At 46.4% G+C, this 115,343-nt stretch carries 88 protein-coding genes, 9 tRNA genes and 1 other RNA gene; 88 read left to right on the forward strand and 10 right to left on the reverse strand.

What is annotated here, in order from left to right:
- Nucleotides 1–67: 67 nt before the first annotated feature.
- From H7T88_RS20595 to H7T88_RS20740, 30 genes are all read left to right on the forward strand, one after another.
- A tRNA-Ser gene (locus H7T88_RS20595) sits at nucleotides 68–159 on the forward strand.
- A gap of 43 nt (nucleotides 160–202) precedes the next feature.
- Nucleotides 203–279: transfer RNA gene (locus tag H7T88_RS20600), tRNA-Met, on the forward strand.
- A gap of 9 nt (nucleotides 280–288) precedes the next feature.
- Nucleotides 289–364, forward strand: a tRNA-Val gene (locus tag H7T88_RS20605).
- A gap of 5 nt (nucleotides 365–369) precedes the next feature.
- Nucleotides 370–445: transfer RNA gene (locus H7T88_RS20610), tRNA-Thr, on the forward strand.
- A 9-nt stretch (nucleotides 446–454) separates the two neighbouring features.
- Nucleotides 455–532: transfer RNA gene (locus tag H7T88_RS20615), tRNA-Asp, on the forward strand.
- Nucleotides 533–551: 19 nt separating this feature from the next.
- Nucleotides 552–624 (forward strand) — tRNA-Phe (locus H7T88_RS20620).
- Nucleotides 625–636: 12 nt separating this feature from the next.
- A tRNA-Tyr gene (locus H7T88_RS20625) sits at nucleotides 637–722 on the forward strand.
- A 5-nt stretch (nucleotides 723–727) separates the two neighbouring features.
- Nucleotides 728–800 (forward strand) — tRNA-Lys (locus H7T88_RS20630).
- Nucleotides 801–949: 149 nt separating this feature from the next.
- Nucleotides 950–2,146: a PucR family transcriptional regulator gene (locus H7T88_RS20635; protein ID WP_221790084.1), complete on the forward strand. Its 1,197-nt coding sequence runs from the start codon at nucleotides 950–952 to the stop codon at nucleotides 2,144–2,146.
- 103 nt (nucleotides 2,147–2,249) lie between these two features.
- Nucleotides 2,250–3,374 carry an ABC transporter ATP-binding protein gene (locus H7T88_RS20640; RefSeq protein ID WP_090924764.1) on the forward strand — a complete coding sequence of 375 codons (1,125 nt, stop codon included), beginning with the start codon at nucleotides 2,250–2,252 and terminating at the stop codon, nucleotides 3,372–3,374.
- Between the two features lie 364 nt (nucleotides 3,375–3,738).
- Nucleotides 3,739–4,677: an HPr(Ser) kinase/phosphatase gene (gene hprK / locus H7T88_RS20645; protein ID WP_090924765.1), complete on the forward strand. Its 939-nt coding sequence runs from the start codon at nucleotides 3,739–3,741 to the stop codon at nucleotides 4,675–4,677.
- Between the two features lie 197 nt (nucleotides 4,678–4,874).
- Nucleotides 4,875–5,909, forward strand: coding sequence for a prolipoprotein diacylglyceryl transferase (gene lgt, locus H7T88_RS20650; RefSeq protein ID WP_154959922.1), 1,035 nt, complete (start codon nucleotides 4,875–4,877; stop codon nucleotides 5,907–5,909).
- Between the two features lie 6 nt (nucleotides 5,910–5,915).
- Nucleotides 5,916–6,572 (forward strand): pyrophosphatase PpaX, encoded by a 657-nt coding sequence (gene ppaX / locus H7T88_RS20655; RefSeq protein WP_221790085.1) that lies wholly within the window; start codon nucleotides 5,916–5,918, stop codon nucleotides 6,570–6,572.
- Nucleotides 6,569–7,111 (forward strand): acyltransferase, encoded by a 543-nt coding sequence (locus H7T88_RS20660; protein WP_221790086.1) that lies wholly within the window; start codon nucleotides 6,569–6,571, stop codon nucleotides 7,109–7,111. Before ppaX ends, H7T88_RS20660 begins: the two co-directional genes overlap by 4 nt.
- Nucleotides 7,112–7,711: 600 nt before the next feature.
- Nucleotides 7,712–8,911 carry an ATP phosphoribosyltransferase regulatory subunit gene (locus H7T88_RS20665; RefSeq protein ID WP_221790087.1) on the forward strand — a complete coding sequence of 400 codons (1,200 nt, stop codon included), beginning with the start codon at nucleotides 7,712–7,714 and terminating at the stop codon, nucleotides 8,909–8,911.
- 1 nt (nucleotide 8,912) lies between these two features.
- Nucleotides 8,913–9,572, forward strand: coding sequence for an ATP phosphoribosyltransferase (gene hisG, locus H7T88_RS20670; protein ID WP_090924770.1), 660 nt, complete (start codon nucleotides 8,913–8,915; stop codon nucleotides 9,570–9,572).
- A gap of 69 nt (nucleotides 9,573–9,641) precedes the next feature.
- Nucleotides 9,642–10,946, forward strand: a complete 1,305-nt coding sequence (hisD, locus tag H7T88_RS20675) for a histidinol dehydrogenase (RefSeq protein WP_221790089.1) — start codon at nucleotides 9,642–9,644, stop codon at nucleotides 10,944–10,946.
- Entirely contained in the window at nucleotides 10,939–11,580 is a 642-nt protein-coding gene (gene hisB, locus H7T88_RS20680) for an imidazoleglycerol-phosphate dehydratase HisB (RefSeq protein ID WP_221790091.1), read from the forward strand. The genes hisD and hisB overlap by 8 nt, the downstream gene beginning before the upstream one ends.
- Before the next feature lie 3 nt (nucleotides 11,581–11,583).
- Nucleotides 11,584–12,204: an imidazole glycerol phosphate synthase subunit HisH gene (hisH, locus tag H7T88_RS20685; protein WP_221790094.1), complete on the forward strand. Its 621-nt coding sequence runs from the start codon at nucleotides 11,584–11,586 to the stop codon at nucleotides 12,202–12,204.
- Between the two features lie 162 nt (nucleotides 12,205–12,366).
- Nucleotides 12,367–13,101, forward strand: a complete 735-nt coding sequence (hisA, locus tag H7T88_RS20690; protein ID WP_221790096.1) for a 1-(5-phosphoribosyl)-5-[(5-phosphoribosylamino)methylideneamino]imidazole-4-carboxamide isomerase — start codon at nucleotides 12,367–12,369, stop codon at nucleotides 13,099–13,101.
- Between the two features lie 30 nt (nucleotides 13,102–13,131).
- On the forward strand, nucleotides 13,132–13,893 hold the full coding sequence (hisF, locus tag H7T88_RS20695; RefSeq protein WP_221790098.1) for an imidazole glycerol phosphate synthase subunit HisF: 762 nt from the start codon (nucleotides 13,132–13,134) through the stop codon (nucleotides 13,891–13,893).
- A gap of 1 nt (nucleotide 13,894) precedes the next feature.
- Nucleotides 13,895–14,632, forward strand: a complete 738-nt coding sequence (gene hisIE / locus H7T88_RS20700) for a bifunctional phosphoribosyl-AMP cyclohydrolase/phosphoribosyl-ATP diphosphatase HisIE (protein ID WP_221790186.1) — start codon at nucleotides 13,895–13,897, stop codon at nucleotides 14,630–14,632.
- 14 nt (nucleotides 14,633–14,646) lie between these two features.
- Complete coding sequence (hisJ, locus tag H7T88_RS20705) at nucleotides 14,647–15,486, forward strand: histidinol-phosphatase HisJ (RefSeq protein ID WP_221790100.1); 840 nt, start codon at nucleotides 14,647–14,649, stop codon at nucleotides 15,484–15,486.
- A 90-nt stretch (nucleotides 15,487–15,576) separates the two neighbouring features.
- Nucleotides 15,577–16,524, forward strand: a complete 948-nt coding sequence (locus H7T88_RS20710; RefSeq protein WP_090924777.1) for a ribose-phosphate diphosphokinase — start codon at nucleotides 15,577–15,579, stop codon at nucleotides 16,522–16,524.
- Between the two features lie 270 nt (nucleotides 16,525–16,794).
- Nucleotides 16,795–19,056, forward strand: a complete 2,262-nt coding sequence (locus tag H7T88_RS20715; protein ID WP_221790101.1) for a helix-turn-helix domain-containing protein — start codon at nucleotides 16,795–16,797, stop codon at nucleotides 19,054–19,056.
- 503 nt (nucleotides 19,057–19,559) lie between these two features.
- A complete protein-coding gene (locus H7T88_RS20720) occupies nucleotides 19,560–21,146 on the forward strand; it encodes an extracellular solute-binding protein (protein WP_154891570.1) in 1,587 nt (528 codons plus the stop codon).
- Nucleotides 21,147–21,250: 104 nt separating this feature from the next.
- On the forward strand, nucleotides 21,251–22,147 hold the full coding sequence (locus tag H7T88_RS20725) for an ABC transporter permease (protein WP_154891569.1): 897 nt from the start codon (nucleotides 21,251–21,253) through the stop codon (nucleotides 22,145–22,147).
- Nucleotides 22,148–22,222: 75 nt separating this feature from the next.
- A complete protein-coding gene (locus H7T88_RS20730) occupies nucleotides 22,223–23,095 on the forward strand; it encodes a carbohydrate ABC transporter permease (protein WP_154891568.1) in 873 nt (290 codons plus the stop codon).
- 55 nt (nucleotides 23,096–23,150) lie between these two features.
- Nucleotides 23,151–24,104, forward strand: a complete 954-nt coding sequence (locus H7T88_RS20735; RefSeq protein ID WP_154891567.1) for a sugar phosphate isomerase/epimerase family protein — start codon at nucleotides 23,151–23,153, stop codon at nucleotides 24,102–24,104.
- Nucleotides 24,105–24,234: 130 nt separating this feature from the next.
- Entirely contained in the window at nucleotides 24,235–25,977 is a 1,743-nt protein-coding gene (locus H7T88_RS20740) for a hypothetical protein (RefSeq protein WP_221790102.1), read from the forward strand.
- A gap of 128 nt (nucleotides 25,978–26,105) precedes the next feature.
- Here H7T88_RS20740 and H7T88_RS20745 read toward each other — a convergent pair whose 3' ends face one another.
- Nucleotides 26,106–26,558 (reverse strand): hypothetical protein, encoded by a 453-nt coding sequence (locus H7T88_RS20745; RefSeq protein ID WP_221790103.1) that lies wholly within the window; start codon nucleotides 26,556–26,558, stop codon nucleotides 26,106–26,108.
- Between the two features lie 397 nt (nucleotides 26,559–26,955).
- Here H7T88_RS20745 and H7T88_RS20750 point away from each other — a divergent pair, with 397 nt between their 5' ends.
- From H7T88_RS20750 to H7T88_RS20800, 11 genes are all read left to right on the forward strand, one after another.
- Entirely contained in the window at nucleotides 26,956–28,704 is a 1,749-nt protein-coding gene (locus H7T88_RS20750) for a tetratricopeptide repeat protein (protein ID WP_154891564.1), read from the forward strand.
- A 191-nt stretch (nucleotides 28,705–28,895) separates the two neighbouring features.
- Entirely contained in the window at nucleotides 28,896–29,855 is a 960-nt protein-coding gene (trxB, locus tag H7T88_RS20755) for a thioredoxin-disulfide reductase (RefSeq protein WP_154959910.1), read from the forward strand.
- A gap of 164 nt (nucleotides 29,856–30,019) precedes the next feature.
- Nucleotides 30,020–31,051, forward strand: coding sequence for an AI-2E family transporter (locus H7T88_RS20760; protein ID WP_221790104.1), 1,032 nt, complete (start codon nucleotides 30,020–30,022; stop codon nucleotides 31,049–31,051).
- Between the two features lie 409 nt (nucleotides 31,052–31,460).
- Nucleotides 31,461–32,411, forward strand: a complete 951-nt coding sequence (locus tag H7T88_RS20765) for an ROK family glucokinase (RefSeq protein WP_123066169.1) — start codon at nucleotides 31,461–31,463, stop codon at nucleotides 32,409–32,411.
- Between the two features lie 52 nt (nucleotides 32,412–32,463).
- On the forward strand, nucleotides 32,464–33,363 hold the full coding sequence (gene rapZ, locus H7T88_RS20770) for an RNase adapter RapZ (RefSeq protein WP_090924789.1): 900 nt from the start codon (nucleotides 32,464–32,466) through the stop codon (nucleotides 33,361–33,363).
- 13 nt (nucleotides 33,364–33,376) lie between these two features.
- Complete coding sequence (gene mgfK, locus H7T88_RS20775) at nucleotides 33,377–34,363, forward strand: gluconeogenesis morphogenetic factor MgfK (protein WP_221790105.1); 987 nt, start codon at nucleotides 33,377–33,379, stop codon at nucleotides 34,361–34,363.
- A 6-nt stretch (nucleotides 34,364–34,369) separates the two neighbouring features.
- The gene (whiA, locus tag H7T88_RS20780; RefSeq protein WP_090924791.1) at nucleotides 34,370–35,302 is read left to right on the forward strand and encodes a DNA-binding protein WhiA; all 933 of its coding nucleotides are present in this window, start codon (nucleotides 34,370–34,372) and stop codon (nucleotides 35,300–35,302) included.
- A 225-nt stretch (nucleotides 35,303–35,527) separates the two neighbouring features.
- A complete protein-coding gene (locus H7T88_RS20785) occupies nucleotides 35,528–35,797 on the forward strand; it encodes an HPr family phosphocarrier protein (RefSeq protein ID WP_090924792.1) in 270 nt (89 codons plus the stop codon).
- A gap of 174 nt (nucleotides 35,798–35,971) precedes the next feature.
- Nucleotides 35,972–36,724 carry an SIMPL domain-containing protein gene (locus H7T88_RS20790; RefSeq protein ID WP_154891557.1) on the forward strand — a complete coding sequence of 251 codons (753 nt, stop codon included), beginning with the start codon at nucleotides 35,972–35,974 and terminating at the stop codon, nucleotides 36,722–36,724.
- Between the two features lie 373 nt (nucleotides 36,725–37,097).
- The gene (locus H7T88_RS20795; protein WP_221790106.1) at nucleotides 37,098–37,913 is read left to right on the forward strand and encodes a DUF3298 and DUF4163 domain-containing protein; all 816 of its coding nucleotides are present in this window, start codon (nucleotides 37,098–37,100) and stop codon (nucleotides 37,911–37,913) included.
- 172 nt (nucleotides 37,914–38,085) lie between these two features.
- Nucleotides 38,086–39,183 (forward strand): stalk domain-containing protein, encoded by a 1,098-nt coding sequence (locus H7T88_RS20800; RefSeq protein WP_221790107.1) that lies wholly within the window; start codon nucleotides 38,086–38,088, stop codon nucleotides 39,181–39,183.
- A 270-nt stretch (nucleotides 39,184–39,453) separates the two neighbouring features.
- Here H7T88_RS20800 and clpP read toward each other — a convergent pair whose 3' ends face one another.
- Together clpP and H7T88_RS20810 are read right to left on the reverse strand one after the other, a co-directional pair.
- On the reverse strand, nucleotides 39,454–40,050 hold the full coding sequence (gene clpP / locus H7T88_RS20805; RefSeq protein WP_090924795.1) for an ATP-dependent Clp endopeptidase proteolytic subunit ClpP: 597 nt from the start codon (nucleotides 40,048–40,050) through the stop codon (nucleotides 39,454–39,456).
- 180 nt (nucleotides 40,051–40,230) lie between these two features.
- Nucleotides 40,231–40,305, reverse strand: a tRNA-Arg gene (locus H7T88_RS20810).
- Nucleotides 40,306–40,803: 498 nt separating this feature from the next.
- Here H7T88_RS20810 and H7T88_RS20815 point away from each other — a divergent pair.
- From H7T88_RS20815 to H7T88_RS20925, 22 genes are all read left to right on the forward strand, one after another.
- Entirely contained in the window at nucleotides 40,804–41,835 is a 1,032-nt protein-coding gene (locus H7T88_RS20815; protein ID WP_221790187.1) for a sugar-binding transcriptional regulator, read from the forward strand.
- A 121-nt stretch (nucleotides 41,836–41,956) separates the two neighbouring features.
- Nucleotides 41,957–42,964, forward strand: coding sequence for a type I glyceraldehyde-3-phosphate dehydrogenase (gene gap, locus H7T88_RS20820; protein ID WP_056695277.1), 1,008 nt, complete (start codon nucleotides 41,957–41,959; stop codon nucleotides 42,962–42,964).
- Nucleotides 42,965–43,113: 149 nt separating this feature from the next.
- Nucleotides 43,114–44,295 (forward strand): phosphoglycerate kinase, encoded by a 1,182-nt coding sequence (locus H7T88_RS20825; protein WP_090924797.1) that lies wholly within the window; start codon nucleotides 43,114–43,116, stop codon nucleotides 44,293–44,295.
- A gap of 33 nt (nucleotides 44,296–44,328) precedes the next feature.
- On the forward strand, nucleotides 44,329–45,081 hold the full coding sequence (gene tpiA, locus H7T88_RS20830; RefSeq protein ID WP_221790108.1) for a triose-phosphate isomerase: 753 nt from the start codon (nucleotides 44,329–44,331) through the stop codon (nucleotides 45,079–45,081).
- A 1-nt stretch (nucleotide 45,082) separates the two neighbouring features.
- A complete protein-coding gene (gpmI, locus tag H7T88_RS20835; RefSeq protein ID WP_154891553.1) occupies nucleotides 45,083–46,627 on the forward strand; it encodes a 2,3-bisphosphoglycerate-independent phosphoglycerate mutase in 1,545 nt (514 codons plus the stop codon).
- 244 nt (nucleotides 46,628–46,871) lie between these two features.
- Nucleotides 46,872–48,158, forward strand: a complete 1,287-nt coding sequence (eno, locus tag H7T88_RS20840; RefSeq protein ID WP_090924800.1) for a phosphopyruvate hydratase — start codon at nucleotides 46,872–46,874, stop codon at nucleotides 48,156–48,158.
- A 234-nt stretch (nucleotides 48,159–48,392) separates the two neighbouring features.
- Nucleotides 48,393–48,626 carry a preprotein translocase subunit SecG gene (gene secG / locus H7T88_RS20845; RefSeq protein WP_090924801.1) on the forward strand — a complete coding sequence of 78 codons (234 nt, stop codon included), beginning with the start codon at nucleotides 48,393–48,395 and terminating at the stop codon, nucleotides 48,624–48,626.
- Nucleotides 48,627–49,210: 584 nt separating this feature from the next.
- Nucleotides 49,211–52,024, forward strand: a complete 2,814-nt coding sequence (rnr, locus tag H7T88_RS20850) for a ribonuclease R (RefSeq protein ID WP_221790110.1) — start codon at nucleotides 49,211–49,213, stop codon at nucleotides 52,022–52,024.
- Nucleotides 52,025–52,180: 156 nt separating this feature from the next.
- A complete protein-coding gene (gene smpB / locus H7T88_RS20855; protein ID WP_090924803.1) occupies nucleotides 52,181–52,663 on the forward strand; it encodes an SsrA-binding protein SmpB in 483 nt (160 codons plus the stop codon).
- Between the two features lie 447 nt (nucleotides 52,664–53,110).
- Nucleotides 53,111–53,475, forward strand: a transfer-messenger RNA (tmRNA) gene (gene ssrA, locus H7T88_RS20860).
- 91 nt (nucleotides 53,476–53,566) lie between these two features.
- Nucleotides 53,567–53,764 carry a hypothetical protein gene (locus H7T88_RS20865; RefSeq protein ID WP_221790112.1) on the forward strand — a complete coding sequence of 66 codons (198 nt, stop codon included), beginning with the start codon at nucleotides 53,567–53,569 and terminating at the stop codon, nucleotides 53,762–53,764.
- Nucleotides 53,765–53,830: 66 nt separating this feature from the next.
- Entirely contained in the window at nucleotides 53,831–54,328 is a 498-nt protein-coding gene (locus H7T88_RS20870; protein ID WP_260511039.1) for an ATPase, read from the forward strand.
- A gap of 675 nt (nucleotides 54,329–55,003) precedes the next feature.
- Nucleotides 55,004–55,390, forward strand: a complete 387-nt coding sequence (locus tag H7T88_RS20875; protein ID WP_221790114.1) for a hypothetical protein — start codon at nucleotides 55,004–55,006, stop codon at nucleotides 55,388–55,390.
- Between the two features lie 230 nt (nucleotides 55,391–55,620).
- The gene (locus H7T88_RS28865; protein WP_260511040.1) at nucleotides 55,621–58,041 is read left to right on the forward strand and encodes a cache domain-containing sensor histidine kinase; all 2,421 of its coding nucleotides are present in this window, start codon (nucleotides 55,621–55,623) and stop codon (nucleotides 58,039–58,041) included.
- Nucleotides 58,029–59,648: a response regulator gene (locus H7T88_RS20890; protein WP_221790115.1), complete on the forward strand. Its 1,620-nt coding sequence runs from the start codon at nucleotides 58,029–58,031 to the stop codon at nucleotides 59,646–59,648. The genes H7T88_RS28865 and H7T88_RS20890 overlap by 13 nt, the downstream gene beginning before the upstream one ends.
- A 137-nt stretch (nucleotides 59,649–59,785) precedes the next feature.
- Nucleotides 59,786–61,105, forward strand: a complete 1,320-nt coding sequence (locus H7T88_RS20895; protein ID WP_253498698.1) for an extracellular solute-binding protein — start codon at nucleotides 59,786–59,788, stop codon at nucleotides 61,103–61,105.
- A 128-nt stretch (nucleotides 61,106–61,233) separates the two neighbouring features.
- Nucleotides 61,234–62,103 carry a carbohydrate ABC transporter permease gene (locus tag H7T88_RS20900; RefSeq protein ID WP_154891546.1) on the forward strand — a complete coding sequence of 290 codons (870 nt, stop codon included), beginning with the start codon at nucleotides 61,234–61,236 and terminating at the stop codon, nucleotides 62,101–62,103.
- Between the two features lie 15 nt (nucleotides 62,104–62,118).
- Nucleotides 62,119–63,000, forward strand: coding sequence for a carbohydrate ABC transporter permease (locus H7T88_RS20905; RefSeq protein WP_221790116.1), 882 nt, complete (start codon nucleotides 62,119–62,121; stop codon nucleotides 62,998–63,000).
- Between the two features lie 325 nt (nucleotides 63,001–63,325).
- Nucleotides 63,326–63,943, forward strand: a complete 618-nt coding sequence (locus H7T88_RS20910) for a polysaccharide deacetylase family protein (protein WP_253498692.1) — start codon at nucleotides 63,326–63,328, stop codon at nucleotides 63,941–63,943.
- Between the two features lie 176 nt (nucleotides 63,944–64,119).
- Nucleotides 64,120–65,373 (forward strand): mechanosensitive ion channel family protein, encoded by a 1,254-nt coding sequence (locus H7T88_RS20915; RefSeq protein ID WP_090924269.1) that lies wholly within the window; start codon nucleotides 64,120–64,122, stop codon nucleotides 65,371–65,373.
- A 342-nt stretch (nucleotides 65,374–65,715) separates the two neighbouring features.
- Nucleotides 65,716–67,662, forward strand: a complete 1,947-nt coding sequence (locus H7T88_RS20920; RefSeq protein WP_221790117.1) for an AraC family transcriptional regulator — start codon at nucleotides 65,716–65,718, stop codon at nucleotides 67,660–67,662.
- Between the two features lie 121 nt (nucleotides 67,663–67,783).
- Nucleotides 67,784–68,635: an aldo/keto reductase gene (locus tag H7T88_RS20925; protein ID WP_221790118.1), complete on the forward strand. Its 852-nt coding sequence runs from the start codon at nucleotides 67,784–67,786 to the stop codon at nucleotides 68,633–68,635.
- Between the two features lie 194 nt (nucleotides 68,636–68,829).
- Here H7T88_RS20925 and H7T88_RS20930 read toward each other — a convergent pair whose 3' ends face one another.
- Nucleotides 68,830–72,003 (reverse strand): alpha-mannosidase, encoded by a 3,174-nt coding sequence (locus tag H7T88_RS20930; protein WP_221790119.1) that lies wholly within the window; start codon nucleotides 72,001–72,003, stop codon nucleotides 68,830–68,832.
- A 373-nt stretch (nucleotides 72,004–72,376) separates the two neighbouring features.
- Between H7T88_RS20930 and H7T88_RS20935 the strand changes: the two genes are divergently transcribed.
- Together H7T88_RS20935 and H7T88_RS20940 are read left to right on the forward strand one after the other, a co-directional pair.
- Nucleotides 72,377–73,294, forward strand: a complete 918-nt coding sequence (locus H7T88_RS20935; protein WP_221790120.1) for an AraC family transcriptional regulator — start codon at nucleotides 72,377–72,379, stop codon at nucleotides 73,292–73,294.
- 372 nt (nucleotides 73,295–73,666) lie between these two features.
- A complete protein-coding gene (locus H7T88_RS20940) occupies nucleotides 73,667–75,463 on the forward strand; it encodes a hypothetical protein (RefSeq protein ID WP_221790121.1) in 1,797 nt (598 codons plus the stop codon).
- Between the two features lie 108 nt (nucleotides 75,464–75,571).
- Here the strand turns inward: H7T88_RS20940 and pdxA are convergent, their stop codons facing one another.
- The 4 genes from pdxA to H7T88_RS20960 form a co-directional block, all read right to left on the reverse strand.
- The gene (gene pdxA, locus H7T88_RS20945; RefSeq protein WP_221790122.1) at nucleotides 75,572–76,573 is read right to left on the reverse strand and encodes a 4-hydroxythreonine-4-phosphate dehydrogenase PdxA; all 1,002 of its coding nucleotides are present in this window, start codon (nucleotides 76,571–76,573) and stop codon (nucleotides 75,572–75,574) included.
- On the reverse strand, nucleotides 76,570–77,865 hold the full coding sequence (locus H7T88_RS20950) for a four-carbon acid sugar kinase family protein (RefSeq protein WP_221790124.1): 1,296 nt from the start codon (nucleotides 77,863–77,865) through the stop codon (nucleotides 76,570–76,572). The genes pdxA and H7T88_RS20950 overlap by 4 nt, the downstream gene beginning before the upstream one ends.
- A gap of 273 nt (nucleotides 77,866–78,138) precedes the next feature.
- Complete coding sequence (locus H7T88_RS20955) at nucleotides 78,139–79,125, reverse strand: 2-keto-3-deoxygluconate permease (RefSeq protein WP_221790126.1); 987 nt, start codon at nucleotides 79,123–79,125, stop codon at nucleotides 78,139–78,141.
- A 236-nt stretch (nucleotides 79,126–79,361) separates the two neighbouring features.
- Entirely contained in the window at nucleotides 79,362–81,050 is a 1,689-nt protein-coding gene (locus H7T88_RS20960) for a PrpR N-terminal domain-containing protein (RefSeq protein WP_221790128.1), read from the reverse strand.
- 230 nt (nucleotides 81,051–81,280) lie between these two features.
- Between H7T88_RS20960 and H7T88_RS20965 the strand changes: the two genes are divergently transcribed.
- The 10 genes from H7T88_RS20965 (at nucleotide 81,281) to H7T88_RS21010 (ending at nucleotide 91,640) form a co-directional block, all read left to right on the forward strand.
- Nucleotides 81,281–81,499, forward strand: coding sequence for a hypothetical protein (locus tag H7T88_RS20965; protein ID WP_090924252.1), 219 nt, complete (start codon nucleotides 81,281–81,283; stop codon nucleotides 81,497–81,499).
- Between the two features lie 87 nt (nucleotides 81,500–81,586).
- On the forward strand, nucleotides 81,587–82,294 hold the full coding sequence (locus tag H7T88_RS20970) for a PspA/IM30 family protein (RefSeq protein WP_221790190.1): 708 nt from the start codon (nucleotides 81,587–81,589) through the stop codon (nucleotides 82,292–82,294).
- A gap of 30 nt (nucleotides 82,295–82,324) precedes the next feature.
- A complete protein-coding gene (locus H7T88_RS20975) occupies nucleotides 82,325–83,356 on the forward strand; it encodes a TFIIB-type zinc ribbon-containing protein (RefSeq protein ID WP_154891530.1) in 1,032 nt (343 codons plus the stop codon).
- A 23-nt stretch (nucleotides 83,357–83,379) separates the two neighbouring features.
- Nucleotides 83,380–84,153 carry a TPM domain-containing protein gene (locus H7T88_RS20980; RefSeq protein ID WP_154891589.1) on the forward strand — a complete coding sequence of 258 codons (774 nt, stop codon included), beginning with the start codon at nucleotides 83,380–83,382 and terminating at the stop codon, nucleotides 84,151–84,153.
- A gap of 94 nt (nucleotides 84,154–84,247) precedes the next feature.
- The gene (locus tag H7T88_RS20985; protein WP_154984859.1) at nucleotides 84,248–85,294 is read left to right on the forward strand and encodes an SPFH domain-containing protein; all 1,047 of its coding nucleotides are present in this window, start codon (nucleotides 84,248–84,250) and stop codon (nucleotides 85,292–85,294) included.
- A gap of 347 nt (nucleotides 85,295–85,641) precedes the next feature.
- The gene (locus tag H7T88_RS20990; RefSeq protein ID WP_090924289.1) at nucleotides 85,642–85,869 is read left to right on the forward strand and encodes a DUF896 domain-containing protein; all 228 of its coding nucleotides are present in this window, start codon (nucleotides 85,642–85,644) and stop codon (nucleotides 85,867–85,869) included.
- Nucleotides 85,870–86,047: 178 nt separating this feature from the next.
- Entirely contained in the window at nucleotides 86,048–87,007 is a 960-nt protein-coding gene (locus H7T88_RS20995; protein WP_221790130.1) for a ring-cleaving dioxygenase, read from the forward strand.
- A 27-nt stretch (nucleotides 87,008–87,034) separates the two neighbouring features.
- Nucleotides 87,035–88,123, forward strand: a complete 1,089-nt coding sequence (locus H7T88_RS21000; RefSeq protein ID WP_221790132.1) for a low temperature requirement protein A — start codon at nucleotides 87,035–87,037, stop codon at nucleotides 88,121–88,123.
- Nucleotides 88,124–88,393: 270 nt separating this feature from the next.
- Complete coding sequence (locus H7T88_RS21005) at nucleotides 88,394–91,207, forward strand: glycoside hydrolase family 3 C-terminal domain-containing protein (protein WP_423246151.1); 2,814 nt, start codon at nucleotides 88,394–88,396, stop codon at nucleotides 91,205–91,207.
- 241 nt (nucleotides 91,208–91,448) lie between these two features.
- Entirely contained in the window at nucleotides 91,449–91,640 is a 192-nt protein-coding gene (locus tag H7T88_RS21010; RefSeq protein WP_090924244.1) for a hypothetical protein, read from the forward strand.
- A gap of 328 nt (nucleotides 91,641–91,968) precedes the next feature.
- Here the strand turns inward: H7T88_RS21010 and H7T88_RS21015 are convergent, their stop codons facing one another.
- Entirely contained in the window at nucleotides 91,969–92,169 is a 201-nt protein-coding gene (locus H7T88_RS21015; protein WP_221790134.1) for a hypothetical protein, read from the reverse strand.
- Between the two features lie 9 nt (nucleotides 92,170–92,178).
- A complete protein-coding gene (locus H7T88_RS21020) occupies nucleotides 92,179–92,883 on the reverse strand; it encodes a hypothetical protein (protein ID WP_221790135.1) in 705 nt (234 codons plus the stop codon).
- Nucleotides 92,884–93,602: 719 nt separating this feature from the next.
- Between H7T88_RS21020 and H7T88_RS21025 the strand changes: the two genes are divergently transcribed.
- From H7T88_RS21025 to H7T88_RS21085, 13 genes are all read left to right on the forward strand, one after another.
- On the forward strand, nucleotides 93,603–94,622 hold the full coding sequence (locus H7T88_RS21025; RefSeq protein ID WP_221790136.1) for a sialidase family protein: 1,020 nt from the start codon (nucleotides 93,603–93,605) through the stop codon (nucleotides 94,620–94,622).
- Between the two features lie 76 nt (nucleotides 94,623–94,698).
- The gene (locus tag H7T88_RS21030; protein WP_221790137.1) at nucleotides 94,699–95,574 is read left to right on the forward strand and encodes a copper homeostasis protein CutC; all 876 of its coding nucleotides are present in this window, start codon (nucleotides 94,699–94,701) and stop codon (nucleotides 95,572–95,574) included.
- Nucleotides 95,575–95,734: 160 nt separating this feature from the next.
- Nucleotides 95,735–97,213, forward strand: coding sequence for an alpha-L-fucosidase (locus tag H7T88_RS21035; RefSeq protein ID WP_221790138.1), 1,479 nt, complete (start codon nucleotides 95,735–95,737; stop codon nucleotides 97,211–97,213).
- 1 nt (nucleotide 97,214) lies between these two features.
- On the forward strand, nucleotides 97,215–99,026 hold the full coding sequence (locus H7T88_RS21040) for a glycoside hydrolase family 35 protein (protein ID WP_221790139.1): 1,812 nt from the start codon (nucleotides 97,215–97,217) through the stop codon (nucleotides 99,024–99,026).
- Nucleotides 99,027–99,135: 109 nt separating this feature from the next.
- Nucleotides 99,136–100,002, forward strand: coding sequence for a sugar phosphate isomerase/epimerase family protein (locus H7T88_RS21045; RefSeq protein ID WP_221790191.1), 867 nt, complete (start codon nucleotides 99,136–99,138; stop codon nucleotides 100,000–100,002).
- Between the two features lie 290 nt (nucleotides 100,003–100,292).
- Nucleotides 100,293–101,351, forward strand: coding sequence for a Gfo/Idh/MocA family protein (locus H7T88_RS21050; RefSeq protein ID WP_221790140.1), 1,059 nt, complete (start codon nucleotides 100,293–100,295; stop codon nucleotides 101,349–101,351).
- Nucleotides 101,352–101,708: 357 nt separating this feature from the next.
- Entirely contained in the window at nucleotides 101,709–103,121 is a 1,413-nt protein-coding gene (locus H7T88_RS21055) for an alpha-L-fucosidase (RefSeq protein ID WP_221790141.1), read from the forward strand.
- Between the two features lie 314 nt (nucleotides 103,122–103,435).
- Entirely contained in the window at nucleotides 103,436–104,413 is a 978-nt protein-coding gene (locus H7T88_RS21060; protein WP_221790144.1) for an ABC transporter permease, read from the forward strand.
- 15 nt (nucleotides 104,414–104,428) lie between these two features.
- The gene (locus H7T88_RS21065; protein ID WP_090924237.1) at nucleotides 104,429–105,337 is read left to right on the forward strand and encodes a carbohydrate ABC transporter permease; all 909 of its coding nucleotides are present in this window, start codon (nucleotides 104,429–104,431) and stop codon (nucleotides 105,335–105,337) included.
- A gap of 102 nt (nucleotides 105,338–105,439) precedes the next feature.
- Nucleotides 105,440–107,074: a type 2 periplasmic-binding domain-containing protein gene (locus H7T88_RS21070; RefSeq protein WP_090924236.1), complete on the forward strand. Its 1,635-nt coding sequence runs from the start codon at nucleotides 105,440–105,442 to the stop codon at nucleotides 107,072–107,074.
- A 172-nt stretch (nucleotides 107,075–107,246) separates the two neighbouring features.
- Nucleotides 107,247–109,472 (forward strand): helix-turn-helix domain-containing protein, encoded by a 2,226-nt coding sequence (locus H7T88_RS21075; protein ID WP_221790147.1) that lies wholly within the window; start codon nucleotides 107,247–107,249, stop codon nucleotides 109,470–109,472.
- 43 nt (nucleotides 109,473–109,515) lie between these two features.
- A complete protein-coding gene (locus H7T88_RS21080) occupies nucleotides 109,516–111,843 on the forward strand; it encodes a glycoside hydrolase family 3 N-terminal domain-containing protein (protein WP_221790148.1) in 2,328 nt (775 codons plus the stop codon).
- Nucleotides 111,840–115,136: an alpha-mannosidase gene (locus H7T88_RS21085; protein WP_221790149.1), complete on the forward strand. Its 3,297-nt coding sequence runs from the start codon at nucleotides 111,840–111,842 to the stop codon at nucleotides 115,134–115,136. The genes H7T88_RS21080 and H7T88_RS21085 overlap by 4 nt, the downstream gene beginning before the upstream one ends.
- Nucleotides 115,137–115,343: the final 207 nt, after the last annotated feature.

The raw sequence follows: 115,343 nt of genomic DNA on the forward strand, positions 1-115,343 counted from the left end.
TCGCGTACGTTTCGTTTCGAATCTAGTTTTCAAGGAGCAATCCTTGTACAACGTTAAGATTGTCTTTGGAGAGATACCCAAGTGGCTATAAGGGGACCCTCTGCTAAGGGGTTAGGCTGAGTAATCGGTGCGAGGGTTCGAATCCCTCTCTCTCCGCCATCTTTACCTAAGGATGGACAAGCAATCGAAACATTTATAATATGGCGGTGTAGCTCAGCTGGCTAGAGCGTACGGTTCATACCCGTAAGGTCGGGGGTTCGATCCCCTCCGCCGCTACCATATTACCCAGGAGGCTTAGCTCAGCTGGGAGAGCATCTGCCTTACAAGCAGAGGGTCGGGGGTTCGATCCCCTCAGCCTCCACCATATACGCCGGTGTAGCTCAACTGGTAGAGCAACTGACTTGTAATCAGTAGGTTGGGGGTTCAAGTCCTCTCGCCGGCACCATTAATGCCTGGAACCGTGGTGTAGTTGGCCTAACATGCCTGCCTGTCACGCAGGAGATCGCGGGTTCGAATCCCGTCGGTTCCGCCATTAATCTAAAATTAAATACGGCTCGGTAGCTCAGTCGGTAGAGCAGAGGACTGAAAATCCTCGTGTCGGCGGTTCGATTCCGTCCCGAGCCACCTTTAATTCTTGGAGGATTAGCGAAGTGGCCAAACGCATCAGACTGTAAATCTGCTCCCGTACGGGTTCGGTGGTTCGAATCCATCATCCTCCACCAGTTTTGAGTCATTAGCTCAGTTGGTAGAGCACCTGACTTTTAATCAGGGTGTCGAAGGTTCGAATCCTTCATGACTCATCTTTAAATAAAGAGTGATCGATCATAATAATGATCGATCACTCTTTTTGTTTACACTGATATATTCAAGAATTGTGGATACAGAGCAGTAAACATCAAGATATGATAAAATGATGATAAAAATAAAGCAGAGTGGTGAAGTTCATTAGATGAAGCTCATACCTGATTTAAAACAGCAAATTGAAGTTATTATAGGCACCACATTGGATGAATATGAAATTACGATGCATGAGTGGATACAATCCATTGATCATTTAATTGGCTTGGATGAAAATAAACCGCAGCATATTCTAAATAGAGCGAGTAAAGGTGAGCGTGGTTCATTAGAAAGTTCTTCAATATCTTCTGATGTTCTGAGTTTACACCATGGTGAGCGCGTCTTTTTCAAAGTTGGCATAAATGAGCAGGTAAAAACCGTTCTGTGCTGGGGATGTGATGCGGCATCTATTACAATGGAGACTCGCCGTCTAATTGAATTACTGATTCTTAATAAGTTTATTATGAGTCAAGGCGAAAATTCATCGCTATTCAAGAATGATACCGATAAACAATTATCTTCGCTGGGAATATGGCTTAAGGAGCAAATTAAAGACTACGATGCGGGCAGTTTCGATCCATTGCCTGATTCGTTTGCTTCTATTGCAGGATTTCAGGAGGAGAAAGTTCTTTTTCTGTTGCAGGGTGAGACTCCGGATTCTCAACGTGTTGACTCTATAGTTTTGAATAAGTTGCTCGAAAGTTATTTTGGTGAAGACATCACACTAATCCCGTTGGGTGAGCAAGAATGGCTCTTCATGGGAGACGAAGAGATTGTTACCGGTGAGGCCGATGAAGATACAGCAGAGGCGAGAAAAGAGTCACTCAACGCTTTTTGTATGGGACTGTATGAGCTTGTGGCCAGTGAGTTCGCCGGCGTTTTCCACTTGTCAGCTTCGCTACCGTGTATTCCCAAAGAGGCGTTGCTTCAGGTGACATTCCTTCTTCAGGAAAGCATGGAGCTTGGTCGCTCTTTCCACGTTACACAGCATATCCACCTTCCTTGGAATCTGCAACTAGAGCAATTGGTGGCTAGTATTTCAGAGCAACAGCGAATGCGTTTTATTCGGGAAACGGGAAAGGATACGACGCTCTATAATGACAGCGAGACGTTGGCTACATTGGAGACCTTCTTCAGTTTAGACTGTAACGTCAGCGAGACAGCAAAGCGTTTGTTTATCCATCGTAATACGCTGGTGTACCGTCTGGATAAGATTAAACAAGAGATTGGTTATGATGTAAGACACTTTAAAAGTGCGATCGTTGTGCAACTTTTACTTCTAATGTACAAAGTGACGAAAAAGGCTTAATATTTTTGTGCAGTTTGCGAATAGTCAGATAACCAACCGATAGGGTATTATAAAACTACAAATTGTATTCGATTACAAAATGATCTCTGAGGAGGCAACAATCATGGCAGGAGTACGTTTAGAGCATATTTTCAAAAAATACCCGGGTTCTGATAAAGCAACTGTAGTTGACATTAACCTGGACATTAAAGATAAAGAGTTTCTGGTACTGGTAGGTCCGTCCGGTTGTGGTAAATCAACAACACTGCGTATGATCGCAGGCCTTGAGGAAATTTCTGAAGGTAAACTCTATATCGGTGACCGTGTCGTTAATGATGTTGCACCTAAAGACCGCGATATTGCGATGGTATTCCAATCTTACGCCTTGTATCCGCATATGAGCGTATATCAAAACATGGCATTTGGTTTGAAATTGCGTAAGGTTAAAAAAGATGAGATCGACAAACGTGTACGTGAAGCAGCTAAAATCCTCGACATCGAGCACTTGCTTGAGCGTAAGCCTAAAGCATTGTCCGGTGGTCAACGTCAACGTGTCGCTTTGGGACGTGCGATTGTCCGTGATCCACAAGTCTTCTTGATGGATGAGCCTCTCTCCAACTTGGATGCGAAACTTCGTGGACAAATGCGTGCGGAAATCACTAAGCTTGCTAAACGTTTGGAAACAACCGTTATCTACGTAACGCATGACCAGATCGAAGCAATGACGATGGGTGACCGGATCGTAGTTATGAAGGATGGTATCATCCAACAAGCAGCTTCTCCTGAAGAGCTGTACAACCACCCGGCGAACCTGTTCGTAGCTGGTTTCATCGGTTCCCCGACAATGAACTTCATCTCGGGTAAACTGGCTGAGCAAGGTGCGAGTCTTCACTTCGTAGCTCCTGGTGTGGATGTTGAAATCCCGCAAGGTAAAGCACAAGTGCTGAAATCCAGAGGATATGTTGGTAAAGAAGTTATTCTGGGTGTTCGTCCAGAAGACATTCACGAAGAGCCAGTATTCCTGGAAGCTTCCCCGAACTCTGTATTCTCTACTCACGTAGATGTAACAGAGAACCTGGGTCACGAAATGCTCCTTTACTTGAGCGGTGTAGGTAACGACACTACAATTGCACGTGTAGACGGACGTTCTAACACTCGTGATGGTTCCACAGTTAAAATGGCCATTGACATGAACAAAGTTCATATCTTTGACAAGGAATCCGAAGTTAACGTACTTCTTCAAGACTAATTCTACTGAAGGTTCCTCGGTAACGATGGAATCTGGAAGTAACGTAATTATATAATGTAAATCGAGCCCCTTCCGTTTTCGCTGGAAGGGGCTTTTTTCAAAAATGCAAGGGATGATGAATACGTTCGGGTGGAAATATAGTGCAGATAGAGCAAGGAGTCTGCGATTGCAATCGATCCCAAATTCATTTAAGATTATTTGAAGGTCTGTCTTCAAAATGTTGCATGTTGGAGTATTATTAGAGCGATATTTTACAGGCGAAGTGACCTGGTTATGAATGTTGATGTGAATACGCTAATAATGGAAAGAAACGATACACGAATGGGTACATAGAGGCACAGCGAATGCTGAAAGGAAGAGACAAATGGCGAAAAAAGTGAAAGTATCCGAATTGGTACAGCAGTTTCAGATGGAAGTGGTGTCGGGGTCACAGGGTTTGAAAAGGTTTATCACGGTAGATGATCTTAACCGTCCTGGCCTGGAGATGGCTGGTTACTTTGAATATCATCCAAAAGAGCGGGTGCAACTGCTGGGAAGAACAGAGCTGGCCTTTTTTGCAATGTTGCCTGAACATGAGCGCCGTGAACGTATGCAGCGTCTATGCACAGAGGAAACACCTTGTATTGTGGTTACACGTGGACTCGAAGTTCCTCAGGAACTGATCGATATCAGTGAAGAACAGAATCTGGCTGTGCTTCGTAGCAATATGGCGACAACGATTCTTTCCAGCCGTATTACGGGATTTCTGGAAGGTAAGTTGGCACCTACAGCCACCATTCACGGTGTATTGTGTGATGTGTATGGTGTAGGTATGTTGATCACAGGCAGTAGCGGTATTGGTAAAAGTGAAACTGCGCTTGAACTTGTTAAACGCGGTCACCGTCTAATTGCCGATGATGCCGTTGAAATTCGCCAAACCTCCGACTTTCAACTTCACGGTACCGCACCAGAACTGATCCGTCACCTGCTTGAAATCCGGGGTGTCGGTATTATCAACGTTATGACTTTGTTTGGCGCCGGGGCTGTACGTAATAATAAACGGATTACATTGGTTGTACGTCTTGAAGCATGGCAGCAGGATAAACAGTATGACCGTCTGGGATTGGATGAAGAAACAACGCGTATTATTGATACCGATGTACCCTTGGTTACTATTCCGGTTCGTCCTGGACGAAACTTGGCTGTAATTATTGAGGTGGCGGGCATGAACTATCGCTTAAAACAGATGGGGCTTAATGCTGCACTCCAGTTCACGAACAAGCTGACTGCAACGATTTCAGAAGATATGGAAGATATGGACTAAGGTGGGCTAAGGAAAGTTACCCCGATCAACTGAATAGCAGGGTAGGGGCAATATTAAGCATCAAGCTATAAAATAAAGATTAAAGTTTTCATGAGGCATGACAACTGGGGTCTGCACACCTTCAAACCGGAAGGTGGATAGCAGGCTCCAGACAGTCATGCTTACCGATGTGAATTGATTGATAGGAGTGTGAATGAATGGATACATTATTACTGTTGAACCCGATCGCGTTCTCTATTGGCGCTTTAAAGGTTCACTGGTATGGGCTTATCTTGGGTACTGCGGCGCTGTTAGGGTTGCTGCTTGTTATTCGGGAGGGCAAAAGATTTAATATTCCGCAAGAAGTGTTCATGGATATGGTTTTGCTAGGTGTGCCTTCTGCAATTATTGGAGCCCGAATCTACTATGTGGCTTTTAAGTGGGAAGATTATAAGGACAACCTATGGGACGTTTTTAAAATATGGAATGGCGGTATTGCGATCTATGGCGCACTGATTGGTGCCATTATATGTGCAGTCATTTTCTTCCGTCGTAAAGGATATAACTTCTGGCGTATGGCCGACATCTGTGCACCTGGACTGATCGTTGGACAGATGATTGGACGCTGGGGTAACTTTGTAAATCAGGAGGCGTATGGCGGTCCTGTAGAGGAATCATTTTTAAGGGACAAGCTGCACTTGCCAGACTTTATTGTGAATCAAATGAACGTGGAAGGTGTATTTCATCATCCGGCCTTTTTGTATGAATCCGTATGGAGTTTTGCAGGGCTGATCCTGTTGCTGGTGCTTCGTCGTCAGAAGTTCATGCGTGCAGGCGAGATGTTTATGTCCTATTTCATCTGGTATTCCATCGGACGATTCTTTATTGAAGCTGTGCGTACGGACAGTCTGGGTTTTCAGGCTCCAGAGTGGATCGCTTCTTTGGTGAACGGATTATGGTCTCCAATGACTGCACTCGGCTTCGAACAAGGTTATTTAGATCCAGCGTACGGTAATGTACGAATTTCACAACTGCTTGCGATTGGCATTATTGTTGCCGCTGTTGTGTTTATTGTCGTGAGAAGAGTGACAGGTAAAGCAAGTGCACATTATAGTGATCCGATTGTCTCGTCGAAAGTGGCTGCAGATGATATTGGACATTCAGAAACAGTAGCTGTTGAAGAGGACAAGGTAACAACAGCACCAAATCAGGCTCAAGATGATCCGAAGCAAGTTGAAGATAAAAAGGAGTAATGCAACGTGATTAATACGGTACTGTTCGATCTGGATGGAACGATTATTGATACCAATGAGCTGATTATCAACTCATTCCTGCATGTTATGGGAGGTTGGGATCATGCTGACCCGTGGACAAGAGAGCAGATTATTCCGCATATGGGAGGCACATTGGAGCAACAAATGCGAACCTTTTCAGGTCAGGAAGAGGTATCGGAGTATGTCAAAGGTTATCGTGCTTATAATGATATTCACCATGAGGCGATGGTCAGACCCTTCCCCCATGTGATCGAGGTTGTTGAGGCTTTGGATCAGGCAGGGATTACGATGGGTGTGGTGACGACTAAAATTCGTCCTTCTACATTAAAGGTGCTGGAGCGCTTTGATTTGCTTAAATATATGAAGTCCATTGTGACTGTGCAGGATGTCACTCATCCCAAACCTCATGCAGAACCGGTGCAAAAAGCGATGGCGGAACTGGGATCGAACCCAGCTCACACACTGATGATCGGGGACAGTCCTGTCGATATTCAATCGGCGCAAAATGCAGGCGCTCTCTCCGCTGGTGTGGCCTGGTCGCTTAAAGGGGAGCAGGTGCTGAGCGGGTATAAGCCAGATTACATTTTGCATGATATGAGGGATTTGCTGGATATGGTTCTTGCGGGAACGGGTCGTTCATGAGAAAAGTAACCCGCTATCCGGTAGAAAGTCAAAATGCACTTTGGCATATCTACAAGACAGTGAGCCCGTGGAAGGGCGTTCGTAATTTTATCTGGATTCAGTTGTCACGGTACTGTCCTGTTTTGCCTCTCAAGAACTGGATTTATCGACGCATGCTTGGTATGAAGGTGGGGGAGCATACAGCTTTTGGCCTGATGGTAATGGTGGATGTATTTTTTCCGGAAAAAATAACGATTGGTGAAAATTCAGTGATTGGTTACAATACCACGATTCTGGCTCACGAGTATCTCATTAAAGAGTACAGACTTGGCGATGTCATTATCGGAGACAATGTGCTGATCGGGGCGAATACAACGATTTTGCCAGGGATAACGATTGGAGACGGAGCGGTAGTTGCTGCCGGAGCGGTAGTTCATAAGGATGTTGCTCCAGGAGCTTTTGTTGGAGGCAATCCCTTACGTGATTTGTCACGTCCGTCAGGATCGACGGAAGAAATGGTGTTCAAGACGGAGGAACCTTCTCAGCGAAAGCTACATTAAGCGCGTGATTATCATGTTTGTAAGGATAAGTGCTTAGAAGGGCGTGTATGAAGTGATACATGACTGATACTTAGAATGATTTATGAACTGATGCATGAACACTAATGCATTGAGGGAAGAGCTGCTGAGGGCAGCTTTTTTCGTATACAAAACTTGAATTGAAGCAAATGGTTAGGAGCCGTAAGACACGGACAACAGGACAAGTGGGTTTAGATCGGATAGGTCACCAAGAGCAGTCATAGCTTAAGATTGTTGACGATTCCGCAGCTTCCATGTTATCATATCCCATATCCTTTAGTTTGTTAGCACTTTACCATGTGAAAGTGAACCGGATGAAGGTGACAATTAATCTATAGAGTAGACGGTTATTCTTGTAAAAGGTGAAGCCTTCGTTAAGCCAAAGAACATGCGGCTTTACTGAAAATTAGGGTAACTAACATAGAACGGGGATTTGTCATACATAAATCCTTTTGAGATAGAGCGTTAGAGACGATAGAGATGAAAATCTAAATTTTGTTATCGTATTTTAGCAGATGTGAAGATATTATAGTGCAACCTTATATAACAATCCAAATTCATGACTCGGGGTGAATCATTTCCATGTCCAAACCAAAAGGCTTTGAAAAACCAACTGGCTTCCGTGACTATACACCACATGTGGTGTCCAAGCTGCGTAAAATTGAACGAAATGTACTGGAGTGCATGGAGCGTTGGGGTTATCGTCAGATCATAACGCCAACGATTGAGTATTACGACACAGTAGGGGTGGCTAGCTCTACTTCGGATCGCAAATTGTTTAAATTGCTGAACAGCCGGGGAACGACACTGGTTCTACGTTCTGATCTGACAGCTCCGATTGCGCGTGTAGTATCATCGATGCTCAAAGATGAGGCTTTGCCGCTACGTCTGTCCTATCATGCGAATGTATTTCGTTCCATTGAAGAGGAAGCTGGACGGGAGGCTGAATTTTTCCAAACAGGTGTTGAACTTGTAGGGGACGATTCTCCTGAGGCGGATGCTGAAGTAGTTGCATTAGCGATTGCCTCATTGCAGGCAGCGGGTGTATCTTCTTTTAAAATAGCAATGGGTCATATGGGTTTTCTGAATGGACTGCTGGAAGAAGTGATTCCGGGTCAGACGGCTGAGCAGGAACAGTTGAAGGAAGGGCTATTAGGTCGTGATTATGTGGGCTACCGTCAGTCCATTGAAGCTTTGCAACTGGAACCCAAACAAAAACAGCAACTTGAAGCGATTTTACGCCTGCGTGGCGGGAAAGAAATATGCACACATGCGAGCGAACTTAGCTCAAGTGCTGAAGCGGCACAATCCATTGCACATCTGTGTGCAGTGTTTGAAGTATTGGAGGCCTATGGTGTCTCTGAGCATGTGCTGATTGATCTGACGATGATCGGGGATTTCTCCTATTACACAGGCATGACATTTGAAGGTTATGCGGCAGAGCTGGGATCTCCTGTGTGTAGCGGCGGACGATATGACAATCTGTTGCAGCAGTTTGGGCGCGCTCTTCCGGCTACAGGATTTGCGTTGAAAACAAACCGGATTATCGATGGTGTTCATGGCATTACGATTGAAGAGACGAAAACGGTACGTATTGAATATAGCCCAGATCACCGTGCTGAGGCATTGACCGAAGCAGCTAGATTACGAAGTTTGGGTCACAATGTAGTTACATCTCTTCTTGCTAATGAAAAGGCAGAGACGACATCTGTAACAAGCGAAACGACTGCGGATCAGGTGGAGCAGGTCATCATCTATGGATCGAAAAAGGGAGGGAACTGAGATGTCGGATATTCTGAAGGTGGCCATGCCTAAAGGCCGCATCTATAAAAAGGCCTCCAAATTGTTCCGTGAGGCAGGACTAGACATTCCAGAGGACGTGGACGATACACGCAAGCTGGTGATCGAGGTACCAGAAGCGGGTATGGAATTCATTATGGCCAAACCTGTGGATGTGCCAACGTACGTGGAGTACGGTGTTGCCGATATTGGCATTGTCGGGAAAGACGTGTTGCTTGAAGAGGATCGTGATGTGTATGAACTACTGAATCTAGGCATTGCCCAGTGCCGTATGTCGGTTATCGGGCTACCGGACTGGAAGGCAGGTATCCAGCAGCGAGTTGCAACCAAATATCCACGAATCGCTTCCCAGTACTTCCGTGAGCAAGGACAACAGGTTGAGGTTATTAAGCTGAACGGATCAATTGAGCTTGCGCCTCTAATCGGACTGGCTGATCGGATTGTCGATCTAGTGGAGACCGGGCAGACGTTACGTGAGAACGGACTTGTGGAAATGACGGAAATTCTGAATATTACTAGCCGTTTGATCGCGAATCGGGTGAGCTACCGGATGAAAAACGCACGTATTCAGGCGCTGTGTGATGCACTTCAATCGGTCATCCCAAGTGGGAATGAGGTTACTGCGGGAAGTGCGAGAAGATAGCGAACAGATCAGTAAAGAACGATAGCGAATAGATTAGTGAGTCAATTGATATGTAAGGAGGTTGTACGCATGAAAATTGTACCGGCACGGGAATTTGATCTGAAGCGGGAAGTGGAGTATGGTACACCGGAGCAAAATGAATCGGTACGGCGAATTGTCGCAGATATTCGCCGGGAAGGTGATGCGGCCCTGCTGCGTTACACGGAGCAGTTGGACCGCACGACGCTGACGGCTGCGCAGTTGCGCGTGCCGCAGGAGGAGCTCCAGGCAGCGTATGCAGCCGTTGAGCCATCTTTTGTGACGGCGATTCGCCAAGCCGCCGTTAACATTCGTGCGTTTCATGAGAAGCAGAAACGCAATTCGTGGATGGATTGGCAGCCGGATGGCAGTCTGCTCGGCCAGGTTATTCGGCCGCTGAAACGAGTCGGCGTGTATGTCCCTGGAGGGAAAGCAGCGTATCCATCGTCGGTGCTGATGAATGTCATTCCGGCACAGGTTGCAGGCGTGCCGGAGATTGTGCTTGTCACACCGCCGGCGACGAACGGCGGTGAAGGCATTGACCCGTACATTCTCGTGGCTGCCGCGGAAGCGGGCGTGAACGAGATGTACCGGGTTGGCGGCGCGCAAGCCATCGCCGCCCTCGCTTACGGCACGGAGAGCATTGCCCCGGTCGACAAGATCTGTGGACCGGGTAATATCTACGTGGCGCTCGCGAAGCGCGAGGTGTACGGGGCAGTCGATATCGACAGTATCGCCGGGCCAAGTGAGATTGTGGTGCTCGCCGATGGTACGGCGAACCCGGTGTATGTCGCTGCGGACTTGTTGTCGCAGGCGGAGCACGACGAGATGGCATCGGCCATTCTCGTCACGAATTCGGCCTCGCTGGCGGCAGCTGTGCAGGCCGAGGTGCAGCGGCAGCTGGATGTGCTGCCGCGGCGCGATATCGCTTCTGCTTCCGTGGAGCAACATGGCGCGATTATTGTGGTGGATTCCATCGATGAGGGAATCGATGTCGTGAACCGGCTTGCACCGGAGCATCTGGAGATCATGGTGCAGGAGCCGATGGCTTACGCTGGGCGGATCGAGAATGCTGGTGCGATCTTCCTCGGGCCGTATAGCTCCGAACCGGTTGGCGATTATTTTGCCGGACCGAATCATATTATTCCGACCAATGGAACTGCCCGGTTTAGCTCACCGGTAGATGTGGATGATTTTATCAAAAAATCGAGTCTGATTTATTATAGTAAAGAGGCATTGCTGCAGAACGGAGCGGCTATTATAGAATTAGCCCGTCATGAGGGGCTTGAAGGACACGCTCGTGCAATCGCTGTACGTTTAGAACAGGAAGGGAAGGCGGAATCGGACAATGGATAATCAGAATAAGAGTGCAGAACAGGGTGTAGAGCTCCAAAATAATGGTGCAGTTCGCCAAGCGGAGGTCGACCGCAAAACGAACGAAACCAATATCCAGCTGTCATTCAACGTAGATGGCACAGGGCAATCGAATATTGAAACGGATGTACCGTTTCTGAACCATATGCTCGATCTGTTCACAAAGCATGGACAATTTGATCTTAACGTACAGGCTCGCGGAGATATTGATATTGATGATCACCATACGGTTGAAGACATCGGTATTTGTCTGGGACAGACGCTGTACCAGGCGCTCGGCGACAAACGTGGTATTAAGCGTTATGCGAGCGTGTTTGTACCGATGGATGAAGCGCTCGCGCAAGTTATCATTGATGTGAGTAACCGTCCGCACTTTGAATACCGGGCCGAGTACCCGTCACAACAAGTAGGAAGCTTTTCTACAGAGCTTGTGCATGAATTTCTGTGGAAATTAGCGCTCGAAGCGCGGATTACGCTACATGTCATTGTGCACTACGGTCAGAACACACACCACATGATCGAAGCAGTCTTCAAAGCTCTCGGACGTGCGCTGGATGAAGCAACGATGATCGATCCACGAGTAACCGGCGTGCCCTCCACGAAGGGAGTGCTGTAGACGATGGCGATTGCAATTGTCGATTACGGTATGGGGAACCTGCACAGCGTCGGCAAAGCGGTCGAACGTCTTGGCTATGAAGCGCTGGTCACGGGTGAGCGGGAAGCTATTCTTGCCGCAGATGGCGTTATTCTGCCGGGGGTTGGTGCTTTTGGCGACGCGATGGTGCATTTGCGTGAGACGGGCCTGGATGTGGTCGTTAAAGAATCGGCTGCTGGAACGAAACCGCTCCTTGGCATTTGTCTAGGCATGCAACTATTATTCAGCTCCAGTGAGGAGCATGGCGAGCATGAGGGATTGGACATTTTACCGGGAAAAGTAGTGCGCTTCGCACCAAGTGAGCTGAAGGTTCCCCATATGGGATGGAACCGCTTGGAATTTCTACATCCGGAAAATCCGCTCTTCGCAGGTCTGGATGCAGGGCATGTCTATTTTGTTCACTCTTATCATGCACTTACGGAGAACAAGGGTGATCTGCTTGCCGTTACGGATTACGGACATCCCGTTACAGCGATTGTCGGTAGAGGATCGAACTTCGGCATGCAGTTCCATCCCGAGAAGAGCGGTGAGCTTGGCATGAAACTGCTGGGCAACTTCCTCTCTTTGACCAGCTCAGTAGTTTAACATCAATATAAGCCTGACCTTTATCGCGTATAGCGGTTATTCCAGTAAGCTGTATGTACTGTTATACTCATCTAAAACAAAATCAGTTTTAAATATATTCAACTTGAAGTTACATGAACGTTTAAGCAAATTTCAATCGAATCTACACTCAGGAGGACTTGTATGTCATCTTTTATCTTATATCCGGCAATCGATATCCGGGACGGCAAATGTGTAAGACTGGTGCAGGGAGATTATAATCAAGAAACGGTGTACAACGATGACCCGGTTCAGGTTGCGCTTGACTGGGAGAAGCAAGGCGGTACATACGTTCATCTGGTGGATCTGGATGGCGCCAAAGCAGGACACCCGGTTAACGATGAGTTGATTGGACGTATTGCATCCGCAGTGAATGTACCTGTGCAGGTTGGCGGCGGGCTTCGTACAGTCACTGACGTTGAGCGTTTATTGGGACTGGGTGTTAGCCGATTGATTATCGGGACAGCGGCGATTGAGGATCGTGCTTTTACGGAAGAAGTACTGGGACGTTACGGAGATAAAGTAGCGATTGGTATCGATGCGCGGGGCGGATGTGTTGCCACTCGTGGATGGCTTGAAACCTCTGAGGTACAGGCTGAAGTGCTGGCGAAGGAACTTGCTGCTTATGGAGCGGAAACGTTTATCTTTACGGACATCTCCCGTGACGGTATGATGCAGGGGCCTAATGTTGAGGCAATTGTGTCTCTTGCCAAAGCAAGCGGACGTACAGTTATTGCTTCTGGCGGTGTCAGTGTGATGGATGATTTGCTTCGTTTGAGTCGTCATGCAGATGACGGTGTTGGCGGAGCCATTGTAGGTAAAGCTTTGTATACGGGAAGTATTGATCTGGCTGAAGCGGTGCGTTTGGTTAACAAGTAACGGATAACCGGGTAGAGAGGAAGAGACAGTATGCTGGCAAAAAGAATCATTCCCTGTCTGGACGTGAAGGACGGCCGGGTCGTTAAAGGCGTGAACTTCGTCAATCTCCGCGATGCGGGTGATCCGGTAGAGCTGGCGGCACTGTACGACCGCGAAGGCGCGGACGAGCTCGTATTTCTCGATATCTCCGCATCGGTGGAGGGCCGTGAAACGATGGAGGAAGTCGTAAGACAGACAGCAGGCGAAATTGCCATTCCGTTTACGGTAGGTGGCGGGATCTCCAAAGTGGAGGATATGAAGCGTATTTTGCGTGCAGGTGCGGACAAAATTGCGGTAAATACAGCAGCAGTACTTAATCCACAGATTATTGCGGATGGCGCACGCCGCTTTGGCTCGCAATGTATCGTGGTAGCTATTGATGCCAAGTATAACGAGGCGTGGGGTGAGTGGGAAGTGTACACCCACGGCGGACGGAAAGCATCTGGGATCAAAGCACTGGAGTGGGTTAAACAAGCCGAAGAACTGGGTGCAGGAGAAATTCTGTTAACCAGTATGGATGCAGATGGTACAAAGGACGGTTTTGATCTGAAGCTGACCGCTGCCGTTTCGGAATCGGTACGTATTCCAGTCATTGCATCAGGCGGTGCAGGCAAGGAATCGCACTTCTATGATGTATTCACAACAGGCAAAGCGGACGCAGGTCTGGCCGCAACTATTTTCCACTATAAAGAAATTGCCGTACCGGCATTAAAACAACAATTACGAGAGCAAGGGGTGGAAATCCGTGACTAAAGTGAGCGATGAAATCAAGGAGCAACTCTCCTTGGAGCAGGTTGTGGAACATATCCGCTGGGATGAAGGACTGGTTCCTGCCATTGTGCAGGATGTGGATACCCGTGAAGTGTTAATGATGGCTTATATGAACCGTGAATCCCTCAAGTTATCACTTGAATCGGGGGAAACTTGGTTCTGGTCACGTTCGCGTAAGGAACTGTGGAATAAAGGAGCAACTTCAGGCAATGTTCAGAAGATCGTTTCTTTAAAATATGACTGTGACGGCGATACACTGTTAGTTGAGGTGAAACCGAAGGGACCGGCTTGTCATACAGGTGCAGTGACCTGTTTCCATAATGAAATTATCGGGTTGTCCGCAAGTGAAACGGAACAAGACAACAAAGAAGAAGCGGGAAGCACTACAAACTCCAGCACAACCTCTTCATCTAATGCGGAAAGCCGCTTTGAGGTTCTTGCTGAACTGGAATCCGTCATTGCTGAACGTGAGCGAGAACGCCCAGAAGGTGCGTATACCACGTATCTCTTCGATAAAGGTGTCGATAAAATCTTGAAAAAAATCGGTGAGGAAGCCTCCGAGACGATTATTGCCGCGAAAAATAAAGACAATGACGAACTTCGTCTTGAAGTCAGTGACCTGATGTATCACTTGCTCGTATTGCTCCAAGAGCGCAAGCTACCGCTGGATGACATCATGTCCGAATTGAGTCGCCGTCACGAACGGCCGCGCCGCGATTAGGAGGCGAACGCTGAATGCGTATAGACTATCACACCCACCATGAACGCTGCGGACATGCTGTTGGCAAGCTGGAAGAATACGTGCAACGCGGGATCGCCATCGGTCTGTCCCAGATTGGGTTGTCTGATCATATGCCGCTCCTGCACGTAGATCCGGCTGAATACTATCCAGAGATGGCCATGCCTATGGATGAATTGCCACGATATGTAGAGGAATGTTTCATCTTGAAGGAACGTTACCGCGGGCAGATTGATGTCCGTGTTGGTCTTGAAGGGGATTATATCGAAGGTTGGGAATCGGAGATTCGTTCAATCATTGAACGTTATCCATGGGATTATGTAATCGGCTCTGTGCATTTCCTTGGTGAGTGGGATATTACAGATTTCCGGCAGACCCACCACTGGGAAGGCAAGGATGTCCTTGAAGTATATCGCCAGTATTATGATGCTGTAAGCAAAGCAGCCGCTACAGGGTTGTATGATATCATTGGACATTCGGATGTGATCAAACGTTTTGGTTATGTACCATCTCCTGAGCAAAATGAGGAACGCATTGCACTCGAGAATGCGGCCTTGCAAGCTATTGCGAAGAGCGGCTGCGCTATGGAGCTGAATGCTTCAGGTCTGTCCAAACCTTGTGCAGAGATGTTCCCAAGCCGAAGAATGCTAACCGAAGCGATTCGATTGGGTATTCCTCTGACGATGGGATCGGATGCACATGATCCGATGAAGCTAGGCGATTATTTGCCAGAGGCGGAGGCGCTTTTGCATGAACTTGGCTGTAAGGAAGTTGCTGTTTTCGAAAGCCGCCAGCGCTCGTTCATTCCTTTAAATGTAGACAGCAGTGGAGTATAATAAGGGTAAAACCACCTTTTATACAAGTTGGATTCTCCAATTTAACTATACAAGGAATTATGATCGGGGATAAACCCGCGGGAGGGCATTATGCAGCATTCGTTACGTATTTTTTCCGGTTCATCTAACCCTAAGCTTGCAGAGCAGGTATGCGACAAGCTGGGAGTACAACTGGGTAAGATTAAACTGTCCCGGTTCAAGAGCGGAGAAATATACGTTCATTACGAAGAAACGATCCGCAATTGTGATGTGTTTTTGATACAGTCTTTGTCTCATCCGATTAATGAACTGTTTGTCGAATTGCTTGTTATGATTGATGCGGCAAAACGAGCTTCGGCACGCACGGTAAATATTATCGTTCCGTATTACGGCTATGCTCGGCAAGAGCGGAAGTCTGCTCCACGTGAGCCTATCTCGGCCAAGATGGTTGCAGATGTATTAACAACAGCAGGAGCAAGCCGGGTGGTTACGATTGATCTGCATGCGGCTGCAATTCAGGGCTTCTTCAACATTCCGGTGGATCACATGACATCACTCGACTTAATCAGCGAATACCTGCTCAGTAAAGAGATCAAAAATCCGGTTGTGGTTTCTCCTGATGCCGGACGGGCATCCATGGCGGAGAAGCTGGCGAATCGTTTGGATTCACCTTTTGCCATCATGATCAAGAAACGTCCAAGTCATAATGAATCGATTATCACGCATGTTATCGGTGATGTTGAGGGAAGAACACCGATTATTATCGAGGATCTGATCGATACAGGTACAACGATTGTAAATGTTGTTGAAGGGTTGAAAGAACGGGGTGCAGAGAATGCTTATGTTTGCGCAACTCATGGCTTGTTCTCGGATGGAGCAGTAAGCAAATTAAATCATCCATCGATTACGGAAGTTGTGGTAACAGACTCCATTGCACTGCCGGAGGATCACCCAGATTGTTTTAAAGTATTACCCGTCGCGCCAATGCTTTCACGAGCTATTCGCATCATTGTTGATGGCGGATCTATGGCCACACTGTTTAAGGATTCTGGTATTTAATTTTAAAATGAGATAAATGTGTACATCACAGCCCAATCTCGTTTCATGTTCCGTGTCTGAGTGCATTTGCTCAGCACGGTATTTTTGTGTTAACCCCACGAATTGAATTCTGTGCTTTGCTGTTTGGTCGCTTGTGCTATAATAACTATAAATATTAAGAAATGATAGCGTTTTATTTATAGATGAATCTGGAATGGCTTTGTTACGGATACTAAACAGTAGAACCACGGCTGATGGACATTGGCATCGTGGAGTGAGGAGTGGGGTCTATTGTCGCGCACGTGGTATTATCGGTTACTCTTTTCGTATTTCCCTATATTTTTCTTTACGATGACCATACTCATTTTTAGTGCGTTTGTCTTCATTAATGACATTTCCAAAGAAGAAACGAAGAAGGCTGACCAGATATCTTCCAGTTATCTTGCGACTACGCTGGATCATACAATTCGGGACATTGAACTGGCTGTGACAGAGAAAGTGCAATATGAACCGGCGTACAGGCTTTATTTTAACGAAAATAACCCAAACAATTCAGATACAGTATATACCATTGCACAAAACTTACGTGAGATGATGAACTCATCTTCTTGGATTCAATCCATATACCTGTATGACAAGCAACACCAACGTGTGATAACGGTGAGTGGTTCTAGAGAAGTGGACAGCTTCGGAGACAAAGAATGGATAAGTCAAATTCTAAAAGGTACTATGGGACAAGGGTGGCAGCCTGTTCGGGAGATTGAATGGGACGATGTGCAGAAGACACCAGTGCAAGTATTGACCGTCAATAAAGAAATGCCATTGCCTTTTGGCACAGAAGGTGTATTGGTCATCAATATCAAGATGAGTAGCATCAAGCAGAGTGTGGACGGGATGGTTAACGGAAAGCTTACTTTCCTGACAATAACCGACCAAGAGGGCAGAATTATCTATAATGCACATTCCGATAAGGAGAGTGCACTCGAAGGTACCAAGTTAAATGAACTACCTCTGCAACGATTGGGATGGACGCTTACTAGCGGCATCAAAGCGGGTAATTTGTTTGGTTGGGTTTCTGTTGTATCGTATGTTTGGGTTTTCATTGCCATACTGACGGTAATTTGTGCAATTATCTATATCGTGTATGTGACCCGGCGGAACTACAAGCCAATTCAAATCATCATGAATCGGATTGAGTCTCAACAGATCAAGGCATTTGAACAATCCGGTGCTCGTATGGACGAGATGAAGATGATTGACGGTGTACTTGAAAATCTGATCAATCATATGATGGATTATGATAAAAAGAGCCGTGAAAATGTGCTTATGCAGCGGAGTAAGCTGTTCAGCGCTTTGCTTCAAGGTGAGCACGTAGATAATGCAGCTGGGCAACTGTACGAGGTATCTCCATTTGATGGAGCACATGAGGCTTCCCGTTTTATAGTGGTCGTTGGGGATATTAACCGCTATGAGAAGGGATTTCAGGAGAAGTTCACCAGAGGTGAACAAAACACACTTAAGTTTGCCCTGATGAATGTACTACAGGAGCTGTCTCGGGATACGAAAGTCCAATGCTGGACTGAATGGATCAGTGCAGATCGGATTGCTATTCTTTTCTTTTCGAAGGAAGAAACGCAGCAAGGACAGGATTTAGCCAAACAGATTCGATTGGTTGCTGAGGAATGTAAATCCTGGGTAGAGCAGAACCTCCGAATCTCCCTCAGCTTTGGCATTGGACCTGTTGCTGAAGGAATTGGGGTGATCCATCAATCGTTTACAGCCGCTGAAGCGGTGATGCAGCGTAAGCTACTGATGAATGGCGATGTGGGTGAGGCGGAAGCAAGCGAGATGCAGCATCCATTGCTGGAGACCTACACATATCTACAGATGATTGCAGACTTTGTCAAACGGTTCAGGATGTCGAGTGGACAGTGGAGAGAGCAATTGGAGGATATCTTTAAGGAATTTGAGCGAAATAAGCTGCCAGATGATGAGATCCGTTCCCTGATTCAGGCGATGCTCCAAATGCTCAGCCGTGAAGTCTCTATGATGTCTGAAGGGTTACAGAAAGAACTGTCTGAAGAAAACATCAACAATTGGCTGAAAGCGATGGAAGAAGCAGAGTCGCTGGATGATGTTAAGGTGCTGTTATTCGATAGTCTTACCGATTTGTTCCGGACATACGTTGCTGTAACGGAAACGAAGAGCTACAAAGCGATGGTTAATGAAATGAAAAAGTATATCGAGGAGCAGTTCACCAATCCCGATCTGTCGCTTAAACATCTGAGTGACCGTTTTCAGATTTCCGGAAAGCATGCCAGCTATCTGTTCAAGACCGAATTCAACATGAAGTTTGTTGACTTCGTGACCGACCTTAGGATGAAAGAAACAGAGAAGTTGTTGCTTGATACCGATTATTCCTTGCAGGATATCGCTTTGAAGGTCGGTTATGCGAACGGGATCACACTTGGACGTGTGTTCAAGCGGGTTACTGGAATTACTCCCGGAGATTATCGGCGGATGAAGAAAGATCCGAAGGTTGCGGATGAGTGAGCTAGGTCAGAAAAGGCAAAATTTTATGAATGAATCAAATGATTGTGTCAGTTTTTCGCACATGATGAGAGTGTTGATTTCTTAAATTAGGGTGAATCATTGCAATGAGTCTCCAGAATGTATGGAGATATCACATGCAATGGTTCACCTTATTTTGTGTATTTAACAATCTAAAAATGAAAGCGCTTGAAAGTTTTAGAAATATACATGATGCTTTCATCACTATGTAAGAAGATGTTCCACCATTACATTGGTATGTTATTTACGAATTTAGTCAGTGTGGGAAAATGGTTTATCTGTACCTTACACACAAAAGGGGTAGAAGCACTGTTGAAGCCTGATACCATAGGGTTTTCGGGCATTTTGGCGGTCTGCGAAAATAAGCATATGATGCAAACCGAAACTCTTTTATTGATCTACCCGAATTTAGTCAGTTGTCTGGGATCACAATAGTATGGAATACTCAGGGCAAGCTTTAAAACATTCACGTAAAGCCAAAGGGGATGAACAGAATGACAAGAAAAGGGAGTCTAAAGAAGTTGATGGGTTTGGCACTTACAGCAGTAATGGGTGTCTCACTACTTGCGGGGTGCGGATCTTCAGACAACAAATCAGCAGAAGGCGGAGCAGCTGGTGATGGAAAACGCGTCACATTAAAGGTGGAGCTTTTCGACCGTGGTAAAACACCTTCTCAGTACACGATCTCAAACAACTTTATCTCTCAAATGATTCAAAAGAATTTTGGTGATCCGAACAACATTGACGTACAATTCGTACCTGTTCAACGTTCTGAGGAAGTAACCAAGCTGAATGTCCTGATGGCTAGTGCTTCGGACGTTCCGGATATTGTCTTCGTTTATGACTCCAGCGTGTTTTACCGCTATGCACAACAAGGCGGTTTGACAGATGTAGGTGATCTGATTAATCAGTATGGACCGAATCTGAAAAAGTTTTTGGGCGACGATACATTAAAGTTTGGTCAAGTGGAAGGACAACAGTTCGCGATTCCGGGTAAACGTGCAATTACTGCTCGGTACAGCTCCTTTGTTCGTCAAGACTGGTTAGATACGCTGGGAATGCCAGCACCTAAAACAACAGATGAATTGTATAACACCTTGAAAGCATTCAAGGAAAAAGATCCTGGCAAGGTGGGAAGTCAAAACATCCCTATGGGTTTTGCACTTGCACCAGCTTCCTATGAGCCACTGATCTACTCTTTCATCAAGCCAATCGCTGGGGATAAAACATATTCTCAACGTTATGAATTACCTCTGCATGAAGGATTTAAAGAATCTATGCAGTTCCTGAACAAGTTGTACAACGAAGGCCTGATCAGTAAAGATTTCAGTTTGGATAAGGATAAAACTCAGTTAAATAAAGACGTTGCCAATGGAAATACTGGTTTCTTCTCTGAAGATGTGGACTCCATTTTCTGGCCAGATGGATCTTATGATCTGTTGAAAACAAACAAACCGGACAGCAAATTGGCTCCGCTGGATGCATACACCAATGCAAATGCTGATGGAAAACATATCAAGTCCCGTTATGGATCAAATGGTATGTACATCATGATTCCTAAGAGCAGCGAACGTGCAGCAGAAGCGATTAAATATCTGGATTGGATGGCTTCCGATAAAAACCTTACTGCCATTTATGATGGTGTGGAAGGCGAGAACTATGATCTGGTAGACGGTGTTCCAGTTGCTAAAGCAGACGCTACTCAAGAAGCAAAAGATCGTTTGTTCAACGCAGGTGATACAGCTATCATCTCGAACGGTAAAAACCTGGGTGATCAAGCCATGAATGAAAAAGCATGGATTATGGGATTCCCTCCAGCCAATCAGGAAATCTTGAAAAAAGCACTTGAAGTTGCAAACACAGATACTGTTGGACCAATTGTCTTCAGTAAGCCAATTCAGGCTGAGATGAAGTACAGTACAGCACTGTCAGACAAATTGGACGTTATTATCGTAAAAACAGCTATGGCAAAACCAGCTGATTTCGACTCAGTCTATGAAAAAGAAATGGCTGACTACATGTCCCTGGGTGGAGCAGATCTTAAAAAAGAGTTGGAAGCTGCTGAACAATAAGATTGACATGAATTTCATGTAAATTGAAGGGTTTCGATGAGGCCTGTGCCGTCGCTTTAGGCGGCGGCATAGCGTTTCTTCGTTTGTGAGGAGGAGAGAGAGACATGACCACATACTTGAAGAGATACTGGCAGCTGTATGCGTTAATTTCATTGCCCCTGATTTACTTTATCATTTTCCGTTATGGACCGATGTATGGTGTGCAGATTGCGTTTAAAGACTTTAACTTGTTCCAAGGGATTAACGGTAGTGAGTGGATCGGCCTCGATGCTTTTCGTGAGGTATTCGCAATGCCGGATTTCTACACTACATTACGCAACACATTTATGCTGAATTTTCTTGATCTGATCGTTTCATTCCCTGCTCCAATTATTCTGGCGATTATGCTCTATGAGGTGCGATTCAAATGGTTTAAGAAAGTTTCACAGACCATTCTGTACATTCCTCACTTTATCTCTTGGGTTATCATCGGGGGGATTGTATACCAGTTGTTTGGTAATCAATCCGGTATGGTAAACGGAATATTAGAGAGTCTAGGCCTGAATTCCATCCCATTTTTGACAGAAAAAAATCCATGGCTTGTTACCTACCTGTTCACAGGTGTGTGGCAAAGCGCTGGGTGGGGAACCATTCTATATCTGGCTGCATTAACCGGTGTGAACAAGGAATTGTTCGAAGCAGCTGAGATCGATGGCGCAACGCGGCTGAAGAGAATTTGGCATATTACACTGCCAAGCATTAAACCAACGATTGTAACCCTGCTTATCCTTAATCTTGGAAATATGGTCAGCATCGGTTTTGACCGGCCTTTCGTTATTGGTAATACGGCTGTTCGTGAATATTCCGATGTACTTAGTACCTTCGTATATAGAATGGGTATACAATCCGGGCAGTATACACTTGCAACGGTTGTAGGCTTATTCCAGGCGGTTGTTGGACTGATCTTTGTCCTCGGTTCCAACTATATCTCGAAGAAAACGACGGGAGAAGGTATTCTTTAAACTCACAAAAGCAATAAGATGTATGCCCTTCGGCTTGTTGTATATATAGACCATTAGTAAAGGAGTTGTGCACAGATGAGTGACCGCACCTCGAATCGTATTTTCGATATTGTTAATGTCACCTTTATTAGTTTGTTTGTCATATTCTGTCTTGCTCCGTTTTTGCATACCATTGCCATATCCATGAGTTCGAACCGGGCCATTACATCAGGTGAAGTAACGATCTTCCCGAAAGAGTTCACCTGGGATGCATATGGTCAAGTATTTTCAGATAGTTCCATGATCTATTCCCTAGGATTTACTACGCTCCTAACGGTTGCAACGACGTTACTCTGTATGTTGTTCACCATTGCTGCAGCATATCCATTGACAAAGAAAAAGTTGAAAGGCCGCAAGCTGTTTATGTACATCATTATCATTACGATGTTCTTCAGCGGCGGGATTATTCCTGAGTATTTGTTGATTCGTGATCTTCATTTGCTGAACTCGGTATGGGCATTGATTTTACCTGGATTGGTGAGTCCATTTAACCTGATTATCCTGATTTCTTTCTTCCGCGGAATACCGGACAGCCTAGAAGAGTCTGCCGAGATCGATGGAAGCTCTCATGTGCACACACTCTTTAAAATTATTTTGCCACTGTCTCTGCCTGTGCTTGCTACACTGTCTCTGTTTTATGCAGTTGGACGCTGGAATGGATTCCAGGATTCCCTGATGTACATTAACGATCCGAAACTATATCCATTGCAACTGAAGCTTTATCAGATGGTACAAAACAACATGGTAAGTGAGCTTACATTGCTGGAGGGTGCAAACCGTACAAGATTAACACCAGAAAGTCTCAAAGCTGCTACGGTTGTTTTTGCAACAGTACCGATCCTGCTCGTATATCCTTGGTTGCAAAAGTATTTTGTTAGTGGCGCAATGCAAGGAGCGGTTAAAGGTTAATTGGTAGTCCCCATTCACGCAAACATCACAACCGGGGAAGGAGAAGGAATGTATTATGCAGGGAATTGACAAGGGAGAATACTCATTCTCGACATGCTGGAATATCAGGAGACATCCTGTAGGAGAAGACATGATCCGGGAAATTGCAGGACTCGGCTTTCGCCGGGTGGAGCTTAACTATAACGTAACGAAGGAAATGCTGACTACAATCGAGCCGATGATTGAGCGCGGAGAGATTGGGGTGTCCAGTGTACACAACACATTCCCCCATGATCCCGATCCTGATTACGGAACCGATTCTGTGCTGCTCGGCTTTGAAGATGAAGTCAAGCGTAAGCGGGCCATTGATCTGCTGGTTGGATCGGCTGAATATGCGCATCGTTATGGAGGGGAAGCGGTTGTTGTACACCCAGGCGAGGTACCTTTCCCACATGATGTCAGCAAGGATCTGGAAAAGTTGTATCGCGAAGAAGGAACGGACTCTCCGCATTATCAGAGCAAATGGGCAGAGTTCATGGAGCGGCGCGAGGCCCTGAGCGCAGGGTATATTGAAAAAATTATCGTCAGTCTGGATGAAGTTTGCAACCGTGCGGTATCCAAGGGGCTAAACGTCCGTTTTGGGATCGAGACCCGCTCAAGACCGCAACAAATCCCTACACTTGCCGAAGCGAAAACGATCATTCAGGCTCTGAAGGGCGCTCCGGTCGGAATTTGGTACGATACGGGTCATGCCATTATGATGGATCGACTGGGACTGTACGATAGTGTAGGTGAGATGCAGGGGCTCATGGATGATATCGTTGGTGTTCATATCCATGAAACGCTGGGATTATCGGATCACTGGTGTCCATACGTGCACAGTAAGGATATGCACTTCTATGATGCATATCTGCCTATGATCCGTAAAGCACAGGTGAAGGTATACGAACTGAAGTCAGCCTGTGAACCGGAAGCGATTCACGAAAGTCATGATCTGCTAATGCAGAAACTTGCGAGTTTAGAAGTATAGTTTAGACAAAGTGATAAGATCGGTTGGCTTGGGCTGTTAGAGCGCACAGCCTGCTGATCTTATCTTTTGAATAGGGATATTTTTATATGAGTTGATGTTATTGAATGGATGGGATGGAGGGGTAATGTAGATGTATATACAAATGGTAGAAAGCAATGACAGAGCTACTGAACGAGGCATTGAGCGGCAGGTGCTTGATTCGGAAAGCCGTTACTATGGTGGAACAATTGATCCCTTTTCGGGTGTGGCTTGGGTTAACCATACGACGGGAACACCTACAGATATGTGTTTCTGGGGGGCAGCCCTTTCTAATCCAGACTCAACGTATTATCGTGACGAGACTCTGTTAGAGAGACTTCGGCTAGCGAGTGAGTTTGTGTTGCGTCATCAGCACAGTGATGGATCGATATCACCTGGCTGGACAAACTATCACTCCCCGCCAGACACTGCTTTTGTTGTCGTAGGATATTCGCAGTTATATCAACTTTTGAACCAACAGGATTGGGCGCCACTGAAGCCTGTACTGGATAATATGCGATTGTTTCTGGAACGGACGATTCCAGTCATGTTAACGGGAGGCTGTCATACACCAAATCATCGCTGGGTGTTGTGTGCCGCACTGGGTTTTCTGCATGAGATCTTTGGTATAGAGGAAGCGGTGCAACGTGCGGAGCAATGGCTAGCGGAAGGGATTGATATTACTCCTGACGGGGAGTGGACGGAGCGCAGCAACGGAATTTACAATGCGGTGAGTGATATTATGCTGATTCATGCTGCACGTTTGTTGAATCGCCCTGAACTGCTGGAGCCGGTACGTTTGAACCTCCGGATGATGGTATATCTAGTGCACCCTACCGGTGAAATTGTGACTGATTATTCAGGTCGACAGGATCTGGGCAGTAAACATGGCTTGTCCTCATATTATTTGCCCTATGCGATTATGGCCAAACTGGATCAAGATCCGATCTTTGCAGGTATGGCTGCTTGGGCAGACAGCGATTTGACAGATCCAGGCGTGTGTTCGGTGAATGCACTCGTGCGATTGTTGCTGGAGCCTGAGCTTCAACAAACTATCGGAACAACGGATGCGCTCCCGAGCCAATATGAAGTTATGCTCAATGAGCATTTTGGACGGGAACGTTATGTGAGCCAAATGGAGAACGTAGGCCATTATGGACGAATCTCGCACAGTCGCATGCATACGGATTTTGGTGCTCCTGTTGCCCGAATCCGTGATGGAGAGACCAGTGTAACTGTCATGACTGAGGTAGCTCCGTTTTTTGCGCTTCGCCACGGTGAGGTACGTCTGCTCGCGGTTCAGTTAGCATCTTACTTCAACCCCGGGTATGTACCGATGCAAAATATGACTCGTCTCCCTCAGGGATATCGATTGACCGGGGAACAGAAGAAAGGCTATTACGGGCCTGTTCCTTCGGCTGATCTACCAGCCACAGCTTCTTCATCCATCAGTCCGTGGTATTTGCTTCCTCATCAGACTCGTACACTTACACATGAGCAGACATTCCGTGTTGGTGCAGAGGTACTTCAGACAGATCGTGGCTGGACGCTGCATCTGACTGGTGAGGAACCACAGGACATCATGATGCAATTATCCTTTGTATTTGGAAGTGAAGGAGAACTTAGCTGTGAGGATGGCATAGAAACCAGTGATGGTAGTATTCTGTGGAAAGGCGGCAAGCTTCGTTATAGTTGCGGAGAAGATTGGCTTGAGATTGATGGAGGCGAGATGGGACATCTGGCGGCAACGGTGCGTGAAGCCAAAATGCCTGAGAATTGCAAAATTGTACTGGTTAATTTCATGACTCCCTTTGATAAGACGCTGAATATAACCCTTTCTCCGTCACTAGTATGATGAGAAATCTCAGTAAACTTCTTAGCTAAGTATTTATAGAATTAAGTAAACAGCGTGTACCGATATTCATCCGGTGCATGCTGTTTATGTTTTTTGAATCTTTTTCTGGTAATAAATGGGATTAAATGTTATGAATTTAGTTGTTCTAACGCAGTTTCAATTGCTTCCTTCATTAATGGGTGGTCGTTGCTGTTACTCCAGTAAATGATGAGAATATTTTCTTTTTCGTATGGGAAAGGGAACGTTGAAGAATTAATATTTCCTGTAACGCCACTGAATTCTTTAGCCCCTTTTAAACGATCCTTTTCTGAATTGAATATATAGAAATGGATAAATTCGTCGGTATTATTGTTTTCTTCTGAGCCTGGCAACTTAACGGAGTACACTTCCGGTATAACATCATTTAATTTCATAGGATATCCGGTAATGCCATAAGGCTCTAATTCTAAATTTTGCGATTTAAGTGCATTGAGCACATCATCCAAATTTAACTTGTTTTCATTGTCTCTGGAACATCCGACTAAGGCAACGAAGCACATGATAATCATGATTAAGCGCAAATTTGTCTTTGTAATATTCATATGAAATCCCTCTCCTTGGATAATATCTGCTTATTTTCGTCATAGACACAATTTATGTTAATTTTCAATGTGTAAAACTGAGTTAAAGTGATGCATTAGGTGATTTGTATGGGAAATTATATAAAATTAGCATTACAGTGAAAAGATAAACTTATTTTACCACAAACAATTCATACCATTTAAATTCCCTTAAATGGAGAGTGTTATAGAGGGTGTGGAATTTATCTATCTATGAAGCTCTGGACCGATGGTATTTCACTCATAATCGGGATAAAATGCCATCTGAATTATTTGTATTTTTTTCATAAACGACATGAAACTACATATAGCGAAGAGCGCCTAAAGATGTGGTATACTGAAGAGTATGAATGAAAACAAAGAGGAGGTGCCTTGCGAGATGAAGGGCAAGCTAGTGCGGACCGAGGGTCACCTTGCCAATATTATACCGATTCACTTGGATGCTTCTTTCTTTTTTGAAAGAGCTGTCCGCTCGCTGGACCGTAATCATGTCGACAAGGCATTGAAATATTTTCGCAAAGCTGTTGAGTACGAGCCGGAAAATCCGGTGAATCATTGTAATATGGCGGGTATATTATCAGAAAAGGGAGACTATAAAGCTTCCAATGCCATTCTGGCTCATGTGCTGGATGTGGTTGACCCGTCGATGACGGAATGTTATTTCTATATGGCAAACAATTATGCCAACATGGATCAATTTGAGGAAGCCGAGCGGGCGTTGGTCACCTATTTAGAGGAAGACACGCAGGGGCAGTTCATGACGGAAGCAGAAGAGATGATGGAGCTTTTGTATTATGAGCTGGATCGCCCAGCCAAATTAAATCGAATCAAGTCACGCCAGGGGGTTGTGGAGCACGATCAGGCACGTGAGTTGCTGGAAGAAGGGAAGTTTGCCCAAGCGGCAGAACTGCTTGAAGGCATGTCGCCCGATTATCCGGATTATCTTGCTGCCCGTAACAATCTTGCTCTCGCCTATTATTATATGGGACTGTTCTCCAAAGCGAAAGAGACTATTGCTGAAGTGCTGGAACAAGAACCGGGCAATCTGCACGCACTATGCAATCTGGCGATCTTTTATCAAAATGAGAATCGGACAGACCAAGTGCTGTTGTTGATTAAAAAACTGCGCGCGATCGTGCCATTCCAGCACGAACAGGTATACAAGCTCGCTACAACAATGGGGATTCTGGGCCAGCATGACGCGGCCTATATTCATTTCCGCCGTTTGCTTAAGGGTGAAGAGACCGCCACTGATCCGGCACTGGCGCATTACGCAGCAGTAGCAGCTTTCAACACAGAACGGTATGACATAGCAAAGCGGCTGTGGCATCACGTGAACAAGCTTGACCCAGGTTCTGAGGTGGCTCGTTATTATTTGGACGGCCTTGAAGCGGTGATTCAAGGTGTGCAGGAGCCGAGTAAGTTAAGCTATCACTACCATCTTCCTTTTGACGAGCAGTTCAAGCAATGGGAGGATTACGGTAATGGCATTCCGGAAGAGATGAAAAATGATCCACTGATTCGCTCATCGTTCTTCTGGGCTTTACGTCATGGAGATCAGGCAACCAAGCTGCAGGTTATTCATGCGCTTGGCATGATTGGGGATTATGAGGTGCAACAGGCCTTGCAATTGTTCATTGATGAACCTGGTGAAGAGCCTACCCTGGTCAAGGCGGCGCAAGCCGTTTTACATGATCTGCAAAGGGTTGAACATCCTGAATTGAACGCTGAAGTTTCTCAACCACTTACCCCGGAGGCAGAGGCGTTAAAGACCGTACCTAAGGTGAGTAAGAAGGAAATTACAGGGATTCGACTCGGAAAAGAGACATCCCCCCATTGGCAGGCTGTTGTTGATCGTGCGCTTCAGATGTCAGAGGCGAGAGCCGAATTACAGCAAGAGATGGAGCGGATCTGGACAGATTATGTTTCCAGGGTTCGACCGGATCTATCTGGTTCTAAACAGATCGAAGGATGGGCTGCAGGACTGGAGTATCTGGCTTCCAAAAACCGTAGCCGGCCCGTTACGTATCAGAGTATCGCTGAACGTTACGGTATATCCGCATCTACTGTCAGCAAATATGCGAGGCAGCTCAATCAGATCTGTAGTGTAACTCCGCCTAACGGATAGAATTCAGAGATATAGGCTCTGTAAAACGTTGCAATTCAAGCTTGAAGCATGGTTGTCCTTGAGAGAAGGATACATTAACCGGGAAAACGGGTAAACTTAACGAATAGGTCTAAAAATGCCTGTAGATATCATCTTGGCAAGTTATTCGCGACCATTACACATCTTAACCTGATGAAGGAGGCTGTATCTATATGTCTAAATACAGAACGATTGTGATCGGAACCGGACCTGCGGGTCTGACAGCAGCGATATATCTGGCTCGTGCGAATCTGAATCCGCTGGTGATTGAAGGTCTTCAGCCAGGTGGGCAATTGACAACGACTACAGACGTCGAGAACTTCCCGGGTTTCCCACAAGGGATTATGGGGCCTGAGTTGATGGACAACATGCGTAAGCAAGCAGAACGTTTTGGGGCTGAATTCAAGAATGGCTGGGTGGAAGAGGTTGACTTCAGTAAGCAACCTTTTAAAGTAAGTGTGGGAGGCATTGGTGAATTGGAGGCAGACTCCATCATTATCTCCACAGGTGCTTCGGCTCGTTATCTCGGTATTCCGGGTGAGCAGGAAAACGTAGGGCGGGGAGTAAGTACTTGTGCAACATGTGACGGATTTTTCTTCCGCGGCAAAAAGATCGTTGTGGTGGGCGGTGGCGACTCCGCTATGGAAGAAGCGAGCTTTTTGACTCGTTTTGCTACAGATGTTACGTTGGTTCACCGCCGGGATGAACTGCGCGCATCCAAGATTATGCAGGATCGGGCCCGCAGCAACGAGAAGGTGAAATGGGCTTTGAACCGTACACCGCTTGAGGTTGTACCTGAAGCAATGGGTGTCAAAGGGTTGAAGGTGCGCAACAATGAAACTGGTCAGGAAGAGTTGCTCGAAGCAGATGGTGTATTCGTTGCCATCGGGCACACGCCGAATACTGGATTTCTTGGTAACGCTATTGCACTGGATGAGCATGGGTATGTTGTGGTGAAGCCAGGAACAACAGAAACCAACATTCCAGGTGTATTTGCTTGTGGTGACGTTCAGGATACGAAATATCGTCAAGCCATTACAGCTGCAGGATCAGGTTGTATGGCAGCGATGGATTGTGAAAAGTTCCTGGAGGGAAGTATCGTGCACGATTGGAGCGAAACGCTGGATAAGTAATACGCATGACAGCCCTATGGTTTGGAATAAACTAGCATAAGAGACAACGGGAAGTCTCATGAACTGAGAGAAGCCGGAGGGCTTCTCTTTTTTTGAAACGATGATGGGCATGATTTCGTATACATAAGGGGTATATTAGCTGTGAGGTGAAGAAGTTGGGGGAAATGATAAAAGATTGGCTTCAGAATGCAACGGTTAGACGTTTTTTGATCCTGCTGTTGTTCTGTTTAATTTTGTTCAGTATGGGGAGTATGCTTCATATGATTCTGCTGTTGTTCCTGGTGACTTATGTCATGAACAGGCTACAGCATCTCATTACAAAAGGTTTGAATCGCTTTTTTCCAATCGACTATAAAGTCGTGGTCATTCTGCTGTATATGATTGTGATAGCCGGAATTGTACTTGGTATATCCAGATATTCACCACGGATTGTGGATCAGGTTGTGCAGTTAACCAACGAGATTATGAAATTTCTCGACACGGCTGATGGTGATAATTTTGCCTCCAAGATCGCTGGTTATCTGCAGTCCTTCGACATTAAAAATTATACCAACGAAGCGCTGAAATACATTTTTGCCTTTAGTAAATGGCTGGAATTCATCCTGCTGGTTATTATTTTGAGTTTGTTCTTCCTGTTGCAGAAAAAAGAAATCTATAAATTCACATCCAAGTTCAAAACAAGTAAAATCGGTTGGTTCTATAATGAAGTGGCATACCTGGGAGACAAATTTGTATCTTCTTTTGGTAAAGTCATTGAAGCGCAGCTGCTAATTGCCGTATTTAATACGGTGCTGACGATGCTCGGATTGTGGATCTTAGGTTACCCTTACCTATTCGCGTTAACAATTATGGTCTTCCTGCTCAGTCTGGTGCCTGTTGCAGGGGTTATGATCTCCCTTGTGCCGCTCTGTCTGATCGGGTATCAAATGGGCGGATTGCAGATGGCCATCATCGTGATCGTTATGATCATCATTATTCATGCGCTGGAAACATACTTCCTGAATCCGAAGCTCATGGCGCACAAGACCAAGTTACCGATGTTCTACACCTTTATCGTGCTGATTCTGTCGCAGCATTTCCTCGGCATCTGGGGCTTGATTATTGGTATTCCGATCTTTGTCTTCATGTTGGATATTCTGGATGTAAACAAGATGGAGAAGACCGACGAACCAGTGCGAGTAGAGACGAAGTTGTAATTGATTCTTGAGAGTTCCTAAATTGTGCGAAAAAAAATAAACGCCTCCAGTGCTTCGCTGGATGGCGTTTTTTGTTATACCCACACCTGAGGTGAGGGGTATCATGGGGGATTTAGTTAACAATGTCATGGTGACCAGATGACCATTGTCAATTTTTATGAATGGAACGAGGGATAATGAAATATCATGAGTTGAGGCTACCCTTTCTATCAGGGGAGGAGGGAGCATGGCGTTTTAATAGATTGAAATGAGGTTGTATACGCATTCAAAAATGGTGTGTGATGTCGTTCACAACCCTGCCAAAGCATGTTGCGCGTGAGGTCTTCTCGTCTTGACCCCGGCGTATCCTTCAATTATAGTTGGTACGTAGGACTTAAACTATTTTAGATAGATAAAGGTGGCTTGCAGCATGTCTGAGAAAATCTACGTTGGGGTCGATCTCGGCGGAACAGCAATCAAGGTCGGTATATGTGATGATCAAGGTCAGCTTATGCATACGTATGAAGGACCGACTGAAGTGGACCAGGGCGTTGACACGGTTATCGCCAACATCGAGAAGTATGTCCGTCATATCGTAGCCGAATCGCCATACAGCTGGGAACAGCTTGAGGGTGTCGGAGCAGGAGTTGCCGGTTTCACGAATGTACGCGAGGGGATTATTGTTCATGCTCCTAACATCGGATTTCGGAATGTAGCCATTCGTTCGGTTCTGGAAGAGCGTCTGGGCAAGCCTGTCAAAATAGATAATGATGCGAACGTTGCTGCTCTGGGTGAAGCTTGGGCTGGGGCCGGCAAGGGTGTAGACAATTGTGTATGCTTCACACTCGGTACAGGCGTTGGCGGCGGTCTCATCCTGAACGGTAAAATCTATCAAGGGTTTTCCGGCATGGCAGGGGAACTGGGCCACATCAGTGTTGTGCCTGATCTGGAAGCAATCAAGTGTGGCTGTGGTAAAATGGGATGTGTAGAGACGGTATCATCCGCAACAGGTATCATTCGCATGGCGAAGGATGCTGTAGAGCGTGGTGATCATACGTCCCTTGCTTTGGTAGACAAAATCGCTGCCAAGGAAGTGTTTGATGCGGCCAAAGCAGGCGATGAAGTGGCACTGCGGATTGTAAACCGTGCGGCTTATTATTTGGGCAAATCCATGGCAACCGTAGCCGCTGTACTGAACCCGGAATTATTCATTGTTGGCGGTGGAGTATCCAAGGCAGGCGACTTCTTGTTTGATGAGATTCGGACTGTGTTTGCTCAATTGACTCCAGAGCCGTTGCAACAAGGTGTTCAGATTTTGGAAGCTACACTGGGTAATGATGCAGGAATCGTAGGCGCGGCAGGTCTCCTCTTACGTTCGTAGTACCTTTGTAACACGATATATCCGACAGCAATATGATAAGGAGGGGACATTTATGCTTGACGGTGAAGGCTCACCAGGCACAGGCGCCACGCTCATTATCATTACGGGCATGTCCGGAGCGGGTAAAACGATAGCTGTGCAGAGCCTGGAAGATCTAGGGTTTTTCTGCGTAGATAATTTACCGCCTGTTCTAATTCCTAAATTCGCGGAATTGATCGAACAGTCGAATGGCAAGATTGGCAAGGTAGCGCTGGTCATCGATCTTAGGGGACGTGAATTTTTCACAGCATTGTCCGAGTCTTTAAACTATATCAAGGATCATTTTACGATTCACTGCGAAATTCTATTTTTGGATGCAACCGATTCGGTTCTGGTTCAACGTTACAAAGAGAGTAGACGTAGACATCCGTTAGCGCCAGAAGGTATGCCGCTGGATGGCATTAAGCTGGAGCGCAAGATGCTGGAGGAACTTAAAAATTCAGCAACTCAGGTGCTGAATACCAGCACCATGAAGCCTGCTCAATTGAAGGAGCGCATCATCTCACGTTTCTCTCACTTGGAGAGCCAGATGTTGTCCGTGAATATAACGTCCTTCGGATTTAAATACGGTATTCCGATTGATGCGGATCTCGTATTTGATGTTCGTTTTTTACCGAATCCGCATTATATTGATCATTTGCGGCCGAATACAGGACAAAATAGTGAAGTGTACGAATATGTTATGAAATGGCCGGAAACGCAAGCGTTTCTGACCAAGCTGCTGGATATGCTGCATTTTCTGATTCCGCAATACCGGAAGGAAGGCAAAAGCCAGGTTATTATTGGAATCGGCTGTACCGGAGGCAAGCATCGTTCGGTAGCAATATCGGAATATTTGGGCAAAATGCTCGGAAGCAGTGAGACTGAAGCTGTTACCGTAAGCCACCGCGACGCTGACCGGGACCGTCATTGAAGAGGGTGAAGGGATGAAAGAGGCCGGACCACGGAGAGAACGTCCGAGAATCGTTGTTATGGGCGGCGGAACCGGATTATCTGTGATGTTACGCGGTTTAAAAGAAAAGCCGATGGATATCACGGCCATCGTTACGGTTGCCGATGACGGTGGGAGTTCAGGGATCTTGCGCAGTGAGTTGCAAATGCCGCCACCAGGCGACATTCGTAACGTTCTCACCGCGCTGGCAGATGTTGAGCCACTGCTTTCGGACATGTTAAAGTATCGTTTCAATACAGGCGCGGGGCTTGCAGGCCACAGCCTGGGGAATTTGATATTGGCTGCAATGACGGATATATCAGGCGACTTTGTGACCGCTGTGCGGGAGCTTAGCCGCGTGTTTGCCGTTAGAGGTCAGGTGCTTCCGGCAGCAGGTCAAGCTGTTGTGTTACACGCTGAGATGGAGGATGGATCAATTATTACTGGTGAGTCCAAAATCCCTGAGGCAGGCGGGCGTATTAAACGTGTCTTTCTTGAACCGGATCACGTGGAGCCGTTGCCAGAAGCTGTGGAGGCTATACGCCAAGCAGATGCGATTCTTATTGGCCCAGGTAGTCTATATACGAGCATCCTTCCTAATCTGCTTGTGCCCAAACTGGCAGAAGCTGTCGTTCAAACGGATGCGGTGAAGATGTTTATTTGTAACGTAATGACACAGCCGGGAGAGACCGATAATTATACAGTGAGTGATCATCTTAAGGCAGTGCATGATCATATTGGTCACCAGCTCTTTGACTACGTGATCGTGAACAATGGTGACATTCCGCTACAAGTGCAGAATAAGTATGCGGAAAAAGGAGCAAAACCGGTTGTTCTCGATATGAATGTGCTGAAAAGTTCAGGTTATCAGGTTGTCGCAGATACGCTGGTTTTGTTCAAAACCTATCTGCGCCATGATGCTGATAAGCTCAGCCATCATATTTACCAACTGGTCCAAAATTGGATGTTACGGAAGAGGTGAAGTCCCATGTCATTTGCAGCACAGACCAAAAAAGAATTAACGATGATTGAAAGTGAAGCGTGCTGCGAACAGGCGGAACTTTCAGCCCTCATCCGTATGCTTGGTGCAGTGCAGTTATCGAATAAAAAAGTCATCTTGGATATTTCGACAGAGAATGCTGCGATCGCAAGAAGGGCATACTCTCTGCTTAAAAAGCATTTTCAAGTGCATACGGAATTGTTGGTTCGCAAAAAAATGCGGCTGAAGAAGAACAATGTGTATATTGTTCGTGTTCCGTCTATGGTTCAGGAGATTCTAAAGGAGCTGCACATCGTCTCTGAAGGATTCTTGTTTACTCCTGGCATTAATGAAGAGTTACTGGAGAAGAATTGTTGTAAGCGAGCCTATCTTCGTGGTGCGTTTCTGGCAGGTGGTTCCGTAAATAACCCGGAGGGCTCCTCATATCATCTGGAGATTGCGTCCATGTATGAAGAGCATTGTCAGGCACTGGTGGATTTGGCTAATGAATTTCATCTTAATGCCCGGTGTATAGAAAGGAAAAAAGGATTCATCCTATACATTAAGGAAGGCGAGAAAATCATTGAGTTGCTTAGCATCATTGGTGCTCACCAGGCCTTGTTCAAGTTTGAAGATGTTCGAATTATGCGGGACATGCGTAATTCGGTGAATCGAATTGTCAATTGTGAGACAGCTAATCTGAACAAAACGATTGGCGCAGCGGTTAGACAAATCGACAATATCCGTTTACTGCAAAAGGAAGTAGGTTTGGAATCTCTTCCGGATAAGCTACGTGAAGTAGCTGAGGTAAGGCTTGCTCATCCCGATATCAATCTGAAGGAAGTAGGCGAATTGCTAAAAGGTACGGTTAGCAAATCAGGCGTGAACCATCGCCTTCGGAAGATTGATGAGCTTGCTGAGAAAGTGCGCGCGGAACGTTAAAGTTGAAGGTTGAAAAGAATCATTTAGGTTTAAGGTTTGTTATGACCTTACCAGGTCGTGTTGGGTTACTCGTGCGGGTGAAGGAGAGGCTTCGGCTCTGGATTTTGGCCTAAGCCCGAGGGCTATGTTTTTTCTTCTAGTGTCCTGCACGGGTTAATGGTATAATGTTGTATAAATATAATTGTGTATTTAATGTCCAGATTTCATAATAGGGGGTAAGTTTCTATGACAAAGCACCCGGTAGTTGTCCGTTTGAAAACGGGTCTCCATGCCAGACCTGCGGCACTGTTCGTTCAGGAAGCGAATAAGTACTCATCTGAAGTGTTCGTCGAGAAGGACGATAAAAAAGTAAATGCTAAAAGTATCATGGGAATCATGAGCCTTGCGATCAGTACAGGTACAGAAATCCATATTAGTGCTGAAGGCGCGGATGCGGATCAGGCTGTAAACGCTTTAGTTAGCCTGGTGAGCAAGGAAGAGCTTGAGAACCAATAAGCTTCATGAACTCAATTCAATCCATGAAGAAGTCCCGCAAGGGGCTTTTTTGCGTTTTATATAAAATTTAATTAAACGGGTCCGTCAAGTGCAACATTATGGAATTTGTCCCGTCTGTTAAGGTATCAAATCGCTTCAAGTTTGAGAAGTTAACATATGAGGAGGTTATTCGTAATGGGTAAACAATGGATGAAACCGTTTGGTGCAGTGCTGGTGGCAAGTTCGTTGCTGGTCGGAGGAACGGCTTATGTAGCTCCAGGAAACTACGCTTATGCTGCCGAAGTTCAGGGCGTACAGCAAAATGTAATCAATGTCGTAGGTAAAGGTGAGATTCAAGTGAAGCCGGATATTGCCTATCTGTCCATCGGTGTGAACAGTACTGCCGATACTGCGGCGTCAGCACAGAAGGCAAATGCTGCTAAGATCCAAAAGGTTACTAATTTGCTGAAAAACACATGGAAGATCAGTGCAGATGATATTCAAACCAGTCAATTCTATGTGCAACCAAACTACACGTATAGCGAAAAAGATGGACAGAAAATTAAAGGTTACACAGCACATCACACGTTGACAGTGACATATCGTGATATGGACAAGATTGGTGAATTGCTGGATGCCGCATCCCAGGCGGGTGCCAACAACATCGAAAATGTACGCTTTACAGTAGAGAATCCGGAGAAATACGAATCCGAAGTGATTGCTAAGGCGGTAGCTAATGCAGATGTGAAAGCAGGAGCGATCGCTAAAGCGGTTAAACGTCAGCTGGGTACTGTTCTTTCGGTAAGTCAGCCAGATGCTAATGTTCCTGTGTTCTATGCATCAGAGCTCATGTCGCAAGCGAAGAGTGAATCAGATGCAGGTACACAGATTGAGGCTGGTCAGGTCAAAGTAAGCACCGTTCTGAATATCACGTATGAGATGAAGTAAGGAATTTTGCACATCACGGGATAAAATATTAAATATTAAGAATTTATAAAAATGACAAAAGCACTGTCCTTCGGGGCCGTGTTTTTTTGTTGCACATGCTGGCTTTGAGGAAGCGAGGGGAGAATTATTATTAAAATACCTACAGGAGAATAGGGTATATTATGTCGTTTTTGTATCATTGTTCGTGACAAAACGTTCATTTTAGATAGGTGAAATTGTCTGGTTTTCATCAATATTGTAACTGGAGCTGTAAATCTTTCGTTAGTTTAGCTAGCTATAATAAATAACGTAAGCGTCATGACCTACGCAATTAAAATAGTTTTACATAAAGCACTGGCGCAATAACACCAAAATGTTGAGAGGGGATTAGTGAATGAAACCATGGACTAGTGCACTGCTCGCGGCAGGCATCTTAATAGGTGGGGGTTCCGTATGGCAGGGAAGTTTTGCTCAAGCAGCTTTCGTACCTTCTAAAGTAACAACTCCGATTGAAATTGCATTAAAAGCAGAAGGAAATAGCAAGGGAAGCACCTCCCCAACGCTGATCTCGAGCAAAGTGAAACAAAGCAAAGTAAAGGTATTATCAACTACCGCCAAAGTCCAGATTAAAAACACAGAGGTGGCTTTGGAATATCCCCAAGTGAGCGGATTGAACAACAAAAAGGCTGAATCGGCTATCAACAAGGTGCTGAAAAACGAGGTTGATGCATTGGTGGCAAATTTCAAAAAAGAAGCAAAGGGATTTGAAAAACCTACAGCAGAGCGCCCGCATGAATTAATGAGTTCATATGAGGTGATGTATAACGAGAATGGTGTAATTAGTTTTGTAACGTCAAGTTACGCAATTCACGGAGGGGCAAACGGTAGAAATATTCGTAATGGACACACATTTGCACTGAGTACAGGCAAAGAGTTGACTCTGTATGATGTCTTGCAAAACAGTAAATCCATGCTTGATAAGCTCAGCAAGAACGTTGGGGAGCAGTTGGAAGCTAAATACAATGTCCGAAGCGAATATAAAGGTCTGGATAAAGATCAGGATTTCTATGTAACTCCTAAAGGGGTCGTGGTGTTCTTCCAACAATATGAGTACACTTCCCGTGCAGAAGGGTTTCCCGAATTTACTTTTAAATATAAAGAAGTTCTTCCTAAAGGAGCAGTACCTTTCAGTAACCTGAAAAAGAAATAAATGACGAACATGAAAAGAAGATTTAACTTCGCAAATTGGAACAATAGCTGCAGATCTTCCCTGGAATGGGTTAATGGTTAGTAAGAGGTAAGCGTGTGACTAATACACAATCGTCGTATATGGTGACGTAAGCAATGAATCTGATGGTGGATAACAGAGAGGAGTTTTTTAGATGAAAACATGGAAAAAGTGGACGAGTGCATTATTGGCAGCAGGTGTAATTATGGGAGGAAGCACAGCATGGATGGATCAATCGGTTCAAGCAGCATCCGTATCTGCCAAAGTAACTGCACCGGCTGAAGTAACGTTGAAATCAGGTGGAAAAACCCTCACGCAAAAAGGGTTGCTCCAAGGTGGATCTACATGGGTGGCGCTGACAGCAGTTAAGGATGTAGCAGGTGGGACATTGAAATATGATGCAAAAACAAAGTCATATACCGTAACTGCAGCGAACAATGCAATGACTGTTAGTTTGATGGATGGACAGCCAAACGTATATATTAATGGTTTTTATCCTCAAGTGGAAGCAAAGTTGATCCAGGGTCGTTTGTACATCCCGTTCTCTGCAATGAGAGATTATTTGGGTGTACAGGGTAACTGGGATGCCAAAACCAAAACACTGACCCTGAGTAAAGTGAAACAAAATAACGTTCAGGTGAAATCGACCAAAGCGAATGTAACCGTTAAAAATGCTGAGGTGGATGTGCAGTACCCGCAAGTGAGCGGACTAGCGAGCAAAGAGGCCGAAGCTGCGATTAACAAAGTGCTCAAAGATGAAGTGGACACCGCTGTTGCGGCGTTCAAAAAACAAACGTCAGAATTCGGTGGAGCAACCGCAAATCGTCCATATGCATTCGAAGCTTCTTATGTGGTGACTTACAATGAGAACGGTGTGCTGGGTCTGATCACTCAACGTTATGAGGACTATGCAGGCGCACATGGCATGACGACTCGCGCCGGTCATACGTTTGCTCTCGACACAGGTAAAGAGCTGACACTGGATGATGTAATTGCAAACAACAAATCGATGCGTGAAACGATCAGCAAAAAGGTTGGCGAGCAACTGAAAGCGAACGCGGGAACCCTGAACGACTACAAAGGCCTTAACAAAGATCAGGATTTCTACGTGACGCCAACAGGCGCAGTGGTATTCTTCCAGTTGTATGAGTACACCGCGTATGCGGAGGGCTTCCCTGAATTCAAGTTCACTTACAAAGATATTCTGCCTAAAGGAACCGCACCATTCAGCAACGTAGCTTCTGAGAAGTAAGTTCGTTTTAGCTTAGATGAAATCATAAAATAAAATAAATTCAAGTCAAAACAAGACAAGAGCACTTATACCTTTTATTCGTGAAAAATAATAAAGCAGAAGCCTCCGTCAAAGCAAGAGTGACGGGGGCTTCTGCTTTATGCAGGCAATGCACCCCAAGACCGGGTGGTGATATTGCCTGTTTATAATTAAAAAGCGCAGAGCGTGCTCACCTATATTCAGGTGATGCCCGCCCTGCGCTTATTTACGTTGTCTCCAGGTAGCTAAAGCTTAGATGCCTTGGGAGCCTACGTTTTGGATTACTTTATCGATGATACCGTAATCGGCTGCTTCAGCAGCACTCATGAAGTAGTCACGATCTGTATCTTTTTCGATACGCTCCAGAGGTTGACCTGTGCGCTCGGAGATGATGCGGTTCAAGGTATCACGCATTTTCAGAATGCGACGTGCACGGATTTCGATGTCCGACGCTTGACCTTGTGCGCCACCCAGTGGTTGGTGAATCATAATTTCACTGTTTGGCAACGCAAAACGTTTGCCTTTTGCACCGGCATTCAACAAGAATGCACCCATAGAAGCCGCCATACCTACGCAGATCGTAGATACATCCGGTTTAATGAACTGCATTGTATCGTAAATTGCCATCCCCGCTGTGATGGATCCGCCTGGGCTGTTGATGTATAGGTGAATGTCTTTCTCCGGATCTTCCGCTGCCAGGAACAACATCTGTGCCATGATGGCATTCGCTACAACGTCATTCACGTCGCTGCCAAGGAAAATGATACGATCCTTCAGCAATCTGGAATAAATATCATAGGCGCGCTCACCCCGGTTGCTCTGTTCAACGACCATTGGAATATAACTCACGTGAAAAACCTCCTCGGAAATGTAAATGTTAAATGGTGTTTATACTTAAACTGTTACCGTATTAACCACATCATAAACAATCTCAAACAAAAAGTCAAAGAAAGTCAAACTAAGTTTGAAAAAAAAGAAACCTTTCCGGTTTCGTTGGTTAAATGCATTATGAGCTGTTAAAAAATTAAGTGGCGCGCCCGCCAAGAATCGAACTTGGATCTCAGGCTTCGGAGGCCTACGTCATATCCATTGGACCACGGGCGCAAATTATGTGACAGCAATAATGATTATAGCTTATGCACTGGTGAATTGCAAGCAGTTGCTTTGCATGAACATGGTGTGGTTTTCCTTACGATTAATGGGCTCACGTTGTCTTTCATGAATGGGCTGAGTTATTCCGAAGATGGTTTGAATTGTTTCGGAAATGATCATGATGAAGAAAGATGGATAAAGCTTGTATTTCAGTACATGCTATAAGAAGTTTTGGACATGCCCTATGAAAATGAAACACAGCAAGATATAGATGTTATGTGTGGACTTCTTCTATATATGGTGTGAGATCCTCATTTCCTTATCTCGATGTGTAAAGGTTGTGAAAATAGGCGCGTACAAACGACTGCTAACCTGTCGAAATAAGCAATCGAAACACTTGCATCTCGCGTCAGTTTTAGGTAGAATGAACGTGGGACTTAAAAAGTTAACCCGGGACATTTTAAGGCCATGCAGAAAGCTTGGAACATGAAGCTTGCGGGAGTGGAAAGCATGCGAACGATCTTGGAAGTGCAAAAGCAGCTTCTGCCCGATCTCATGGATGTCTTGAAAAAACGCTATACGATTCTGCACCAGATCATGTTATCGGATGTGATTGGGCGGAGAACGTTAGCCAATTCCATGCAGATGACCGAGCGGGTTCTGAGAGCTGAGACCGATCTGTTAAAGGCTCAGGGACTTATCGAAATTGACAGTGCAGGGATGAAGATCAGCGAGGCGGGTTATAATTTGCTGCAGCAATTAGAACCTGTCGCGAAAGAGCTGTTTGGATTATCCGAGCTGGAAGAGCGAATCAAGCAAGCCTACGGTCTGCAAAAGGTAGTCGTGGTTCCTGGTGATTCGGATATATCTCCTTACGCCAAAAGGGAGCTTGGAAGAGCTGGAGCAAAAGCTCTCAGCAGTATCATGAATGACAACGACGTTGTCGCTGTAACAGGCGGATCAACAACGGCCGAAGTCGCAGAACAACTCACACCACCGACTTCAATGAAGGGTGTCTGGTTTGTACCAGCACGTGGCGGGTTGGGAGAGAGCCTGGAAATTCAGGCAAATACGATTGCATCCACGATGGCAAAACGGACAGGGGCTCAATACAAACTCCTGCATGTACCGGATTTGCTTAGTGACCATGCCTATGAATCACTGATCCAGGACCCGGGAGTTCAGGAGATTTTACAGCTGATCAGGCAATCGCGCATCGTAATTCATGGCATTGGTGATGCTGTGGAGATGGCGAAGAGACGCAAGCTTGCACCGGAGATCATTGACGAACTTCAGGAGCAGGGAGCTGTATCGGAGTCCTTCGGGTATTACTTCAATGGTCAGGGTGAGGTGGTACATACCATGCTTACGCTGGGCATGCGGCTTCAGGATATCGAACGCACCGATGTAGTCATTGGCATTGCGGGCGGCAAAAGCAAGGCAGCTGCCATCCATTCCGTACTGCGGTTCGGACAGGAAGATATTCTGATTATTGATGAGGCTGCGGCCGAAGTCATCGTCGCTGACATGGAAAAGATCTAACTTTTCAGAGATGAAATGGTTTTATTTTGAACACAACTCTTGTTGTCTTGACGGACTTTACCGTCTGTCTTGAATATATAGTTTCATAAAAAACTAATCAAAACTTGGGAGGAACTTACTCATGATTAAAGTAGGTATTAACGGTTTTGGACGTATTGGTCGTTTGGCATTCCGCCGTATTCAAAATGTAGAGGGCATTGAAGTTGTAGCAATCAACGACTTGACTGACGCTAAAATGCTGGCTCATTTGCTCAAATATGATACAACTCAAGGTCGCTTCGATGGCGATGTTGAAGTACATGATGGTTTCTTCAAAGTAAACGGCAAAGAAGTTAAAGTACTTGCTAACCGTAACCCTGAAGAACTGCCTTGGGGAGACCTGGGTGTAGACATCGTTCTGGAATGTACTGGTTTCTTCACAACAAAAGAAGCTGCTGAGAAACACTTGAAAGGTGGAGCTAAGAAAGTTGTTATCTCCGCACCAGCTACTGGCGACATGAAAACCATCGTTTACAACGTAAACCATGAAATTCTCGACGGTACTGAAACTGTAATCTCCGGCGCATCTTGCACAACAAACTGCCTGGCACCTATGGCAAAAACACTGCAAGACAAATTCGGAATCGTTCAAGGTTTGATGACTACAATTCACGCTTACACTGGCGACCAAAACACATTGGATGCTCCACACCCTAAAGGTGACTTCCGTCGTGCTCGCGCAGCAGCTGAAAACATCATTCCTAACACAACTGGTGCTGCTAAAGCAATCGGTCTGGTTATCCCTGAACTGCAAGGCAAATTGGATGGTGCAGCTCAACGTGTACCAGTAGCTACTGGTTCCCTGACTGAGCTTGTAACTGTTCTGGGCAAAAAAGTTACTGCTGAAGAAGTTAACGCAGTTATGAAAGAAGCTTCCGATCCACAAACTTTCGGATACACTGAAGACGAAATCGTATCTTCCGATATCCAAGGAATCACTTTCGGTTCCCTGTTTGATGCAACTCAAACTAAAGTTCTGACTGTTGGCGACCAACAACTGGTTAAAACTGTAGCTTGGTATGACAACGAAATGTCCTACACAGCTCAATTGGTTCGCACATTGGAGCACTTTGCAAAAATGATCAAGTAATATCTGTAATAACATAGAGCGGAAACAGATTGTTATTGTTTCCGCTCTTTATATATGGATATTTAGTTAATTTCTCATGAACACCAGGACTGACAAGGGATTCAGCTCTTGAAAGGTTCACCAAATACATGGGTGCGGAGGAAATAGAGATGAACAAAAAAAGTGTACGCGATATCGAATTGAATGGAAAACGGGTATTTGTCCGTGTAGATTTCAATGTGCCGCTCGAAGATGGTAAAATTACAGATGACAAACGTATTCGTGCAACACTGCCTACGATCAACTTCCTGATCGAAAAAGGTGCAAAAGTAATCTTGGCGAGCCACATGGGACGTCCAAAGGGTGAAGTTGTAGAATCCATGCGTTTGACACCAGCAGCTGAGCGTTTGTCTGAATTGCTGGGTAAACCGGTTACTAAAGCGGATGATTCCGTAGGTGAAGCGGTTAAGGCTCAAGTCGCGGCATTGAACGATGGCGACGTATTGTTGCTTGAGAACGTTCGTTTCCACGCAGGCGAAGAGAAAAACGATCCGGAACTGGCAAAACAATTTGCTGAACTGGCTGACGTATTCGTTAACGATGCATTCGGCGCTGCTCACAGAGCACATGCTTCGACTGAAGGAATCGCTCACTTGCTTCCAGCAGTGTCCGGTTTGTTGATGGAAAAAGAGCTTGATGTGTTGGGTAAAGCCATCTCCAACCCTGAGCGTCCTTTCACAGCAATCATCGGTGGTTCCAAAGTAAAAGACAAAATCGATGTGATCGACAACCTGCTTAACATTGCAGACAACGTAATCATCGGTGGTGGTTTGTCTTACACATTCATGAAAGCTCAAGGCCACGAAGTAGGTCAATCCCTGCTGGATGAGTCCAAATTGGATGTAGCACTTGGCTTTATCGAAAAAGCGAAAAAATTGGGTAAAAACTTCTACCTGCCAGTGGATATCGTAATCTCTGACGATTTCAGTGCGGACGCAAACACAAAAATCGTTGAAGTTGGCGACATTCCTGCAGATTGGGAAGGTATCGACATCGGTCCTAAAACACGTGAGATCTACGCTGACGTTGTTAAAAACTCCAAACTGGTTGTATGGAACGGACCTATGGGCGTATTCGAAATCGAGCCATTCTCCCACGGTACTCGTGCAGTAGCAGAAGCTTGTGCTACAACATCTGCTTACACAGTTATCGGCGGAGGCGACTCTGCAGCAGCAGCTGAGAAGTTCAAATTGGCTGACAAAATGGACCACATCTCCACAGGTGGCGGTGCATCGCTCGAGTTCATGGAAGGCAAAGTGCTTCCAGGCGTAGTTGCATTGAACGACAAGTAAGCTTTAAGCTATAGCATGAAGGAGTTGAAACCAATGAGAACACCAATTATCGCGGGTAACTGGAAAATGTTCAAAACGGTTTCCGAATCCAATGACTTCATTCAGGAAGTTAAAGGAAAAGCGGAAGTCGCAGGCGTAGAAACAGTAATCTGTGCACCTTTTACAAACCTGCCATCTCTGGTAGAAGCTGTGAAAGGCACTAACATCAAAATCGGTGCACAAAATCTTCACTTCGAAGACAATGGTGCGTTCACTGGTGAAATCAGCGGTATCATGCTGAAAGAACTGGGTGTTGATTACGTGATTATCGGTCACTCGGAGCGCCGTCAGTATTTTGCGGAAACCGATGAGACTGTCAATAAAAAGTTGCATGCAGCATTCCGTCATGGATTGACTCCAATCTTCTGCCTTGGTGAAACGCTTGAAGAGCGCGAAGCAAACCAAACAAAAGACGTATGTAAAGTGCAAACCGAAGCGGCTTTTGCAGGTCTGTCTGCAGAGCAAGCGGCACAAGTCGTTATCGCTTATGAGCCAATCTGGGCGATTGGTACAGGCAAATCCTCCACATCCCAAGATGCGAATGAAGTTATTGCTTACATCCGTACATTGGTGAAGGATCTGTACAACGAGCAGGTTGCAGATGCGGTTCGTATCCAATACGGCGGCAGCGTGAAACCGGAAAACGTAACAGAATACCTCGGACAAAGCGACATCGACGGCGCACTTGTTGGCGGTGCCAGCTTGCAGCCGGCTTCGTTCATCGCGCTTGTTGAGGGGGCGAAGTAAGATGACAGCTCCAAAACCTGTAGCACTGATCATTATGGATGGCTTCGGTCTGCGTAACACGGTGGAAGGCAATGCGGTAGCGCAAGCCAAGAAACCGAACTATGACCGTTTCATGAGCCAGTTCCCACACACAACTTTGACTGCATGCGGTGAGGCTGTAGGTTTGCCGGAAGGACAAATGGGGAACTCCGAGGTAGGTCACTTGAACATTGGTGCCGGCCGGATCGTATATCAGGATTTGACCCGTATCTCCAAATCGATTCGTGACGGCGAGTTCTATGACAATGAAACACTTGTCAAAGCGGTGCGCGAAGCGAAACAGAACGGTAAAAAGCTTCATCTCTACGGCTTGTTGTCCGATGGTGGCGTACATAGTCACATCGACCACTTGTTCGCGATGCTGGATCTGGCTAAAAAAGAAGAAATGAATGAAGTATACATTCATGCCTTCCTGGATGGCCGTGATGTTATGCCGGATAGTGGTAAAGACTTCATGCAGAAGCTGATCGCTAAGATTGATGAAGTGGGTGTAGGTAAAATCGCAACGGTTCAAGGCCGCTACTATGCTATGGACCGTGACAAACGCTGGGAGCGTGTGGAGAAATCTTACCGTGCCATCGTTTATGGTGATGGGCCGAAATACACTGATCCACTCAAAGCGGTTGAGGAATCGTATGAGAAATCCGTATTTGATGAGTTCGTTGAACCAACGGTTATCGTTCAAGCGGATGGTGAGCCGGTAGGTCTGGTAGAGAGTGGCGATTCCGTCATCTTCCTGAACTTCCGTCCTGACCGTGCAATCCAGTTGTCGCAAGTATTCACGAACTCCGATTTCCGCGGTTTCGATCGTGGGCCGAAGTTCCCTGTGGGCTTGCACTTTGTGTGCCTGACGTTGTTCAGCGAAACGGTTGAAGGTTATGTGGCTTACTCGCCTAAAAACCTCGACAATACGCTGGGTGAAGTGCTGGTACAGAATAACAAAAAACAACTGCGTATTGCAGAAACGGAGAAGTACCCGCACGTAACCTTCTTCTTCAGCGGCGGCCGTGACGTAGAGCTTCCGGGCGAAACTCGCGTGCTGATTAACTCACCTAAGGTGGCGACGTATGACCTGCAACCGGAGATGAGCGCTTATGAAGTAGCCGATGCAGCAGTCCGTGAGATTGAAGCGGATAAACACGATGCGATTATCCTGAACTTTGCTAACCCTGACATGGTTGGACACTCCGGTATGCTGGAGCCTACGATCAAAGCGGTTGAAGTGACGGATGAGTGCATGGGTCGCGTTGTAGACGCGGTACTTGCCAAAGGCGGCGTGGTGCTGATCACTGCGGATCATGGTAATGCGGATATGGTGTTTGATGAGCAAGGACGTCCGTTCACAGCTCATACAACGAACCCGGTTCCATTTATCGTGACTGATCCAAATGTAACGTTGCGTGAAGGTGGAATTCTGGCCGATATTGCGCCAACGATTCTTGACCTGATGCAATTGCCACAACCGGAAGAGATGACAGGTACATCTGTCATTGCTACCCGTAAGTAAGTTGCACAGCCAACATATATGAAATTGGGAAGTTTGGCGTTTGCCCCTGAACGGAGTCAGCAGAAATGGTCTGAAGAAGCGTGAGCGTTCGCCTTTATCACTAGGATTCCAACTTATGAGAATAAGTTCAAAGGAATCCGGGGATAACAGCGATCGGAAGACGATTCTGCTGATGTAGTGGATAAGGGGAAACACAAGTGGTCCTAATTTTTAATAAATTCAAAATTAAAGGAGATTATCACTCATGACTATTATTTCTGACGTGTACGCTCGCGAAGTCCTCGACTCCCGCGGTAACCCTACAGTTGAAGTTGAAGTATACCTGGAGTCCGGCGCAATCGGACGCGCAATCGTTCCATCTGGTGCATCCACTGGTGCCCACGAAGCAGTTGAGCTTCGCGATGGTGATAAATCCCGTTACCTCGGTAAAGGCGTTCTGCAAGCTGTTAAAAACGTAAATGAAATCATCGCTCCAGAAGTAATCGGTATGGATGCATTGGATCAACTGGGTATCGACAGATTGATGATCGCTTTGGATGGTACGCCAAACAAAGGTAAATTGGGCGCAAACGCAATCCTGGCTGTATCCATGGCTGTAGCTCGCGCTGCTGCTGATGCTCTGGAATTGCCACTGTATGTTTACCTGGGTGGATTCAACGCAAAAGCATTGCCAGTACCAATGATGAACATCATCAACGGTGGTGAGCACGCAGACAACAACATCGACGTACAAGAGTTCATGGTATTGCCAGTTGGCGCACCTAGCTTCAAAGAAGCTCTTCGCGTAGGCGCAGAAATCTTCCACAACCTGAAATCCGTACTGAGCTCCAAAGGCTTGAACACAGCTGTAGGTGACGAAGGTGGTTTCGCACCAAACCTGGGTTCTAACGAAGAAGCAATCACTACAATTATCGAAGCAATCGAAAAAGCTGGTTACAAACCAGGTGTTGACGTATTCTTGGGTATGGACGTTGCTTCCACTGAGTTCTACAAAGATGGTAAATACACTTTGGCTGGTGAAGGTAAATCTTACACTTCCGCTGAGTATGTTGACCTTCTGGCTTCTTGGGTTGAGAAGTACCCAATCATCACGATTGAAGACGGTATGTCCGAAGATGACTGGGATGGTTGGAAATTGCTCACTGAAAAATTGGGTGACAAAGTACAACTCGTTGGTGACGACTTGTTCGTAACGAACACTGAGCGTCTTGCTAGAGGTATTGAGCAAGGTATCGGTAACTCCATCCTGATCAAAGTAAACCAAATCGGTACCCTGACTGAAACATTCGATGCAATCGAGATGGCTAAACGTGCAGGATACACTGCTGTAATCTCCCACCGTTCCGGTGAGTCCGAAGACAGCACAATCGCTGACATCGCTGTTGCAACAAACGCGGGTCAAATCAAAACGGGTGCTCCTTCCCGTACAGACCGTATCGCAAAATACAACCAATTGCTTCGCATTGAAGATCAATTGGATGAGCTTGCTCAATACAATGGTCTTAAAGGATTCTACAACCTCAAAAAATAAGCTGTGTACACAGCTTTTCGGGCAAGCCGGGTAACCGGCTTGTCTTTTTTATGATTATATATGGTGCTGTAGAGTGTGGATGTAGTAGTTATATGAATACTGGGTGTCCAATTTTGAAATTTAAGGGAAATAGGGTGTGGTGTACTACTTGTATCACGCCTATAGCTATGCTACAATTAAAGTAACTGTTTTTATGGTCAGATGTTATGCCCACATGGGTAGGAGGTGGAAAGAATGGATATTGCTTTGAAATTGCTGCTCGTTGTTTTCTCGATCGGTCTAATCACTGTAGTATTGCTGCAGCACGGGAAAAGCGCTGGTTTGGCGGGTGCCATCTCCGGTGGTGCGGAACATCTTTTCGGTAAAACGAAAGCGCGCGGATTGGATCTTTTCTTGCAACGTGCAACGGTGGTACTGGGTGCAGGATTTATGATTTTGGCTGTTATTGTTACGATCGTTTCGAAGTAACTAGCAGTCAGCAAGAAACCGAATAGCTGAAGCCAATGGCTTAACGGATAAACCTTCGTTTCGTGCAGAAACGGGGGTTTTTTAGTAGAAATTTATTGCTCCAAAGTTTTCCATTTATATTGCTATATAGGCCATCTAGTCCTTCATGAAATTGAGGGATACTGTATTTTGCTTGTAACTTCTGTTCGATTCCCCCTTACTGTTTTAGAGACCCATTTCAGGCAGGTATGCCCCGGCGAGATGTAAAAATCCTGTGATTAATACTTCAAACGTATAGATGAGATTTGTGGTAAAACTAATTTTCTAAATACTAATTTAAATCAGATCGGGCATATCACATACTGCATAAACTGTTTGAAGGAGCAGACTCAAACGGCTAACTTGGAACGTTAAGAGACCAAGGGTCTTTTTTGGGTAGCTACGGATGGGCTGGATTGAATTCGTGTATACTAGGGTATGAGATAGTAAGGGCGCGGTAATCATACGCATTTTACTATATGGCATCTATACGAATACGGCACGAATTCCGATACATAAAGAGAAGAGATCAGACTATACTCTTACGTTTCCCGAGGTGAAAATTAATGATAACCGAACAACAATTGCTTGACTTCATGCGGGAGACCGCTTATAAACCGATGACTTATCAGGAGCTGGAACAGCACTTTCAGATTGAAGATGCTGCTGATTTCCGAGCCTTTTTGATTATGCTGAATACGCTGGAGGAATCCGGCCAAATTTTGCTGACCAGTAACAACCGCTATGGTATGCCAGAACGTATGAATCTGGTGCGTGGGCGCTTGCAGGCGCATGCGAAGGGGTTTGCTTTTCTGATTCCAGAAGACCGCGAACACCCGGACGTATATATCCATGCCAATGATATGAAAAGTGCAATGAATGGCGATATTGTGCTTGTGAAAGTAACGTCCCAAGGACCGTCCGGTGGTCGCCTGGAGGGTGAAATTGTACGGATTGTGACTCGTGCAATTACACAAGTTGTGGGTGTTTTTCAGAGCCACGAAGTGTACGGATTTGTAATTCCGGATGATAAACGGATTAATCGTGATATTTTTATCCCGCGTACGAACTTTGCTGGTGCTGTAGATGGACAGAAGGTTGTTGCCAAGATTGTCAGTTACCCGGAAGGTCGTGCAGCGGCTGAGGGTGAGATTATCGAGATTTTGGGTCACAAGGATGAGCCGGGCATTGATATTTTATCCGTCATTCGCAAGCATCAGTTGCCTGAAGCTTTCCCGGATGAAGTGATGCAAGAGGCGGAGAAAGCGCCGGATTCCATTACAGATGAAGAGATTATTCAGCAGGGACGCCGCGACTTGCGTGGTCTGAACATCGTTACGATTGATGGTGAGGATGCGAAAGATCTGGATGATGCGGTTAACGTGGAAAAACTGCCGAACGGCAACTACCGTCTGGGCGTGCATATTGCCGATGTAGGTTACTACGTGCGTGAGAACTCCAAACTGGATCAGGAAGCATATAACCGCGGATGCAGTGTGTATCTCGTGGACCGGGTTATTCCGATGCTGCCACAACGTCTGTCGAACGGGATCTGTAGTTTGCATCCACAGGTGGATCGTCTAACGTTGTCTTGTGAGATGGAATTTAACGACCAGATGAAGGTTGTGAAACACGACATTTTCACGAGTGTCATCAAAACGAAGGAACGTATGACCTATACCAACGTACGCAAAATCCTGGAAGGTGAAGAGCCGGAGTTGTTGGAGCGTTATAAAGATTTGGTGGATGATTTCCACCTGATGAAAGAGATTGCCTTGAAGCTACGTGCGATGCGTATGCGCCGCGGGGCGGTTGATTTTGATTTTGAAGAGTCCAAAATCATTGTCGATGAGAATTGCAAACCGGTGGATATTGTGAAACGGGAGCGTTCCATTGCAGAACAAATCATTGAGGAGTTCATGCTTGCAGCCAATGAGACCGTAGCGGAGCATTTTCACTGGCTTAAAGTGCCGTTTATCTATCGTGTGCATGAAGACCCGGATCAGGAAAAACTGCAAAACTTCCTCGCTTTTGCGGCGAATTTTGGACACCAGGTCAAAGGGCGTGGCAATGCCATTCATCCAAGGGCGCTTCAATCACTACTGGAGGATATTAACGGTACCAAAGAGCAGACGGTCATCAGCACGATGATGCTACGTTCCATGAAACAAGCGAAGTATGATTCGGAGATGTCTGGCCACTTTGGTCTAGCTGCTGAGTTCTATAGTCACTTTACATCCCCGATTCGTCGTTATCCCGATCTGGTTATTCACCGGGTCATTCGTGAAGTGATTGAGAACAAAGGAGCATTACCGGAGAATCGCCAAGAGTATCTGGCAAGCCGGATGTCGGATATCGCCCAGCAGTCTTCAGAGCGCGAGCGTGTGGCGGTGGAAGCTGAGCGCGATACGGAGAAAATGAAGAAAGCCGAGTACATGCTCGATAAGGTCGGCGAAGAGTTCGAAGGCATCATCAGCAGCGTAACCAGCTTCGGTATGTTTATTGAGCTGGAGAACACGGTAGAAGGTCTGATTCGACTTAGCGCGCTGACAGATGACTATTATCATTTTGATGATCAGCATATGGCCTTGATTGGTGAGCGTACATCCAAAGTATTCCGTATTGGTGACGAAGTGAAGATTCGCGTAGCACGAGTGAGTATGGAAGAGTACACGATTGATTTTGAAATGGTCGATATGAAACCTCGCCGAGAACGCGATGGCGGTTTCGATCGTGGTGCTCGCAGTGGTAAAGGTGGTCGTCCTGGTAGCGGCGGCGGCCGAGGTGGAGCCAAAGGTGGCTTCGGTGGAAACCGTGGTGGAAAAGGCGGTGCTGCAGCTGCTGGTTCAGGCGGTAAACGTGACCGAGGCGGCAGATCTGCAGAAGAGAGTGGTAAAGGTGCCCGCGGTGGCCGTGGTGGAGCGGCAAATGCCGGAGCAAGCGCAGGCTCATCAGCAGGTGGGTTTGCTGGTAAAGGCAGCGGCAGACCGAAAGGTGAACGTCGTGCGAGTGATGCAAGTGCAGGCACAGGCGCTTCAGGTAGTCGTGGTAAAGGTGCAGTGAGCTTTGGTTTTGGTTCAGGCAAAGGCGGGTATAGCTCATCCCCAGCGGGTCAGGAATCAGGTGAGCGCGGCCAAGGAAGTAGCCTGAATGGCAGCAGCCGTGGCGAAGGAAGCTTCAAATCCGGTAAGGGCGGTAGCGGTAAAGGTGGCAAAGGCGGAGGTAAACGTAAGAACACCTCACCTAGCGGTATCTTTATCGGGGAAAATGCTACACCGGGCGGCGCGCAAGAAGGCGGAGCACCACGCCGTAAACGTAAGAAAAACAAAGGCGGGGCCGGGAATGGGACAGCCGCTTTTGTTCGGAAGAAAAAGAAGTAAGTGAGAAGCCAGAAGAGGCGGCGCAGGCCGCCTCTTTCTTGATTTTAACAGCCGTCCTTGCTACAATTAAGGTCTGGCACAGGTTTTTTGGTGCAACATGGATGCTATGCTGGTACAGCATGGTACGGGTTTATTTTACGAAGAAGGAGTGAGGACATGGGCAAGAATGATGGGCAGAACAAAGTGCTTGCACAGAACAAAAAGGCTTCCCATGACTACTTCATTGAAGATACGTATGAAGCGGGCATGGTGCTGACCGGCACAGAAATCAAGTCGATTCGTAACGGTCGTGCGAACATTGGAGACTCATTTGCAACGATTCGTAACGGTGAGATTCATATTCACAATATGCATATCAGTCCTTTTGAACAAGGCAATCGGCATAATCCGCTTGATCCAACACGCACACGTAAATTGTTAATGCATAAGGTGCAAATTCATAAGCTACTTGGGTTGTCCAAGCAGGATGGATACAGCATTGTGCCGCTGAAAATTTATATTCGTAATGGCTATGCGAAGCTGCTACTTGGCTTGGGTAAAGGTAAGAAGCAGTATGATAAACGTGACACTGCCGCGAAGCGGGATGCTCAACGTGATATCCAACGTGCACTGCGCGAGAAGCAGAAGGTTGCGCGTTAAGAGAGAACTACGTTTCTCCAATGTTCATTCGCGTCGAGAAAATCGGAATCGATGGAGTCTCGCAGTTTGCCTATGTATGGGTGAGTGTGAGGCTTTTTTTATTTTGTAGATTGCGTAAATTTGTGCACCGGTGGGTAAATTAATTAAACCAACGGTTGTAGCTGGGTAAACTTTACTTCCGATGAGTCACGCGGTATAATATGTAGACGATTGAGCCTGATGGCGTGGTTAGTTGGCTAGTTTGGATAACCTTTCATCTGCGCTCAGTAGACTGGATTGCTTTCCAGCAATCCGCACTATATCGGTGATTCGGGCTGTGATATGATTATTCATGTAGCAGACAGGAATGCCGAGTATGTAAGAAACATCTTTTCACCTTGGAGGGATTAGATGTGCAGCACCTTTGCTCCGTATTCACGGATTAATCCTGGAGCCCTTCTTCATTGAGGGGGCGTTTATGGATTCGACGGGGATAGTTCGAGCATGGGTAGCGGGTAGTGGGGACGCGTCCGCTTTATCAACGCTAAAGCCTATTAAACGGCAAACAACAAACAAACTACGCTTTCGCAGCCTAAGAAACTGTGTGCGTGCTTCTACCCTGCATCGCCCATGTGACAGGACTAGGGGCTAACAAGTAGTGGGATACGCTGTCACATCTCCGCCTGGGGTGTGCTGAAGAAGACAATCAGGCTGACCCAACGTATAGCCGGTTACGGGGCGATACTCGGGTGACATCAAAACTGTGACTACACCCGTAGAAGCTTATGTGTCGTTATCTTCGGACAGGGGTTCGACTCCCCTCGCCTCCATTAGATTCAACTCAAAAGCCATCAACCAGTGTTCTGGTTGGTGGTTTTTCTGTTTATGCTATAATAAGCATAAATTTAGATTGGGGGGCTCCAGATGTTTGAAACTCGAGAACAGCTCCAAGAAATTTTAAAAAAGGCGAATCAACATGCGCGGAAACAAGCTAAAGAATCAGGTGCCTCAATTTATTATATGAAAAACAACAAACGTGTTCGTGAGGATGCTGAAGGAAATAAATTTGAAATTATATTTGATGCTACTGGGAAACGCCAGGAGTTTGAGTATCATGAATGAAACCGGACCAGTCATGACTGTGTTTGCGGTACCAATGGAGCAGGGAAAAGTACACTTAGCATGCAAATGAGAGAGTGGCTTGGTGAACTGGTTGATCCGGATCAAATTGCTAGAGAGTTGAAGCCAGAGAATCCGCGCAGTGCTGACCTATCTGCTGGTAGGGAAGCTGTAAAAAGGATCCGATCTCTCATTAAAAGTGGTGTAAACTTCGCTATTGAAACGACATTGTCCGGATCATTTGTTTTAAAACACATGGAAATTGCAAAAGCAAACAGTTACGAAATTGTTGTTTACTATATCGGTCTTGAGGATGTTCAAATGCATATAGATCGAGTTGCATCTCGTGTTGAACAAGGTGGACATTGGATTGCAGAAGAAGACATTCGTTATCGATATGGTCAGTCATTGAAGAACCTTATACCGGCTCTGGCCATTGCAGATCAGGTAATCATTATTGATAATACATACGAGCCTTTAATTGTTGCGGAAATCAGACAGGGTAATTTGATCTATAGTGTGGAGTGCATACCCGCATGGGCTAATCCTGTTCTTAAGGATTACTGATACTCGGGTGACATCAAAACTGTGACTACACCCGTAGAAGCTTATGTGTCGTTATCTTCGGACAGGAGTTTGATTCCTCTGGCTTCTATGCCTCTATTAGAGTCAAAAAACCATCAATCAGTGTCTGATTGATGGTTTTTCTGTAGATTAGCGAAGTACATTAAAATATAAAGAAAGGAGCCCTAATTATGCTTATACGATATTTTAAAGGTGCAGGCAGTTCATTATTCATAAGTATTCTAATTTATCTATTAACGGTCCCAATCCACTATGAGTATCTCACATTTCAACTTGGAATGATCGCTTTATACGTTTATGTTAGTTGTATATTGGGGATCATCTTATACTCAATCCTTGTTAAGTATAAAAAAGAGGCAAAGTATATATTTTGTTTCTTCTTATATATCCTATTAGGAGGTTTGGCATCTATAGCCTACTGGCCACTATTTTTCATATTTATAGTAGGTTCTTTGGTGTTTTATTTAGTTCAATTAGTACAAAAAAATAAGTTCCCTATAGTGTTGTCCATATCGGGGCCCATATTCTTGATTATAATCCTTATCCTAAACTGAAAAGATATGAGCTACCCTTTTACAGGCCAAGAAGTCGATTCATTCTATCTTGAATTCAATAAAACTGGTGAACAAGAAATATCACATAAGGAGTTAACCCCAGATGAGTGAAAAACACTGGCTTGTCGTGCAATATCCACTAAAGAGTGCGAACGGTAGCAAACGTGATCAGTGGTTGAAGGAAAAGGCCATGGAGTATCTTGAAACTGCTCTAACCCAGCATGAACTGGGGGAAGTGGATGGATGCGATATAGGAAGCAGCGTGGCTGATCCGAAGAAATATGTGATGAACATCTTCTGTGTGGTGACGGACGAAGAGCGGGGCATAGCATTGGTCAAAAAAGTGCTTCGAGAGAGCCGGCTGGATTACACCCGCATCCTCATTGCAACCATGCCTTACGGCACAGAAGACAGCTACACGCTGAAATTTGCTTCCCAAAAGGGTGTCACTGAGTTCTCACTAATAATCTCAACTACGTATACTATATGAGCGATCTTCACAGTTAACCGTGGAGGTCGTTTTTTTATGCTGAATAAGGCACGTCCATATCGAGTACGGCATTTTTCCACCTAATGCCCAACCTCTCTACCAATACAAACTAGCACAGAGCGATAAAAGGTGTTGAGGCTCTTCCAGATCCAGGCATATAATATACAATTGTATGCAGTCCGAGGGAGTGTGAATCTCTCGGAAATCTGAGAAGAATGGGGGGGCCCGTATTGAGCAGGAAGTTAAACCTGATATTACGTCTAAGAGAGTTTTTGCAACGAAAGCCCAAAACACTCGCCTTTAAAATTCCCTTTGCGTACTTTGTTATTATTCTGCTAACGGTGGCGTTTAGTGCGCTGGTGTTGAACCGTATTTCGGAAAATGATGCGCAGGAGAAGATCAACGAAGCGTCTCTGCAGACGATTACGTCGATCCAGACGAATGTCAATCTGATGATCGAGAATGTGAACAATTATTCGAAAATGATTTTCTCCGATCCGAACCTGCAAAACCTGCTAAGGCAAGGCAATGTATATTCTAATTTGCAGATGCAATCCAAGGTTAGTTCGTATTTGACCAACCTTATGCAAGCGGTTCCAATAATTGATTCAGTCTACATTTATGACAACTCGGGACACCGTTTTTCGGTGGGCACACAGCAATGGCCTGCTTTTCTCGAAGCGAATGTGAAGGATGCACCGTGGTATGAGCAAGCTCTGAATTACAAAGGGCGATACCTGCTCAGGCTGAATGGCGGTGACAGCAACGAAAAGCAAGCCGGAGTCGGAGCGGTGGCAGAGAACATGAACAACACTGTATACACACGGGCAGATGTAAAAGAAAATAAACGTCAGAACTCTCCTAATCATGAATTTGTTAACAAAGTGACGAGCAAGAACTCGAACAATAATGATCGAGGTACTGAGCAACTCAATAGAGAAATTCATGAAAACGAAAACACTAACAACATGGACAGCAAAAATACCAACGATATAAACAATAGTCAAAATGTCGGCATGCCCCCGGCCAACGGTAGAAGTTTAGAAATGGAGACGGAGAAGGAAACAGAACAGGGGAAAGAAAAAGAGAAAAAAAATGAAAATGAGAAACAAAAAGAGAAAGTGGTCTCTTTTATTCGTTTAATGCGCGACCTGGACGATACCTCTCCACTCGGCTTTCTGGTCATGAACATCAAAGAGAAATCCATTGCGCAGGCCTACGCTAATCTACCGGCATCCGATTCATTTCAGGTAGCCATTCTGGACGAGCATCAGCAGATTATCGCATCGAATGCCACTACAAATACGGCAACAAACACCATGACAAATGCTGTAAAGAAAGCAGCTTCTACAGCCTCTTCAACATCTCTGGCATACACAGCCTCATCAAAATCTACCGCACATACAGCAACTCCAACAACTACGGAATCAGAAGAAGCAATTCCATCTGATGCATCCTCGTCCACAGCTCAGAAACAAGCAAGTATGCAAGAGATTTTAAAGACGAATCAAGCGAAGTTAAAACAGGCGTTTCAGGAACAGCCTTCAGGCGTTCTGACTCTACATTCCGGAGGACAAGATTACGCGGTGACCTACCGCTCAGCGGGTGAAGATCAGTGGAAATACATCAGCATGAGTCCATACCGTGCAACAGATACACGCAACACATCTCTTGTTTTGCTTGCTTTTATGCTGCTGGCGGTGAATGGGTCTGTCTTTTTTATCAGTTCTTTTATTATCTCTCGTAGCGTCATCAAGCCGATTCATAAGTTACTCCGATCCATGCAAAAAGCACCCAGTGGCAACTTCCGTAAAGTTAAAGTGGAGCTGAACAGTTACGAATTTGAACAGCTGTACAGTGGCTACAACCAGATGATTGAGCAGATCGAGCAGATGCTCAGTCGCATTATTCAGGAACAACAGACGATCCGCCGAGCTGAGCTAAACACGCTCCAAGCACAGATCAAACCGCATTTTCTGTACAACACACTCGACTCGATTACTTCTCTTGCAATGTCGGGTATGAATGACAAGGTGTGTGAGATGTTGGAGGCACTCGGAAGTTATTATCGGCTGAGTGTGAGCAAAGGCAATGAGGTCATCACACTACGCGAAGAGGTTGAGATTGTACGTCATTATCTAAGCATCCAACAGGTACGTTATCCGGGTGTATTTGAAGTGCAGTACGATATCGATCCGGACTGTGAGCAGGTGATTATTCCCAAACTCGTACTCCAACCCCTGGTGGAAAATTCACTCTATCATGGTATTCGCGCCAAAAGCAGCTCAGGCATTATACGTATTCAGGCGCAGCAATCGGGAGATAGCGTTACTCTAACTCTTACGGACGACGGAGTAGGTATGTCCGAGGAACAAGTGCAACAGATTCAGCGCACAGAAAAGCACAACTTCATCCGACTCGTGCATGATCAGTCAGAGCCTAGCTCCTTCAGCGCCCCCGACCTAACTAATCTAGCTACTCCCGCCATTAACTTCAATGTGAATGCAAGCTTTGGTCTGTGGGGAACGATGGAGCGACTGCGTATATTTTATGATCGTGAAGATGTGTTGAAGCTTGAGAGTGTGCCTGGAAAAGGAACCATCATAACCATTACGATCCCGAAGGGAGACGTTGGATCATGGAACCATTAAAAGTACTGCTCGTGGATGACGAATATCTCATCCGAAATCTACTACGTATGCGCATCGATTGGCAGGAACAAGGCATGCAGATCGTTGGCGAAGCCTGCGATGCGTCAGAAGCCTTAGAGCAGATAGAGTTGTTACATCCCGACATCGTATTCACGGATATTTATATGCCCAAGATGGACGGCATTGAGCTGAGTGGCCTCATCTTGAAGCGTTATCCGAACATCAAAATTGTAGTGGTGACAGGACACGATGAATTTGAATATGCACGTCAGAGTGTGAAGCTGGGCATATCCGATTTTATTTTGAAACCGATTCGAGCTTCTGAATTATTACAGGTTACCACCAAGCTGCGAGCGGCTATCGAGCAGGAGAGAGGAAGGGAGTATGAGCTGACCAAGCTACGAGAGGAGATGAAGCGCAGTCTGCCGTATCTCAAGGAACGTTTTATGAATCAGTGGCTGCAAGGGGTGTTGCATGAGGAAGAGGTGCGGGAACAGGTGCGTTTCTTCGACATTCCAATCGCTGCGGATAACCCACAATCTCGAGTAGCCATCATCGAGGTACAGGCCGCGATACCTTCACAAACGGAGACTTCTACAGAGGAAGTTCAGATCCTGATGCGTATGGATGGTTTGAAGCACGTACAGGCCTATTACCAGCAGGATATATACAAAATCATTGTCATGGACACACACAATCGTATTGTCATCCTTACGACCCACCCTGATGCCAAGTTAACCGAGCAGGCCGAGCAACTTCTGGGTGAACTGCGATGTCTGCTGAAAGTTGACGGTTCCGAAGCAGACGTAACGATCGGGATCGGACAGCTACACTCTGGGTGGGAGGGCGTCTGTATGGCTTACCGTGAAGCATGTCGTGCTCTGGATTATCAGACGTTTGTGGGGAGAAACCAGGTCATCTGCTTCGAGGATCTCGTGATCGAAAGCGATAAACACAGTCAGCCGTATCGCTCGGATAAAGGGCTTCTAGAGCAGCTACAGTTCTGCATTAGCGTTGGTGCGGGAGAGGAGGCTGCGTCTTTGCTTCAACAGATCCTTGCTACCCCATTCTCCAATCCAGCACAGTTCCGTATGGCGGCTATGGATGTAATTACCGAATGCCAACGTGCCGCCATGGAGCAGCAACTTGAGGGTGAGCAGGTATTCAACCAAGAAGCTGTTGCCATGATGTTGATGGCAGAGCATTTACCAGACTTGAGAGCGATGCTGGAGCAACATGTCCTGTCCATATCGGGTGTGATTAAAGCCAAACGACAAGCGAAGGAAGTTAATTTAATCGATCAGGTCAAGGCGTATTTGGAAGAGCAGATGAGCAATGCAGAGGTGGGGCTATCGAGTACAGCCGCTGCTTTTTACGTAAGTCCGGGTCACTTGGGGCGTTTGATGAAAAAAGAAACCGGGCAGACGTTTGTCGAATATTTAACGCAGCTTCGTATGAAAAAGGCCGAATCCTTGCTGAAGCAGACGGATTTGAAAGGGTATGAGATCGGGGAGCAGGTAGGCATCCCGGACCCGCACTATTTCAGCGTGTTATTCAAAAAACAGTTCGGTCGCTCCATGAACGAGTACCGAAATGTCAAAAGTTAGCCCTGCACATTTCAATATTTGGACGCGCTTTCATATATGTTCGAATATTACAAGTTGATGCCTGTTTTCTAAATGGAGCACAGTGCGAACCACTACTAAAATATGGTTAGAACCAATAAAAAGATCAGGGAGGTCATATGATGAAAGCGCTATTAAAGAAATCTTTAAGTCTGTTTCTGGCTCTGGGACTTGCGGGAAGTCTGGCTGCATGTTCGTCCGATTCGTCTGGCGGAGCACAGGGGGGAAGCAACGGTAAGATCAAGCTGACGCTGTGGGATCAATCGGTTGGTACAACAGACCCGTCAGCCAAACTGCTACCTGAGATTGTGGAGAAATGGAACAGCGAGCATCCCGATATCCAGGTTGAACGTACAGGCACAACAGGTGAACAATACAAAACGAAAGTGAAAACATCCATCGCAGCTGGTGAGTCACCAGACCTGTTCTACGGAATGGGTGGGGGTAGCTTCATGCAGCCCTATATTAAATCCGGTAATGTACTGGAGATTACAAGTTATCTGACTGATGATATCAAGGAACGTATGGGTCCCGGGATGGCAGAAGCGATCAATATGGATGGCAAAATCTATACGCTGCCTGTGTACACACACATCGCCAACCTTTACGTGAATACGGAACTGTTCGAGCAGGCAGGTGCCAAAATCCCGACTACATATAACGAGTTGCTGGATGCTGTCACCAAATTAAAAGCGGCTGGAATTACCCCAGCTGTGATTGGTGAGAAAGACCGCTGGCCGGGCATGTACTGGTACGACATGATCGCGATGCGCCAAGCGGGGAATGCGGCGGTGATCGAGGCGTTCAAGGATCCGTCCAAGTGGGATTCACCGGACTTTGTCGCGGCCGCTACCAAGATGCAGCAGCTGGCACAAGCCGGAGCATTCAACAGCAGTATGTTCAGTATGAGTTATGACGAGATGCTTGGCGCATTTAATGCAGGCAAAGGAGCGATGATGTTCCAAGCCAATTGGGTGAATGCAGGTATTGAAGACCCGTCTTCCTCGGCAGTCAAAGGCAAAGTGAAGGTGATTCCGTTCCCAGTATTTGAGGATGGCAAAGGCACTAGCACTGAAATCTTTGGCGGAGCCGTCGACGGTTTCTATATCAGCCAGACGACCAAACATCCGAAGGAAGCTACGGAATTCCTCATGTATCTGAGCGAGCAACTCGGCACACAAGGTTTCCTGGCGGGAGCGGGACTGCCAAGCTGGAAAACCGATTCACTCGACACCTCCAGCTTGTCTTCTCTCGATCTATCTGCGGCGGACATTATGAAAACAGCCACCTCGTTTATCGCCTGGTGGGATAACATTCTGCCAGCCGAGTCTGCGGAAGCACACAAAAATCTGATCGCACAGCTGCTGGCTGGTGACGTGACGCCAGAGGAGTTCTGCAAACAGATGGCGCAGCTGAAACCAACGGAGCTAAGTCTGTAGACTAAACAGGCAAGCAAGTATAGGCTTATGCTACGTGCGCGCTCATATACACTTGTAAACCATCAAAGTAATGCCCAAACGAGGCGTGATCCGGGATTTCCGGTCACGCCTTTGAGAGGAGAAGAGTCATGAACTCTGTATTTTCCAATAAAGGTACGATTGCCGTTTTTGTATTACCTACACTGATTCTGTTCTGCGGCATTGTGCTGATTCCGATCTTTGTCTCCAGTTATTACAGTCTGCTTGATTGGAATGGCGTGGGGAAAGGGGCGTTTATCGGCCTGGACAACTATGTGGAGATGTTCAAGGATACCCGAGTGATTAACTCGATCAAAAATTCCCTGCTATTTGCAGGTGCCTCTGTATTCATTCAGTTGCCAATCTCACTGGTGCTGGCGCTGATTCTGGCCTCTAACATCAAAGGGGAAGGCTTTTACCGAACTGTATATTTTATTCCTGTACTGATCTCCACGGTCGTTATTGCCCAGTTATGGTCGAAAATTTATAATGCCGATTACGGTCTGCTCAACGTGATGCTGCAAAACATTGGTCTATCCAGCTGGGCGCAGGATTGGCTGGGTCAGAAGGAGACGGCCCTGACGGCCTCCTTCATTCCAACGCTCTGGCAGTACATGGGATATCATATGTTGCTGATGTACGCTGGGGCAAAATCCGTTTCCCAGGATGTCTTAGAGGCGGCACGAATCGATGGTGCTTCCCGGATGCGTGTGGCGTGGTCCATTATGATCCCGTTGATGAAGCCGATTCTGAAGGTATGTCTTGTATTTTCGGTAATTGGGGCGTTTAAGGTGTTTGACCTGATCTATGTGCTGACAGGCGGCGGGCCATTTTACAGTACAGAGGTGCCGAGCACGCTGATGTACGCTACCATTTTTGACACGTTCCGGTACGGATACGGCAGTGCTATTTCTGTTTTTATTATCGTGGAATGTCTGGTGTGTACCATCCTTATTAATTCGTTGTTCAAGACAGAGTAGAGGGAGGGAAGACGTATGAGTACGGTTAACAATATCATGTTGCAAAAAAAGCCCCAGCCTCGGCGCTCCCTCACCGGAGCTATCGGCAAAGTGTTAATGCAGGCGTTTCTGATCCTGATCGCCGTCATTCAGATCTATCCGCTGATTTGGCTGGCCCTGTTTTCCCTGAAGGATAACAGTGAAATTTTCAGCGGCGACGTGGCAGGGCTACCCAAAGCCTTTCTGTGGAGCAACTATACCAAGGCACTGTCTGATGGGCATGTCCTGAACTATTTTATGAATAGCGTGCTGGTCACGGCGGTCTCCATTATTCTGGTGCTGATCCTGTCCTCGATGACGGGATACGCGATTACAAGAATGAACTGGAAGCTCAGTGGGCTGACGATGACGTTGATTCTGCTCGGAATGATGGTGCCGATTCATGCGGCGCTCCTGCCGTTATTTATTATTTTGAAAAACCTGAGTCTGCTCAACAGCTACTGGGCCTTGATCATTCCTTATGTAGCCTTCGGCATTCCGATGGCGGTCTTCATCCTGGGTAGCTTTTTCAAAGGTATCCCGAGAGAGATGGAGGAGTCTGCCGTTATCGACGGATGCGGGATTTACCGCACGTTTTTCTCCATTATCCTGCCTCTCGTAACTCCTGCGATCTCCACGGTAGCGATATTTACATTTTTGTCGTGCTGGAATGAGCTGATGTTTGCAGTCACGTTTATTAACAATACAGCGTATCAAACGCTGACGGTGGGCATGATGTCCATGGTTGGAACGTACATTACGCAGTGGGGCATCATTGGCGCGGGTCTAATGATTACAACCGTACCAACGGTTGTGATCTATCTGCTCCTGAACAAACAGGTGCAGAAGAGTATGATTGCTGGTGCGATTAAAGGTTAGCTTTTTGCTAGTGTGATTACTATATAAGTTCAACTATTTTTTACACAAAAACGGAAAGGACAGAAAAAATCTGGAAAAGCGAAGCTAAAAGCTTTCTGAAAGAAAGCTACATCGGAAGCATACGCCTCGCCTTTATCACCGGATTTTTCCTTTTAAAAAAGGGAATCAAAAAATCTGGGGATAACAGCGATTGGAGGGTTGTTCTGTCATTGGAGTGCTTGTGTAAACATATCAAGTTCAACTTATATGGACTAGACCCCAGCTTCCAGCCGTGGAATAATAAGGGGGAGTTGAACTGAGCAGTCAGAGAGGGGAATGTGGTTACATGATGGCGCAGTTAGTTGAGCAGGTATCTGTACAGGAAAAGGTTGTAGCTTTTACGTTTGATGATGGCCCGCATCCGGTGTATACCCATCAAGTGCTGGACATTTTCCGCCGTGCAGGCGGGCATGCAACGTTTTTCATGATCGGCAAGGAGATGGAAACATACCCGGACATTGCGGCACAGGTGCATCGTGAAGGCCATGAGATTGCCAATCATACATACACCCATCCGAACCTGACCGAGCTTACACTGGAGGAGGCCGGGGAAGAATTGCGGCAAGCAGAACGCCTTGTTCAAGAAGTCACGGGTGATGCTGCCCGCAGCTTCCGTCCGCCTTATTTTGGCGTGAACGGGGACATTCTAGCTCTGGCTGCGGAGCGGGGTTACCGGACGATCGGTGCGGTGAACGGCGGTGCACAGGATTGGGACAATCCCGGGGTTGAACACATTTTGGAACATACCCGTTCCGTGGTAAAACCCGGCAGTGTTTTGATCTTCCATGACGGATACGGTGATCGTTCCCAGACTGTTGAGGCTGTGCGTGTGCTGGTGGAAGAACTGACGGCAGAGGGATATCGCATGGTCACGGTGAGTGAATTGTTAAGAATGGCCGAGTGACATGCTTCTGTAAGCTGTAAAACAAATTGTCATAAAATAGAGCAGACCCATCATTTTATAGATTGATGGGTCTTTTTGTTGTGTAAATGGAGGTAGAACATCTCCCATGTGTTTTACTTTACTATAGAATCTACTCTATAATAGTAGGCTAAACTAGACTGCGTCAGGAGGAAGTTATGGATTTTATCAAAAAACAGTTAACGGAACTCGGTATGACTGAGCCTTCCCTTGGATACTTTTCCAGTGTAATTATGATTATCTTTATTGCACTGATCTCGATGATTGCTAATTATATCGCCAAACGACTTGTGCTTAAGGCCGTGCATCGGATTGTGAGCCATAACCGGTTCAAATGGGGGCATATCGTTGTCCAGAAAAAGTTGTTTCAGCGACTATCACACCTTGTACCGGCTATTATCATCTATTATACGGCTTACATTTTCCCGGGTTATCAGGCTTTGATTGAAAAAGCGGCCATGACCTACATGATTGTTATCATGATTACGGTGCTGAATGCATTGCTGAACGTGTTCGATGATATCTATCGTACCTATGAAGTGTCTAAAATCCGCCCGATCAAGAGTTATATTCAGGTGGCTAAAATAGTACTGTTTATCATTGGCGGTATCATTGTGATCTCCAGTCTGGTCGGACAGAATCCGTTAATCATCCTCAGTGGACTGGGGGCTTTATCAGCAGTATTGATGCTCATCTTCAAAGATTCCATTCTGGGTCTGGTTGCGGGTGTGCAACTGTCATCCAATGATATGGTGCGAGTAGGCGACTGGATTGAGATGCCGAAATACAATGCGGATGGCGACGTGATCGACATTACATTGAATACGGTGAAAGTCATGAATTTTGATAAGACGATTACCATGATTCCGAGTTATGCGCTGATCTCTGACTCATTCCGAAACTGGAGAGGCATGCAGGTTTCCGGCGGCAGACGGATTAAGCGGAGCATTTTTATTGATATTAGCAGTATCCGTTTTTGTGACGAAGAGATGGTGGCTGAGTTTGAAAAAATCCACTATCTCACCGATTATGTCACGTCGAAATTAAAAGAAATCGAAGCGTACAACGTAGAGCATCAGGTAAATCGGGAAAGCAACGTGAATGGCAGACAACTCACCAACATCGGTGTGTTCCGTGAATATATTCATCAATATTTGCGACATCATCCGAAGATCAATAAGGATATGACGATGATTGTGAGACAGCTTGCTCCGGAGGATCGCGGATTGCCTCTCGAAATTTATGCGTTCAGCAATGACACCAACTGGGCTGTGTATGAGAATGTGCAGGCAGATATCTTTGACCATATCTTTGCAGTTGCATCAACGTTTGGGCTGCGTGCCTTCCAGAATCCAACAGGGCATGACATTGTACAGCTCAAGGAAAATAAAGAATACGTGCGCGAATATTAATGGGGTATCCTATCCATCAAGCACTTTTTGGGAGTGACTCTCCAATTCTTGCATAGTTTCATGATGTAGCTATACAAATAGCTCCAGTAAGTAGCGCTAATATAGTTACACTACGTAGTTCAGAAGATATTTAGAATAGCCATGAACCTCTCCGGTTGATGGCTTTTTGTCTGTGATATAATAGGGCATATTTTAAGCACATAGTAATGAGGCGAGCATGGGAAGATGATGAGGAATGGTAACGTTTCCCCTGAAAATCGCTATTGCTTCAATACACAGGTGAAGAATAACTCACTTCATAGAATTCGAGATACAGTACACGTACAGACAGGGGGGATGTTGATGGAGAGGATAATAGATTGGAATGCTTATATCGAGCAGTGGAGTCGATCGGCAGTGCGGTTGCAAAGTATTCAGTCTTATCATGCACAACATGGGGCAGTTCCGGATCTGTCCGAGTTTGAAGCACATACTGGGTTTTTCTTTATTCTTACGCATGGAGAGATTGGAGTGAGGGTGTCCGGTGAATTTGTTCATTGCCGCTCACCTTACATTTTCTATGGAGGAGAGAACAAGAACACGATTTTTGAAGTGCCGGGTCACGATCAGGAATGGGCCGGATATCTGGTTTTATATACATTTTTACCTGTATCATCAGAGGGTCAGGAGAGGTTAACCCATTCTTATGGGTTTACACCAAACGCAATGCTGCCAATTCAGGAAAAATGTGAAGCGATGGAACGTCACTGGAATAGCAATGAGCTTTTAGATCGGCTACAAGCCCAATCACTCTTTTTACCGATGGTATACGAGGTTTTGAGCCAAAACCTCCAGACACTTGCACATACAGAGAGTGCTAAAATCAACATCGTGACCGACGCTATCAAATATATTAAAGCGAACTATATGGAGTCCATTACAGCGGAGAAACTGGCGGGCAGATATGATTGCAGCACGAGTTATTTATCGCGTTTATTCCGCAATCAGATCGGACTAGGGCCAATCGAATATCTGATTCATGAGCGTATTCACCGTGCCAAACAGCTGCTTCTGAAGTCGGATGCACGAATCCAGGACGTTGCCAGCAAGGTGGGTTATGCAGATGTATATTATTTCAGTCGATTGTTTAAAAAACACACTGGTCGTTCCCCACTTCAGTTCCGCGCAGAATATCAACAAGCAGCTCAGGTTCAGAATAATCCATTACATGGGTTGGAATCGTCCATTGTCTCCCCTCCTTTTGATTCCCATAATGAGAATGAGTCTTATTATCAATTGAGTGAGGAAGGGGATACATCCATGTTTCGATTTTCAAGGCCTGCTTTTGGAGCCATGATGGTATTATGTACATCGTTGATTCTTAGTGCATGTCAGGCAAGCAATTCCACAGGAGGGGCTGCGGCAGCTCAAGAGCCTGCAAGCCAAACAGCAACGGCGACCGCATCAGACAGTACTGCTGCGGAAACGAGAGTTTATAAACACTTAAAAGGCGAAACAGCCATCCCTGTGCACCCACAGCGTGTTGTTAGTTTCTTTCATCTGGGTGAGCTGATCGCACTTGGCGTGAAACCGGTGGGCACAACGACATATGTTCTGGACAACCCGCATATTAGCGACAAAACAGGCATTACCGATATTGGCATACCGCCAGATGCGGAGAAGATTCTGTCCCTGCAACCAGACTTGATTGTAACAACACCTGCATTAGCCGAGATTGTGGAGGGTGGGTATGATGCACTGAGCAAGATTGCCCCAACCATTGTGATCGAGCAGAATAATGAACCCATCAAAGATATAGAGATGTTTGGGGATATTCTCGGTAAACAGGAAGAAGCGAAGCAGTGGAATGAGAAGTTTAAAGCCAAAATTGCAGAATACAAAGCAAAAATCAGCCCTTATGTTCGTGCGGATGAAACGTTCTCTATACTAAACGTACGTCCAGATGCCCTTTTTGTATACGGAGATACGAATATGGGGGGCAATATTATTTATAAATATCTTGGATTGAAGCCGGCAGCCAAGGTAGAGTCGGACGTCATTCATGGCGAAACATGGGAGGTATCCAGCGAGGTGATTCCCGAGTTTATCGGTGACCATCTGTTCCTGGCTGTGAATAAGGGAGCGGAGGACAAGCTTAAAGACGTACAGAAGCTGGTCGATGCTTCACCAGCGGGGAAATCAGGCCATGTGTACTCTATTGATTTTGATCAGTTCCTTCCGAGTGACCCTATTGCGGTAGAGAAACAACTGGACATCATTACAGATCTAATTATAGGAGATGGCAGATAGAACGGGAGTTGCCTGAATTGATTCAAGCCGGCGTGAAGGGGTAGAATAACGAGAGAATGCTTTATATTTCCAGTGCTGTTCAGGAAAGATCATACCACCTTTTACAAAGGAGAGTTCTCGAATGAATCATATCCCGGAATACACGTTGAATGATGGCTTGAAAGTGCCTGCGATTGGATTTGGTACGTACAGTTTGAAAGGGGAAGCAGGGGTTCAGTCCATTGCGTCTGCGTTTGATGCAGGGTATCGCTTGATTGATACAGCGTATAACTATGAAAATGAAGCTACCGTGGGTAGAGCAATCAAACAAAGCTCCATTGCGAGAGAGGAACTGCTCATTACCTCCAAACTGCCTGGCAGATATCATGCCTATGACAAAGCGTTGGTCGCAATTCAGGAATCGCTGTATAGAGCCGATCTGGATTATTATGACCTATACTTGATCCACTGGCCTAATCCGAAGAAAGACATGTATGTGGAGGCATGGCAAGCTTTAATCGAAGCGAGAAAACGCGGATATATCCGCTCCATCGGTGTCAGCAACTTCCTGCCTGAACACAATGAACGGCTGATTCAGGAGACGGGCGTCGCACCAAGTCTGAATCAGATCGAGCTACATCCGTTCTTCGATCAAGCGAAGCAGCGGGAGCAGGATGCGAAGCATGGCATTGTGAACGAATCCTGGAGTCCTATCGGACGTGGGAATGATGCTTTACAGGACATTTTGAAGGACGAGAATATTGTTCGCATTGCAGAAACGCATGGCAAAACGCCTACACAGATTATATTGCGCTGGCATATTCAGCTTGGCTCTATTCCGATTCCTAAGGCAGGTTCCTTGCAGCATCAGCAGGAGAACATTAATATTTTTGATTTTGAGTTGAACGATGAGGAGATGCAGGTCATCGCTACGTTTAATCGTCCGGATGGAAGGTTATGGAATCAAGACCCGAGCGAGTATGAGGAGTTTTAAGAGATTACTGAGATTATTGAGCATTTAAAATAGAACGCATAGAAAAAGAGTGCCCTCGTCCATAAGGACAAGCGGCACTCTTTTACATATGGAACGATGTATCGGCTAGCATTTAACCAGATTCTCGGACTCGTCTATACACGGACATCATCTGGGCTGTACCGCTTTATGACAAGCCTGCTCAGCCAGATGCCTTATACGCGCGGGATACGGAACGTCAGAATCTCGTAAGGCTTGATATCAAAAGCAATACGCGCGTTTTCCACACGGCACTCCGCTTCAATGTTCTCCAGCAAATCACATGCGTACGCTGTGACGTCTGTTCCCTCGGGCAATTGCAGGGAGGCACGGCTGCGGCGGCCATGGGCTTCATAGACACGGATGATCATGTCATCATTGTCCTCGGCCTTTTTAATAACCTCTAGCACGACATTCTCCTGATCCACAGAAGCGAGCGACCATGTACCCGGCAATGTTCCAGTTTGTGAACCTACTTCCAGACCAACCAGTGGACGGTTAAGATCATAAGCTGCCTGGATAACTAGTCCCTCACGGAAATCACCCTGATGCGGATAGAGGGAGTAAGTGAACACATGCTGCTCTTTGTCGGCATTTTCGTTCGGATAGGTTGCGCTCTTGATCAGGGATAGACGCATCACCGAATTGTGAATGTCATATCCGTATTTACAGTCATTTAGCAGGGCAACGCCGTAGCCGCTCTCCGCCAGATCAGCCCACTTCTGACCACATACCTCAAAACGAGCCTGATCCCAGCTTGTATTGCGGTGTGTTGCGCGTTCTACGTTACCGTACTGGATTTCATAGACGGCTTTTTCACTCCAAATATCAAGTGGGAAAGCAGCTTTCAGCAACAAATGCTCCTGTTTCCAGTCTACGAAGGTACGGAAGTCGATCCGCCGTGTATGTGCGTAGAAAATGATAGTTTGTTCAACGACAGAGTCCAGGAATTGTCTTTTCACTTGAAGCACGGAACGTACCGGGCCGCTCTCTACCCATTCCATCGACTCTAGATCATTGATCTCCCACATATGTTGTTCGTAAAAATCATCAATGTTCCATGCCTCATACTCCGCAGGACGATCCTCGAATACTTGCAATACATTGCCGCGCTCACCGGATTGAAGCAGTTCACGCCCCTCCAGCTTGTCCCACACGGATACAAATTCAGCACTCTCATTCAGGCGAATATCATACCAAGGGGTCTCGATGGATTGCTGCTCCGACTGCCACTGGGCAACCGATACACCTGCACTGCCAAGATCAGCGGCGGCATCCGGTATGATGCGGAACGTTTTGTATCCTGATGCAGGCACGTTTTCGGCAAGGAACACCAATCCGCCTTCTGGTGTGTACTGACTTGGTACAGGACGATCTCCATCATGTACGGTTACTTTTTTCGCAAAAGCGGGCAGTTCCACCACATCTGTCCGCGCAAAGCCGGTACTGTTAAAGACAACAATGGCTTCACCATCCGACGTAATCTGGCTTACAATGCCGTTCAAGGCGCTGCTTTTCAACTCGTCCGTGACACGCAACACCTCTTCATATTGTTCCTGCGAATCGATGTATACCTGCTCAATGGAGCTGCCTGGCAAAATATCATGGAACTGGTTCAGCATCGTCAGCTTCCATGCGTGTTCCAATGCTTCGGTTGGATAGTCGGCTTGGGCATCCGCCTGACGTTGAATCATAGAGAACAGCTCGGCATCGGACAGTGCAAATTCACTGTGACGGTTATACTTTTTATTACGAGCCATGGACGTGTACGTACCGCGATGATATTCCAGATACAGCTCGCCCGACCAGCGCGGAACGGAACGTACGCCGTCTAAATTCTGCTCTAACTTTTCAAAAAAATCACGCACAAATGTACGTTTCACCGTGGGTACGCCGGGGAGTCCTTTTTCAAGCCGTCTGCCGTGCTCGAGCATTTCCTCCGTTGGTCCACCGCCGCCGTCTCCGAAGCCGAAGCATTGCAATACATCGGTGTTGATGGTTTTGTTCTGGTATCGCTGCCATGTTCCTTTCACTTGTGAAGCGTTAAAACGTCCGTTGTATGTGGTTTCGAAACGGTGCTTTCCGAATTCCGGATGTGGAATATAGTCTTTGGCCGTGATGAAATGTGTCAGAACCTCAGAACCGTCAATGCCTCTCCAATACATCGTATCGTTTGGAATCTGGTTCGTATCATTCCAGGCAATTTTGGTCGTCATAAAATAGTCGATTCCGCTCTTGCGCATAATCTGCGGCATCGCTGCGCTATAACCGAATACATCGGGCAGCCAGAGCACACGGTTCTCTACGCCGAATTCTTCCTTGAAGAAACGTTTGCCATAGATAATCTGACGGATCATCGATTCACCCGAGATCAGGTTACAATCCGCCTCCAGCCACATCGAACCTTCTGCTTCCCAGCGGCCTTCGGCCACTTTTTCTTTGATTTTCTCATATAAAGACGGGAAGTCGGCTTTCAAATATGCATAGAGCTGAGGCTGGGAGGACATGAAGGTGTACTCCGGAAATTTATCCATCAGATAGAGCACACTCGCGAAGCTACGGATAACCTTCTCACGTGTCTGATCCAGCGTCCACAGCCATGCCACGTCAATATGAGTGTGACCAATGCAGTGAACGGTCGGGATATGATCACTGTCGGGACGAGTCTCTCCATAGATATGGTTTTGCAGATACTCACGTGCTTTCAGTACGGATGCGTGAAAAGCTGCGCTGTTCTCTTGGCGTAAATCGAGCAGATTTACAGCTTCGTTCAGCTGTTCGATCAACTTCAGACGCTCCAGATCATCCTCGCGTAGCAGGTCTGCCGCATCCAGCGCAGCCTTCAGGTCATAATACAAATTCGAGACAGGCTCATGATGCTCGGCAATATATACGTTCAGGAAAACATCGGCTGCGGATGTACTACAGTAGGCATACAGCGCCAGTTCAAACTCTTCCCCTTTGAAAGCAGCAGGAGTCAGGTCAATCTCAGTATGATTCACATCCAGACCACAGATCAGTTCTCCGTTCAGGAACGCCAGAAATTGTGGGTTATCGTAGTTCCAAATATCTGTGGCACCGGTAACGATGGCGCAGACGACCTTTTTTCCCTCCAGATGGTCGGGAATGCGAATGCGGGTTTTGAAGCAGCTGTGTACATCTTTGCCGCCCCAGCCATCACCTTTGCGGAATACGTTCCATGAGGAAGGGTCTTCATGCACGAGATCCCATGTATGGTATCCGCTCTCTTTATGATAAAGCTCGGGTATATATGTCTTAGACGTTAATCGTGCACTTTCCAAGTGTTTCACAATCGTATGGATTCGAGTAGACAAGGAATTCAATTTCATATGTGTTTCCCACCTTGGTATTTAGTAAGTACAGGCTGTAAGGGCTACTTCAACAACAATAGAAGCTTCATTATTGAAAACGCTGACATTTTAACTTTATCATATCAAACGAAAAATGCTAGAAACTACGTAATGTATGCTGGAAATGCCGTATTTTTATTGCATTTCATGCTAAAATAGACGTATGAATGATTAGGGCGTGTCTTGAAATCTACTGAAGTGCATCTTTTACCCCCTTTTCGCCCCCTGCTACGTCACTTCCCCTTGACGTGCCCTGGCACGCCTGCGGGAAACTTCCTTGCTTGGAACGAAAATTCGGCAAAATCTGCTTTCTTCAGCGTTTTCAGACACGCCCTAGGGAAGGAGCATGTCCATGACATCATCGGTTTTGACATATGAGAAGGGATATGCGATCCATGTGAACCAGCCAGGGGATTCGCTTTATTATTACCTGGATTACGACGAGCGTTCGCATGACCTCAATATGGAATTTCAGCATTTTCATGATTTTTATGAAATTTGCATTCTGCTGGATCGGACCGCTGCACATATTATTGAAGGCAGTTTATACGAGATGCAGCCCTATGATATTGTGTTGCTTCGGCCTGCTTTGCTTCATAAAACCCAATATCCGAAGGGTGTGCCACCCAAAAGGTTAATGATTAATTTTGCTATGCCTCGCAGTTTACCTGGACTTGAGAACGGTTACAGCGAGCTGTTTACGATATTTAATGCGCAGGTTCCCATTTTCCGCTTCTCGGAAGAACGGCGTAAGGAAGTTCTTGCGCCCCTCAACGATATTTTTGCGATATCACAGCAGTTATCTCCTATTCAATCGGTAGCTATTCATCATAAATTTGTCGAGTTTCTATGTGGTCTTCATCGTTACGCGGCGGAGAATAGTTATGTCCGTGAGGAAAAAGGATCATCCATGACCCAGCGAATGTATGCTATTGCATCCTATATTCACAGTCACTATCAGCAGGAGATGTCGCTGGATGACGTGTCCAGACGATTTTATGTCAGCGCACATCATCTATCGCGCCAGTTCAACAAAGTCACAGGCTTCACGTTTACGGAATATGTGCAGATGACCCGAATTCGAAATGCCCAACAAATGCTGATACATTCGAGTGAGAAAATTACGGATATTGCTACCCAATGCGGCTTCACCAGCTTTTCGCAGTTCAATCGCATATTTAATAAGCAGAATGGAATGTCGCCAAGTGCGTATCGGCGTAGTAGACCTGCGCAGGATGAGCGAAATCTTGGGGAAATAAATACACTATAAAAAGGGAGAAGAGGAAGTGTTAAAATTATTCTAAATTACGGGTAATGAGAAAGTTACTTTAGCGATATATGATACAAAATAAAAAAGAGTGCTATCATCTTCTGGGGGAATCATTATGACCCATTTCAGAAGAGAGAAGCACTCTGTTGTTCTTAAATTAATATATGTACTAATGATATCAGGTATGAATGATTTAATCAAGTATAACAAAGGGGATTTAATTTCGAAATTGATCATCTTATAAAAAGAGTGCTAACATCATCTGGGGGAATCAAATATGACCCATTTCAGAGGAGAGAAGCACTCGGGTTCTATATATAGTTTAACCATATTCACCAAATAAATAATTGAAAATTTTAAGGAGTTGGGTATATGGATAGAAGCTTAGGTGCTAAAAAGTATTTCATAGAGGGTTTTAAGGAGTACATAAAAAATACGCATCGATCTTTATCAAAAATTTATACTCCAAGTATTAGAGAGTTACTATTAGATTATGTAGAGATTCATGAAGATATTATTTCAAATTTGGAGCTTGAAAAGCTTGGTAATGCTAGAAGGGAGCTTATTGAGGCAATACAATTCTACATTAAAAATTCAATATTGTTAGATGGTAGCCCCTTTACGAAAGAATTAAATTTACTGATGGTACAAATGAATAAAATAAATGAGAAGGAGATGGGCGAAAAGGCACTTAACTATTCACACGTTTATAATATTTGTAATTCTTTAATTAAAAAGATCGATTCTAGTAATATCTATTTGACTATAGTGGAACTAGTCAAGAATTATAGAAGTTTTATTGAGGCAGAAAAAGCAATACATTTTATTATTAATGAACTCATGTACGAAGGGTATTCTTTGAAATATCTAGATTCATGGGTCACAGAAAATTTGGGTTCCATAGAATTAAGTACAGAGAATGTGGATTTTATTTTAAATAAGTTTGGTAAGTTTAAAAAGAGTCAAGCCAAATACACTTATTATATTAATGTATATCGTAATGAAATTTTTAAAGAGGATGAGCTTTATATTGATTTTAATCTTTCATTGATCAAGAAAAATTTTGAAACATTAAATTTTGGTATAAGTAATGGAAAGCCAATAAAAGGATTTTTACAGATTTCAGAGGACTATCATGTTTGTGAGATTCAGGTTGAGTCTATGGATTACTTTAAAGGTTTGGAACAAATTTTAAGTTCCATTAATTCTTATTTTCAAATGATTGATTATGTAACAAATGAAAAAAAGAAACTTTATCAAGATAAAATTATATGTAAATTCCCTAATGGTTCATATAAAAAAATTAGAATAACAGATGATATCCCAGAAGATACTAAGATTCTATTCTCTAAGCTTGAAAACAGAGAACGTCAGGATGTTGAGGATTTTATTTTATATCGGGAACGAGTATTCTGTGAAAATATTAATTCACAAGAAGTATTTAATGTGCAGAGGGCATTAAATATCGTGAAGAGTCAACTTCACCAATCTGAAGAGAATAAGATCATAAACTTATGGGCGGTTCTGGAGTATATACTTACCTTTAAGGAAGCGGGCGGAAGTATTATTTCTAAAGTAAAAGATATCGTTCCTAAAGTAATATGCCTCTATATTATGAAGGATAAAATCAACAATTTCTGGAGCGGAATTTATGAATATAAAGATGAAAATATTGAAATTGTTAATGCTTTTATGGAATGTAAAAAGGAAAATGAAGAATATCAATATGATTTAAGTGCTCTTATAGATTTTATACTTAGAAAAGGCCATAGTCTTGCAAAAGAACTGGAGTTTAATAATAGTTTAGTAAGAGGTATCTCGGAAATCGGTCAATTCCTGACCGCACCCAAGAGATTAAATGAGTATCTGAATATAAAAATGCAAGAAATTAAACATGATTTAGTTAGAAGCTACAGAGCAAGAAATGTACTTATACATTCTGGTAAGGAAACACGTGCAAATTTAAACTTTAAAGCACTTCGACTATACTGTTATAACAATAACTTGCTTGGATTATTGATATATTATTTGTGCAAAAATCCACAATACAAAATAACAGAAGTATTGAATTCTATTGATTACACCTTTGAAAATTATATGGTGGGGTTACAAGAGGGTAATATTCCAAAAGAAGAAATTTGTAAACCAAATTATTTATTCATAGGATAATGATCTATAGTTTCTATAATTTTTAAAAATTTAAAAGAAGACCATATCTACTCGGTCTTCTTTTAAATTTATATAATAATGTAAAAGAGAATATGTTATAAATATAGTTTACACCAAATCTTTCGGTGCAAGCTCAATGGCGGAGCGAATAGCTGCCAGCATGCTTTTATCATCAGCGATATTTTTGCCAGCGATATCAAAGGCTGTGCCGTGGTCCACGGATGTGCGGATGATGCCGCCTTTCAGTCCAACCGTGATGTTTACGCCTTCCTCAATGCCCATCACTTTGATTGGGGCATGACCTTGGTCGTGGTAGCAGGCTACAACGATGTCGAAGTCGCCGCGGCCTGCGCGGAAGAAGAGTGTGTCCGCTGGCAGTGGACCAACGACGTTAATGCCTTCCTGCTGCGCACGCTCAATGCCGGGCTGCAACTTCTCTTCTTCTTCCCCGTTGCCGAATAGGCCGTTCTCTCCGGCATGAGGGTTAATCCCGCATACCGCGACGCGTGGATTGTCAAAGCCTGCTTTTTTCAACGTATCATGAGCCAGCTTCACAACCGTGTAGGTTCTTTCCGGGTTAATGCTCGCAATAGCATCAATCAGGCCCATATGAGTGGTCAAGTGAATGACGCGCAAGTTAGGCGTAGTGAGCATCATGGAGAAGTCCTCGGTGTCCGTCAGGTCTGCCAAAATCTCCGTATGGCCTGGATACAGATGACCTCCCAGATGCAGTGCTTCTTTGTTAAGCGGTGCTGTGCAGATCGAGTGAATCTGTTTCTTTTTCGCCAAATCAATGGCCTTCGCAAGAAACTGAAATGCCGCATCTCCCGCGACAGCTGACACTTTTCCGTACTCCAGATCAGCTGGAACAAAGTTCAGATCAATGACATCGACAGTACCGAATTTATACTTTGCTTCTTCTGGTTCCTGAATAGAATTCACTTTCAAGTTGGAGCCGATCACGGGTAGCACACGCTCCAAAATCTTTGCATCACCGATCACAAGCGGGTTGCACTGATCATATACCTCTTGATGTGCCAGTGCTTTCATAATAATCTCCGGTCCAATGCCTGCGGCATCGCCCATCGTAATACCTACTGTGGGTTTCATACGAGAATGCCCCCTTTTAATTTTTGAATCGCTCGGATAAAGACGTCCGGTTTGCCAAATCCGCCGGCTTTGGTAATCACATATAAATCTTCAATACCCATAAATCTGGAGATTGGCACGCCGATTTCGAGCTCGTCCAGCAGTTCGAATCCGCTAATATTCCATTTCAGACAAATCTGTTTGGCGGTATCACCGCCCGTCATGGATACTCCTTTGAAAAGTCCCTCTTCGAGCAATCTGGCGCATATTTCGCCTATCGCACGTACGATTTCGTTGCTGACTTGTGTGTGATTCAATCCGCGATTCTCACCTGTTGCCCGTGCCAGCTCAATATCGATGGATTCGGCAGTGGAGTAGAGCACAACATCTTCCCTCTCCAGCGCTTTGGTTCTAACCTCATCGTAGACACGTTCCATCTCCGCAGTACGATCTGCCTCTGCCGATACGGCTTTGAATGAATGAAACGATACGGACGCGATCCGAGACTGACGAAGCAAACGATACAACTGCTCACGAGAGTTTTTATTCACACTGCCCACGACGGTTAAGATGGGGCCGGTATTTTCCGGGATGGTGAGTGCGGCGGATTTGGATTCTAGCTCATAGTGAGCCGGTAGATAGTTCGCAATCCCTGCTGAACCCGCCCAAGCAAATGCATACGGCATGTCCCGTGTCATCTGCAAAATCTGCTCCAAATGTGCTTCCTCTGTGGAATCCACCAGTACATACGGAATGTTGTTTTGTTTGAACTGCTCCAGTTTGGCATGTAATTGCTTTTGTCCAGCTTCCAGATCACCAATTGTGATCTCGCCCACGCGGTATTCCGTCTGCTGTTTGAGCAGATCCGGCAGGTAAGAGAGCGTCACGGGTGTCTTCGGATCAAGAGCAATCTCTGTCTCCGCAAGTGGCACGCCGTTCAGATAATGAATACCCTCCCGAATGGTGCGGTTATTTTTCGGATATCCCGGGGCGATCATCATGAAATCAGGTTGTACAACATCATACACTGCATCGATCTCGATACCGATATTGCCTCGCATGGTGGAATCCATCTTTTTGAAAAGCGTATCGAACCCGTTCTCCGTCAGCAGCTTGGCTGCATGATACACGCGATTATAAGCTTCCTCTGCTGCAATAGAACGGCTATCCGTATCAAAAACAACGGTATCATAAGAGGCCAGTGAGGCCTCGTCCATATTAAATAGAACACTCGTCTTCAGGCCATGCCGGGCTAGCTGCACCCCGCTGTCATTGGCACCGGTCAAATCATCTGCAATAATGGCCAGTTTCATGCAGTCATCCCTCCTTTAGTTTTCGTTTGTTACATTAACCATATAAATTGAACCAAAGGTGTTTACACGGATCACTCCGATGACAGAATAACCTTCCAATCGCTGTTATCCCCAGATTTCTTGAATTCCTTTTCCAAAGGGGGAAATCCGGTGATAAAGGCGAACGCTTCGCTTCTCCAGGTTTTTTCTGTCCTCTCCGTTAATGTGTAAATAGATAGTTCAATTTATATGGTAAAAAATTCAAAAAAATTACTCAGTATTAATGCCCATTATTTATGTGGTCGGTCGTTCATTATATTTGGCGACCCCGCCTGATTTCTCCAGCCGTTTAGAGAGGAAACCGATAAAGATCGGCAACAAAATTGCCGTGGTCACAACACTTGCCGCAATCTGCACCGTAGCAATCTCCGCAATAGGGCCAAATGAAGCGTTGGCAGCTACGATGGCGGCTGGTGTACCTACCGCATTCCCTGCTGTAGAACCTTCGGATGCGCCAACAATGGGATTCCAGCCGATGGCTTTGAAGAGCAAGTATCCAACCCCGCCTGTAAGAATCACAGTCAGCACGCCGAGCAGAATTCCACCAAGTCCACCTTGGATAATGGAGGAGAAGTTGATGCCCATACCAAGTGCAAAGGCAAAAAACGGAACGAGCTTGTCACTGCCTTTGTGCAACCATTCAGCCATGTTACGATCCAGATTACCAATAATGACACCAACGATCAGTGGAAGCAATACCGCAACAAAGGACATCGGAGAGAACATACCGTTCGCAAAGCCCATCGCACCAAAGATCGAGAGCGCTACCATCGTTAGAAATGGACCGTCACTAAGTGCGAGGAACGGGTAGGCTGCTTTATCATCTTCTTTGCCATATTGACCTGCAAGTGCAATGTAGAGGCCGCCGTTGGAGTTCGTCATAGCTGCAATAATGGCAAGCGGAGCAAGTCCTAGAAATAAGCCGTTTGAGTCAGCGAGTAGAATAGCGATGAAACCAAGACCAGCACCGATTACCCACTTGAACGTAAGCAGGGTCAAACCTTTGCCGACAGAGGAACCAGCTGTTTTAAATGTGATCTGTGTACCTGCAATTAACAGGAATAATGCAATGAGTGTGCTCGCACTGTTTACAAAAAGAGCTTCTGTAAATCCACCGATGCGTAGAGCATTCGGGAAAAATGTATTGATCGTTGCACCTAGCAACAGGGGAACAACCATCATACCGCCAGGGATGCGATCGAGAGTAGCTTTAATGTTCATAGTCGTAGCTCCTTATGAAGTAATCGTTTTCTTAAGCGCTTGCAGAGACTATGTTAGCTTATGTTGTTTAAATTAGCAACAATAAATTATTGTAAATTTAAATTAAGTGCACTTATGTTTAAAAATGCAACACATTATCATACGTAGTCCAATATCCATTAAACGAGCATAAGGAGTGCTGCTTTTGAAAAAGAAACCCGCAAAAAAAGCCCATAAAAAAAGACGTAAACTTAAAGTTAATCTTTAAGTTTACGCCATAATGTGGCTCGGTTAATCCCCAGACGCTCAGCGGCTTTGGATTGATTATTATTTTCTTCCTGTAGCACTCGCTTAATGACTTCCTGCTCAATTTCTTTTAATGTGCCACCAAGCTTCATTGCACTTACATTTGCCGCAGACTGTTGATGAAGTAGACGGGTTAAAGTGCCCCTCGTAATGACATAATCCGGTTCATTCAGCGCAGCTTGTTTGATCAGATGTTTCAGTTGATTGACGTTCATCTGTGCGGCCTGATCCCGAATTATCTGTACTGCATCCTCCTTGATTCGTACAGCGGTAGTGCCGTATTTGTGATAATACCCCGTCAGGAAATGCTGCATCAACGGTTCAAGATCCTCCGTACGTTCGGCCAGGCTTGGCATCATGAGTGTGTTCAGCTTCAGCCGGAGTGTCCAATTCGGATCAGGCACTTGCTCACTTAGAATAAACAGACCGATGTTGTTTTGGAGACAGGTCTCGATGAAGGTAAGCAGCTCAGGATCGTTCAGGCGTGATTCGATCTGATTCAGCTCGACCGTTTTCACCTTGGTTAACGGGATTTTGTGCAAATGACCTGAAGGAACCTGGGAGAGATCAATTTGCAACAAAAGTCCACCGCCAGCATGTATCTGATGCATATGTTTGACCAGAAAGGATTTACCAGAGTCGGCTTCGCCCAATAAGTATATCGCTTCATTATGCGAATAGAGTGCGCGGATATTCTTTAATACAGCCTGCATGGCAGGTGATTCGGCAACGATGGGCTCCATCGAGGAATCGGTGAACGTGGTGATGCCGAATTGTGCAAATGCGTAAGGTTCTCCTTTTTCCAGCAGATACACCTTGTAGCTCTTGTTATCCAGCTTGGTTTCATAAGCCTGCACCGTCAATTGATAATCGTCTACCATAAACACGTTCTGAATTTTGGATTGATGGAACTCCAGACTTGTGTTCATTAGATACAAGTGATTTTCGGTGAGTGGATTATGATCAAAATCAGCCCAGTTTTCAAAAACTACTTCGTCCTGTTCGTCCAAAATCAGCAGATTCCGATGCTCTTGGGTCACGAGATCATGGAGTATGATGGAGACCGTCTGATTTTTGCTCAAATAACGGTAGACTAGCTGTGCATCCTCCATGGCTCTGAGAATGGATTCGGTGCCCGATTGAATCAATAAACCGTCCAGACCGTAGGCCTTTGCGGTATTCACGGTAATAACGTCACCCACAATCTGCTGGTACCCAGAGGCCTTCAACTCCAGTAGTAACCTGGCGACCTCTTCGGAGCTATGTATGGTGTAAACTTTGAGCGGCAGATCCATCAGGTCGATTATGGACTGTGCGCCAGATGTAATGTTGGAGAATCCAACGATAGCTGTATGTCCGTTAAACTGGCTTGCCAGTGTGAGAGAACGAATCATGTCATAGCCAGATAGCTGCACATCGATGACAGGAACGGCCACCGCCTGTTTAATAAGTTGCGCGGTTCCGCCGCGGCTAATAATAATTTCTGCACCGTTTTTCTCAGCTTGAATGGCCAGCTCTACCCCTTTTGCCAAGTCACCCACATCGGTCTGGATGGATAGCTCAGGATAGTGAGGTATGCATTCTTCTATAATAGGAATCATCGATTCATAAGGAGCGATGAAATGAACTCGTGTACGCATAGTTTTCCTGCCTTTTATAAAATCATTGATCCCTTTATTATAGCTAATTTGAAGAAGAAAGGCATCTTTGAAGAGGAGTGAAGCGAGGTATGAAGAACGATGTGACGAACTGCACTGAATCAAAACAACATGTATTTCAAAATTAAAGCATTGGGGAAGGGATTTACTAAGTGCATAGTTAGAGCGCGTTTGCGACATCAAAGCTAATTTATATAAAGGAGTCGAGACATATGCCCAATATACATAAAGCCGCTGATCCAGACCATATTATCCAGTGTGTGGTGGAGCGATTCCCTTGCAGAGTGCTGTGGAGCGAAGGCCGTCCGTGCCTGGAGTATCAGCGGCAAGAGGATGTGGCAGAGATTACAGAATACGTGCGGACTGCGTATGGTGTGGAGCTGCTGGATGTCTTTTTTACAGCGGTGGAGAGCCTGCCTGAGGAGATGTAGCCAGAGCTTAGAATCATTTTAATGAAACGTATGCGGTGTTATTCATGTATTATATTCATATGAACATACCCGAAGGAGGAACAAATGGTGGGAATCTTATCGAGGTTTAGAGACGTGATGAAGGCCAATGTGAATCATATGCTGAACCGGGCAGATGATCCGGAGAAAACGGTGAACGAGTACATGCGGAGCCTGAGCAGTGACTTGGGACAGGTGAAAGCGGAGACAGCCGCGGTACTGTCGGATGAAAATCGGGCCAAGCGGGCACTGGATGAGTGCCAAGCTGAGGTGAACAAGTTGCAACGTTATGCGGAGAAATCAGCGGAGTCAGGTGATGTGGACAAGGCACGCAGCTTTTTGGAGAAAAAAGTGAAGCTGGCTGACAAACGCAATGAATTACAAGCGGCATATGACCGGGCCTCCGCCAAAGCGCAGATGATGAAACACATGAACGACAAACTTGTTGCAGATTTGGGGACATTGGAGGCAAGACATGCAGAGCTGAAAGGCCGCATGGCTGATGCGAAGGCAAAGCAGCAGTTGAATGAACAAAATGCATCTGCGAGCCGTGCTGAATCTGCGTTTAAAGCGATGGAAGATCAAGCGAATCAGGCATTAAATGAAGCGGAAGCACTTGCCGAGCTTCGTGCAGGCACACAGGAAGATGATCTGGATGAACTTATTGCACAGCTGGAGCGGGATATGAACGCGGATGCGGGTAATAGGAATAGAGAGAATCCAAGTCCAAGTGCGGACGAGGAACTGGCAGCGATCCAGGAGAAACTAGGGAAGTAAGACATCCGATTTAGACACGGAGGTGAACAGATGCCGGTATTAGAGTATAAATGTCCGAATTGCGGCAGCGGCATGATTTTTGATAGTGTGTCCGGTGCATTATCTTGTCCGAGCTGCGGGCGGCAGGACAACATTGAACAGCTCCCTGATCCCTTGAAGAAGCAGGTGTTTACGGAGGGGGAAGTGAAGGAATATCACTGCAACAGCTGCGGAGCAGATATCGTGACCGAACCGGAGACAAGTGCAACGACATGCAGTTTCTGCGGTGCGGCGGTGGTGCTAAGTGATCGGCTGACGGGCAATTTGGCCCCGGCGATGGTGATTCCTTTTTCCATCAACAAAGATCAAGCGAAACAGGCGTTCAAAAAATGGTGCAGAAACGGTCTGCTCACGCCCGGTGGATTCATGACCGCTGATCGCATCCAGAGCGTTACCGGCATATACGTGCCGTTCTGGCTTTATGATTTACATAACCGAATTGAGGTCCATGCTCAGGGTACCAAGGTACGATCCTATACGCAGGGTGACTACCATTATACGGAGACGCAGCATTTTGATATTTATCGTAAAATTCGGTTGGAATACGTGAATCTGCCCATCGACGCATCGGAAAAAATGAACGACGAGCTGATGGATAAGCTGGAGCCGTTTCCCTACAATGAGCTGAAATTGTTCAAAACCCCGTATCTGGCGGGATATATTGCGGAAAAATACAGTTATTCCGAAGATGAGCTTTTTCCACGGGCCAAGGATAAGACGAGATCCTACATTGATTCTTACATCGCCTCTACCGTATCGGGATATACAAGCGTGAGCTACACCAATAAACATATCGATACCACGCTCAAAAATGCAGACTATGTCCTGTTACCCGTATGGATGGTCAACTATGATTACAACCACAAACAGTACACCTTTGCCATGAATGGACAGACGGGTAAAGTGGTCGGCAAACCACCGATCAGTAAAGCCAAAGTGGCTGGATGGTTTACGGGTGTCGCCGCCGTTTCACTGTTGTCGCTGAAGCTGGTGTCGTGGATGATGGGTGGTGGATTCCTGTGAGCCAAAAAAGACCCGTAGTTGCGATGGCAGCGCTAATTGTACTTCTAGTGACCATGCTCGCTCCGATCTTTCCGATATCATCAGCATCCGCAGCCGAGAACAAAAACCTCATCTACGATGAGGCTAACCTGTTAAGTGAACAGGATCGAAATGAATTAAATGCACTGGCGAATCAGTATTCGGCGGAGCGTCAGACGGACTTGATCATTTACACGACTAACAACGAGGAACAGAAGGAAGATAAGCTTCTGACTCAGGAATTCTACGATAACCGAGCACCAGGGTATGATAAACCTCATGGGAACACCGTTATGCTGACATTGGATATGTACAATCGGAAGGTTTATGTGGCGGGTTTTTATAAAGGTGAAGAATACGTCGACAACGACCGAACCGCTAGAATTACAGACAAAATTTACTCGGATTTATCAGAAGGCAATTATCGGATCGCTTTTGAAAAGTTTCTGAACCTGTCTTACGAATATCTGGATCTCAAGCCTGGAGTGAACCCGGATAATATTTTATTCAAAACATGGTTTCAGCTTGCCGCATCTGTAGCGATTGGTGGTATTGTCGTTGGTGTCATGACCTATCGTTCGGGCGGACGTGTGACGGTGAACCGCGCTACTTATGAGGATTCGGATAACTCTCATGTGATTGATCGTCAGGATCGATATATTCGCACAACGGTCACGAAGACCAAAATTGAGAAAAACAATAACAACAGCGGAGGCGGCGGTGGTGGAGGTACGACCGCAGGTGGACATTCGCACAGTGGTAGTAGCCGATCGTTCTAACCGCAATAACCAGACATATCGTCAACATTTATTGAATGATGGCACAACGTAGATGAAGCTTGATAGGGTTACTATAGAAGGGACGGGATCGAACATGGGATTTTTCAGAAATCAGTTCTCCAATGTAGTGGAATGGGAAGAATTCAGAGATGATATGATCTTCTGGAAGTGGAACAACCGAGAGATTAAAAAGGGCAGTAAGCTGATTATCCGCTCGGGACAGGATGCGATTTTCCTGAATAACGGTAAGGTGGAAGGGATTTTTGAGGACGAAGGTTCGTTTAATATCGACTCGGAGATTATTCCGTTTCTGTCCACGCTAAAAGGATTCAAGTTCGGATTCAACAGCGGTATGCGGGTTGAGGTATTGTTTGTGAATACAAAGGAGTTCACCGTCCGCTGGGGTACGCAAAGTCCGGTACTGATTCCGACACCGCAGCTTCCCGGCGGTATGCCGATTCGGGCGAACGGAACGTTTAACTTTAAGGTTAGTGACTATGTCACCCTGATCGATAAAATCGCAGGCATCAAACAGAGTTACCTGGTGGAGGATGTCAAAATCCGCATCACGTCTGTGCTGGATCAGCTACTGATGAAGTGGATTAGCCGTGAGGGCAAGGACATGTTCAATCTACAAGCGAATGCATCGGATATTGCACGCGGTATTCAAGAGGATCTGGATATGCAGATGATGGATATCGGGATTGGCATAACCGGTTTCCAGGTGATGAGCTTTAACTATCCGCAGGAAATTCAGGATATGATCACCAAAACGGCCTCCCACGAGATGATCGGCAATCTGCAAAAGTACCAGCAGGTGAGTATGACCGACGGGATCTCTTCCGGTAAAGTACAGGGCGGCGGTGCAGCTTCCGATATGGCAGGTATGATGATGGGTATGAACATGGCGAATGAAATGCTGAAAAACATGAACCAGAACAATCAGAACTCCAATCATCAAAATTCAAATAACCAAGGGAATAACCAAAGCAACCAGAATCAAAGTCAACAGCAGAATAATAATGCGGGTGCGCCTTCGTCTTCTGGTGGGGATGGCAAAAAGCCAAACTTCTGTCCGAACTGTGGTGCCAAAAATGAAGGAGCCAACTTCTGTCCGAACTGCGGACAAAAGCTGGCCTGATCGCTTACTAAATCCGGATTCCCGAAGTAACGGGATACCTGAGGTTCAACTTCAATTTAAGCTTATCTAATATATTCTAAGCATAACTCGAATAAAAGGTTAGTTCTACAGGAGATCATATCCGTAGGGCTAACCTTTTATTGATTTTAATTATATAGGAGCGATACGTTTGAATGCGAAGCAAACCCGCTTGATTTTTCATAAAAACAAAGTGTTGACAACCAAAACAAAATCAATTATCTTTATATTAAGATATTTAATTTGAATGAAAGTGACAGCAAGATTAACACAAGAATATACTCAAATAAATATCTTCAAATGATTGAACAGGAGGAGAGATCCAGATGATGATTCCAACATTGACGCGAATTAATGAACTCGCGAGAAAAGCCAAAGCAGGTGGGTTGACGGAGATGGAACAGGCTGAACAGACTCGCCTTCGCCAGGAATATTTGCAGACTTTCCGTGGTTCAGTCAACGACATTTTGCTGAATGCCACCATCTACGATCCAAACGGCGATGACGTGACTCCAGATAAATTGAAACAAGAGCAGGCTTCCAGACAGAATCCATAGATTTTGTTGCAGAAGCAGAGGGGCACTAAACGTTCCCTGATCGGGAGTTCACGATAAACTGTGCTACTCGTACGGATGTTAGTCTCAATCCGGCACGAGTAGCACAGACCATATATCTTAATTTAAAGATAATATAATTCCACTATAAATAAGCATACAAACCAAGGAGGAAATAATCATGAATATTCAAACGACAGGCATCCACCACATTACCGCTTTTGCTGGAGATCCACAAGCTAACGTTGATTTTTACGCCGGAGTTCTGGGACTTCGTCTGGTGAAAAAAACAGTAAACTTCGATGCACCGGATGTATACCATCTGTACTTCGGAGATGAGCACGGCAGTCCAGGAACCATTATTACCTTCTTCCCGGCGGCTGGTTCACCACGAGGCCAGATTGGCGGCGGTCAAGTCGGCATCACTTCATATGTCATTCCACCGGGTTCTATGGACTTCTGGCAAAATCGTCTGGAAAGTTTTAATATCGAAGTGACTCGAACTAACCGCTTTGATGAGGAATTGCTGCAATTCGAAGATAGCGAAGGCTTGCGTCTGGAGCTTGTTGAGCGGGAAGAAGGAGCGGCAAATACTTGGGTGCAGGAAGGTATTCCTGCTGAACATGCAATCAAAGGGTTCGGTGGAGCCGTACTGTTCAGTGTGAATCCGCAGCGTACGATGGATGCACTTGAGCGTATTCTCGGATTTGTGAAATTGGGCGAAAATGAAGAATATGCCCGCTTCCGTTCCATCGGAGACATTGGCAACATCGTGGATGTGCCTGTTACCCGCGTGCCACTTGGTATGGGCGGCGCAGGAACGGTGCACCATATCGCATGGCGTGCAGTCGATGATGCACAGCACGCGCAGTGGAGCGAAGCCGTGCGCGAGTATGGCTACCAGCCGACTCCGGTACGGGATCGCCAGTATTTTAACGCGATTTACTTCAGAGAAGCTGGCGGCATCCTGTTTGAGATTGCGACCGATCCTCCAGGCTTTGCCAAAGACGAACCCGCCGAAGCGCTTGGACAGAAACTGATGCTGCCAGAGTGGTTTGAGCAATACCGGACTCAGATCGAGGATAATCTGCAGCCGATTCAAGTCAGAACACTTACGCCTGTCACAGCTGTGACAGAGTGACTTAGAGAGATAAAGGAGCATTGAGGGATGATGGAGAAAAAGGTCACCTGGCTGGAGCTGTTCTATGATTTGCTTTTCGTCGCGGCAGTCTCCAAAGCAGGCCATGTCTTGTTACATGCCGAGCACGGCGTCATTACATGGGAATATTTATTAAAGTTTGTGTTAATCTTTATCCCGGTATGGTGGGCGTGGGTAGGCCAGACCTTGTTCATCAACCGTTATGGTCAGGATATTCTGAGCCATCGGATTTTCCTCATCCTTCAACTGCTGTCGGTTCTCATTATGACGGCGAGTCTTTCGACTCATTTTGACGAACACTATCTATCCTTCTTCGTAGGTTATATTGGTTCCAGAGCATTTACCGCGATTCAGTACCTGACGATCCACAAATCGAAAAGCGAGCATCAGCAGCAGGCCGCCCGTTTCCTGGGCCTCTCGTTTATCATTGGCATCGTGATCTCATCGGGTTCGCTGTTCTTTGATTCTTGGGTGCGGTATGTAATTTTGTATGCCGGAATTGCCGTGGATATTATTTTACCGCTGCTTGGTCGTAAAAATCTGGTGAAGGTGCCTGTGCAGACCCATCATCTGCTGGAACGTTTTGCTCTCTTTACGCTCATTCTGCTAGGTGAATCCGTTGTCAGTATTATCGCGGTATTGTCGGCCGATCAATGGGATTTGAAATCAATCTTGTTTGCCGTCTTTACGTCCCTGTTTGTCATCGCCATGTGGTGGCAGTACTTCGATAACGTGGAGAAAAAAGTGAGCAAAGAGATGCAAACCGCCGGGCAGGCGATCATCTACGGGCATCTATTTATCTACATCTCCCTGAGCATGATCGCTGCTTCGATCCAACTGCTGTACCAGAACCTGCTGAGTTATGAGTTTATGCTTGCGTTTGTATTTGGCTCGGTGCTACTGTATTTCCTGTCAACAACCCTTGTGTTTCATCGCTACAGACACCCGCATCTTCGCCTCCGTCCAGTTCATATGATAGTCATGGTGGGCTTGTTAGTGGCCTTTGTGGTGGTGGATCTAATCTACCGCGTTCCCGGATATGTCATCATGGGTGAGGATATGTTGTTCTTTCTGGTATATGCGAAGCTGACGACTTGACCTGTGTTTATATAAAAAAGAAGCAAGAGCCACGGACGACTTTGTTCGTGGCTTTCATTTTTGCTATAAGAGCATAAATATTTCTCATATATTTTCATGTAGGCAATCTGTTAAGATGGGACTAGGTACAAGTAAATCAGCCATATCCATGAAGTTCGTTCTATTTTTAAATGAGCTTAGTCGGGGAAAGAGCGATATTAAGGTTATTTTGCCATCGTAGTAATGGGGGTACGATCTAATCTTGTTTATAAATAGCCGTTTCACACAGATATGGAGATAACATTTCAGGAGGGAAATCATTTGAGTACAAATCTAATTGGTGTTCCATTGGAAGGGTTTGCAGAGTTCAGCCGTACAGTGGCTGCCGAAGGAGCCGTTTTGCTTAAAAATGAAGGACAGGTGCTTCCACTTAGTCGTTCCGAAAACGTTTCAGTTTTTGGCCGGATTCAAGTGAATTATTATCGCAGTGGTACAGGTTCAGGCGGGAGTGTTCATGTCGCGTATACCACGAATCTGCTGGATGGACTACGCAGTAAAAAGAACATTACCGTTAATGAAGAACTGGCAGCGGTTTATGAGAAATGGATCGAGGAAAATCCGTTTGACGATGGCGGCAAAGTATGGGCGGCCGAGCCGTGGAATCAGAAGGAAATGCCACTCACGGACGAATTGGTCGCACAGGCAAGAAGTAAATCCAGCAAAGCTATTGTGGTCATAGGACGTACTGCAGGGGAAGATCAGGATAATGCAGATGCACCCGGAAGTTATCGTCTGACCGACGATGAGAAGGCGATGCTGAAGCATGTGACGAACCATTTTGAACATACAATTGTAGTACTTAATGTCTCCAATATTATGGATATGAGCTGGCTGGACGAAACGGTTTTGCATCCGATTCAAGGTGTAATTTACTCCTGGCACGGCGGCATGGAAGGCGGTAACGCGATCGCGGACGTACTGGCTGGAGACGTGACACCAAGCGGTAAACTGACGGATACGATTGCATATTCCATCGAAGATTACCCTTCTACAAGCAACTACGGAAATGAGTTCAAGAACCTGTATCAGGAAGATATTTATGTGGGGTATCGTTTTTTCGAAACGTTTCGACCTGAAAAAGTACAATTTGAGTTCGGTTATGGCTTGTCTTACACCACTTTTGCCACACAAATCGAGAAAGCTCGCACGGTGACCGAGAACGGTGAGACATCGATCGAGGTTCGTGTGAACGTGACCAACTCCGGTACAACCTATGCAGGTAAAGAGGTCGTTCAGGTGTATTATGAAGCACCGCAAGGGGAACTGGGACAACCGGTGAAAGCACTTGCCGCTTTTGGCAAAACAGGACTATTGCAGCCCGGCGATTCCGAGCTGTTAACGATCCGTTTCCCGGTAAATCACATGGCTTCGTATGATGATGCGGGTGTAACGGGATATGCTTCCGCATACGTGCTTGAAGCTGGAACGTACCGTCTGCATGTGGGTACGAGTGTGAAGCAGGTAGAGCATGTTGGCGTCGACGGCCAAGATGGCTACGTTGTGGACACGGTTCAACTGGTGGAGCAATTGCAGGAAGCGATGGCGCCAACGGAAGATTTTACACGGTTGAAACCGGGCATTCGCAAGGCAGATGGATCATACGAGCTGACTTATGTAGATGTTCCAAAGCGCAAAGTGTCTATCGCGGATCGCATCAAGCAGAACTTGCCGCAAACATTGGAGCAGACGGGAAATCAGGGTTACAAGCTGAGTGACGTGAAGGCGGGTAAAGTGAGTCTGGAGGCCTTTGTAGCTCAACTGAGCGATCAGGATCTGGCAGCAATTGTACGCGGCGAAGGCATGAGCAGTCCGCTGGTTACTTCGGGAACGGCATCGGCTTTCGGTGGTGTGAGTGACAGCCTGTTTAACTATGGCATTCCTGTTGCCTGTACGGCAGATGGCCCGTCCGGTATCCGTATGGATAGTGGGGAAAAAGCAACACAAGTATCTATCGGAACGCTGCTAGCGGCAACGTGGAATGCAGACTTGGTAGAAGAACTGTATGTGATGGAAGGACAAGAGCTGCTTCGCAATCAGGTAGACACCTTACTCGGACCTGGACTCAATATCCGCCGCAGTCCGCTGAATGGTCGTAACTTCGAGTACTTCTCGGAAGATCCGCTGATCTCGGGTGTATTTGCCGCTGCTTGTACGAAAGGTATTATGAAGGGCGGATCTAACGCCACACTGAAACACTTTGCCTGCAACAACCAGGAGAAACACCGTAGCAAAGTCGATGCTGTTGTATCCGAACGTGCGCTACGCGAAATTTATCTGAAAGGGTTCGAGATTGCGGTGAAAGAGGGTGGAGCGAACTCCATCATGACCTCTTACAATCCGATTAACGGACACTGGGCTGCATCCAACTACGATCTGAACACAACGATTCTGCGTGGAGAGTGGAACTTCGACGGCATTGTGATGACCGACTGGTGGGCCATTATGAACGATGTGGTAGAAGGCGGAGAAGCCGATCGCAAGTTCACGAACTGGATGGTTCGCGCTCAGAACGACCTGTACATGGTTGTGCCAAACTATGGCGCAGAGATCAACGGCTGGGACGATAATACAATGGAATCGCTCGAAAATGGAACTTTGACCCGCGGCGAGCTACAGCGCTCCGCGATCAATATCTGCAAATTCATCATGAACGCGCCGGTATCCTCACGCAAACATGAGATTGTAGAGAACGTGGCTTCGTTCCAGGCGAACGCGTCTCTGACTGCGGCAAACGCCCAGTCGCTGGCTGATAATGCACAGATAAAACCTGCGGTAACTGAGCCTGTATATATGAAAGTGGATGAAGCAGGCCAGTACCGGATTATCGTGCAGATTATGTCACCTGAGCCTGAACTGGCGCAAAGTGCATGTAATGTGCTGCTGAATGGTCAGCTTGCTACGACGATTCAAACGAACGGTACAGAAGGCAAATGGATCAGACAAAAGCTGGTGAAAGTGCAACTGGAAGCAGGGGCGTATGAACTCAAGCTTGACTTTACAAAACCAGGATTGCAGATCGATTGGATCGAATTCAAGCAAGTGTAGGTTAGGTTTTAACGGTATGCTTGCGATATAAAAGGTGACATGTAAATGGACTGGCACATGCATGCATTCGGGTCTCTTTCTAAGTAGAAGTGTAATAGTGTGGTGCTAAAACCGTTACTGGGATAATAACAAAGGACACTGCGTGCAGTGTCCTTTTGTTGTCACCGGAGGAGCAGACTGTTATGATCGAGTTACGGGATCGTGGTCAAACAGAATAATGGGGTCAGGGGTGTGGCAAACGATGAAAAGATACAATTACTTAAGTCCGATTTTGCTGATTGTTGTTGCATTGATCGTACGAGGACTGGTGACCAACGTATGTATGTTGTTTGGCTTGTCGCAAGAGGTGTCCAGCAATATTGCGATGCTTGCCATGATTATTGTGGCTTTGATTATGTTCAACCGTATGACAAAAGCCCGGCGTAACAAGTAGATAGGTACGATATGCGATGAGTTAAGTAGATATAAAATAAGTAATTTTGAAAGCCCTTTATTTTATTTAAGGGTGAGGAACATGGAGGACTGGAACAGGTCACCAATACGGTAGATATGATACAAAGACGATGCAGAGATTCTTTTGCCTCGTCTTTTTTGCGTCATATGTGAGAATCTCTTTATACACAAAAAAAACGGCACAAGATATTTCCTATGCCGCTTCACGATTCAGATTTCATTTTTATGTTAGTTCTGCGTGTGAACTAAACTTATGACATTATTCTTGAAAACCATTTGTCTTGGATGGAGAAAGTAGTGTGATTATATTAAGTTCTTTTCTCATGATCTAACCGCCGACGAAATACCAAAGCCGAGACAGCAAATATAATAAAAGATAATGTTGAAGCAGCAGTAACCATCTTCAACACATTTCCTATCGGTGGATTAAACCATAGAGCAACAGAGAAGATTAAAACGGCACCAGTTAAACCCATTCCCAAAATTGAAAATGCTAAAATTTTGTTCATCAAATCACCTCACAGGTAATTGAAACAAGCTACTGCTCCAGCGATACCACCAGCACCAATAACTGCATATGCACCAATACATGCAGCACATATCGGAGCAGTCACTGGTGTCGGTACTGCACACGAACTGCCGCACGCCACCGCAATAATATAAGCTGCCGTACCACCAATACCAAGCACTGCCCCAAGACAACCTGCCACTGCGCCAAAACCATTCGGTTGAATTCCAGAGTTAACCGGTTCTTCTGCAAGCATTTCTTCATCTGTGATATAAGGTCTGTCAGTGTCCACAGATTTAACAACGGATCCATTCAGATACGTCTCAACTCGGAAGTTTCCTGCCTCATTCTTGGTCACCAACATTTCATTTGTCTGTAATACGGTATCGTCCTCATTGAAGAAAACTGTTACGTTACTAGGAAGGCTATACTCCCCATGTACAGGAACTGTGACAACCGTAACCCCACCGCCAACCGTGTACACACTTGATTTTTCCAAATCAAAAGCAGACACAGGGGCAACATTCCTTATCTCACCTTTTTCCACTCCAGATAGTGTTGCATTGATCAATTCCTTGGCTTCATTACCTATAACTACACTAATATTTTGGCTGTTATCCGCTTTTGCTGTAATACTCAAATTTGGAGATAAACTTAAACTGAAAATAGACAAAATCAATAATAATGGCAAAAAGACTTTTTTAGCCTTGGACATAATAAAACCTCCTATTTTATAAAAATTCATAGTAGTATTTCCTTTTCAAGATCGATATCGTCTGTAAGCAAATGCTTAGATACCAGCTCGATCATATATGCAAGTTCAACGGGGGTGCTTTCTCATTTTTCGGTGTAACCAGGAATGTCATAATCGAAAGAAATACTGCTAGCCTGAATCTGATTTCTTCCTCCTGACCTTATGTGGGTCTTAGCCTGACAAGTTGCTCATTAAGTTGAAGTTTAGGGCATACATACGTGGTTGCAATCAATAGAGTCTTCTTAAACATCAATAACATTCACGCTCCTTATAACAGGTTTTAGGATTAACCCTACATATATAGACGCGAAAAAAGGAAAATAGTTTCCTTTTTATCCAATATTTTGTTTAAAAGTTCGAAAAGATCGATTAATTGCCTCTAAAGATAATACATCATAGCAACGAATTTCATATCCTAAGTACGAGAACCCGTCTTAACCGATTGTTATGACTCCGCTCTTCAAGCATGCATCAAAATGAAAAAGTCCCTTTTAGGAACGCAAGCCCGAGCGGAATCCAAAGAATCCCCATTGCAGCAACCAAATTTAAAAGAGGAAGCCTCATATACGAGTATTGACGTTCAATACCTAACGTTTTAGACTGAATGTATAATTTAATAACAAATTAAATAACAAAAATAACAAATGAACTGTAGAAATGATAAGGGAGGAGGCTCACTCATGACGATTAAGGCCGGCAAACAATACGTTTTTCAAGCTGGGCAGCATTTTCAGAGCAGTCATGCATCTACGCTTGCTGTTTTGCCAACTGGTTTAGTTATTGCGGCTTGGTTCGCAGGCTCGTATGAAAAATCCAGCGACACTGCCATTTGGATGGCTGTTCAGGAGCAAGATGGCTTGTGGTCAGCGCCGCGCAAAGTAGCGGATGAAGAAGGCATTGCCCATTGGAACCCGGTGCTGTATGCACATGGGTGCTCACTTGTCCTCTTTTACAAGGTGGGACACGAAATTACAGACTGGCATACGCGCATCATGCGCTCGGAGGATGGCGGGCAGACGTGGACGGCTGCTCGTGAGTTGGTTCCCGGTGATGTGGGGGGCCGTGGTCCGGTGCGCAATAAACCTGTACGACTAGCGGACGGAACGATTTTGGCTCCAGCTTCTATTGAGCGAATGGACACGGAGAATCCGGGCAAGCAGGTGTGGGAAGCTTTTGTTGATATTTCAACCGATGAAGGCATGACATGGACGAAAAGTAAACCTGTGCCGATGAACCTGTCTGTTTATGTGGGGGCGGATCATTGGATTGCGAAAGGGCTGATTCAGCCTACTCTATGGACTTCAAGTGCTAATGATGTACATATGCTGCTTCGCAGTACGGAGGGGAAGATTTTTCGTAGCGACTCGGTGGATGGCGGCAGGACATGGTGTGAAGCTTACCCGACAGAACTGCCAAACAACAATAGCGGAATCGATGTCACACGCCTAGAGAGTGGCTTGCTTGCGCTTGTTTACAATCCCGTGAGCGGATATGCGACAGAGAGTCCCCGGACACCACTGGTGGTTGCTTTTTCGAATGACAATGGTGCGAGCTGGGGAAATGAATGGGTGCTTGAAGATGAGCCGGGCGAGTATTCTTATCCTGCCATCGTATCTCAGGAGCAGAACCTGTACATCTCGTATACGTGGAAAAGAGACCGAGTTGCGTTCTGGAAACTGAACGTTCACACATCGGAATAAAGCAAGGACCGCAGAAACGCTGATCATGCGTTTAATCGGTCCTTTCTGTCGTGGTTACTTGTGAGGAGGTGTTCCTATGAATAGGCACGTCATTAAGAGACAACCGACTTTGGAAGTCATTGCGGTAGACGCAGCAGATGCCCAAGCGGCTGAGCAGGGGGGAGCCGATCGGATCGAGCTGGTATCGGCTATGAGCGAAGGTGGTCTTACGCCCAGTTATGGGCAGATTGAACAGGTTGTATCCAAGGTGTCGATTCCAGTGTATGTCATGATAAGACCCCATAGCCGCTCGTTCTGCTATAGCGTTGATGATCTTCATGCGATAATCCAAGACATACGTGTGGCGAGGGAGCTTGGTGCCGCAGGCATCGTGATTGGAGTTCTCACCAATGAGGGAGAAGTAGATCGCTCCTTTTTACAAACTTGTCTGTTAAGCGCTCAGGGGATGGGAGTTACGTTTCATCGCGCCATCGATTCGAGTGCACATGTGGTGAGAGCACTGGAGAGCATTGGTAGCGTCAATGGAGGGAACGAGGGCAAGGGCAGGTATGAATATGAGAGGGAGATGAAGAACAAGAGTGAGAGTGTTAGTGAAAGTAAGAACAGGAGCAGTAGCAAGAGTAACAGCAAGGACAAGTGTGAGTGTGAGAGCAAGAGCGAGGAGAGTGTCGTTGAGCGTGTACTTACATCGGGAGGGAAACTTACAGCACCTGAGGGTTTGCTCGAACTACAGCAGTTGCAGGAGATAGGACAGACGTTGAATATATCGATTATGGCGGGTTCGGGTATCACGATTGAAGGGATTCCAACCATCGTGAGCCGAACGGGGATTACCGAAATTCATATGGGATCGGGTGTGCGGCACAGAGGGAGTTTTGATCATCCTGTAGATGCTCAGCTTGTCGCTCAGGCCAAAGCAATGTTGATTCGTTCAGTACAAGAGTTGCAGTAATGGTAGCCATTGTGTGGGTGCTGTTAGAAACAGCCAACATAGCGGTAGTTAAAGAAGCGGATGGATAGCTATATCAGTTGGTGTAAAAGAATAGTTCAACTTATATAGAACAAAAAGCAACAAAAGCATAGTGCACTTTTCATATAAGGGAGTGTGGGCCATGAATTCAAAGCTTTCACCAGAATCAGCAGATTGGATTAAAACAGCGGCACAGGTCAGCCCATCCGAGCACCAAATGAGATGGCAGGAGATGGAGTTTTATGCTTTTATCCATTTTACCGTGAACACATTTACAGATCGGGAGTGGGGGACGGGTGAGGAAGACCCGGCAATCTTTAACCCTACTGAACTACATGCAGGGCAATGGGTGGAGGCATGTAAAGATGCAGGCATGAAAGGGTTGATTTTGACATGCAAGCACCATGACGGATTCTGTCTATGGCCCAGCCGTTATACAGATCATACAGTCGCAGCAAGTCCATGGCGAAATGGCTCTGGTGACCTGGTTCGAGAAGTTGCCGATGCTTGTCGTGACGCCGGGTTGAAATTTGGGGTATATCTCTCGCCCTGGGATCGCCATGAAGCATGTTATGGAGATTCGGAGCGGTATAACGCCTTTTTTCTTCATCAACTGCGCGAACTGCTGACGAACTACGGTGACATCTTCTGTGTATGGTTTGATGGAGCTTGTGGCGAAGGGCCCAATGGGAAAAGGCAGATCTATGACTGGTCCGCCTATTATGCGCTCATTCGTGAGCTTCAGCCAGAAGCGGTTATTTCGGTCTGTGGCCCAGATGTGCGCTGGTGTGGCAACGAGGCGGGACATACGCGGGAATCGGAATGGAGCGTTGTGCCGGCGCATATGCAGGATAATGAGAAGATTCAGGAGCAGTCACAGCAGGTGGATGATGGAGCGTTTGCGAGGAAAATTAACACACAGGACCGTGATCTGGGGAGCCGGAGCGTCATCCGTGATTATGCTGATCAGCTGGTGTGGTATCCTGCCGAGGTGAATACCTCGATTCGTCCAGGCTGGTTCTATCATGCGAGTGAAGATGATCAGGTCAAAACGCTGGAGGAACTGCTTTCCGTTTATTATGGTGCCGTGGGCGGCAACGCCTGTTTTTTGCTTAACCTGCCCCCAGACAAGCGTGGTCTGATTCATGAAAATGATGTTCAGCGACTGCGGGAGTTAGGTTCAGCGCTGCGTACCACGTTCAGTGAAGACTTGGCGCAAGGCGCACAGGCGAAGGCTTCGGAGACGATGGACGAAGCACATGATGCTTCACAAGTGCTAAATCCGTATGGAGAGCGCAAACCAAAAGCTTATTGGTGCCCACGCGAAGGAACAGAGCAGGCGTGGATTGAATTGATTTTGCCGGAAGAAAAGACCTTCGACCGTGTGATGCTGATGGAGCACATCCAATCGGGGCAACGGATCGAACGATTCACGCTGGAAGTATGCGGTGAGGATGGTCGGTGGCAGGATATCTATGCCGGAACGGTGGTTGGGTATAAGCGAATTTGCTGTTTTCCAAAAGTGACTGCACGCCGGGTTCGAGTAACCATTCAGGAGTCCAGATGGTTCCCGACGTTATCTAGATTCAGTTTATTTTACAGTGAACGGGAGGACGTGTGAGATGGCGGTACTGACGGCTCGGGGGTCTCAATTTATGCTGGATGGAGAACCTTTTCAAATTCTGTCGGGTGCGATTCATTATTTTCGAGTGGTGCCCGAGTATTGGGAAGATCGGCTGCTGAAGCTGAAGGCCTGCGGGTTTAACACGGTGGAGACCTACGTGCCATGGAACATGCATGAGCCACAGCCGGGGATGTATTGTTTCGAAGGCATGGCGGATGTGGAGCAATTTATTCGACTTGCGGGGAGCTTGGAGTTGCATGTGATCATTCGTCCAAGTCCATACATCTGTGCGGAGTGGGAATTTGGCGGCTTGCCTTCATGGCTGCTTGCAGATGACCATCTGCGGCTTCGTTGCAATGATTCGGCGTTTCTGGCGCATGTGGATCGGTATTACGATGTACTTTTACCCACATTAAAACCTCTTTTGAGCACCTCTGGCGGCCCCGTTATTGCATTGCAGATTGAAAATGAATATGGCAGCTTCGGGAACGATGCGAGTTATCTGCAATATTTGCGAGATGGCATGGTGAGGCGGGGCATGGATGTGCTCCTGTTCACCTCGGATGGGCCAACGGATCATATGCTGCAAGCCGGTTCCGTGCCAGGACACTTGGCAACAGTTAATTTTGGGTCGGGGACAGAGTGGGCGTTTGCCAAGCTGCGTGAATATCAAGCAGAGGAACCGCTTATGTGTATGGAGTTTTGGAATGGCTGGTTCGATCACTGGGGCGAATCTCATCACACTCGGGAAGCAGAAGATGTAGCTAAAGTGCTGGAGGAAATGTTAGAAGCAGGCGCCTCGGTGAATTTCTACATGTTCCATGGCGGTACGAATTTTGCATTTTATAATGGAGCGAACTGTCAGCAAAAGGATCAATACGAACCAACCATTACGAGTTACGACTATGACTCTTTGCTTAGTGAATCGGGAGAACTCACAGCGAAATTTCATGCAGTAAGGGAGGTTATCTCGCGGTATAGCCTTTCTAAAAAACAGGATCATGGCTCTGAGCCGGGAGATTTAGTTTTACCGGAACCTATATGGACGGCCGCTTACGGCAGGATCGAGATGAGGCAACATGCTAGTTTGCTTCAACAACTGAATGCACTGGCTATTCCAATGCACCGTACAAACCCGGAGCCGATGGAGAAGCTGGGGCAGGATTATGGGTTTATCAGCTACCAGACACGGATATCCGGGCCAAGAGAACGACAGGAATTCGTTGTTCAGGAGGTTCGTGATCGGGCAATGGTGTTTGTAGATGGCCTTTTACAGGGAGTACTGGAACGTGGGAATCCCACGGCGACAACGATATCCTTTGAAGTACCCGCGGAAGGCACGGAGTTGCTCATTCTCGTTGAGAATATGGGGCGAATCAATTATGGTCCGTACCTGAGAGATCCGAAGGGAATTACGGAGGGTGTGCGGCATGGATTTCAGTTTTTATACGATTGGACGATTCATTGTTTGCCGATGACCGATCTTTCGGGTTTATCTTTTGCTGTGCTGTCTGAGCTTGAGAGTAGCGTAAGAACAGTAACAGAGGAGCCATTTTTTTATCGAGGAAGTCTTCATATTGAAGATGTGTTGGATATAAAGGATACTTTCCTTCGTCTGGACGGCTGGACAAAAGGAGTTGCATATGTAAACGGATTCAATCTGGGGCGCTACTGGAATAAAGGCCCGCAACAGACGTTGTATGTCCCTGCGCCTCTTCTCCGTCTAGGGGAGAACGAGATCATCATATTTGAGCTTCATGGGACGGCAGATGCCGCCGTCATGTTCGTGGATCAGCCGGATTTGGGCTAGAAAAGGAAAATCGGTGAGCCATGCGATTATTGGCAATTGCTCTATGGACTGGAACAAGGTATACGTTGGGTATGGACACCCATCACAGGAGAGGGAGAGGATGAGGAAGATGAAAGTTGGACTCAGCACATACAGTTTGCAGCAAGCGTTGGATCGTAAGGAGCTGACTGTGCCGGATGCCGTTCGGTGGATTGCGGAGCAGGGCGGGCAGCATGTGGAGATTGTACCGATGGGCTTCAGTTTGATCGATAATCCAGCGTTAATTGAGGAAATCAAAGCTACGGCTCGGGAGGTTGGTGTCGACATCTCGAATTATGCCATTGGAGCAAACTTTGCGGTTCAGGAGAATGCCGAGACTTTGGAAGAAGAAATTCAGAGTGTTATGCGCCACGTGGATGTCGCCGCTGCCCTGGGTGTGAAGCTGATGCGCCACGATGTGGCTTTCCGGCCTGCACCGGAGGGGACTGTAGCACAGTTTGAAGCCGACCTGCCTGTGCTGGTCAAAGCCTGTCAGCGAATTGCCGAATATGCCGCAGGCTTTGGCATTACAACAAGTGTGGAGAACCACGGATATTATGTGCAATCGAGCGAGCGGATTCAGCGGCTGTTACATGAGACGGGTCGGGAAAATTTCAAAACGACACTGGACATCGGCAATTTCCTCTGTGTGGATGAAGATCCGGTGAGTGCGGTGAAAAATAACATTGCTCACGCGTCTATCGTTCACGCCAAAGACTTCTACTGGCGTCCTTCCACCCGGAATCCCGGCGAAGGCTGGTTCCAGACTTCCCATGGCAATTATCTGCGTGGTGCTATCGTGGGCCATGGTGATATCGACATGCCTGAGGTGTTCCGTGTGATGAAGCAGTCCGGTTACGAGGGATATATCTCGGTTGAATTCGAAGGCATGGAGGATTGCCGAACCGCCTCGCGCATTGCAATGGATAACGTGCGACGTTTGTGGGATGAGGCGTGAAACCGTGTCGGTATGTGTCTTGCTATGATATGGGATCGCTATGCTATCCCGTGTCGATTGGTTTAGTGCTGTGAGGTGCAGGTGTAGTGTAATGAGTCTTCTACAGGAGAGTTTAGTAAGAAAGTAGGCTGTATGAAAGAAGACGTCGTTATCCGTTCTCTCTCAGATGAAATACATTGAAATGTGATCAGTATTAATGATTCAAGGTCGTGCGATTTTTCTATAAAAAAGCTGGCTCTGCCGAGCTAAACGGTATTCTTTTTCATTTTTAACACTGGAGGGGTAGTGAAATGTCTAAATTAAAAGTCGCTGTCATCGGCGCCGGTTCAATATCCGATTGTCACCTGCAAGCATATGCCAGCAATCCGGAAGTGGAGATTTATGCGATCTGTGATCTGAACGAAACCCGTGCAACCGATGTGGCGAAGCAGTATGGAGCAACCCATGTGTTTACGGACTATAAAGACTTGCTAGCTCTGCCGGAAATTCATTCGGTCAGTATCTGTACCTGGAATGATTCGCACGCCGAAATCAGTATTGCGGCGCTGGATGCAGGCAAAAACGTGCTGTGCGAGAAACCCCTCTGCCAGACTGTGGAGGATGCATTAGAGGTAGAAAAAGCCGTTCATCGCAGTGGTAAGCTGCTACAAGTAGGCTTTGTTCGCCGCTATAGTGACAATGCTCAGATTTTGAAAAAATTCATCGACGAGGGTGAACTTGGCGAAATCTATTATGCCAAAGCCTCCAGTCTGCGCCGTCTTGGCAACCCTGGTGGCTGGTTTGCGGATAAAAGTCGCTCCGGCGGCGGCCCGTTAATTGATATCGGCGTACATGTTATCGACATTTGCTGGTACCTGATGGGTAGACCGAAGGTGAAATCCGTTTCCGCTAACGTCTCCAATCGTCTCGGCAACCGAGCGAACATTCGCAATCTTTCGTTCTATAAGGCTGCCGATTACGATGCAGAACAGAACACCGTGGAGGATATGGCGAATGCATTGATCCGTTTTGAAAACGGAGCAAGCCTGCTGGTCGATGTCAGCTTCACTCTGCATGCAAAGGCTGATGAAACAGCAGTTAAGCTGTATGGCGACAAAGGCGGAGCCGAGCTGGAGCCCGAGATTTCAATTGTTGGCGAGAAGTTCGATACCATTCTGAACATGACACCGCAGGTCGATTTCAAATCCTTTGACTTCATGGGCTCGTTCCGCAATGAAATCAACCACTTTATCGATAGCACGCAGGGCCGAAAAGAAACCCTTAGCCCCGTCGAGGACGGTGTGGAAGTCATGAAAATGCTATGCGCTATCTACGAATCCGCGCGCGAGGGCAAGGAGATCACGTTGTAAAAATTCCATTTACACGTGAACGGAGTGCTCAAGTGTAAATCTGTCAGTGCTTTTAAGTTTGTTGTTCTACCCAAAATGGAGGGAGCAGGTACCCCGACGTAACCAGTTACCCCATCGACGAGGTGAAACCGTCTTTGGACGTTGTATCAGCATTTATTTACACGAAAACGGAGAGGTCAGAAATAAGCCGAAGAAGCGAAGCGTGCGCCTTTATCCCCGGATTTCCCCATCAGGAAAATAGTCCAAAGAAATCCGGGGGTAACAGCGCTCGGAGGATTGTTCTGACCGCGGAGTGGCCTAGTGTAAATTTTAACTCGTTACAACGTCAGAAATTTCAACTAAAGGAGATGCTTTATTTTGACTCAAACCAATTCCCCCCTGCCAGAGCAGGAAGAGCACATCGTTGAAGCAGGCGTACACAACTTTAGTAAAGAGGATGAGTGGGTAAAGCCGGATGATCCACTGCTACTAGAGCGGCTGGAGTGGTTCAAAGATCAGAAGCTCGGTTTGATGATGCACTGGGGGCCGTACTCGCAGCTCGGCTTGGTGGAATCATGGGCGTTGAGTGATGAGGATGGCGACTGGTCACGGGATGATGTGGACTGGACGGACGATATGGAGGACTTCAAGCGTGAATATTTTGACCTGAACAAAACCTTCAATCCGATCCGGTTCCAGCCCGAGGAATGGGCACAGATGGCCGCCGACAACGGCTTCAAATACTTCCTGTTTACGACCAAGCACCACGACGGTTTCTGCATGTGGGATACCAAAACAACCGATTACCGGATTACGGGCAAGGATACGCCGTTCCACAAGCACAAATATGCCGATATCTGCCGTACGCTATTTGACGCCTTTCGAGCGAAAGGGCTCGGTATCTCTGCGTATTTCTCCAAAGCAGACTGGCACACCCCTTATTACTGGGCACCGGGCATGGAGCGTGGACGGCATATGTGGCGCGGGCCCTCTTATGATCCACACAAGTATCCATGGATGTGGGAAAAGTTTGTGGAGTTCACCCATGAGCAGATCATGGAACTGCTGACGAACTACGGACGAATCGAGTGTCTGTGGCTTGATGCAGGCTGGGTACGTGAAGGCCGCCACGGTCAGGATATTCGGCTTGGCGAAGTGGTCGAGCGGGCGAGAAAGAGCACGCAGCCTTGGCTTCTGTCCGCAGATCGCACCGTAGGCGGGCCGTATGAAAACATCGTCACCCCGGAGCAGACAATCCCGGAGCATCCGATGAATATCCCGTGGGAGAGCTGCATTACCGTCGGGCATTCGTTTGCTTTTGGCTTCGATGATCAATATAAATCGGGACGGCAGCTTGCACACATTTTGCTCGAGGTGGTATCTAAAGGAGGTAACTTGGCACTGAATGTCGGGCCGCAGCCGGACGGACGTCTACCCAAAGGGGCTATTCGAGGCATCCAGGGCCTGGGCGAATGGCTGAACACACACGGCGAGGGCATTTATGGCACCCGTATTTGCGCACCGTATTACACGAAGGAGTGGGCATTCACACAGAAAGAAGACATCCACACCGTCTATGCCTTCCGCATGTATCGCAACGAGAGCGAGACCCCGGAAGAGCGACTGATCATTCCTTATGTGGAAAAGGTGGAGCGTATTGAACTCATCGGTACGAATGACGTACTTTCGTTTCAGCAGACCGAAGAAGGGCTGCTCGTGGAGTTGCCACGATCCGCTACAAGCAACCAAGCACCGATCACTCATACATTTAGATTGATCACCAAATCATAAAAATGCATGTCAATTCCGGGGGAGATATCAGGGCCTCCGGAATTTTATTTTTGTACATATAAACATACAGAACCCCACAGAACATGGCTTTAAACACTTGCTGCACAAGGGTTTTTGGAATAAAGAGAGGTCAGAGAAAATTGCAAATTGATCAAAAAGACCTCGGCAAGGTACTATCAAATTAAGAAAGCGCTACCTGATATGATTGTTAACATTGATTAGATTAAGGGTAGCGGATTAGCATCAAAAACGAACGTTAAAGGGTTGTAAATGTAATGTATTATTACACTTGAGGCTGAGAAGGAGTGACGCAAATGAGTCGAGGTACAGATAGCATACCTGCGGACATAGAGCTGCAGCAATTACGTCAGACAGCGCCCAAGAAGCAGCATCCGTTTATCAAAAGCTTCAAAAAGCACTGGGAGCTGTACCTGCTTGTGCTACCTCCGGTGTTGTATCTATTGATCTTCAAATACATCCCGATGGTGGGTGTGCAGATTGCCTTTAAAGATTTCAGCGTAGTCAAAGGCATCTGGGGTAGCCCATGGGTGGGGCTCAAACATTTTGAAGCCTTCTTTAATTCCCCGAACTTCTGGCTACTGATCAAGAACACCATTGGCATCAGTTTCTATTCCCTCATTGCAGGTTTCCCTATACCGATCTTGCTCGCCTTGGCACTGAACGAGATTCGAACGGGTTATTTTAAAAAGACCGTACAGATGGTCACGTATGCACCGCATTTTATCTCCACCGTTGTCATGGTATCCATCATCATTCTAATGCTCTCGCCACATGTAGGCGTCGTAGACAAGTTATTTACCTGGTTGGGTTTCCCGATGACTAACTTTATGGGGATTCCCGAATATTTCAAATCAATCTATGTCTGGTCCGGGGTATGGCAGGGCATGGGGTATTCCTCCATTATCTACATCGCGGCCTTGGCGGGAGTTGATCCATCCCTGTACGAAGCGGCCAAGATGGATGGCGCCTCAAGGTTGCGGAAAATCTGGCACATCGACCTTCCCACCCTTGTTCCGGTGACCGTAATCATGTTGATTCTAAGTCTGGGTAGCATTATGGGCGTTGGCTTCGAAAAAATATACCTGATGCAGAATCCGCTGAATACAAGTGCTTCGGAGGTCATCTCCACGTACGTGTACAAGGTCGGTCTGATCGGAGCGAATTTCAGCTTCTCCGCGGCTGTCGGATTCTTTAACTCCATCATTAACCTGATTCTGCTGGTCATCGTCAATAGCATTTCACGCAAAGTATCCGAGAACAGCTTGTGGTAAAGGAGGAGCATGTCCATGTTTAATCTGATCAATCGGAACCGAATCAAAGATCCCATTGGCGACCGTATTTTCATGACCATCAACTATATCTTTCTGATTGCCATTCTGTTAACGGTGTTCTACCCGCTCTTGTACATTGTCAGTTCCTCATTCAGCTCGTCACGTGCCGTAACATCCGGCCAGGTGTGGCTGTTCCCGGTTGATTTCAACATCAAGGCATACATCTCCATTTTCAAAAGCCAGCAGCTCATGCTCGGGTTTTACAACACGATCATCTACACCGTGGTTGGTACGTTCATAAACGTCGCTCTGACGGTTATGCTAGCCTACCCGCTCTCCCGTAAGTCGTTCTATGGACGGGGAGCGATCATTATTTTCATGATGATTACGATGTTTTTTGACGGGGGTCTGATTCCGACCTACCTGCTGATGAAAGACCTGCATCTGCTGGATACCCGCTGGGCGATGTGGCTGCCCGGAGCGCTTGCCGTGTTCCAGGTCATCGTTGCTCGCACCTTCTTCCAGTCGTCGATCCCCGAGGAGCTTGGTGAAGCTGCCGAGATGGACGGGTGCCGGGATATTCGCTACCTGATCAGCGTGGTGCTGCCGCTCTCCAAACCGATTTTGGCGGTCATGACGCTGATGTACGCAGTAGGCCACTGGAATGCATACTTTGATGCACTCATTTACCTCCGTTCAGAGAAACTGTTCCCATTACAATATGTGCTTCGCAACTTGTTAATTCTGAATGCGGCTGACCCGGCCATGCTTGCGAATACAAGCCAGCAGATGCGAGATCAAGGGTTCGAGCAGGTGCTGAAATATGCGCTGATTGTGGTCGCAAGTATTCCGATTCTGATTATGTATCCTTTTGTGCAAAAACACTTCGTCAAAGGGGTTATGGTCGGTTCACTTAAAGGATAGATGGTAGCCGGTTTATGAAAGGAGGTGGGGGCACACGCCGGCTATATCAACCCAACAGCTTAACCAAAGGTTTGTCGTTATGAATAAAAAGGAGGAGTCAGCTTGAGAAAATCCTGGATTTCAATTTTGTGTCTGATCTTAGCTTCGATAACGATATTATCTGCATGCAGTTCATCTGAAAAAGCGGGTACAGGTAGCGAGGGGAGCGGCGAGAGCGGCGGCCCGGTGACGATGACTTTTTTTGCCCCACAAGGTAAAGCACCGATGGAAGACAATGAATTCACCAAGTTTATCGAAAAAAAGTTCAATGTGACCTTGAAATGGGATCTGGCCCCGACAGACGCTTTGCAGGATCGCAGACAATTGCTGCTAGCCAGCGGGGATTATCCTGAAGTGTTCCTGCACGGCAAATTCACCACTTCGGATCTTCAAACCTATGGTAAACAAGGCGTGTTCCTCCCGCTTCAAGACCTGATCAAGCAATACGGCCCGAACCTCACCAAAGTGATGGAAGAGAAGCCTTATTTTAAGGATGCCATAACGGCACCGGACGGTAACATCTATGCATTGCCTATTTTTAATGAATGTTACCACTGTACGTATGCGCAGAAGTATTGGATCAACCAAGAGTGGCTGGATAAGGTGGGGCTGAAAATGCCAACGACGACGGATGAACTGTATACCGTTCTGAAGGCGTTCAAAACCCAAGACCCGAACGGTAACGGCAAAGCCGATGAGATTCCGCTCACAGGTGCACCGAACAAATATGTGTGGAACGGCAACATCGATGCCTATCTGATGAACAGCTTCATATACAACGATAACGATAAATACCTGATCGTGAACGATGGCAAGGTGAGTTTTGCCGCCAACCAGGAGGGATGGAAGAAAGGGCTGGAGTACATGCACAAGCTGTACGCGGATGGCCTGATCGACCCGGCTTCCTTCACACAGAATGACCAGGCGATTGGTCAACTGGGGAACAAAGAAGGAGATGAAGTGGTTGGCTCTATTACAACAGCGCTGGTCAGTTATCTGGTGAACACATATGACAAAAAAATTACCCGTCACCAGCACTGGGAGATTGTGCCCCCACTCAAAGGACCGGATGGTGTGCAGACGACTGGGGCAACGCAAAGTGTAGGTGAATTCGAATTTGCCATCACCAACAAAGCGACCGAAGCACAACAGATCGCAGCGATCAAAATTGTAGATTACATGTTCAGTGAAGAGGGTGCACTCTATGCAGAGTACGGCCCAACGGAAGGAAAGGGCTGGAAAAAAGCAGGCCCGGATGAGAAAAACATCAACGGCGAACCTGCCAAATACAGCTATTACAACCTGCCTGAACGTGATCCCAACGTGGTTGTGAACGAGAGCTGGTCACAGATCGGTGCGCATGATTTGTCCAATACGTTCCGTAATCTGTTTGCAGAGGGTCAAGATCCACTGTCTGCTGAAGGATACGGTACAAGGCTTGCTCAAGCGACGAAAGTATATGCACCGTACGCTCCAAAAGAAGTATATCCAGCCAACGTATTTATTCGTCCAGAAGATACCGAGACAGCAGCTCAACTGACCACCGCGATCAAAGATTATGTGCAGACGAATATGGCTCAGTTCATCATTGGCAGCAAGAGCATTGATAAGGACTGGGATTCATACGTCAAAGGTTTTGATGGACTTGGATTAAGCAATTATCTGGATATTTATCAGCGTGCAATTGAGAAAAAGTAAATCTAATACAGACTGTCCCGCCTGTCACCCGTGACCGGGGCAGTCTTCTCCTATGACAACCCCACGTCATTCGATATAATGAACGCATAATTATGAAAACTTTGTGAACAGAGGCAAGGTGCAAGTGGTTTGTCGTCATGCAACATGAAATGGATTGGTGGGGGGCGCGGAGATGAACAACAATTGGTTCAGACGTTTGCTGTTATCGTATTTGCCTATTTTTTTTATTGTGACGACGATTTTATTTTTTATTTTCTTTCAGGTATTTAATGAGCAGAACCGGAGAGAAGCGCTCAAGGCTAATGAATTTTTGGCTTCACAGGTGACACAGTATCTGGATAACTCTTTGCGGTCCATTGATTTCAAAGTACTGCGCGAGATTTTGACCAACTCGAATCTGAAAAATTATTTCTCGGTATCTGGCAGCGAGGATGTCTATGCCGGCATTCAGGCCGTTAAGGTCATCGATGAATTGAAGATAGAATATCCGCTGATCGACTCGGTCTACCTGGTCAGGTACAGCGATAACACCGTTTTTAGCAATGGCAAGGCCGTTCCGATCAACGAATTCCCGGATGCAGCCTTTATTGCAGACAGCCGGACGAAGGATGAGCAGAAGTGGGTCGGCGCACGATCATTCAAGGCGTTTCCTTCCCAATCGGCGGAGCAGGTCATTACGATTGTGCGAAATGTCGGGAACGGCAGAGGTCTTGTAGTGACCAACGTTGAGTTGAATACGCTGCAAAAGTCCATTATGCAGATGTACGACCCTGAATTTACGTTTGTGAACATCTATAACCGATCCGGGGGAAGTCTCTGGCATGGTAGTAAGCCTGATGCTGAGATGCTTGCTTCCAAGCCAGCTTCCGCTTCGGGAGAGGTTTTCTCTGAATTCACATCCAGCTATAGTGGCTGGAAGGTGCAGACGGGGCTAAATAACGGGAAAATCATCAAGTTTACGTTGCAATTTTATAATATCTGGTTTATTTTCGCGGTCGCTGTTGTACTGATCGGGGTTGTGTGGGTCGTCTATGTGACGCGTAGAAACTATAAACCGATCCAGCAGATTGTTACCCTGATTCAGACGGTCTCCTCACAGAAACCGTCTGCACTGAACTATGGCAAGGAGAATGAATTCCGTTTCATTCATACCACGCTGGAGCGCATGATCGACCAGACGAAGCAATATCAGGAGGAGCATGAAGAGAATCTGATTTTGCAAAAGAAGGTCTTCTTTCAGGAACTGCTGGAAGGTACGCGGGATTACACATGTCATGAGTTATCTGCGGAGATGAGCAAGTTCAAGCTACCGGCATTAGAGCATCGCTGGGCGGTGATGGTGGTGGAGATGGATCGATACGACGTGTTTGTGGATGAGTATCATCAGCAGGATCAAGCTCTCCTGAAATTTGTGCTGTCGAGCATTTTGCAGGAAAGTGCAAGGCAAGAAGGAACCGAGGTATGGGCAGAGTGGGTCTCGAGTCAGCGATTGTATGCCATCCTCTGGTTGCCTGAGACGGAACGGTCCGAAGAGACAGAGCAACGCTTGCTCAGTGGTTATCTGGATCAGGTGGGTCAGTATTTGAACTTTACCGTCACGATTGGTGTGGGCCGGGTTGCTGTGGATATTCGCGGGCTTCGAGCTTCGCTTAAAGAGGCTGTGCACGCGCTGGAGTACAAGGCGGTTCTGGGCACCAATCGGATCATACCGTGCGGAGATGTACCGAGTTCGACGAATGACGTGTATGAGTTTCTTAAGACCATCTCCTTGCTCGTGCAGGCAATGCGGCTATCAGACGATGTTTGGGAACAGCACTTCGAACGGCTGTTTAAGCAGATTCGTCAGTCTGTTCTGTCTCGTCAGGAGATTATGAACACGGTTCAGCTGTTGTTCCAGCATTATAATCGTGAGTTTGCCGAGCTTCCGCGTGAATATCAGGAGTCATGGGCAGCGATATTTACGCCATTGTTACCACGGCTAGAAGGTTGGGAGACGCTGGATGATCTGCGCGAGCTTTGCTTGGAAGGGTTCCGTGAGTTGGCGAAGCAGATGGAGACACTGCAATGCTCTCGTAAACATCGGTCACATATTCTGGAGATTCGCAAATATATCGAAGAGCATTACAACAATCCCGATCTGTCGCTGAATTACCTTAGTGATCTGTTCGATATCAATCCGAAGTATCTGAGCAAGCTTTTCAAAGATGAGATCGGGGAGAAATTCGTGGATCTGCTCATCAGTCACCGGATCGAAAAAGCAAAACAGCTCATGCAACAGACGGACAAAGCCATTCAGGAGATCAGTGAGGAAGTGGGATATACCAATTACAATTCCTTCAATCGTGCTTTTAAAAATGTGGTCGGCATGGCTCCAAGTGACTATCGCAAGGCGATGTAAGCTCCACGTATGACCAACTCACAGGCAGGAGGAGAATGTGCACATGCAAACGCAAACGGGCTACAAAGATGCATCACTTCCCATTCAGGAGCGGGTACGGGATCTGCTCGAACGAATGACTACCGCAGAGAAGATCGGACAGTTGATCCAACCTATGGGGTGGAAAACGTACAAGAAAACGGCAGACGGTACGGTACAGGTAACCGAAGAGTTCGAGGCGGACATGGCGGAGGGTGGTGTCGGCTCGTTGTATGGTGTACTCAGGGCTGATCCATGGACAGAAGTTACTTTGGATACAGGACTGACGCCGCGGCAAGGAGCAGTAGCCACGAATGTGATTCAGCAATATGCCATAGAACATTCCCGGTTAGGCATTCCGATTCTGTTCGGAGAAGAATGTTCCCACGGCCATATGGCCATTGGTGCAACGGTCTTTCCTGTGCCGTTAACGGTAGGTAGCACATGGAATACCGATCTATATCGCAGGATGTGCGAGGCGATCGCTGTGGAAACTCGGAGTCAGGGCGGCGCAGCTACGTATTCTCCAGTGCTGGATGTTGTACGTGACCCGAGATGGGGACGAACGGAGGAATGTTTTGCCGAAGATGCTTATCTCATCGGAAAGTTTGCCGTAGAAGCCATCTATGGATTGCAGGGAGAGCGTCTTAATTCAGACCGGACGGTGATAGCGACACTTAAACATTTTGCAGCGTACGGCAGTTCAGAGGGAGGACGCAATGCGGCGCCAGTGCATATGGGGATGCGTGAGTTGCATGAAATTGACCTGCTACCGTTCAAACAAGCAGTAGAAGCCGGGGCCTGCTCGGTCATGACGGCCTATAATGAGATCGATGGTGTGCCTTGTACGTCCAGTACGTACCTGCTTCATGATCTTTTGCGGGAAGAATGGGGTTTTGACGGATTTGTCATTACTGATTTTGGGGCGATCCAGATGCTGGTGAACGGACACAACACGGCAGAGAATGGAGAGCAGGCTGTGACACAGTCCCTTCGGGCAGGTGTAGATATGGAGATGTCCGGATTCATGTACCGCAAACATCTGGCACAAGCGCTCGAACAGGGTTTACTGGAAGAGAAGGAGCTGGATGTGGCGGTACGACGCGTGTTGGAGATGAAATTCAAGCTTGGTTTGTTTGAGCGGCCTTATGTTGATCCTGATTTTGCAGAAAAGGTTATCGGGTGTGAGGAACATGTTCGGCTCGCACGGGAGGTGGCACAAGAGGGAATCGTCCTGTTGAAAAATGAAGGCCATGTGCTTCCGCTTGCTACTCAGGGAGCCAAATTGGCTGTGATCGGGCCGAACGCCAACCATATCTATAACCAGCTTGGAGATTATACCTCTCCGCAGCCAAGAGACCAGATTGTGACGGTGCTGGATGGTATCACGCGCAAACTCGGTGGGACGGATTCTGCTCAGGTGCTGTATGCACCCGGATGTCGGATTAAGGGGGATTCGAGAGAAGGTTTTGCGCAGGCGCTGGCATGTGCGGAGCAGGCCGATGTCATCGTTATGGTGATGGGTGGATCGAGTGCGCGTGATTTTGGCGAAGGTACAATTGATCTGCGAACAGGGGCATCCGTGGTAACCGACGATCCGTGGAATGACATGGAGTGCGGGGAAGGCATAGACCGTTCTTCGTTGAACCTGATGGGTGTGCAGCTAGAACTGGTGCAGGAAATACATAAGCTGGGGAAGCCGGTCGTTGTGGTGTATATTAACGGGCGCCCTATTGCCGAACCGTGGATCGACGAGCACATTCCAGCCATTCTGGAAGCATGGTATCCGGGGCAGGAAGGAGGCAATGCCATCGCCGATGTACTGTTTGGGGATGTGAATCCATCGGGACGACTGACCGTATCCATTCCCAAACATGAAGGTCAGCTTCCCGTGTACTATCATGCGAAACGGACGCGCGGCAAACGGTATTTGGAGATGGATCTAACGCCGCAATATGCTTTCGGACATGGGCTTAGCTACACGGACTTCAAGTACGACAATGTTCGAGTGACACCGGAAGTGATTGGACCGGACGAGGAGGCACAGGTGCAGGTCGAAGTGACGAATGTGGGTGCTGTGGCAGGCAAAGAGGTCGTGCAGCTGTACATTAGCGATGTGACGGCTTCCGTTACCCGGGCTGAAATTGCCCTGAAGGGTTTTAGCAAAATCCATCTGGAGCCAGGAGAGACCCGAACGGTAACGTTTCCAGTGCAAAAAGAACATCTCGCACTGATCGACTCCCGTCTCCAGTCTGTGGTGGAACCGGGTGAATTCAAGCTGATGGTTGGACGCAGCTCTGTGGACTGGACGGCTTGCAGTCTGCATGTACAACAGGTGGAGGTGAAGGTATGATCCGAATGCAGCGGTTTATCGAAGATTTGAAGCAGAAGCAGTGGCTGGAAGTCGTTGAGCTTCCCGAGTGGCAGATGCAGCGAGCCCGATATATTCGGCCGGGAGAATACGAGTATGAGCAGGGATATGCACATGAGCAGGGATATGCGTATGGTCAGGATCGAGCATCTGAACAGGAAGGGCACGAGGTAATCCAGCATTCCCTTAATCCCTTAAACAGCACACACGGAACGACGTATTTTCTGAGCAAAAGAGTGCAGATTCCTGAGACGTGGCAGGGTGAGGCTATCGGATTCATTTTTGAAGCGGGTGGGGAAGGGTTGATGAAGGTCAACGGTGTTCCGTATCACGGGCTCGATCGCAATCATACCTTCGTACCTCTTCCAAGAGAACGTGTGGGAATCTCGCCACAGCTGGAGATCGAGCTGTATGACCCTATCCCTGAACCGCATGATCCCTTGAATCGGCAAGCGGTAATTCAGCCCCCGATTCAGGGGATACGAGCGGCGCTGGTGCATGTGAATCAACCGTTGCAGAGCCTGATGTACAGCATAATGGTACTTTCAGAATCGCTGCAGGCTTTACCGGAGAAGGATTTGAAACGCACAACACTGGTTCGGTCTGTCCATCAGGTGATGGATGAGATGTACCATGATCCGGGACGCTGGCAGGATGGTGTATGGCTGCATGAGCTGGAGCAGAGAATCGTCCAGACCGTGGAGCGGCAAGATCCGGAGCAGCATCGAAGCGGGTTTATGCATCTGGTTGGACAGTCTCATATTGATGTGGCTTGGCTCTGGCCTGTGCGGGAAACCGTGCGCAAATCGAGCCGAACGTTCTCTACGATGTGTACGCTTATGGACACATACCCGGATTTTGTGTACTCCCAGAGCCAGCCTCAACTATATGCTTTTGTTAAGGAGCATTATCCCGAGCTGTATGAAAGGGTGAAGGCACGAATTGCCGAAGGGCGCTGGGAACTGGTCGGTGGCATGTGGGTGGAGCCGGATCTGAATATCCCAAGTGGCGAGTCCCTGGTGCGGCAGATTTTGTACGGACAGCAGTTCTATCAGTCGGAGTTTGGCAAACGTTCGAACATTGAATGGCTGCCGGATACGTTTGGATATTGTGCTTCACTGCCTCAGATTCTGAGGCTTGCCGACATTCCTTATTTTATGACGACCAAACTAAACTGGAATGATACGAATGTGTTCCCGTATGATCTGTTCGACTGGGTGGGGATTGACGGTACCTCCGTGCTGTCTTACCTGAATCATGGTGTAAACGAACATACACGTCCCAAAGATGTGCATGAACACTGGCAGTCCTACAAGCAAAAAGACGTTCATGCAGAGCAGATGTTGCTTTATGGACACGGCGATGGTGGCGGCGGTGTGACGAACGAAATGGTGGAGTTTGCGGAGCGTTCTCACCTGATGGCAGGGCAGCCGATCAGTCAATTCAGCACGGCGAGCGCCTTTTTTGAAGGGATTGCAGCGAGTAAGCCAACACTGCCGAAGTGGCATGGTGATCTGTATCTGGAGCTGCATCGCGGCACATATACAACCCATGCGCGGAATAAACGCAGCAACCGCAAGGCCGAGGTGCTCTATCGCGAAGCAGAAATCTGGAGCCAGTGGGATCAGAATCGCGTCCGTATGTTGGATCGCAAGGAAGTGCTTGATGAAGGCTGGAAGCTGATCATGTTGAATCAGTTCCATGATATTATTCCAGGTACGTCGATTCCCGAAGTGTATGTAACTTCTGCTGAGGAGTATACGAAGGTGTTTGCGCTTGGTGACGACGTGCTACAGGTGTCACTCGATGCGCTCACGGATAACATTGCAACAAATGAAGTATCAGGTAAGCCTTACGTTATATTCAATAGTCTCGGCTGGGAACGGAGTGAAGTAATCTGTATCGCAGGGAATACGGATTGGGATGTCTTGGCGGCGTATGATCGGTATGGGAATCGTTTGATTAGCGAGGTTGAGAAGTGTGAAGATGGGGTTAGCCTGCATGTTCTTGTTCCTTCGATTCCTGCCTTCGGGTATATCACCATATGGTTGCGCGAGACAGAAGAAGTAGAACGATATTCAAAAGAAGAAATAGCGGTAACTGTAGAACAGGGAGCGGATAGCGCATTAGGAGCAACAGGTGAGGGCGACATTCCAGTAGGGAAAAAAACAACAAATGCAGATCTAGAAGTGAGTTCAGCGATCCAAAAGACAGCTAAGCTTGAGCAGATACCTGCATGTTGGGAAACCGAGTTCTATTTGCTCGAATTCAACGACTTGGGTGAGATCACAAGATGGTATGACAAGACGGTAGAGCGTGAATGGTTGAGGCCGGGCGATCGAGCAAATGAGTGGCAGTTTTTCCACGACAAACCGACGTACTGGGATGCATGGGATATAGACCCAAGATTTGAATCTCAGCGGGCGAGTGCTGTGCAGCTGATCTCCAGAGAGATTGTTCAGCGCGGCCCTGTGCAGGATGTACTGCGTTTCCGCTGGAAGCTGAATGAATCCGAGATTAGCCAGGATGTAATTTTGTTTCATCATCAGCGGCGTGTTGATTTTAAAACTCGGGTAGACTGGAATGAAAGTCACAAGCTGCTCAAGGTGGCGTTCCCAGCAGATTTGGTGGCGGCTAAAGCAACCTATGAGATTCCGTTTGGTGCCTTAGAGCGGGCAACGCATAACAATACAAGTTGGGAACGGGCGCAGTTTGAGGTGTGCGGGCATCGCTGGGCTGATCTCTCGGAGGGCAATAGTGGTATCAGTTTGTTGAACGATTGCAAGTATGGCTACGACATTAAGGATCGCACGATTCGTCTTTCACTTTTGCGAGCACCAAAATGGCCTGATGTACATGCCGATCAAGGACAGCATGCATTCACATATTCGGTACTGCCACATGCAGGAGACTGGCGTCAGGCAAATGTGGTGCAACGTGCGATGGAACTGAATCATCCGGTCCAGGTGATTGCACCCACACCACATGGAGGCACAAAACCCTCGGAACACAGCTGGGTTCAGTTCCATAGTGAACATGTCATTTTGGATACGATTAAGGTGTCGGAGGACGGAGCAGGAACGGTACTGCGTTTCTATGAATCGATTGGAGGCCGGGAAACGGTACAGGTGCGGTGGAATGAACGAAACGTGAGTGCTTCGATCATTAATCTGCTGGAAGATGAGCTTGCGCCACTCACTTGCGAGGGTGGAGCTTTTGAACTGACGTTTAAACCCTATGAAATCAAGTCGGTAAAACTTGTGCCATCAAGTTGATACGATATAAGTTGAACTATTCATTTACACTATAACGGAGAGGAAAGAAAAAACCTGAAAAAGCGAAGCGCTCGCCTTTATCACCGGATTTTCCCCTTTGGAAAAGGGAATCAAAAAAATCTGGGGATAACAGCGATTGGAAGGTTATTCTGTCATCGGAGTGTTCCGTGTAAAAAACCTTTAGTTCAACTTATATAGCTTGATTTT

The organism is Paenibacillus cucumis (ex Kampfer et al. 2016), assembly GCF_019748695.1.
GTDB classification, from domain to species: domain Bacteria; phylum Bacillota; class Bacilli; order Paenibacillales; family Paenibacillaceae; genus Paenibacillus; species Paenibacillus polysaccharolyticus.

What these genes read in the sequence shown, in the direction of transcription:
- H7T88_RS20635 (WP_221790084.1), top strand. Translation starts at nt 950, where the DNA reads ATGAAGCTCATACCTGATTTAAAACAGCAAATTGAAGTTATTATAGGC.
- H7T88_RS20640 (WP_090924764.1), top strand. Translation starts at nt 2,250, where the DNA reads ATGGCAGGAGTACGTTTAGAGCATATTTTCAAAAAATACCCGGGTTCT.
- hprK (WP_090924765.1), top strand. Translation starts at nt 3,739, where the DNA reads ATGGCGAAAAAAGTGAAAGTATCCGAATTGGTACAGCAGTTTCAGATG.
- lgt (WP_154959922.1), top strand. Translation starts at nt 4,875, where the DNA reads ATGGATACATTATTACTGTTGAACCCGATCGCGTTCTCTATTGGCGCT.
- H7T88_RS20660 (WP_221790086.1), top strand. Translation starts at nt 6,569, where the DNA reads ATGAGAAAAGTAACCCGCTATCCGGTAGAAAGTCAAAATGCACTTTGG.
- H7T88_RS20665 (WP_221790087.1), top strand. Translation starts at nt 7,712, where the DNA reads ATGTCCAAACCAAAAGGCTTTGAAAAACCAACTGGCTTCCGTGACTAT.
- hisG (WP_090924770.1), top strand. Translation starts at nt 8,913, where the DNA reads ATGTCGGATATTCTGAAGGTGGCCATGCCTAAAGGCCGCATCTATAAA.
- hisD (WP_221790089.1), top strand. Translation starts at nt 9,642, where the DNA reads ATGAAAATTGTACCGGCACGGGAATTTGATCTGAAGCGGGAAGTGGAG.
- hisB (WP_221790091.1), top strand. Translation starts at nt 10,939, where the DNA reads ATGGATAATCAGAATAAGAGTGCAGAACAGGGTGTAGAGCTCCAAAAT.
- hisH (WP_221790094.1), top strand. Translation starts at nt 11,584, where the DNA reads ATGGCGATTGCAATTGTCGATTACGGTATGGGGAACCTGCACAGCGTC.
- hisA (WP_221790096.1), top strand. Translation starts at nt 12,367, where the DNA reads ATGTCATCTTTTATCTTATATCCGGCAATCGATATCCGGGACGGCAAA.
- hisF (WP_221790098.1), top strand. Translation starts at nt 13,132, where the DNA reads ATGCTGGCAAAAAGAATCATTCCCTGTCTGGACGTGAAGGACGGCCGG.
- hisJ (WP_221790100.1), top strand. Translation starts at nt 14,647, where the DNA reads ATGCGTATAGACTATCACACCCACCATGAACGCTGCGGACATGCTGTT.
- H7T88_RS20710 (WP_090924777.1), top strand. Translation starts at nt 15,577, where the DNA reads ATGCAGCATTCGTTACGTATTTTTTCCGGTTCATCTAACCCTAAGCTT.
- H7T88_RS20720 (WP_154891570.1), top strand. Translation starts at nt 19,560, where the DNA reads ATGAACAGAATGACAAGAAAAGGGAGTCTAAAGAAGTTGATGGGTTTG.
- H7T88_RS20725 (WP_154891569.1), top strand. Translation starts at nt 21,251, where the DNA reads ATGACCACATACTTGAAGAGATACTGGCAGCTGTATGCGTTAATTTCA.
- H7T88_RS20730 (WP_154891568.1), top strand. Translation starts at nt 22,223, where the DNA reads ATGAGTGACCGCACCTCGAATCGTATTTTCGATATTGTTAATGTCACC.
- H7T88_RS20735 (WP_154891567.1), top strand. Translation starts at nt 23,151, where the DNA reads ATGCAGGGAATTGACAAGGGAGAATACTCATTCTCGACATGCTGGAAT.
- H7T88_RS20740 (WP_221790102.1), top strand. Translation starts at nt 24,235, where the DNA reads ATGTATATACAAATGGTAGAAAGCAATGACAGAGCTACTGAACGAGGC.
- H7T88_RS20745 (WP_221790103.1), bottom strand. Translation starts at nt 26,558, where the DNA reads ATGAATATTACAAAGACAAATTTGCGCTTAATCATGATTATCATGTGC.
- H7T88_RS20750 (WP_154891564.1), top strand. Translation starts at nt 26,956, where the DNA reads ATGAAGGGCAAGCTAGTGCGGACCGAGGGTCACCTTGCCAATATTATA.
- trxB (WP_154959910.1), top strand. Translation starts at nt 28,896, where the DNA reads ATGTCTAAATACAGAACGATTGTGATCGGAACCGGACCTGCGGGTCTG.
- H7T88_RS20760 (WP_221790104.1), top strand. Translation starts at nt 30,020, where the DNA reads ATGATAAAAGATTGGCTTCAGAATGCAACGGTTAGACGTTTTTTGATC.
- H7T88_RS20765 (WP_123066169.1), top strand. Translation starts at nt 31,461, where the DNA reads ATGTCTGAGAAAATCTACGTTGGGGTCGATCTCGGCGGAACAGCAATC.
- rapZ (WP_090924789.1), top strand. Translation starts at nt 32,464, where the DNA reads ATGCTTGACGGTGAAGGCTCACCAGGCACAGGCGCCACGCTCATTATC.
- mgfK (WP_221790105.1), top strand. Translation starts at nt 33,377, where the DNA reads ATGAAAGAGGCCGGACCACGGAGAGAACGTCCGAGAATCGTTGTTATG.
- whiA (WP_090924791.1), top strand. Translation starts at nt 34,370, where the DNA reads ATGTCATTTGCAGCACAGACCAAAAAAGAATTAACGATGATTGAAAGT.
- H7T88_RS20785 (WP_090924792.1), top strand. Translation starts at nt 35,528, where the DNA reads ATGACAAAGCACCCGGTAGTTGTCCGTTTGAAAACGGGTCTCCATGCC.
- H7T88_RS20790 (WP_154891557.1), top strand. Translation starts at nt 35,972, where the DNA reads ATGGGTAAACAATGGATGAAACCGTTTGGTGCAGTGCTGGTGGCAAGT.
- H7T88_RS20795 (WP_221790106.1), top strand. Translation starts at nt 37,098, where the DNA reads ATGAAACCATGGACTAGTGCACTGCTCGCGGCAGGCATCTTAATAGGT.
- H7T88_RS20800 (WP_221790107.1), top strand. Translation starts at nt 38,086, where the DNA reads ATGAAAACATGGAAAAAGTGGACGAGTGCATTATTGGCAGCAGGTGTA.
- H7T88_RS20815 (WP_221790187.1), top strand. Translation starts at nt 40,804, where the DNA reads ATGCGAACGATCTTGGAAGTGCAAAAGCAGCTTCTGCCCGATCTCATG.
- gap (WP_056695277.1), top strand. Translation starts at nt 41,957, where the DNA reads ATGATTAAAGTAGGTATTAACGGTTTTGGACGTATTGGTCGTTTGGCA.
- H7T88_RS20825 (WP_090924797.1), top strand. Translation starts at nt 43,114, where the DNA reads ATGAACAAAAAAAGTGTACGCGATATCGAATTGAATGGAAAACGGGTA.
- tpiA (WP_221790108.1), top strand. Translation starts at nt 44,329, where the DNA reads ATGAGAACACCAATTATCGCGGGTAACTGGAAAATGTTCAAAACGGTT.
- gpmI (WP_154891553.1), top strand. Translation starts at nt 45,083, where the DNA reads ATGACAGCTCCAAAACCTGTAGCACTGATCATTATGGATGGCTTCGGT.
- eno (WP_090924800.1), top strand. Translation starts at nt 46,872, where the DNA reads ATGACTATTATTTCTGACGTGTACGCTCGCGAAGTCCTCGACTCCCGC.
- secG (WP_090924801.1), top strand. Translation starts at nt 48,393, where the DNA reads ATGGATATTGCTTTGAAATTGCTGCTCGTTGTTTTCTCGATCGGTCTA.
- rnr (WP_221790110.1), top strand. Translation starts at nt 49,211, where the DNA reads ATGATAACCGAACAACAATTGCTTGACTTCATGCGGGAGACCGCTTAT.
- smpB (WP_090924803.1), top strand. Translation starts at nt 52,181, where the DNA reads ATGGGCAAGAATGATGGGCAGAACAAAGTGCTTGCACAGAACAAAAAG.
- H7T88_RS20865 (WP_221790112.1), top strand. Translation starts at nt 53,567, where the DNA reads ATGTTTGAAACTCGAGAACAGCTCCAAGAAATTTTAAAAAAGGCGAAT.
- H7T88_RS20870 (WP_260511039.1), top strand. Translation starts at nt 53,831, where the DNA reads ATGAGAGAGTGGCTTGGTGAACTGGTTGATCCGGATCAAATTGCTAGA.
- H7T88_RS20875 (WP_221790114.1), top strand. Translation starts at nt 55,004, where the DNA reads ATGAGTGAAAAACACTGGCTTGTCGTGCAATATCCACTAAAGAGTGCG.
- H7T88_RS20890 (WP_221790115.1), top strand. Translation starts at nt 58,029, where the DNA reads ATGGAACCATTAAAAGTACTGCTCGTGGATGACGAATATCTCATCCGA.
- H7T88_RS20895 (WP_253498698.1), top strand. Translation starts at nt 59,786, where the DNA reads ATGATGAAAGCGCTATTAAAGAAATCTTTAAGTCTGTTTCTGGCTCTG.
- H7T88_RS20900 (WP_154891546.1), top strand. Translation starts at nt 61,234, where the DNA reads ATGAACTCTGTATTTTCCAATAAAGGTACGATTGCCGTTTTTGTATTA.
- H7T88_RS20905 (WP_221790116.1), top strand. Translation starts at nt 62,119, where the DNA reads ATGAGTACGGTTAACAATATCATGTTGCAAAAAAAGCCCCAGCCTCGG.
- H7T88_RS20910 (WP_253498692.1), top strand. Translation starts at nt 63,326, where the DNA reads ATGATGGCGCAGTTAGTTGAGCAGGTATCTGTACAGGAAAAGGTTGTA.
- H7T88_RS20915 (WP_090924269.1), top strand. Translation starts at nt 64,120, where the DNA reads ATGGATTTTATCAAAAAACAGTTAACGGAACTCGGTATGACTGAGCCT.
- H7T88_RS20920 (WP_221790117.1), top strand. Translation starts at nt 65,716, where the DNA reads ATGGAGAGGATAATAGATTGGAATGCTTATATCGAGCAGTGGAGTCGA.
- H7T88_RS20925 (WP_221790118.1), top strand. Translation starts at nt 67,784, where the DNA reads ATGAATCATATCCCGGAATACACGTTGAATGATGGCTTGAAAGTGCCT.
- H7T88_RS20930 (WP_221790119.1), bottom strand. Translation starts at nt 72,003, where the DNA reads ATGAAATTGAATTCCTTGTCTACTCGAATCCATACGATTGTGAAACAC.
- H7T88_RS20935 (WP_221790120.1), top strand. Translation starts at nt 72,377, where the DNA reads ATGACATCATCGGTTTTGACATATGAGAAGGGATATGCGATCCATGTG.
- H7T88_RS20940 (WP_221790121.1), top strand. Translation starts at nt 73,667, where the DNA reads ATGGATAGAAGCTTAGGTGCTAAAAAGTATTTCATAGAGGGTTTTAAG.
- pdxA (WP_221790122.1), bottom strand. Translation starts at nt 76,573, where the DNA reads ATGAAACCCACAGTAGGTATTACGATGGGCGATGCCGCAGGCATTGGA.
- H7T88_RS20950 (WP_221790124.1), bottom strand. Translation starts at nt 77,865, where the DNA reads ATGAAACTGGCCATTATTGCAGATGATTTGACCGGTGCCAATGACAGC.
- H7T88_RS20955 (WP_221790126.1), bottom strand. Translation starts at nt 79,125, where the DNA reads ATGAACATTAAAGCTACTCTCGATCGCATCCCTGGCGGTATGATGGTT.
- H7T88_RS20960 (WP_221790128.1), bottom strand. Translation starts at nt 81,050, where the DNA reads ATGCGTACACGAGTTCATTTCATCGCTCCTTATGAATCGATGATTCCT.
- H7T88_RS20965 (WP_090924252.1), top strand. Translation starts at nt 81,281, where the DNA reads ATGCCCAATATACATAAAGCCGCTGATCCAGACCATATTATCCAGTGT.
- H7T88_RS20975 (WP_154891530.1), top strand. Translation starts at nt 82,325, where the DNA reads ATGCCGGTATTAGAGTATAAATGTCCGAATTGCGGCAGCGGCATGATT.
- H7T88_RS20980 (WP_154891589.1), top strand. Translation starts at nt 83,380, where the DNA reads ATGGCAGCGCTAATTGTACTTCTAGTGACCATGCTCGCTCCGATCTTT.
- H7T88_RS20985 (WP_154984859.1), top strand. Translation starts at nt 84,248, where the DNA reads ATGGGATTTTTCAGAAATCAGTTCTCCAATGTAGTGGAATGGGAAGAA.
- H7T88_RS20990 (WP_090924289.1), top strand. Translation starts at nt 85,642, where the DNA reads ATGATTCCAACATTGACGCGAATTAATGAACTCGCGAGAAAAGCCAAA.
- H7T88_RS20995 (WP_221790130.1), top strand. Translation starts at nt 86,048, where the DNA reads ATGAATATTCAAACGACAGGCATCCACCACATTACCGCTTTTGCTGGA.
- H7T88_RS21000 (WP_221790132.1), top strand. Translation starts at nt 87,035, where the DNA reads ATGATGGAGAAAAAGGTCACCTGGCTGGAGCTGTTCTATGATTTGCTT.
- H7T88_RS21005 (WP_423246151.1), top strand. Translation starts at nt 88,394, where the DNA reads ATGGAGATAACATTTCAGGAGGGAAATCATTTGAGTACAAATCTAATT.
- H7T88_RS21010 (WP_090924244.1), top strand. Translation starts at nt 91,449, where the DNA reads ATGAAAAGATACAATTACTTAAGTCCGATTTTGCTGATTGTTGTTGCA.
- H7T88_RS21015 (WP_221790134.1), bottom strand. Translation starts at nt 92,169, where the DNA reads ATGAACAAAATTTTAGCATTTTCAATTTTGGGAATGGGTTTAACTGGT.
- H7T88_RS21020 (WP_221790135.1), bottom strand. Translation starts at nt 92,883, where the DNA reads ATGTCCAAGGCTAAAAAAGTCTTTTTGCCATTATTATTGATTTTGTCT.
- H7T88_RS21025 (WP_221790136.1), top strand. Translation starts at nt 93,603, where the DNA reads ATGACGATTAAGGCCGGCAAACAATACGTTTTTCAAGCTGGGCAGCAT.
- H7T88_RS21030 (WP_221790137.1), top strand. Translation starts at nt 94,699, where the DNA reads ATGAATAGGCACGTCATTAAGAGACAACCGACTTTGGAAGTCATTGCG.
- H7T88_RS21035 (WP_221790138.1), top strand. Translation starts at nt 95,735, where the DNA reads ATGAATTCAAAGCTTTCACCAGAATCAGCAGATTGGATTAAAACAGCG.
- H7T88_RS21040 (WP_221790139.1), top strand. Translation starts at nt 97,215, where the DNA reads ATGGCGGTACTGACGGCTCGGGGGTCTCAATTTATGCTGGATGGAGAA.
- H7T88_RS21045 (WP_221790191.1), top strand. Translation starts at nt 99,136, where the DNA reads ATGAAAGTTGGACTCAGCACATACAGTTTGCAGCAAGCGTTGGATCGT.
- H7T88_RS21050 (WP_221790140.1), top strand. Translation starts at nt 100,293, where the DNA reads ATGTCTAAATTAAAAGTCGCTGTCATCGGCGCCGGTTCAATATCCGAT.
- H7T88_RS21060 (WP_221790144.1), top strand. Translation starts at nt 103,436, where the DNA reads ATGAGTCGAGGTACAGATAGCATACCTGCGGACATAGAGCTGCAGCAA.
- H7T88_RS21065 (WP_090924237.1), top strand. Translation starts at nt 104,429, where the DNA reads ATGTTTAATCTGATCAATCGGAACCGAATCAAAGATCCCATTGGCGAC.
- H7T88_RS21075 (WP_221790147.1), top strand. Translation starts at nt 107,247, where the DNA reads ATGAACAACAATTGGTTCAGACGTTTGCTGTTATCGTATTTGCCTATT.
- H7T88_RS21080 (WP_221790148.1), top strand. Translation starts at nt 109,516, where the DNA reads ATGCAAACGCAAACGGGCTACAAAGATGCATCACTTCCCATTCAGGAG.
- H7T88_RS21085 (WP_221790149.1), top strand. Translation starts at nt 111,840, where the DNA reads ATGATCCGAATGCAGCGGTTTATCGAAGATTTGAAGCAGAAGCAGTGG.